The sequence below is a fragment of the Nonomuraea dietziae genome, assembly GCF_014195505.1.
GTDB lineage: Bacteria > Actinomycetota > Actinomycetes > Streptosporangiales > Streptosporangiaceae > Nonomuraea > Nonomuraea roseola.
Genome location: NZ_JACIBV010000001.1, coordinates 8089814 through 8199620 on the forward strand (window position 1 = coordinate 8089814; position 109807 = coordinate 8199620).

At 70.9% G+C, this 109807-nt stretch carries 112 protein-coding genes, 3 pseudogenes and 1 riboswitch (2 of these 116 cut by a window edge); of the genes and pseudogenes, 58 read left to right on the plus strand and 57 right to left on the minus strand.

All coding sequences use genetic code 11. From position 1 onward, the window contains the following. Positions 1–680, minus strand: the 5' portion of a protein-coding gene (locus FHR33_RS38505) for a hypothetical protein (RefSeq protein ID WP_183658661.1). It extends 307 nt beyond the left edge of the window; the window shows 680 of its 987 coding nt (coding positions 1–680); it begins with the start codon at positions 678–680; its stop codon lies beyond the left edge, outside the window. Positions 681–752: 72 nt separating this feature from the next. Here FHR33_RS38505 and FHR33_RS38510 point away from each other — a divergent pair, with 72 nt between their 5' ends. Genes FHR33_RS38510 through FHR33_RS38520 form a run of 3 tightly spaced genes read left to right on the plus strand, consistent with a single transcriptional unit; the run spans position 753 to position 2752 of the window. Continuing rightward, entirely contained in the window at positions 753–1220 is a 468-nt protein-coding gene (locus FHR33_RS38510; RefSeq protein ID WP_183658663.1) for an RDD family protein, read from the plus strand. A gap of 58 nt (positions 1221–1278) precedes the next feature. Next, positions 1279–1827 (plus strand): TetR family transcriptional regulator, encoded by a 549-nt coding sequence (locus FHR33_RS38515; RefSeq protein ID WP_183658665.1) that lies wholly within the window; start codon positions 1279–1281, stop codon positions 1825–1827. 1 nt (position 1828) lies between these two features. After that, positions 1829–2752 carry a glycoside hydrolase family 113 protein gene (locus tag FHR33_RS38520; RefSeq protein ID WP_183658666.1) on the plus strand — a complete coding sequence of 308 codons (924 nt, stop codon included), beginning with the start codon at positions 1829–1831 and terminating at the stop codon, positions 2750–2752. On the opposite strand, the pseudogene FHR33_RS38525 reads toward FHR33_RS38520, so the two are convergent. The 12 genes and pseudogenes from FHR33_RS38525 to FHR33_RS38580 all read right to left on the minus strand — a co-directional run bounded on the left by FHR33_RS38525 (position 2736) and on the right by FHR33_RS38580 (position 17021). After that, positions 2736–3498: pseudogene (locus tag FHR33_RS38525) on the minus strand (class I SAM-dependent methyltransferase). The gene FHR33_RS38520 and the pseudogene FHR33_RS38525 sit on opposite strands and share 17 nt — an antisense overlap. Further along, the gene (locus tag FHR33_RS38530) at positions 3498–4178 is read right to left on the minus strand and encodes a DUF4191 domain-containing protein (protein ID WP_183658668.1); all 681 of its coding nucleotides are present in this window, start codon (positions 4176–4178) and stop codon (positions 3498–3500) included. Before FHR33_RS38530 ends, FHR33_RS38525 begins: the two are co-directional and overlap by 1 nt. 78 nt (positions 4179–4256) lie before the next feature. Further along, positions 4257–5480, minus strand: coding sequence for an alpha/beta hydrolase family protein (locus tag FHR33_RS38535; RefSeq protein ID WP_221241420.1), 1224 nt, complete (start codon positions 5478–5480; stop codon positions 4257–4259). Positions 5481–5678: 198 nt separating this feature from the next. Then, on the minus strand, positions 5679–8051 hold the full coding sequence (locus FHR33_RS38540) for a beta-glucosidase H (RefSeq protein ID WP_312895915.1): 2373 nt from the start codon (positions 8049–8051) through the stop codon (positions 5679–5681). Positions 8052–8166: 115 nt separating this feature from the next. Further along, positions 8167–9096: a lipoyl synthase gene (gene lipA, locus FHR33_RS38545; RefSeq protein ID WP_183658670.1), complete on the minus strand. Its 930-nt coding sequence runs from the start codon at positions 9094–9096 to the stop codon at positions 8167–8169. Between the two features lie 18 nt (positions 9097–9114). Continuing rightward, complete coding sequence (locus FHR33_RS38550; RefSeq protein ID WP_183658672.1) at positions 9115–10092, minus strand: M48 family metalloprotease; 978 nt, start codon at positions 10090–10092, stop codon at positions 9115–9117. A 32-nt stretch (positions 10093–10124) separates the two neighbouring features. Next, positions 10125–10799, minus strand: a complete 675-nt coding sequence (lipB, locus tag FHR33_RS38555; RefSeq protein ID WP_183658674.1) for a lipoyl(octanoyl) transferase LipB — start codon at positions 10797–10799, stop codon at positions 10125–10127. A 59-nt stretch (positions 10800–10858) separates the two neighbouring features. Next, on the minus strand, positions 10859–11596 hold the full coding sequence (locus FHR33_RS38560; protein ID WP_183658676.1) for a Type 1 glutamine amidotransferase-like domain-containing protein: 738 nt from the start codon (positions 11594–11596) through the stop codon (positions 10859–10861). Between the two features lie 37 nt (positions 11597–11633). Then, entirely contained in the window at positions 11634–12527 is an 894-nt protein-coding gene (locus tag FHR33_RS38565; RefSeq protein ID WP_183658678.1) for a TIGR01777 family oxidoreductase, read from the minus strand. A 106-nt stretch (positions 12528–12633) separates the two neighbouring features. Then, complete coding sequence (sucB, locus tag FHR33_RS38570; RefSeq protein WP_183658680.1) at positions 12634–14139, minus strand: 2-oxoglutarate dehydrogenase, E2 component, dihydrolipoamide succinyltransferase; 1506 nt, start codon at positions 14137–14139, stop codon at positions 12634–12636. Between the two features lie 21 nt (positions 14140–14160). Continuing rightward, complete coding sequence (gene lpdA / locus FHR33_RS38575) at positions 14161–15525, minus strand: dihydrolipoyl dehydrogenase (protein WP_183658682.1); 1365 nt, start codon at positions 15523–15525, stop codon at positions 14161–14163. Positions 15526–15563: 38 nt separating this feature from the next. Continuing rightward, complete coding sequence (locus tag FHR33_RS38580) at positions 15564–17021, minus strand: leucyl aminopeptidase (RefSeq protein ID WP_183658684.1); 1458 nt, start codon at positions 17019–17021, stop codon at positions 15564–15566. Positions 17022–17117: 96 nt separating this feature from the next. Here FHR33_RS38580 and FHR33_RS38585 point away from each other — a divergent pair, with 96 nt between their 5' ends. The 3 genes from FHR33_RS38585 to FHR33_RS38595 all read left to right on the plus strand — a co-directional run bounded on the left by FHR33_RS38585 (position 17118) and on the right by FHR33_RS38595 (position 19396). After that, positions 17118–17465 (plus strand): GntR family transcriptional regulator, encoded by a 348-nt coding sequence (locus FHR33_RS38585; protein ID WP_183658686.1) that lies wholly within the window; start codon positions 17118–17120, stop codon positions 17463–17465. Next, the gene (locus FHR33_RS38590; protein ID WP_183658688.1) at positions 17462–18430 is read left to right on the plus strand and encodes an SdpI family protein; all 969 of its coding nucleotides are present in this window, start codon (positions 17462–17464) and stop codon (positions 18428–18430) included. The genes FHR33_RS38585 and FHR33_RS38590 overlap by 4 nt, the downstream gene beginning before the upstream one ends. Positions 18431–18517: 87 nt before the next feature. Then, positions 18518–19396 (plus strand): CPBP family intramembrane glutamic endopeptidase, encoded by an 879-nt coding sequence (locus FHR33_RS38595; protein WP_183658690.1) that lies wholly within the window; start codon positions 18518–18520, stop codon positions 19394–19396. Positions 19397–19608: 212 nt separating this feature from the next. Here the strand turns inward: FHR33_RS38595 and FHR33_RS38600 are convergent, their stop codons facing one another. After that, positions 19609–20343, minus strand: a complete 735-nt coding sequence (locus tag FHR33_RS38600; protein WP_183658692.1) for an adenosylcobinamide-GDP ribazoletransferase — start codon at positions 20341–20343, stop codon at positions 19609–19611. 384 nt (positions 20344–20727) lie between these two features. Here FHR33_RS38600 and FHR33_RS38605 point away from each other — a divergent pair, with 384 nt between their 5' ends. Continuing rightward, positions 20728–21534: an ABC transporter ATP-binding protein gene (locus FHR33_RS38605; protein WP_183658694.1), complete on the plus strand. Its 807-nt coding sequence runs from the start codon at positions 20728–20730 to the stop codon at positions 21532–21534. Between the two features lie 65 nt (positions 21535–21599). On the opposite strand, the gene FHR33_RS38610 is transcribed toward FHR33_RS38605, so the two are convergent. Continuing rightward, positions 21600–22604, minus strand: a complete 1005-nt coding sequence (locus tag FHR33_RS38610; protein ID WP_183658697.1) for a bifunctional adenosylcobinamide kinase/adenosylcobinamide-phosphate guanylyltransferase — start codon at positions 22602–22604, stop codon at positions 21600–21602. Between the two features lie 3 nt (positions 22605–22607). Next, a complete protein-coding gene (locus FHR33_RS38615) occupies positions 22608–23261 on the minus strand; it encodes an SCO2322 family protein (protein ID WP_183658699.1) in 654 nt (217 codons plus the stop codon). A 67-nt stretch (positions 23262–23328) separates the two neighbouring features. Here FHR33_RS38615 and FHR33_RS38620 point away from each other — a divergent pair, with 67 nt between their 5' ends. Beyond that, a complete protein-coding gene (locus FHR33_RS38620) occupies positions 23329–23535 on the plus strand; it encodes a hypothetical protein (protein ID WP_183658701.1) in 207 nt (68 codons plus the stop codon). Between the two features lie 49 nt (positions 23536–23584). On the opposite strand, the gene FHR33_RS38625 is transcribed toward FHR33_RS38620, so the two are convergent. Then, positions 23585–24583 carry an aldo/keto reductase family protein gene (locus FHR33_RS38625; protein WP_183658703.1) on the minus strand — a complete coding sequence of 333 codons (999 nt, stop codon included), beginning with the start codon at positions 24581–24583 and terminating at the stop codon, positions 23585–23587. A gap of 37 nt (positions 24584–24620) precedes the next feature. Here FHR33_RS38625 and FHR33_RS38630 point away from each other — a divergent pair, with 37 nt between their 5' ends. Together FHR33_RS38630 and FHR33_RS38635 are read left to right on the plus strand one after the other, a co-directional pair. Next, positions 24621–24788, plus strand: a complete 168-nt coding sequence (locus FHR33_RS38630) for a hypothetical protein (protein WP_183658705.1) — start codon at positions 24621–24623, stop codon at positions 24786–24788. A gap of 35 nt (positions 24789–24823) precedes the next feature. After that, entirely contained in the window at positions 24824–25783 is a 960-nt protein-coding gene (locus FHR33_RS38635; protein WP_183658706.1) for an SMI1/KNR4 family protein, read from the plus strand. 62 nt (positions 25784–25845) lie between these two features. Here FHR33_RS38635 and FHR33_RS38640 read toward each other — a convergent pair whose 3' ends face one another. Next, positions 25846–26430 (minus strand): DUF3043 domain-containing protein, encoded by a 585-nt coding sequence (locus FHR33_RS38640; RefSeq protein WP_350655397.1) that lies wholly within the window; start codon positions 26428–26430, stop codon positions 25846–25848. 152 nt (positions 26431–26582) lie between these two features. On the opposite strand from FHR33_RS38640, the gene FHR33_RS38645 reads away from it, so the two are divergent. The 7 genes from FHR33_RS38645 to FHR33_RS38675 are packed head-to-tail and all read left to right on the plus strand — an operon-like array spanning position 26583 to position 32087. Further along, positions 26583–27383: a PspA/IM30 family protein gene (locus FHR33_RS38645; protein ID WP_183658708.1), complete on the plus strand. Its 801-nt coding sequence runs from the start codon at positions 26583–26585 to the stop codon at positions 27381–27383. Further along, entirely contained in the window at positions 27380–27658 is a 279-nt protein-coding gene (gene pspAA / locus FHR33_RS38650) for a PspA-associated protein PspAA (protein WP_183658710.1), read from the plus strand. The genes FHR33_RS38645 and pspAA overlap by 4 nt, the downstream gene beginning before the upstream one ends. Before the next feature lie 3 nt (positions 27659–27661). Beyond that, positions 27662–28561, plus strand: a complete 900-nt coding sequence (htpX, locus tag FHR33_RS38655; RefSeq protein WP_183658712.1) for a zinc metalloprotease HtpX — start codon at positions 27662–27664, stop codon at positions 28559–28561. Positions 28562–28563: 2 nt separating this feature from the next. Next, the gene (gene pspAB, locus FHR33_RS38660) at positions 28564–29121 is read left to right on the plus strand and encodes a PspA-associated protein PspAB (protein WP_183658713.1); all 558 of its coding nucleotides are present in this window, start codon (positions 28564–28566) and stop codon (positions 29119–29121) included. A gap of 49 nt (positions 29122–29170) precedes the next feature. Then, a complete protein-coding gene (locus FHR33_RS38665) occupies positions 29171–30493 on the plus strand; it encodes an alpha/beta fold hydrolase (RefSeq protein ID WP_183658715.1) in 1323 nt (440 codons plus the stop codon). 59 nt (positions 30494–30552) lie between these two features. Then, positions 30553–31308 carry a maleylpyruvate isomerase family mycothiol-dependent enzyme gene (locus FHR33_RS38670; protein ID WP_183658717.1) on the plus strand — a complete coding sequence of 252 codons (756 nt, stop codon included), beginning with the start codon at positions 30553–30555 and terminating at the stop codon, positions 31306–31308. Between the two features lie 56 nt (positions 31309–31364). After that, positions 31365–32087 (plus strand): SIMPL domain-containing protein, encoded by a 723-nt coding sequence (locus FHR33_RS38675; protein WP_183658719.1) that lies wholly within the window; start codon positions 31365–31367, stop codon positions 32085–32087. A 49-nt stretch (positions 32088–32136) separates the two neighbouring features. On the opposite strand, the gene nadA is transcribed toward FHR33_RS38675, so the two are convergent. Then, the gene (gene nadA / locus FHR33_RS38680) at positions 32137–33279 is read right to left on the minus strand and encodes a quinolinate synthase NadA (protein ID WP_183658721.1); all 1143 of its coding nucleotides are present in this window, start codon (positions 33277–33279) and stop codon (positions 32137–32139) included. A gap of 192 nt (positions 33280–33471) precedes the next feature. On the opposite strand from nadA, the gene erpA reads away from it, so the two are divergent. Next, positions 33472–33825 carry an iron-sulfur cluster insertion protein ErpA gene (erpA, locus tag FHR33_RS38685; RefSeq protein ID WP_183658723.1) on the plus strand — a complete coding sequence of 118 codons (354 nt, stop codon included), beginning with the start codon at positions 33472–33474 and terminating at the stop codon, positions 33823–33825. A 98-nt stretch (positions 33826–33923) separates the two neighbouring features. Further along, the gene (locus FHR33_RS38690) at positions 33924–34910 is read left to right on the plus strand and encodes a carbohydrate kinase family protein (RefSeq protein WP_183658725.1); all 987 of its coding nucleotides are present in this window, start codon (positions 33924–33926) and stop codon (positions 34908–34910) included. A gap of 121 nt (positions 34911–35031) precedes the next feature. Here FHR33_RS38690 and FHR33_RS38695 read toward each other — a convergent pair whose 3' ends face one another. From FHR33_RS38695 to FHR33_RS38705, 3 genes are all read right to left on the minus strand, one after another. Beyond that, positions 35032–35463 (minus strand): CBS domain-containing protein, encoded by a 432-nt coding sequence (locus FHR33_RS38695; protein ID WP_183658727.1) that lies wholly within the window; start codon positions 35461–35463, stop codon positions 35032–35034. Between the two features lie 86 nt (positions 35464–35549). Next, positions 35550–35795: a sulfurtransferase TusA family protein gene (locus FHR33_RS38700; RefSeq protein ID WP_183658729.1), complete on the minus strand. Its 246-nt coding sequence runs from the start codon at positions 35793–35795 to the stop codon at positions 35550–35552. Further along, positions 35792–36925 carry a cysteine desulfurase family protein gene (locus FHR33_RS38705; RefSeq protein WP_183658731.1) on the minus strand — a complete coding sequence of 378 codons (1134 nt, stop codon included), beginning with the start codon at positions 36923–36925 and terminating at the stop codon, positions 35792–35794. The genes FHR33_RS38700 and FHR33_RS38705 overlap by 4 nt, the downstream gene beginning before the upstream one ends. A 197-nt stretch (positions 36926–37122) precedes the next feature. Here FHR33_RS38705 and ctaC point away from each other — a divergent pair, with 197 nt between their 5' ends. The 4 genes from ctaC (at position 37123) to FHR33_RS38725 (ending at position 41258) form a co-directional block, all read left to right on the plus strand. Then, entirely contained in the window at positions 37123–37881 is a 759-nt protein-coding gene (gene ctaC / locus FHR33_RS38710) for an aa3-type cytochrome oxidase subunit II (protein WP_312895917.1), read from the plus strand. Next, complete coding sequence (ctaD, locus tag FHR33_RS38715) at positions 37878–39536, plus strand: aa3-type cytochrome oxidase subunit I (RefSeq protein WP_183658735.1); 1659 nt, start codon at positions 37878–37880, stop codon at positions 39534–39536. The genes ctaC and ctaD overlap by 4 nt, the downstream gene beginning before the upstream one ends. Then, positions 39533–39928: a cytochrome c oxidase subunit 4 gene (locus FHR33_RS38720; protein ID WP_183658737.1), complete on the plus strand. Its 396-nt coding sequence runs from the start codon at positions 39533–39535 to the stop codon at positions 39926–39928. The genes ctaD and FHR33_RS38720 overlap by 4 nt, the downstream gene beginning before the upstream one ends. Positions 39929–40061: 133 nt before the next feature. Beyond that, positions 40062–41258, plus strand: coding sequence for a L,D-transpeptidase (locus tag FHR33_RS38725; protein ID WP_183658739.1), 1197 nt, complete (start codon positions 40062–40064; stop codon positions 41256–41258). Positions 41259–41312: 54 nt separating this feature from the next. Here the strand turns inward: FHR33_RS38725 and FHR33_RS38730 are convergent, their stop codons facing one another. The 3 genes from FHR33_RS38730 to FHR33_RS38740 form a co-directional block, all read right to left on the minus strand. After that, positions 41313–42008, minus strand: coding sequence for a sensor histidine kinase (locus FHR33_RS38730; protein ID WP_183658741.1), 696 nt, complete (start codon positions 42006–42008; stop codon positions 41313–41315). 101 nt (positions 42009–42109) lie between these two features. Continuing rightward, positions 42110–43156: an anthranilate phosphoribosyltransferase gene (gene trpD / locus FHR33_RS38735; RefSeq protein WP_183658743.1), complete on the minus strand. Its 1047-nt coding sequence runs from the start codon at positions 43154–43156 to the stop codon at positions 42110–42112. A gap of 7 nt (positions 43157–43163) precedes the next feature. After that, on the minus strand, positions 43164–43562 hold the full coding sequence (locus FHR33_RS38740; RefSeq protein ID WP_183660552.1) for a DNA-binding transcriptional response regulator: 399 nt from the start codon (positions 43560–43562) through the stop codon (positions 43164–43166). Positions 43563–43759: 197 nt separating this feature from the next. Here FHR33_RS38740 and ctaE point away from each other — a divergent pair, with 197 nt between their 5' ends. The 4 genes from ctaE to qcrB are packed head-to-tail and all read left to right on the plus strand — an operon-like array spanning position 43760 to position 47958. Next, positions 43760–44377 carry an aa3-type cytochrome oxidase subunit III gene (gene ctaE / locus FHR33_RS38745; RefSeq protein WP_183658745.1) on the plus strand — a complete coding sequence of 206 codons (618 nt, stop codon included), beginning with the start codon at positions 43760–43762 and terminating at the stop codon, positions 44375–44377. 16 nt (positions 44378–44393) lie between these two features. Then, positions 44394–45203, plus strand: a complete 810-nt coding sequence (qcrC, locus tag FHR33_RS38750) for a cytochrome bc1 complex diheme cytochrome c subunit (RefSeq protein ID WP_183658748.1) — start codon at positions 44394–44396, stop codon at positions 45201–45203. Next, a complete protein-coding gene (gene qcrA, locus FHR33_RS38755; protein WP_183658750.1) occupies positions 45200–46306 on the plus strand; it encodes a cytochrome bc1 complex Rieske iron-sulfur subunit in 1107 nt (368 codons plus the stop codon). The genes qcrC and qcrA overlap by 4 nt, the downstream gene beginning before the upstream one ends. After that, the gene (gene qcrB, locus FHR33_RS38760; protein ID WP_183658752.1) at positions 46303–47958 is read left to right on the plus strand and encodes a cytochrome bc1 complex cytochrome b subunit; all 1656 of its coding nucleotides are present in this window, start codon (positions 46303–46305) and stop codon (positions 47956–47958) included. The genes qcrA and qcrB overlap by 4 nt, the downstream gene beginning before the upstream one ends. A gap of 252 nt (positions 47959–48210) precedes the next feature. On the opposite strand, the gene FHR33_RS38765 is transcribed toward qcrB, so the two are convergent. Both FHR33_RS38765 and FHR33_RS38770 read right to left on the minus strand, forming a co-directional pair. After that, positions 48211–48411, minus strand: coding sequence for a DUF5708 family protein (locus FHR33_RS38765; protein WP_183658754.1), 201 nt, complete (start codon positions 48409–48411; stop codon positions 48211–48213). Between the two features lie 169 nt (positions 48412–48580). Beyond that, on the minus strand, positions 48581–49795 hold the full coding sequence (locus FHR33_RS38770; protein ID WP_183658756.1) for an MFS transporter: 1215 nt from the start codon (positions 49793–49795) through the stop codon (positions 48581–48583). 67 nt (positions 49796–49862) lie between these two features. On the opposite strand from FHR33_RS38770, the gene FHR33_RS38775 reads away from it, so the two are divergent. Further along, positions 49863–50849 carry a DUF5937 family protein gene (locus FHR33_RS38775; RefSeq protein ID WP_312895918.1) on the plus strand — a complete coding sequence of 329 codons (987 nt, stop codon included), beginning with the start codon at positions 49863–49865 and terminating at the stop codon, positions 50847–50849. Here the strand turns inward: FHR33_RS38775 and FHR33_RS38780 are convergent. The 3 genes from FHR33_RS38780 to FHR33_RS38790 all read right to left on the minus strand — a co-directional run bounded on the left by FHR33_RS38780 (position 50832) and on the right by FHR33_RS38790 (position 53885). Continuing rightward, on the minus strand, positions 50832–51734 hold the full coding sequence (locus FHR33_RS38780) for a class I SAM-dependent methyltransferase (RefSeq protein ID WP_183658758.1): 903 nt from the start codon (positions 51732–51734) through the stop codon (positions 50832–50834). The two genes, FHR33_RS38775 and FHR33_RS38780, sit on opposite strands and share 18 nt — an antisense overlap. Positions 51735–51855: 121 nt before the next feature. Further along, a complete protein-coding gene (locus tag FHR33_RS38785; RefSeq protein WP_183658760.1) occupies positions 51856–52143 on the minus strand; it encodes an Lrp/AsnC family transcriptional regulator in 288 nt (95 codons plus the stop codon). Positions 52144–52160: 17 nt separating this feature from the next. Then, positions 52161–53885 carry a DEDD exonuclease domain-containing protein gene (locus FHR33_RS38790; RefSeq protein ID WP_183658763.1) on the minus strand — a complete coding sequence of 575 codons (1725 nt, stop codon included), beginning with the start codon at positions 53883–53885 and terminating at the stop codon, positions 52161–52163. A 185-nt stretch (positions 53886–54070) separates the two neighbouring features. Here FHR33_RS38790 and FHR33_RS38795 point away from each other — a divergent pair, with 185 nt between their 5' ends. Genes FHR33_RS38795 through FHR33_RS38805 form a run of 3 tightly spaced genes read left to right on the plus strand, consistent with a single transcriptional unit; the run spans position 54071 to position 58599 of the window. Next, positions 54071–55582 (plus strand): serine/threonine-protein kinase, encoded by a 1512-nt coding sequence (locus FHR33_RS38795; protein ID WP_183658765.1) that lies wholly within the window; start codon positions 54071–54073, stop codon positions 55580–55582. A gap of 5 nt (positions 55583–55587) precedes the next feature. Beyond that, positions 55588–57009 (plus strand): serine/threonine-protein kinase, encoded by a 1422-nt coding sequence (locus FHR33_RS38800; protein ID WP_183658767.1) that lies wholly within the window; start codon positions 55588–55590, stop codon positions 57007–57009. Between the two features lie 45 nt (positions 57010–57054). After that, the gene (locus FHR33_RS38805; RefSeq protein WP_183658769.1) at positions 57055–58599 is read left to right on the plus strand and encodes a hypothetical protein; all 1545 of its coding nucleotides are present in this window, start codon (positions 57055–57057) and stop codon (positions 58597–58599) included. Between the two features lie 28 nt (positions 58600–58627). Here FHR33_RS38805 and FHR33_RS38810 read toward each other — a convergent pair whose 3' ends face one another. From FHR33_RS38810 to FHR33_RS38820, 3 genes are read right to left on the minus strand one after another with little or no spacing between them, the layout of a single operon-like run. After that, positions 58628–60172: a PH domain-containing protein gene (locus FHR33_RS38810; protein ID WP_183658771.1), complete on the minus strand. Its 1545-nt coding sequence runs from the start codon at positions 60170–60172 to the stop codon at positions 58628–58630. Then, positions 60169–60660 carry a PH domain-containing protein gene (locus FHR33_RS38815; protein WP_183658773.1) on the minus strand — a complete coding sequence of 164 codons (492 nt, stop codon included), beginning with the start codon at positions 60658–60660 and terminating at the stop codon, positions 60169–60171. The genes FHR33_RS38810 and FHR33_RS38815 overlap by 4 nt, the downstream gene beginning before the upstream one ends. Positions 60661–60663: 3 nt before the next feature. Next, a complete protein-coding gene (locus FHR33_RS38820) occupies positions 60664–60888 on the minus strand; it encodes a hypothetical protein (RefSeq protein ID WP_183658775.1) in 225 nt (74 codons plus the stop codon). A gap of 111 nt (positions 60889–60999) precedes the next feature. Between FHR33_RS38820 and FHR33_RS38825 the strand changes: the two genes are divergently transcribed. Then, the gene (locus FHR33_RS38825; RefSeq protein WP_183658777.1) at positions 61000–62175 is read left to right on the plus strand and encodes a sensor histidine kinase; all 1176 of its coding nucleotides are present in this window, start codon (positions 61000–61002) and stop codon (positions 62173–62175) included. After that, positions 62154–62822 (plus strand): response regulator transcription factor, encoded by a 669-nt coding sequence (locus FHR33_RS38830; protein WP_221241424.1) that lies wholly within the window; start codon positions 62154–62156, stop codon positions 62820–62822. Before FHR33_RS38825 ends, FHR33_RS38830 begins: the two co-directional genes overlap by 22 nt. Here FHR33_RS38830 and FHR33_RS38835 read toward each other — a convergent pair. Then, on the minus strand, positions 62817–63845 hold the full coding sequence (locus FHR33_RS38835; protein WP_312895919.1) for a phosphotransferase family protein: 1029 nt from the start codon (positions 63843–63845) through the stop codon (positions 62817–62819). The genes FHR33_RS38830 and FHR33_RS38835 overlap by 6 nt on opposite strands. A 123-nt stretch (positions 63846–63968) precedes the next feature. Between FHR33_RS38835 and FHR33_RS38840 the strand changes: the two genes are divergently transcribed. Beyond that, entirely contained in the window at positions 63969–65291 is a 1323-nt protein-coding gene (locus FHR33_RS38840; RefSeq protein ID WP_183658784.1) for an NYN domain-containing protein, read from the plus strand. A gap of 147 nt (positions 65292–65438) precedes the next feature. Further along, entirely contained in the window at positions 65439–66350 is a 912-nt protein-coding gene (locus FHR33_RS38845) for a C40 family peptidase (protein WP_246452315.1), read from the plus strand. Here FHR33_RS38845 and FHR33_RS38850 read toward each other — a convergent pair. Both FHR33_RS38850 and FHR33_RS53470 read right to left on the minus strand, forming a co-directional pair. Further along, positions 66314–67228: a LysR family transcriptional regulator gene (locus FHR33_RS38850; protein WP_183658788.1), complete on the minus strand. Its 915-nt coding sequence runs from the start codon at positions 67226–67228 to the stop codon at positions 66314–66316. The two genes, FHR33_RS38845 and FHR33_RS38850, sit on opposite strands and share 37 nt — an antisense overlap. Before the next feature lie 344 nt (positions 67229–67572). Next, a riboswitch (cyclic di-AMP (ydaO/yuaA leader) is annotated at positions 67573–67715 on the plus strand. A 157-nt stretch (positions 67716–67872) separates the two neighbouring features. Further along, positions 67873–68064 (minus strand): annotated as a pseudogene (locus FHR33_RS53470) (hypothetical protein); the annotation flags it as partial. Between FHR33_RS53470 and FHR33_RS38855 the strand changes: the two are divergent. The 4 genes from FHR33_RS38855 to FHR33_RS38870 all read left to right on the plus strand — a co-directional run bounded on the left by FHR33_RS38855 (position 67984) and on the right by FHR33_RS38870 (position 71494). After that, on the plus strand, positions 67984–68319 hold the full coding sequence (locus FHR33_RS38855) for a C40 family peptidase (protein ID WP_312895920.1): 336 nt from the start codon (positions 67984–67986) through the stop codon (positions 68317–68319). The pseudogene FHR33_RS53470 and the gene FHR33_RS38855 sit on opposite strands and share 81 nt — an antisense overlap. A gap of 69 nt (positions 68320–68388) precedes the next feature. Continuing rightward, positions 68389–69189 (plus strand): hypothetical protein, encoded by an 801-nt coding sequence (locus FHR33_RS38860; RefSeq protein ID WP_183658792.1) that lies wholly within the window; start codon positions 68389–68391, stop codon positions 69187–69189. Further along, complete coding sequence (locus FHR33_RS38865; protein ID WP_183658794.1) at positions 69186–70409, plus strand: M48 family metallopeptidase; 1224 nt, start codon at positions 69186–69188, stop codon at positions 70407–70409. Before FHR33_RS38860 ends, FHR33_RS38865 begins: the two co-directional genes overlap by 4 nt. Next, the gene (locus FHR33_RS38870) at positions 70406–71494 is read left to right on the plus strand and encodes a glycosyltransferase family 4 protein (protein ID WP_183658796.1); all 1089 of its coding nucleotides are present in this window, start codon (positions 70406–70408) and stop codon (positions 71492–71494) included. Before FHR33_RS38865 ends, FHR33_RS38870 begins: the two co-directional genes overlap by 4 nt. Before the next feature lie 8 nt (positions 71495–71502). Here FHR33_RS38870 and FHR33_RS38875 read toward each other — a convergent pair whose 3' ends face one another. The 6 genes from FHR33_RS38875 to FHR33_RS38900 are packed head-to-tail and all read right to left on the minus strand — an operon-like array spanning position 71503 to position 76238. Then, positions 71503–71688, minus strand: coding sequence for a hypothetical protein (locus FHR33_RS38875; protein ID WP_183658798.1), 186 nt, complete (start codon positions 71686–71688; stop codon positions 71503–71505). 49 nt (positions 71689–71737) lie between these two features. Then, on the minus strand, positions 71738–72523 hold the full coding sequence (locus tag FHR33_RS38880) for a DUF4097 family beta strand repeat-containing protein (RefSeq protein WP_183658800.1): 786 nt from the start codon (positions 72521–72523) through the stop codon (positions 71738–71740). A gap of 39 nt (positions 72524–72562) precedes the next feature. Further along, positions 72563–73093, minus strand: coding sequence for a toxin-antitoxin system HicB family antitoxin (locus tag FHR33_RS38885; protein WP_183658802.1), 531 nt, complete (start codon positions 73091–73093; stop codon positions 72563–72565). Between the two features lie 15 nt (positions 73094–73108). Next, positions 73109–74089, minus strand: coding sequence for a carbohydrate ABC transporter permease (locus FHR33_RS53680; protein WP_425567936.1), 981 nt, complete (start codon positions 74087–74089; stop codon positions 73109–73111). Further along, positions 74086–74955 carry a carbohydrate ABC transporter permease gene (locus tag FHR33_RS38895; protein ID WP_183658804.1) on the minus strand — a complete coding sequence of 290 codons (870 nt, stop codon included), beginning with the start codon at positions 74953–74955 and terminating at the stop codon, positions 74086–74088. The genes FHR33_RS53680 and FHR33_RS38895 overlap by 4 nt, the downstream gene beginning before the upstream one ends. Continuing rightward, complete coding sequence (locus FHR33_RS38900) at positions 74952–76238, minus strand: ABC transporter substrate-binding protein (protein WP_183658806.1); 1287 nt, start codon at positions 76236–76238, stop codon at positions 74952–74954. The genes FHR33_RS38895 and FHR33_RS38900 overlap by 4 nt, the downstream gene beginning before the upstream one ends. A 148-nt stretch (positions 76239–76386) precedes the next feature. Between FHR33_RS38900 and FHR33_RS38905 the strand changes: the two genes are divergently transcribed. Both FHR33_RS38905 and FHR33_RS38910 read left to right on the plus strand, forming a co-directional pair. After that, entirely contained in the window at positions 76387–76983 is a 597-nt protein-coding gene (locus tag FHR33_RS38905) for a PadR family transcriptional regulator (protein ID WP_312895922.1), read from the plus strand. Beyond that, complete coding sequence (locus tag FHR33_RS38910) at positions 76970–78166, plus strand: FAD-dependent oxidoreductase (RefSeq protein ID WP_183658808.1); 1197 nt, start codon at positions 76970–76972, stop codon at positions 78164–78166. The genes FHR33_RS38905 and FHR33_RS38910 overlap by 14 nt, the downstream gene beginning before the upstream one ends. 20 nt (positions 78167–78186) lie before the next feature. Here the strand turns inward: FHR33_RS38910 and FHR33_RS38915 are convergent, their stop codons facing one another. Further along, positions 78187–79941 (minus strand): AMP-dependent synthetase/ligase, encoded by a 1755-nt coding sequence (locus FHR33_RS38915; protein ID WP_183658810.1) that lies wholly within the window; start codon positions 79939–79941, stop codon positions 78187–78189. Positions 79942–80099: 158 nt separating this feature from the next. On the opposite strand from FHR33_RS38915, the gene FHR33_RS38920 reads away from it, so the two are divergent. The 7 genes and pseudogenes from FHR33_RS38920 to FHR33_RS38950 all read left to right on the plus strand — a co-directional run bounded on the left by FHR33_RS38920 (position 80100) and on the right by FHR33_RS38950 (position 85668). Next, the gene (locus tag FHR33_RS38920) at positions 80100–80867 is read left to right on the plus strand and encodes a metallophosphoesterase family protein (RefSeq protein ID WP_183658811.1); all 768 of its coding nucleotides are present in this window, start codon (positions 80100–80102) and stop codon (positions 80865–80867) included. A gap of 21 nt (positions 80868–80888) precedes the next feature. Further along, entirely contained in the window at positions 80889–81326 is a 438-nt protein-coding gene (locus FHR33_RS38925) for an SRPBCC family protein (protein WP_183658813.1), read from the plus strand. Then, on the plus strand, positions 81323–82486 hold the full coding sequence (locus FHR33_RS38930) for an ArsA family ATPase (RefSeq protein ID WP_183658815.1): 1164 nt from the start codon (positions 81323–81325) through the stop codon (positions 82484–82486). Before FHR33_RS38925 ends, FHR33_RS38930 begins: the two co-directional genes overlap by 4 nt. Next, positions 82479–82868 (plus strand): DUF5304 family protein, encoded by a 390-nt coding sequence (locus FHR33_RS38935; RefSeq protein ID WP_183658817.1) that lies wholly within the window; start codon positions 82479–82481, stop codon positions 82866–82868. The genes FHR33_RS38930 and FHR33_RS38935 overlap by 8 nt, the downstream gene beginning before the upstream one ends. 29 nt (positions 82869–82897) lie before the next feature. Beyond that, positions 82898–83831 (plus strand): annotated as a pseudogene (locus tag FHR33_RS38940) (ROK family glucokinase). A 9-nt stretch (positions 83832–83840) separates the two neighbouring features. Next, complete coding sequence (locus FHR33_RS38945) at positions 83841–84533, plus strand: endonuclease/exonuclease/phosphatase family protein (protein WP_312895923.1); 693 nt, start codon at positions 83841–83843, stop codon at positions 84531–84533. 37 nt (positions 84534–84570) lie between these two features. After that, positions 84571–85668 carry a hypothetical protein gene (locus FHR33_RS38950; protein WP_183658819.1) on the plus strand — a complete coding sequence of 366 codons (1098 nt, stop codon included), beginning with the start codon at positions 84571–84573 and terminating at the stop codon, positions 85666–85668. Here the strand turns inward: FHR33_RS38950 and FHR33_RS38955 are convergent. Together FHR33_RS38955 and FHR33_RS38960 are read right to left on the minus strand one after the other, a co-directional pair. Next, positions 85661–86113: a hypothetical protein gene (locus FHR33_RS38955; RefSeq protein ID WP_183658821.1), complete on the minus strand. Its 453-nt coding sequence runs from the start codon at positions 86111–86113 to the stop codon at positions 85661–85663. The genes FHR33_RS38950 and FHR33_RS38955 overlap by 8 nt on opposite strands. Positions 86114–86155: 42 nt before the next feature. Beyond that, entirely contained in the window at positions 86156–86914 is a 759-nt protein-coding gene (locus FHR33_RS38960; RefSeq protein ID WP_183658823.1) for an alpha/beta hydrolase, read from the minus strand. Between the two features lie 139 nt (positions 86915–87053). Here FHR33_RS38960 and FHR33_RS38965 point away from each other — a divergent pair, with 139 nt between their 5' ends. Continuing rightward, positions 87054–87755, plus strand: a complete 702-nt coding sequence (locus tag FHR33_RS38965; protein WP_183658826.1) for a lysophospholipid acyltransferase family protein — start codon at positions 87054–87056, stop codon at positions 87753–87755. 9 nt (positions 87756–87764) lie between these two features. On the opposite strand, the gene mmuM is transcribed toward FHR33_RS38965, so the two are convergent. From mmuM to FHR33_RS51045, 3 genes are all read right to left on the minus strand, one after another. Further along, positions 87765–88634, minus strand: coding sequence for a homocysteine S-methyltransferase (mmuM, locus tag FHR33_RS38970; RefSeq protein ID WP_183658828.1), 870 nt, complete (start codon positions 88632–88634; stop codon positions 87765–87767). Between the two features lie 188 nt (positions 88635–88822). Further along, positions 88823–91177, minus strand: coding sequence for a VIT domain-containing protein (locus tag FHR33_RS38975; RefSeq protein WP_183658830.1), 2355 nt, complete (start codon positions 91175–91177; stop codon positions 88823–88825). Next, a complete protein-coding gene (locus FHR33_RS51045; protein WP_246452317.1) occupies positions 91174–91914 on the minus strand; it encodes a helix-turn-helix domain-containing protein in 741 nt (246 codons plus the stop codon). The genes FHR33_RS38975 and FHR33_RS51045 overlap by 4 nt, the downstream gene beginning before the upstream one ends. Before the next feature lie 114 nt (positions 91915–92028). On the opposite strand from FHR33_RS51045, the gene FHR33_RS38985 reads away from it, so the two are divergent. Next, positions 92029–92496 carry a Dps family protein gene (locus FHR33_RS38985; protein ID WP_183658832.1) on the plus strand — a complete coding sequence of 156 codons (468 nt, stop codon included), beginning with the start codon at positions 92029–92031 and terminating at the stop codon, positions 92494–92496. Here FHR33_RS38985 and FHR33_RS38990 read toward each other — a convergent pair whose 3' ends face one another. After that, positions 92497–95235, minus strand: a complete 2739-nt coding sequence (locus FHR33_RS38990; RefSeq protein ID WP_183658834.1) for a P-loop NTPase fold protein — start codon at positions 95233–95235, stop codon at positions 92497–92499. Positions 95236–95354: 119 nt separating this feature from the next. On the opposite strand from FHR33_RS38990, the gene FHR33_RS38995 reads away from it, so the two are divergent. After that, on the plus strand, positions 95355–96422 hold the full coding sequence (locus FHR33_RS38995) for an alkaline phosphatase PhoX (RefSeq protein ID WP_183658836.1): 1068 nt from the start codon (positions 95355–95357) through the stop codon (positions 96420–96422). Here FHR33_RS38995 and FHR33_RS39000 read toward each other — a convergent pair. Continuing rightward, positions 96404–96982 carry a TetR/AcrR family transcriptional regulator gene (locus tag FHR33_RS39000; protein WP_183658838.1) on the minus strand — a complete coding sequence of 193 codons (579 nt, stop codon included), beginning with the start codon at positions 96980–96982 and terminating at the stop codon, positions 96404–96406. The genes FHR33_RS38995 and FHR33_RS39000 overlap by 19 nt on opposite strands. Positions 96983–96991: 9 nt before the next feature. After that, positions 96992–97621, minus strand: coding sequence for a GNAT family N-acetyltransferase (locus FHR33_RS39005; protein WP_183658840.1), 630 nt, complete (start codon positions 97619–97621; stop codon positions 96992–96994). A gap of 25 nt (positions 97622–97646) precedes the next feature. Here FHR33_RS39005 and FHR33_RS39010 point away from each other — a divergent pair, with 25 nt between their 5' ends. Together FHR33_RS39010 and FHR33_RS39015 are read left to right on the plus strand one after the other, a co-directional pair. Beyond that, positions 97647–98006, plus strand: a complete 360-nt coding sequence (locus tag FHR33_RS39010) for a YciI family protein (RefSeq protein ID WP_183658842.1) — start codon at positions 97647–97649, stop codon at positions 98004–98006. Further along, complete coding sequence (locus tag FHR33_RS39015; RefSeq protein ID WP_183658844.1) at positions 98003–99202, plus strand: RNA polymerase sigma factor; 1200 nt, start codon at positions 98003–98005, stop codon at positions 99200–99202. Before FHR33_RS39010 ends, FHR33_RS39015 begins: the two co-directional genes overlap by 4 nt. Here FHR33_RS39015 and FHR33_RS39020 read toward each other — a convergent pair. Beyond that, on the minus strand, positions 99197–100117 hold the full coding sequence (locus FHR33_RS39020) for a bifunctional helix-turn-helix transcriptional regulator/GNAT family N-acetyltransferase (protein WP_183658846.1): 921 nt from the start codon (positions 100115–100117) through the stop codon (positions 99197–99199). The genes FHR33_RS39015 and FHR33_RS39020 overlap by 6 nt on opposite strands. A 31-nt stretch (positions 100118–100148) precedes the next feature. Between FHR33_RS39020 and FHR33_RS39025 the strand changes: the two genes are divergently transcribed. Beyond that, a complete protein-coding gene (locus tag FHR33_RS39025) occupies positions 100149–101075 on the plus strand; it encodes a lactonase family protein (protein ID WP_183658848.1) in 927 nt (308 codons plus the stop codon). A gap of 53 nt (positions 101076–101128) precedes the next feature. Here the strand turns inward: FHR33_RS39025 and FHR33_RS39030 are convergent, their stop codons facing one another. Both FHR33_RS39030 and FHR33_RS39035 read right to left on the minus strand, forming a co-directional pair. Then, positions 101129–101839: a Clp protease N-terminal domain-containing protein gene (locus FHR33_RS39030; protein ID WP_183658850.1), complete on the minus strand. Its 711-nt coding sequence runs from the start codon at positions 101837–101839 to the stop codon at positions 101129–101131. Positions 101840–101893: 54 nt separating this feature from the next. Continuing rightward, positions 101894–103330 carry an FGGY family carbohydrate kinase gene (locus FHR33_RS39035; protein WP_183658851.1) on the minus strand — a complete coding sequence of 479 codons (1437 nt, stop codon included), beginning with the start codon at positions 103328–103330 and terminating at the stop codon, positions 101894–101896. 122 nt (positions 103331–103452) lie between these two features. On the opposite strand from FHR33_RS39035, the gene FHR33_RS39040 reads away from it, so the two are divergent. Further along, a complete protein-coding gene (locus FHR33_RS39040) occupies positions 103453–104478 on the plus strand; it encodes a 6-phosphofructokinase (RefSeq protein WP_183658853.1) in 1026 nt (341 codons plus the stop codon). A gap of 115 nt (positions 104479–104593) precedes the next feature. On the opposite strand, the gene FHR33_RS39045 is transcribed toward FHR33_RS39040, so the two are convergent. After that, the gene (locus FHR33_RS39045; RefSeq protein ID WP_183658855.1) at positions 104594–105421 is read right to left on the minus strand and encodes an MHYT domain-containing protein; all 828 of its coding nucleotides are present in this window, start codon (positions 105419–105421) and stop codon (positions 104594–104596) included. A 114-nt stretch (positions 105422–105535) separates the two neighbouring features. On the opposite strand from FHR33_RS39045, the gene macS reads away from it, so the two are divergent. From macS to thiI, 3 genes are all read left to right on the plus strand, one after another. Beyond that, positions 105536–106711: a MacS family sensor histidine kinase gene (macS, locus tag FHR33_RS39050; RefSeq protein WP_183658856.1), complete on the plus strand. Its 1176-nt coding sequence runs from the start codon at positions 105536–105538 to the stop codon at positions 106709–106711. 69 nt (positions 106712–106780) lie between these two features. Further along, positions 106781–107449: a response regulator gene (locus FHR33_RS39055; RefSeq protein WP_183658858.1), complete on the plus strand. Its 669-nt coding sequence runs from the start codon at positions 106781–106783 to the stop codon at positions 107447–107449. Between the two features lie 63 nt (positions 107450–107512). Further along, positions 107513–108709 (plus strand): tRNA uracil 4-sulfurtransferase ThiI, encoded by a 1197-nt coding sequence (gene thiI, locus FHR33_RS39060; protein ID WP_183658860.1) that lies wholly within the window; start codon positions 107513–107515, stop codon positions 108707–108709. A gap of 25 nt (positions 108710–108734) precedes the next feature. Here the strand turns inward: thiI and FHR33_RS39065 are convergent, their stop codons facing one another. Both FHR33_RS39065 and aroF read right to left on the minus strand, forming a co-directional pair. After that, a complete protein-coding gene (locus tag FHR33_RS39065; protein ID WP_183658862.1) occupies positions 108735–109022 on the minus strand; it encodes a YiaA/YiaB family inner membrane protein in 288 nt (95 codons plus the stop codon). A 114-nt stretch (positions 109023–109136) separates the two neighbouring features. Further along, positions 109137–109807: the 3' portion of a 3-deoxy-7-phosphoheptulonate synthase gene (gene aroF, locus FHR33_RS39070; protein ID WP_183658864.1), read on the minus strand. It continues 364 nt past the right edge of the window; only the last 671 of its 1035 coding nucleotides appear in the window; its start codon lies beyond the right edge, outside the window; the stop codon is at positions 109137–109139.

Consider the following 109807-nt stretch of genomic DNA (forward strand, 5'->3'; position numbering starts at 1 on the left):
ATCGAGATCTTCACGCCGGTGCGGCCGTCGTCGCTGTAGCGGCCCAGCGTGGTCTTGCCCTTCACCTTGACGACAGGGGTGGCCAGCTCGGCGGTCTTCGGCGCGAAGCTGTGCACCCACGCCCTGGTGTTGAAGTCGTCCTTCGCCGCGAACCCGCGGGTCCTGTCGAGGTTCTTCCTGAACCAGGCGCGCTCCTCCGGGGGCAGCAGGTCGGCGAAGGCCTTGGGCCTGCCTCCCATGAGGGTCGGCACGTCCAGGTGCGAGGCGGCCATGAGGGCCTTGACCCGCTTGAGGGCGGTGGCCACGTCCTTTTTCGACAGGCCGTGCATGGCCTTGGCGGGAGGCATGACCAGGCCCGCCGCACCGTTGGGGTAGCTTTCGGCCTTGGAGCCTTCGAAGGGCCCCACCTCCTCGGGTGAACCGGCCACCGGCTCGGTCTCCTCGGGTACGGGTCCGAGAGTCGGCAGCGCGGCCTCGACGGCCGCGAGCAGGTCAGGCAGCCTGCCCGCCACCGTGCCTCCCGCCGCGATCAGCACGGCGACGACGGCGACCGCCGCGACGGCGGCCACGGTGATCCGGCGGCGGCGGGACGGGCGGGCGGTGGTCCTCGGGCGTGGTCGCTCGGGTTCCACCTGGGAGACGAGCGCGTTGAAGCGGTCGTCGAGATCGTCGGGGGACATGGATGGATCGTGCCTTTCGGGGGGTGTCGAGGCATGATACGGACCGGCACCCCGGGCGGATACCGTTGGGGTATGAGCGGCAAGCAGGAGCAGCCCCGGTGGACCCAGACCTGGCTGGGAGGGGTGAGGTCGGCGGGGGTCGATCTCGGGTACCCGGGAGAGCGGCTGGGCGTGCCCGAGGAGGGCAGCGGCTCGATGGCCAGGTTCGGGCGCAGGTTCGGCGCCCTGGTCATCGACTGGCTGATCTGCACGTGGGCCATCGCCCAGGCGCTGCTTCGGATCAACCCCGCCGAGTCGCCGTGGGTGCCGGTGGCGATCTTCGCGGTGCAGTACCTGCTGCTGGTCGGCTTCCTCGGCCAGACCTTCGGCCACCGGCTGATGGGCATCAGGGTCGCGGCGATGGACGGCGGGCGGCCCAGGTGGCTTCCCGTGCTGGTGCGCACCATCCTGCTGTGCCTGGCCGTCCCCGCGGTGATCTTCGACCGCGACCAGCGCGGCGTGCACGACAGGGTGTCGAACACCATGGTCGTGCGCATGTAGGGCAGGATATCCCTAAATTCTGTACCCGGTTCATCTATGAACCAGGTATGGTTTCGGCATGGCTGGTCTGCGCGAGCGCAAGAAGGAACAGACGCGCTGCCGCATCGAGCAGGTGGCGATGCGGTTGTTCGCCGAGCGGGGCTTCGACGACGTCACGGTCAACGAGATCGCCGAGGCGGCCGAGGTGGCGAAGGTGACGCTGTTCAAGTACTTCCCCTCCAAGGAGGCGCTGGTCCTCGACGGCGTCAAGGAGGACTTCGCGGGGATCGTCGCCGCCCGCCAGGACGACCGGTCGGTCGTCGACGCGGTGCGCGACCACTGCGCCCTGATGGTCAGGGCCGACGCCCCCGAGGTGGCGACCCTGGTCAGGATCATCTCCGGCAGCCCCGCGCTGCTGGTGGGGTTGCAGGCGGTCCAGGCGGGACAGCGGGCGGAGCTGGCGGCCGTGCTGGCCGCCGAGCAGGACGAGATCACCGCCCGCCTCATGGCGGCGCAGCTCATGTCCACCGTGACGGCGCTGCAGGAGCTGTTCTTCGAGGGACGTCTCACGGACGACGCGGTGAAACGCGCCTTCGACCTGCTCGAGAACGGAATGAGGGGACACTGACGTGCGCGCCACGGGCATCAACTACGACACGGGCTTCCTGCCCGACCTCTCCAGGAAGACCTTCGACCCCGCCGACGTGGCCAGGGAGATGAAGGTGATCGCCAAGGAGCTGCGCTGCACCGCCGTACGGGTGTCGGGGGTGGTGCCCGAGCGGCTGTCGGTGGCCGCCGAGCAGGCGGCCGCGGCCGGCCTCGAGGTGTGGTTCGCGCCCTTCCCCGTGGACCTGACGCCCGAGGAGATGACCGGGCTCTACGCCGACTGCGCCGACAGGGCCGAAGCGGTGCGCAGGTCGGGCGCCGAGGTGGTGTTCGTCACGGGGTGCGAGACCAGCGCCTTCGGCCGGGGTTTCATGGCGGGCGAAACCTACATGGAGCGCATGGAGGCCATGGCCATGGCGGACATCGAGTGGTGGGGCAGGCTCGGACCCGTGCTCGAGCGCCTGAGCCTCTTCCTCGCCGACACCGTGGAGGCGGCGGTCAGGCCGCGCTTCGGCGGGCGCGTCACCTACGCCTCGGGCCCGTGGGAGTTCATCGACTGGACCCCCTTCGACCTGGTCGGCGTGGACGCCTACCGGGCCGCCTACAACGCGGGCAGCTTCGCCGAGGAGATCCGCGGCCACTTCGAGCACGGCAAGCCGGTCGCCGTCACGGAGTTCGGCACCTGCGCCTACACGGGGGCGGGGCAGCTCGGCGGCATGGCCTGGCGCCCTCCCGCCGGCGCGGTGCGTGACGAGGGCGAGCAGGCCCGCTATTTCACCGAGCTCATGGACGTCTTCGAGGCCGAGGGCGTCGACAGCGCCTTCTGGTTCACCTTCGCCGGGTACAGCCACGAGGGGGAGGACGACCTGGCCTCCTACGGCGTCGTCAGGATGCCGGGAGGTGAGCCCAAGGAGGTCTTCCACGCCATGGCTAAGCGCCACAGGTGAAGATGGCCGTGCCCGGCAGGTGCCGGCCTCTGAGGGGGCTCCATCCGCCCCACACGCGGTCGTGGCCGCGCGGCCACTCGGGCTCCAGCAGGCCTCTGACGGTCAGCCCTGAGGCGACCACCAGGGAGATCCAGTCGCCCATCGTGCGGTGGTGCTCGACGTAGGTGGGCGTGCCCTCGTCGTCCCTCTCCTCGTACGGCGTGCGGTCGAAGTAGGACCGGTCGGAGGTGAGCCCCCGCTGGCCCGGGTCGTCGGGAAAGGCCCACCTGATCGGATGGCTCACCGAGAACACGAACAGCCCGCCGGGCCTCAGCACCCTGCGGACCTCGAGGAGGACCCGCAGCGGCTCGGCCACGAACGGCAGCGCGCCGAAGGCCGAGCACGCCAGGTCGAAGCTGGCAGGGGCGAAGGGCAGGCTCTCGGCGTCGGCCTGCACGACGGGAACGCGCAGCCCGGTGTCGAGGTCGAGGCGCTGGGAGTGGCGCAGCTGGCGGTGGGAGATGTCGAAGGCCGCCACTCTCGCGCCCTGCCCCGACAGCCATCGCGCGCACTGGGGCCGCGCCGCAGCCGATCTCCAGCACGTCCTTGCCCGCGACGTCGCCGAGCAGGTGCGCCTCGGCCTCGTCGACCCCCTCGGGACACCAGATGAAGCCGGAGTCACGAAGGAAGTCTCCGTGCTCCACCTGGTACTCGTCCGCGTTGCCGTCCCACCAGAAGCGGTTGGCCCGCGACGACGCCGACAGCACTAGCGCATCTTCGGGCCGCGCGGCATGCGGGCGCCCTTGGGCATCGGGCCCTTGGGCATCGGCAGGTTCTTCGGCAGCGAGCGCAGCCGGTCCTTGACCTGGTTGACGGCCGGCTTCTTGAGGTTGCGCGGCAGCTTCATCAGGTGGCGCTGCAGCTTGCCGAGCGGCACCTGGCCCTCGCCGTCGCCGCACTGGATGTCGTAGACGGGCACGTCCATGACCACGCGCTGCAGCCGCTTCTTCTCACCGACCAGCATCTTCTGCACGCGGTTGCCCGGCCCCTCGGAGACCAGCACGATGCCGGGGAAGCCCACCACCAGGTGCACGAGGTCCTGGTCGCGGTTGGCGGCGATCGCGGGGGTCACCTCCCAGTTGCCCCGCATGCCCTGCAGCACCGCGGCGGCCGCGCCGGTCTGGCCGTCGAGCATGGAGTACTGGGCGCGCTGGGCCAGCTGGCCGAACACGATCAGGCCCACGGTGAACGCGAGCATGATGCCGATGAAGATGGAATACCAGATCCAGCCCGTGACCAGGCCAATCACGATGACCACCGCCAGCGTGGCGACCGCCGAGAGAAAGACGATCGGCATCCCCTTGGGGTTGGCCTGCTGGATGATCTTCGCGATCATGCGGAGCTGCTTGATGCGCCCCGGCTTCTCTGGGTCTACGGGCTTAGCCATGTTGTGAAGGATACAAACACCACCCGCCGGAGATGAAAACGTGACCCGTCCTTGCGCGGCTCGTCGCGGGCGGTCCTCTCAGGGGATCGGCTTCACCTCGGGGAAGCGGCTGCTCAGGGCGTCGAACAGCGTGGTCTGCCTGCCCTTCAGATGCAGGTCGAAGAAGGCGCTGACGTAGGCGCGCTGGGCGGTCACGGCGCGGCGGGGATCCATCGTCCCGATGATGTCGCCGGCCGGCACGCCGAGCTCTCCCGCGAGCTGGGGCACCATCGCCTCGGCGTCGGAGAAGCTGTAGTGCGCCGTCCCCGTGAAGCGCAGCTCGCGCTTCCAGCCCGTGGACCTGTCCCAGAACGACTTCCACGACGGATCGCTCGCCCTGGTGTGGTTCTCCGCGGCGATCTGGAGGAACGGCTTGGCGACGCCGGTGGTCGCGACCGACCCGCGGAAGCCGCCGTCGAGGTTGACGCCCGCGTCGACGCGCCGGTCGCCGTGCGTGAGCTGAGCGGCCGTGGCCCCGCCCATGGAATGGCCGAGCGCCCCGACCCTCGTCAGGTCAAGCCCGCCGCGCAGACCGGCAGGCAGCCTGCGCCGCTCGGCGTCGGGGTTGTCGCCGCGCCCGAGCCGTGCGAGCTGGTCGAGCACGAACCTCATGTCCTCCTCGCGGACCCGCTGCGCCTTGGCCATGTCCTCCTGCGTCGGCCGCTGAGGGAAGGCGCTGCGTTCGAGTCTGCCGCCGGGGAACTCGACCTGGGCCGCCTCGTAGGTGTGGTCGACGGTGACGACGGCGTAGCCCCTGGAGGCCAGCTCCTCGACGAGTGTGGCGCCGATCGTGCGCGGCGCGCCCGCGCCCGCGGAGAACAGCACGACGGGGACGCGCCCTGCCCGCCTGTCGACGGGGGCGCCCGCCCTGGCGTGCGTCGTCGTGGCGGCCCAGTCCACCGTGCCGGGCTTGGTGCCGAAAAGCGCGGGCGCGAGGGTGTCGTCGAAGTCCGCCGCCGCCAGCGGCGCCATCTGCGGGGCCAGAGGAAGGCGCGGCGAGCCGCCCGCCGGATACCAGACGCTCACCATGAGCTCCCTGTACGGCCTGGCCGCCACCCACGGGTCGGGACGCGACTTGTCCACCAGGTGCAGGTCGGTCACGCCGATCGGGCTCCCGCCTGTCGGCGCGGGCAGTCTCAGCCTGACGGCCGAGGGCTCGGCGGCGGCGGGCGCGGCGGTCAGCGTCGCGACGGCGGCAAGGGCCAGCCCCATGGCCTTCACCCCGGTACGGCGCGCGCGAAGGCCCGGTGTGGAAGTCGGCATCGGTCATCTCCTCGTAGGCGGTTGACGTCCTGCAAGGAGCCTCGCAGCGGCCGGCGGCGTCGCTTTCCTCCTGCCGGACGAACTGATCGTCATACCGCGGGGGCACGGCGAGGACCTCGTCATCCTGAGGATGACCAGGGGCGCACGACGAGCGCCCCCGTGAGCGGACTGGCTCGCGGAGGCGCTCGTGATGACGGCTCAGATCTTGGTGGTCGCCCCGAGTCTCCTGTCGGCGACGCTGCGGCCGGCCTCGACCGTGTACTCGCCTGGCACGGTCGTCCAGCCCTCGTCCGTCCAGATCTGGAAGGCGCGCTCGGGCAGGAACACCGTCGTCAGCACCGTCTCGCCCGGAGCGGCCTCCACGACGTCGAAGCCGGCCAGCCACCTGGCGGGCCTGCCGTCGGGCGTCGGGGCCGAGAGGTAGACCTGCACGACCTCCCGTCCCTCGCGCGGGCCCGTGTTCGTGACCGCGACCGTCACGGTCGAGCCCTCGGCGGCGATCGAGTCGTAGGACCAGCTCGTGTAGCCCAGGCCGTGCCCGAACCAGAAGGCGGGCGTGCGCTCCAGCTTCTCCCAGCCCCTGTAGCCGATGAAGACGCCCTCCTCGTAGGGGACCCGCCCCTCCACGGGCGTGACGTCGACGACGGGGCTGTCGGCCAGCCGTACCGGCCAGGTGGTGGGCAGGCGGCCGCCTGGCTCGGCGTCGCCGTACAGGACGTCGGCGAGGGCCGACCCCGCCTCCTGCCCCGGGAACCAGGTGAGCAGCACCGCGGCCACGTCGGCGATCCACGGCATCTCGACGGGAGAGCCCGCGTTGACGACCACGATCGTGCGGGGGTTGGCGGCGGCGACGGCGGCGATGAGCTCGTTCTGACGGCCGGGCAGGCGCAGGTTCTCGCGGTCGAAGCCCTCGCTCTCCACCTCGAGCGTCGTGGCGGCCACCACCACGGCCACCTCGCACGACCGTGCCGCCTCCACCGCCTGGGTGATGAGGACGTCGTCGCCGGGGGAGGGGTTGGCGTGGCCGAGGGTGTAGGCGACGAACGCCATGCCGCCGAAGGCGCCCGCCGGGTGGGTCACCTCCAACTCGTAGGCCGTGCCCTCGGTCAGCTCGACGGCGACGCGCCGCTCGGGCGGCGACAGGAACGCCGCGGCGGGGTCGTCGCCCTCCAGCTCGATGGTCGCGTCGAAGACCGTCTCGCCGTCGACGCGCACGGTGAAGGGGCCCACGCCCGCGACTGACAGCTCGTGCGCGCCGGTGAGGTCGGGGGTGTAGGCGGCGCGCAGCCGTACCGCGCTGAGCCGCTCGCCGTCCACGTCGGGCGGCAGCTGTCCGACCCACCTGGCCTCCGTCGTCGCCAGCGGGTGCTCGGCGAGCACCTGCCCCTCGGCGTCGAGGAACTGCGCGGTCGTCGGTACGGCCAGCGGCGACAGCCGCACCCTCGGGTCGGTGCCGAGGGCGTAGCGCACCCCGCCGCGGGCGCGCAGCCCTTCCAGCGGGGAGATCGTGCGGTCGGGGAAGACCTGCGCGCTTCCCCCTCCCATGATCCGCGCCTCGTCGGCGGCCGAGCCGATGAGCGCCAGGCTCGTCACACCCTCGAGAGGAAGCAGGTCGCCGTCGTTCTTGAGCAGCGTGAACGAGCGTGCCGCCACCTCCCGTGCGAGCGCCACCCCGTCGATCGCGGCGTGCTCGGCCCGCTCGGCCGGGGCGCCGGACGTCGGCCGCAGCGCGCCGACCCTGTGGGCCAGGCGGAGGATGCGGCGGACCTTGTCGTCGACGACCGACTCGGGCACCCGGCCCTCGCGCACGGCCTCCTCGAGCTTGTCGCCCCACGGCCCGAACGGCCCCGGCATCGCCACGTCCGTGCCGCCCAGCGCCGCCGCCTCTGTGGAGCGCACGGCGGTCCAGTCGGACACCACGTATCCGTCGAAGCCCCACTCCTGCTTCAGCACGCCGTTGACCAGCTCGGAGTGCTCGGTCATCGTGGTGCCGTTGACGGAGTTGTAGGCCGTCATCAGGCCCCAGGCGCCCGCCCGCACCACCCGCTCGAACGGCGCCAGGTACGCCTTGCGCAGCACCTTGTCGCTCACCCTGACGTCGACGGTGAAGCGGTCGGTCTCGAAGTCGTTGGCCACGAAGTGCTTGGGCGTGGTGGCGACACCGCCCTCCTGCACGCCTTCGACGTAGGCGGCGCCCAGCTCGCCGGTGAGGTAGGGGTCCTCGGAGAAGCACTCGAAGTGCCGTCCGCCGAGGGGGGAGCGGTGCAGGTTGATCGTCGGCGCCAGCAGCACGTGCACGCCCTTGCGCCTGGCCTCCTGGGCCAGCAGGCGGCCCACCTGGCGGACCAGGCCGCTGTCCCAGGTGGCGGCCAGCGCCGTGGGGCTCGGCAGGGCGATCGAGGGGTCGGCGGAGGTCCACTGCTCACCGCGCACGCCGATGGGGCCGTCGCTCATCACGAGCCGGTCGAGGCCGATCTCGGGGACGGCGGGCAGCGACCACATGTCCGCGCCGGTGAGGAGGCGGATCTTGGTGGAGAGGTCCAGCTGGTTGATCAGTTCGTCGAAGTCCACGCAGTCAGTGTCAACCAGAAAACCTACTGATCGATAGGTTTGTGACCATTGCGTTACATCGAGAATGCGAGAAGGACCGCGCCCCTGGTGGGACGCGGTCCTTTCACGTGATCGGTCAGACGATCTGGCGAGCCTCGATGGCCTGCTGGTAGAGGCGCCCCGCCCGGTAGGAGGAGCGGACCAGCGGCCCGGACAGCACCCCGGCGAAGCCGATCGCCTCTGCCTCGGCCTGCAGCTCGACGAACTCCTCCGGCTTCACCCACCGCTCCACCGGGTGGTGGCGCGGCGTGGGGCGCAGGTACTGGGTGACCGTCAGCAGGTCGCAGCCCGCCTCGTGCAGGTCGCGCATGGCCTGGACGACCTCCTCGCGCTCCTCGCCCATGCCCAGGATCAGGTTGGACTTGGTGACCAGCCCCGCCTCGCGGGCCTTGGTGATCACACCGAGCGAGCGCTCGTAGCGGAAGGCGGGACGGATGCGCTTGAAGATCCGCGGCACGGTCTCGATGTTGTGCGCGAAGACCTCGGGCTTGCTGGAGAAGACCTCCTCCAGCTGGGCCTGGTCGCCGTTGAAGTCGGGGACCAGCAGCTCGACGCCGCAGCCCGGCAGCAGCGCGTGGATCTGGCGGGCGGTCTCGGCGTAGAGCCAGGCGCCGCCGTCGGGCAGGTCGTCACGGGCGACGCCGGTCACGGTGGCGTACCTCAGGCCCATCTGCTGCACGGACTCGGCGACCCTGCGCGGCTCGTCCTTGTCGTACTCCTTCGGCTTGCCCGTGTCGATCTGGCAGAAGTCGCAGCGGCGGGTGCACTGGTCGCCGCCGATGAGGAAGGTCGCCTCGCGGTCTTCCCAGCACTCGTAGATGTTGGGACAGCCGGCCTCTTCGCAGACCGTGTGCAGGCCCTCCCTGCGCACCAGCGATTTCAGCTCGGTGTACTCGGGACCGGTCTTGAGCTTGGTCTTGATCCACGGGGGCTTGCGCTCAATAGGGGTTTCGGCGTTTCGCACCTCCAGGCGGAGGAGCTTACGGCCTTCAGGAGCAACGGTCACCGTTCAAGCTTACGTCTCTCAGGTAATGAGGCCGAACCCGCCTGCCGCCCTGGTGTAGTGCCTGCTCAGCTCGGTGTCGATGACCGCCGAGGCGGCAGCGTCGAGCAGCGGGGAGCCGGGGGCCGAGGTGAGCACGCCGTCGGGGGCGAGCCTTGCCCTCGTCAGCGCCGACTCCCTGATCGCCTCGACGCTCTCGCCGCGCAGCACGGCCGCCTGCATCGGCGCCAGGTAGCTGCCGTGGGCGATCAGCTCCTCCAGGTCGGCGAGGTCCTCCTCCGTCGTCGCCCGCAGCGTGAGCGCCCGCCACCGCCCTGCCGCCTGCGCGCCGCCCGCCGCGGCCAGCCTGGCCAGGAGGTGCTCGACGATCAGCACGGGCCAGCCGAAGGCCCTGCCGACGAGCCTGCCGAGCAGGCCGACGGCGTTGTAGGAGGAGCTCGGCGCCCAGGCGCCGAGCGACATCGCCATGGCCACGTCGGCCTCCCTGCGGGCGCTCAGCGGTTCGGCGCCCAGGAGCGAGTGCCGCCACTCGCCGAGCGTGGACAGCGCGCCCTCCACGAGGAAGCCGTCGTCGGTGACGGCCGTGGCGTAGGCGCCCGCCAGCAGCGCCACCCGCTGCCTCGGCGAGACGGCCAGCCACAGCGGAAGCCCCACCAGCAGGACGGGGACCCTGCGCACGCCGAGCCTCAGGTAGACCGCGGCGGTGGACAGGTCGAGCACCGCGACCTGCGCGGGACGAGGCACGCCCACCTCGTCCGCCACGCGCGCGGCCAGGCCGTACAGCTCGGGGGCGGCGGAGGGGGCGAGCACCTCGGCGTCGTCGGGCAGTCGGCCGAGGCGCGGACGCAGCAACACCCCGATCGCGACGAGGAGGGCGCCGAGCATCCAGGACAGGAACAGGGAGGGGGAGCCGACGACGATGAGCACACCGAGCACGACGAAGGCGAGTGTCAGCGCGTGGACGGCGAGGGACACGGCGAGCGCGGCGATCCTGCGCATGCCGCCGATCCTAAAGGCGGCTCAGCGCGATGTCAGCGCTGTCTGGCCACCGCCTGGAGAAGATCCTCCTCGTGCATCTCGTACGGCTCGGCCTCCAGCGCCTCGGCCAGCCGCTTCTCCGCGTACGGCATGACCTCGTCGACCACGATGCGCCGCCCCGCCTCCTGCGACAGCGAGGTGACGGCCGCGTCGGCAAGGCCGCAGGGCACGATCCTGTTGAACCACCTGAGGTCGTTGGCGCAGTTGAGCGCGAAGCCGTGCATCGTGACGCCGCCCGCGATCCTGATGCCGATCGCGCCCAGCGCCCTGTCGGGGCCGCCCTCGCCGGGCACCCAGACACCGCTGCGCCCCTCGATCCTGCGCACGGCCACGCCGAAGTCGGCGCAGATCTGGATCATGGCGTCCTCGAGCGCGTGGACGTAGGCTCCGATGTCGCCGACCCGCATGATCGGATAGCCGACGAGCTGGCCAGGCCCGTGCCAGGTGACGCGCCCGCCCCTGTCGACGTCGACGACGGGGGTGTCGTCAGCCGGCCGTTCGTGCGCCGCGGTGCGCTTGCCCGCGGTGTAGACCGGGGCGTGCTCCAGCAGCAGCGCGGTGTCGCCGAGCGATCCTGCGACCCTGTGGGAGTGAACGCGTCTTTGGAGAGCCCAGGCCTGCTCGTAGGGCACGTCCACGCCAAGACGGACAATCGTCAGCTTCGCCACAGAACAAGGTTACTCACAAGAAACGCGCCCGTGGGACTTCCTTTGCCCCAGCTCAGCCGTCATGCCGTGAGAAGCCTCGGCTCGATCCTGAACTCCTTGACGCCGCCGGCGCCGTCGTGCTCGACCTTGTAGGCGTAGCCCGCGGGGTCGACGGTGACCGCCTGGATGAACTCGGTGCCCACGTAGTGCAGGCCGACGCCCTCGTCGGCGGCGTAGCCGTCGGGCAGCTCACCCGAGGCGACCGACGCCTGCAGCAGCTGGCGGCGCTGGGGGTCGGAGTTGTAGTGGACGCCGCAGGAGTAGGGGAGCATGGCCAGGCCGTCGGCCCAGGTCCGCAGCGTGGGGCCGAAGGAGTCGGTGTTGCCGCCGACGTGCCAGCACAGCGCGCCCGCGCTCTGCCCCGCCAGCACCACGCCGGACTTCCAGGCCTCCTCGAAGGCCTCGTCGAGGCCGTGCAGCCGCCACAGCGCCGCCAGGTTGGCCACGCTGCCGCCACTGACGTAGATCATGTCCTGTTCGAGCATCCACGCCCTGGGGTCCTCGACGTTGGGCATCGGGAAGACCGTCAGGTGGCTCACCTCGACGTCCCAGCCCGCGAAGGCGCCGTACATCTTCAGCAGCCAGTCGGAGTCGTCACCCGTCGCGGTGGCCAGCAGGCCGAGCTTCGGCCGGTCCTGGCCGGTGAGGTCAAGGGCGTAGCGCAGCAGGGGGCTGGCCTCGATGAAACCGTATCGGGCGGTCTGCCTGAAGGAGCCGCCGCCGATGGCGAGGATGTGCGACTGTCCTGACCTGCTCATTGTGTAACCCCCACGGGTGAGTCGGACGAATGGCTCACTAGAGTACGGCGGGCAGCGCGTCGTCGAGGGTCGGATGCAGGAACCTGAAGCCTGTGTCAAGCAGTTTCGCCGGGACGGCTCGCTGTCCGATCAGCAAGCCTTCGTCCGCGAAGCCGCCGAGCACGGTGTGCAGCGCGAAGCCCGGCACGGCGACCGGCATCGTCGCCCTCTTCACCGCCCTGCCCAGGGCTTTCGTGAACTCCTTGTTGGTCACCGGCTCGGGGGAGGTCAGGTTGACCGGCCCCACCACATCGCGATTTTTCAGGACATGGAGGGCTGCGCGGACCCAGTCGTCCAGCGAGATCCAGGCCCACCACTGCCGCCCCGACCCCAGCGGCGCGCCGAGTCCCATCCTGAACACCGGCAGCATCTGCTTGAGCGCCCCGCCCCTGCCGCTCAGCGTGATGGCCGTGCGCAGCCGTACGGTCCTGACGCCGGCCTGCTCGGCGGCGGCCGCCTCCTCCTCCCAGCACTCGCAGAGCTCGGCGAGGAAGCCTTCACCGCGCGGCCCGCTCTCGTCGGTCACCCGGTCGCCCGTATCGCCGTAGAAGCCCGCTCCAGAGGCCGACAGCAGCACCTCAGGCGGCCGCTCCAGCCCTCTCAGCGCGGTGACCAGTGTCCTGGTGCTCTCGACGCGGCTGGCGACGATCTCCCTCTTGTACGCCTCGCTCCAGCGGTGCTCACCCAGCCCCGCGCCCGCCAGGTGCACCACGGCGTGGGCGCCTTCGAGCGACGCCCTGTCCACGAGGCCCCGCTCGGGGTCCCATCGCGACTCCTCGGTGCCGCGCGGCGCCCTGCGCACCAGCCGTACGACCTGGTGGCCCTCGGCCTTCAGCGCGGCGACCAGCGCGGTCCCCAGCAGCCCCGACGCGCCCGTCACGATGATCGCCATTCACCCACCCTACGCCCGGAGCCTCCGCGTCAGCCGTACGGGCGGTGGAAAGGGGCCGGGCGCCCGCGGAGAGCTCCGCGGGCGCCCGGTGTGATCACCTCGGGTGTTACGCCAGACCCAGCTGGGCCTCGAAGCGGCCCTCTTCCAGGCGGCGCTTGATCGTGGTGAGGAAGCGCGCCGCGTCGGCGCCGTCGACCAGGCGGTGGTCGTAGGTCAGCGCGAGGTAGACCATCGAGCGGACCGCGATGACCTCGCCCTCCGGGGTGTCGAGCACGACAGGACGCTTGACGACCGCACCGGTGCCGAGCATGCCGACCTGCGGCTGGTTCAGGATCGGCGTGTCGAACAGCGCGCCGCGGCTGCCGGTGTTGGTCAGCGTGAACGTGCCGCCGGTGAGCTCGTCGGGCGTCACCTTGTTGTCGCGGGTGCGCTCGGCCACGTCGGTGATCTTCCTGGCCAGGCCGGCCAGGTTGAGGTCACCGGCGTTCTTGACGACCGCCGCGAGCAGGCCACGCTCGGTGTCGACCGCGACGCCGAGGTTCTCGACGTCGAAGTAGGTCACCTCGTTGGTCTCGTTGTTGATCGTGGCGTTCAGCTTCGGGTGCTGCTTGAGCGCCTCGACGGCGGCCATCGCGAAGAACGGCGTGAAGGTCAGCTTGACGCCCTCACGGCGGAAGAACTCGTCCTTGGCGCTGTTGCGCAGCCGGGCGATCTTCGTGACGTCCACCTCGACGACCGAGGTGAGCTGGGCGGCGGTCTGCAGGGACTCGACCATGCGCTTGGCGATGGTCTGACGCAGCCGCGTCATCTTCTCGGTACGGCCACGCAGCGTGGTGTCGACCTGGACAGGCTCGGGCGCGGCCGCGGGAGCCTGGGCGGCCGCCGCGGGAGCGGCGGGCGCCTGGGCAGCGGGAGCGGCGGGCGCTGCGGCCGGAGCGGCGGCCTGAGCCGGAGCGGCCTGGTCGCGCTGGGACTTGGCGGCCTCGAGCACGTCCTGCTTGCGGATGCGGCCACCGACGCCGGTGCCGTTCAGCGAGTCGAGGTCGACGCCGTGCTCGTTGGCCAGCTTGCGCACCAGTGGCGTGACGTAGGGGCTGTCGCCACCCGACGGCAGCGGGGTGGCGGCCTGAGCCTGGGCGGGCGCCTGAGCCTGGGCCTGGGCGGGCTCGGGAGCGGGCGCCTGCGGGGCCTGGGCCTGCGGGGCCTGGGCCTGGGCGGGCTCGGGAGCAGGAGCGGGCGCGGGGGCCTGCTGGGCGGGCGCGGCCTGCGGCGCGGCGGGCGCGGGCTGCGGGATCGAGGAGGCGGGCGCGGGGGCCGGCTCGGGCTCAGGCTCGGGCGCGGCCTCGGGAGCCGGGGCGGCGGCGCCCTCGGTGCCGTTCTCGTCAATGATCGCAAGCTCGGCGCCGACCTCGACGGTCTCGTCCTCGGCGACGACAATCTTGGTAAGGACGCCCGCCGAAGGCGACGGGATCTCGGTGTCGACCTTGTCGGTCGACACCTCGAGGAGCGGCTCGTCGGCCTCGACGCGCTCGCCCTCCTTCTTCAGCCAACGGGTTACCGTGCCCTCGGTCACGCTCTCGCCGAGCTGGGGCATCTGTACGGAGACCGGCATGGGTATGACTTCCTCGAGTTCTTAGTTGTGGACGTGCAGGGGCTTGCCGGCCAACGCCAGCATGGCCTCGCCCATGGCTTCGGACTGGGTCGGGTGAGCGTGGATCAGCTGGGCGACCTCCGTGGGGAGCGCCTCCCAGTTGTAGATCAGCTGGCCCTCGGTGACGAGCTCGCCGATGCGGCGGCCGACCATGTGGACGCCGACGACGGGACCGTCCTTCTGGGCGAGGACCTTGACGGCCCCCGAGGTGCCGAGAATCTGGCTCTTGGGGTTGCCGGCCAGGTCGTAGACCTGCTCGACGATCTCGATGCCCCGCTCGGCCGCCTGCTTGGAGGTGATGCCCACCGAGGCGACCTCAGGGTCGGAGTAGGTGATGCGCGGCACGCCGTCGTAGTCGATGGGCGGCGGGTTGAGGCCCGCAATGTGCTCGGCCACCATGATGCCCTCGGCGAAGCCGGCGTGCGCCAGCTGCAGGGTGGGGATCAGGTCGCCGATCGCGTAGACGCCTGGCACGCTGGTCTGGCAGTGCTCGTCGACGACCACGGCGCCACGCTCGATCGTGACGCCCTGCTCCTCGAAGCCCATGCCCGCGCTGACCGCGCCGCGGCCCACGGCCACCAGCAGCAGCTCGGCGTCGAGGGTCTTGCCGTTGGCCAGCGTGACGACCACACCGGTGTCGGTGGTCTTGACGCTGTCGAAGAAGACGCCCAGCTCGTACTTGATGCCCCTGCGGCGGAAGGCCCGCTCCAGCAGCTTGGAGCTCGACTCCTCCTCCAGCGGCAGCAGGTGGGGCAGCGCCTCGACGATCGTGACCTCGGCTCCGAAGGAGCGGTAGACGCTGGCCAGCTCCACGCCGATGACGCCGCCGCCCAGCACGATGACCGAGGTGGGGACGCGATCCATCTTCAGCGTGTGCTCGCTGGTGATGACGCGCTCGCCGTCGATCTCGAGGCCGGGCAGCGACTTGGGGGCGCTGCCGGTGGCCAGCACGATGCTGCCGCCCTCGTAGACCTCCGCGCCCACCTGGACGCGGTTGGGGCCGACGAGTCTGCCCTCGCCCTCGACGATCGTGACGCCCGCGGACTTCAGCAGGCCCTGAACGCCCTTCCACGCCCGAGTGACGATCTTGTCCTTGAAGGCGTGGACGCCAGGCACGTCGATGCCGTCGAAACGGGCCTTGACGCCGTAGGCCTCGCTCTCGCGGGTCTCGTCGGCGATCTCCGCCGAGTGCAGCAGGGCCTTGGTGGGGATGCAGCCGCGGTGCAGGCAGGTGCCGCCGATCTTGTCCTTCTCGATCAGCGCGACCGTCTTGCCCAGCTCTGCCGCCCGCAGTGCGCAGGCGTAGCCGCCGCTACCGCCACCTAGGACGACGATGTCGTAGGCCACAGGAAAGCTCCTTGTCGGATGGTGATGCCGTCATCTTTTCACTTGTTAAGGCCCGTTGCGGCCCTCTCGGCCAGTCCGATGAGGGTGCGGGTGATGGCGCCCGTGCCGCCCTTCGGGGTGTAGCCGTGCGGCTCGCCCTTGTTGAAGGCGGGACCGGCCATGTCGATGTGCGCCCAGCGCCTGCCCTCGGGGACGAACTCCTTCAGGAAGATGCCGGCGGCCAGCATGCTGCCCCAGCGCTCGGGCTGGAGGTTGGCGATGTCGGCGATGGGGGAGTCGAGGCCCTTGCGCAGCTCCTCGGGCAGCGGCATGCCCCAGGCGCCCTCGCCCACGGAGTTGGCGACCTCGACGACGTGCTCGCGTACGGCGTCGTCGTTGGACATGACGCCCGCCGTACGCCAGCCGAGGGCGACGATCTGCGCGCCGGTCAGGGTGGCGACGTCGACGATCAGGTCGGGGTCGTCCTCCGCGGCGCGGGCGATGCCGTCCATGAGGACCAGGCGGCCCTCGGCGTCGGTGTCGAGCACCTCGACGGTCTTGCCGCTGTAGCTGGTCAGCACGTCGGAGGGGCGCGTGGCGGTGCCGCTGGGCAGGTTCTCCGCCAGGCAGAGGTAGCCGACGGCGTTCACCTTGAGCCCGAGGCGGGCGATGGCGACCAGGGCGCCGAAGACCGCGCCGGCTCCGCCCATGTCGGACTTCATCCAGTCCATGGCGGAGGACGGCTTGAGCGAGAGGCCGCCCGAGTCGAAGGTGATGCCCTTGCCGACGAAGGCCAGCGTCTTGGCCGCCTCGGGGTGGGTGTAGGACAGGCGGACCAGGCGCGGCGGGTTGGCCGAGCCCTGTCCGACGCCGACGATGCCGCCGTAGCCGCCCTCCTTGAGCTGCTTCTCGTCGAGCACCTCGACGCTGAGACCGGCCTTGCCGCCCTCCTGCTCGGCGATCTCGGCGAACTTGGCGGGCCACAGGTCGGAGGGCGGGGTGTTGACCAGGTCGCGGACCAGTGCGACGGAGTCGGCGACGATCGAGGCGCGCTCGGCGGAGCCTCCGGCCGAGGTCAGCACGTCGAGTTCGGCGACGGGAGCCTTGCGCTCGCCGTTGGTGCGGTACCGGCTGTAGTCGTAGGCGCCGAGCAGGCCGCCGAGCGTGACCGCCTCGGCCTCCTCGGCCGAGGTCGCCGGCAGCGCGAGCGCGGCGCGCGCGGTGCCCGCCAGGGAGCGGACGGCAGCGCCCGCTGCGCGGCGCAGGCCCTCCTGGTCGGCGGAGTCGCCGAGACCGACGGCGACCAGCAGCGGCGCGGTGATGGCGCCGAACGTGGGGATCTTGGCCAGTTCACCGGCCTTGCCGGTGAAGGCGACGGTGGCGAGCGCCGTCTCGAAGGCGCTGTCGACCGCCTCGATCGAGGAGCGGGGCCCCTGCGGGCCTGACACGAATCCGACGACCAACGCGTCGGTGTCGAACGAGACGGGATCTGCTGAGTTCAGCCGCACAGTGGTCACGTAGACCGATGCTATCCACGGTTGGCGGCTTATTCATAAACAGGGGTTCATCCTACCAATACTGTGCCAAGAAATGGTGCTAGTGTTGATAGCACCATGTTGCTCACGCTCGATCTCAACGACCCCCGTCCCCTGCACGAGCAGGTCGCCGGGGCGATCAGGCGCGCCATCGGCGACGGCTCCTATGCGGCCGGGGATCGCCTCCCCCCTGCGAGGGACCTCGCCGACGCGCTCGGCATCAACGCCAACACCGTTCTGCGCGCCCTGCGCGAACTGCGCGACGAAGGGCTCCTGGAATTCAGGAGAGGGCGGGGGGTGAGCGTGGCCGGCGTCCCGACCGGACGCGCGCTCATCGTCCAGCGGGCGCGTGACCTGCTGGAAGAGGCGAAGAAGTACGGCTACAGCCGCGACGACCTCATCGACGTACTGAAGGAGCTGCCATGAACAGGGCATTGACAGCGGCGGGGATCTGGGGGCTGATCGTCACCGCCGTCCTCGTAAGCGTCCCCCTGGCCCTCCGTGACAGGCTTCCCGACCCTCTGGCCACTCACTGGAGCGGCGCGGGTCCCGACAACCACATGTCCTTCACCCAGAACCTGCTGTTCACCGTCGCCATGGCGCTCGTGGCGCTCGCGATCATGGTCGGTGTCGCCCTGCACGGGAAGGCCTTCGAGCGGCGGCTGAGCCGCGCCTACTGGTGGGGCTTCCTGGTCGGCTGGGGCCTGTTCGTGATCGGCATGGAGCTGTCGATCGTCTACTCCAACCTCGACGTCTCCGACTGGACGCGGGCCAGGCCCCTCGGCTGGGGCGTCGCCGCCACCATGGCTGTGGCCGCCGCGGGCGGTGTCCTGGCGGGCTACCTCCTCAGGGGCGCTCCCGACCAGGCCCCCGAGCCAGGAGAGGCCCCGCCCAGGCTGCGGCTGAAGGCGGGACAGCGCTCGGTGTGGGTCAGCCGCGTCTCCAACGCCTGGCTGGCCGCGCTCGCGGTGGTCTCGGGCGTCGGGGCGCTGGTGCTGGGCGTGTCCACGGCGCTGGGGCTGATGGAGGGCGCGGCCTCCGGCCTGCTCGGTGTCTCGGTGATCCTGCTGGTGGCAGGGCTGCTCACCTCCTCCGCCACCGTGCGGATCACCCAGGACGGCGTGGCCATGGGCTTCGGCCCCCTCGGCTGGCCGGTGCGCAGGATCAGGCTCTCCAAGATCGAGAGCGCGTGGTCCGAGGTACGCCACCCGAGCCAGGTCGGCGGCTGGGGGCTGCGCGGCGTGCCGGGCATGGCGGCGATCATGCTGCGCGGCGGCGACTGCCTGGTGCTGCGCTACCACTCGGGCGGTCAGCTGGTCGTCAGCATCGACGACGCCGCGCGCGGCGCCGCCCTGCTCAACGCCCTGCTCGCCGAGCGCGTCGGACGATGACCCGCCGCCACGAGCCCTTCCTGCCCGCCGACCCCCACCACCCCCGGCAGTGAGCCTCCCCCCGTTCCCCTCTGCCAGGAGACGCTCGTGATCCTGCTCTTCCTGCTCGTGGCGTACGGCCTGGCCTGGCTGTCCGCGCTCCCGCTCTGGCTCGGCGGCGGCCTGGCCGATCCCTCCTTCGGCCCGCTCGTCGGCCTCATGATGTTCACCCCGGCGCTCGGCGTGCTGGCCGTGTGGGCGGTCAGGCGCACCCCGTTCCGCGTGTGGGCGCGCGAGACGGGCCTGACCCTCGGCGAACGAAGAGGCCGCACCATCGGGCTGTTCTTCGCGACCTGGGCGGCCGTCCCGCTGGTCGTGTACGGCACGCTCGCCATGACCGCGGCGCTCGGGCTCGTCTCGCTCGACCTCGGACGCCTCAGCCTGTTCACCGCCACGATGCGCGCCACGGGCGTGCCCCTGCCCGGCGACCCGCACGCCGCGCTGCTCGTCCAGCTGGCGGTCTCGACCCTGCTCCTGCCCGTGCTCAACCTCGTGCCCATGCTGGGCGAGGAGTGGGGCTGGCGCGGCTGGCTGCTGCCCAAGCTGGTGGCCTCACGAGGGGTGTTCGCGGGGCTGGTGCTGTCCGGGGTCATCTGGGGTCTGTGGCACGCTCCGGCCACCGCCCTCGGCTACAACTACCCGAGCCTCGGACCGTGGGCGGCCCTGCTGTTCGTCGGGTTCTGCGTGCTGGCCGGCATGCTGTTCGGCTGGATGCGGCTGAGGACGGGCAGCGTGTGGCCCGCCGTGATCGGCCACGCGGCGCTCAACCCCGCCGCCTCGCTCGCGCTCATGCTCGGCGACGCGGCGGCCCCGCCGAACACCGTGGTCGCGGGCGTCACTGGCCTGGCCGGCTGGGCGGTGCTGGCCGTCCTCGCCGCGCTGCTGTTCAGGCGCTGGCCCGTACGGCAGGAGCAGCCGGCCGGCTGACCAGGCTGGGCCGCCCGCATCGGCCGGCTGAGCACGGTTCGGCCGACCAGGGTTCGGCCGACCAGGGTTCGGCCGACCAGGGCTCGGCCGACCAGGGCTCGGCCGACCAGGGCTCGGCTCATCACCTCGGCTGACCGCATTCCACTGACCGCATTCCGCTGACCGCATTCCGCTGACCGCATCGGCCGGCTTGCGGGCGGTTGCGCATGGGGTCAGCCGATCGCGGCGCACACCACGAGCACGGCGGTGGTCGCGGTCTCGACGAGCGCTCCGAGCACGTCACCCGTGACCCCGCCGAGCCTGCGCCTGGCGTGGTGGAGCAGTGCCATGGCCGCTCCCAGTCCCGCCACGACCGCGATAGGGAGCGCCACCAGGGACAGCATCACGCCCGCGACCCCCGCGACCGCCACCACGGCGAGGGTGATCAGGAGCGCCGTTCGGCGGCGTACGGTGCCGGCCACCATGGCGCCCAGACCACCCGGCCTGGCGGAGGGGACGCCGTCGGCGCAGGCCCAGGTGAGCGCCAGCCGTCCTGTCACGCATGCCGTCACCAGCGCCGCGGGGCCCGCCTGCGCGAGCGCCGCGCACTGCACGAGCAGCGTGAACACCAGCGTGACGACCCCGAACGGCCCGATGTCCGACTTTTTCATGATGTCGAGCGCCTGGGTGGCGGGCTTCCCGCTGCCCAGGCCGTCGGCGAGGTCGGCCAGGCCGTCCAGGTGCAGCCCCCTGGTGAGCACCGCGAGGAGTCCGAGCGCCAGCGCCGCTTCGAGCAGTCCCGAGCCAGGCAGCAGAAGCGGGAGGCAGCTCACCACCCCGAGCGCGAGGCCGACCACCGGCGCCAGGACCATCGCGTGACCGGCCACCTCGCGATCCACCCGGTCCACCCTGACGGGGAAGACGCTCAGCGTCCCCACCGCGAACCGCAGCCCCGCCGACCCGACCATGACCGCCGATCCTAAGCTCCCACCCGCCCACCAACCGCTCCCGCCCCTCGCACATCCCGCCGCCTCCTCGCCTCGTCGCACACCTGGGCCCCTCGCACACCTGGGCCCCTCGCACACCTGGGCCCCTCGCACACCTGGGCCCCTCGCACACCTGGGCCCCTCGCACGTCCTCGCCCCTCGCACGTCCCCGGCTGTCGCGAACACCCCGGGCTGCCTCGGACCCTTGGGCTGCCTCGGACCCTTGGGCTGCCCTCGGTCACGGCCGGTTGTCTCGGACTCCCGGTACCTCTTGAAAGCGGCCCTGTATCCCGAACTTCGGAAGCGGCCCATGGATCCCGAACCCCGCGGGCCGATCGGCGGGGCGGTGGTGGCTAGGGTGTCCGGATGCATGCCGTGGAACTCGAAGGTGTCAGTGTCAAGGTGGTCGGCAGGGCGCTGCTGGCGGGGATCGACTGGCGGGTCGCCTACGGCCAGCACTGGGTGATCCTCGGTCCCAACGGTGCGGGGAAGACCACGCTGCTGTCGCTGGCGGCGGCCGTACGGCATCCGACCGAAGGGGCGGCCACCGTCCTCGGCCGCCGTCTGGGCAGGGTGGACCTCAGGGAGCTGCGCAGGGACATCGGTCTCGTCGCCGCCAGCCAGCGTCTGGTGGACGAGAGCCTGCTGGAGGAGGAGGGCGCCACCGCGCACACCGTCGTGCTCACCGGGCACACCGGCACCAGCGCCCCGCTCTGGGACCGCTACGGGCAGGCCGAGCACGACAGGGCGCACGCGCTGCTGGCCGACATGGGCTGCAAGGACCTGGCCGACCGGCTGTTCAGTGTGTGCTCGCAGGGGGAGAGGGCCAGGATCAGGGTGGCGAGGGCGCTCATGGCCGAGCCCGCGATCCTGCTGCTCGACGAGCCCTTCGCCGGCCTCGACCTCCCCGCGCGCGAGGACCTCATCACCGCCATCGAGGACCTGGCGGAGCGCGAAGGGCTGACCACGGTGACGGTGACGCACCACCTGGAGGAGGTGCCGGCTACGACCACGCACGCGCTGCTCATGCGCGACACCCGCATCCTGGCGGCCGGTCCCGTGGAGGAGACGCTGACCGCGCCGGCGCTTTCTGAGTGCTTCGGCCGCGAGCTGCGCGTGGACCGCCTGGAAGGGCGCTGGTCGGCCCGCGCGGTCCGCACCCCCCGCCCCTGAAGCGGCGCGCCCACCGAGACAGGAGGAGACCCGCACCGTCCGCCGCTCCGCGGGTAGCGGCGTGTCTACAAGGGCAGGAGACGGCCGGCGACGACGAGTGCGACATCCTCGGACTCGGCCGCCATGCGCTGGTTGAGCCGGCCGAGCGCGTCGCGGAAGGCGCGCCCGCTGGAGGTGGAGGGGACGACGCCGAGTCCGACCTCGTCCGACACCGCCACGACGCGCTGGGGGGTCGAGCGCCACGCCGCGACGAGCTCGTCGCAGCGCCGTACGACCTCGTCGCGGCGGGAGGGCTCCTCCCATGCGCCCGCCTCGTCGAACATCGCCGCCAGCCACGTGCCGAGCCCGTCCACCAGCAGCGGGGTCGTGGCCCGCGTGATCGCCTCGGCCAGCGCGGTCGTCTCCTCGTCGGCCCAGTGCGTGGGGCGCCTGGCCCGGTGGACGGCCACCCGCGCGGCCCATTCAGGATCGTCGTGACCTGAGGGGCCCGTGGCGAGGTAGGTGACGCGCGGCTCGCCGGCCAGCCGCAGTTCGGCCTCCGCGGACTTGCCCGAGCGTGAGCCGCCGAGCAGCAGCGTGCGCCGCGCGGGAGGCGGCATGGGCGAGGGGGCGTGGGAGGTGTCCAGGACGGCGCCGTCGGGTACGGCTCTCGCCCCCCACAGGGCCAGCCGCCTGGCCAGCTCCTCGGGCCTGACGCGGTGATCGAGCCCGACGGCGACCACGTGGGTCGAGGGGGTGACGACGCCGCGCCCGCGCAGGTCGCCGAGGACGAAGGGGTCGCCGATCAGATCGAGCAGCACGAGGTCGCAGGCCGCCCCCCGAGGGGAGGCCCAAGCGGATGGTGCGGGGAAGGGCGGGAAGAGGAGCCGGGAGCCGTCAGGAGCGACGAGGACGGGACCGTCGAGGCGGTAGCCGGGCGCCGGCCCCTCACCGGGCAGCCTGAGCGCCTCGTCGACCACCACCTCCAGCGGCGAGCGCGATCCGGGTGGGAGCGACGCGCACGAGACGCACGAGCAGCCGGGTGAGGGCCAGCCTTCGCGCCCCGCCGTACCGATGAACCTGACAAGCACGTCTCACAGCGTGGCACGCCCGCGGGAGCGTCGCGCCACGAGGACCCCTCCCGCCAGGAGGACGGCGGCGCCCGCGCCTCCCGCGATCCACAGAACGGGAAGGCCGCCCTCGGCAGGCTCCGAGGGCGCGGCGGCGACCTCGGAGCCGCCCTTCGCCCTCGCGGGGTAGTCGTTGACCGCGAGGACCGCGCCCGAGCCCTCGGCGCGCACCCTGCCGGCCAGCGCGAGCAGGTCCACGCCCGTGGCACCCTCGGCCCCGCTGACGCACCTGGTGAGCGCGGCGGGCGGCTGCTCGCCGGGGTAGGCGTCGGTCTCGGCGTCGCCGAAGTCGACCACGACCGCGACCCGCTGGTGCCCGGAGGCGGCGGGCTCCTTGCCGCAGACCTGGTCGAAGGCGGGCAGGTCACCGCGGGGAGACTCGGCCGCCGAGCCGTCCGGTGTGGCCGCGAAGCGCCAGCCGACCACCGAGCCGTCGCGGGCGGCCGTGCCCGCCTGACCTGACAGCCACGCGGTGCCGTCGCTCTGCCAGTAGCTCCACATGCGGGCGGCGTCCGGATCGGGTCCCGTGGGAGCGGGCTCTGCGAGGGCGGGGGCGGCGAAGAAAAAGGCCGCCGCGCAGGCGAGCCCGAATGCGCGCAGCATCGGATCGACCTCCATGCTCCAGGGGTATGGTGCGGGGTGCCGATTAAAGCTCGGGCGATCCCGTGGAAAAGGAGCGTATGGCATGACATGGCGTTGGCGTTATGAAAACGCGAATGGTGGTGAGGTGACCGACCGCCCCTTGCCGCGCGAGGTTTTCCCGAGCCAGGCCGATGCCGAGTCGTGGCTCGGTGAAAACTACCGTGACCTGCTGGAATCGGGGGTCGAGCAGGTGGCTCTGCTCGACGAGGACCGGGTTGAATATTCGGGAATGTCGCTGCGGGCGGAGTGAAAAGAAAAACCCCTTGGGACCCAAGGGGTTTTTCTTTTATACGTAATCGCTATGGCCGGGTGGCGGGGCTGACCGTCTTGGCGGGGTCGCGCTCGACGATCGGGCCGAGCACGTCGTCGATCTTCGACAGCACCTCGGCGTCGAGCTTGACGCCCGCCGCCTTGACGTTGTCGCGCACCTGCTCGGGCCTGGTGGCGCCGACGATGGCGCTGGCGACGTTCGGGTTCTGCAGCACCCAGGCGACCGCGAGCTGGGCCATGGTGAGGCCCAGGTCGGCGGCGATGGGCTTGAGGTTCTGGACGCGGGTCAGCACGTCGTCGTCCATGAACCTGTCGATCATCTTCGCGCCGGTGGCGTCGGTGGCGCGCGAACCGGCGGGGGCGGCCTGGCCGGGCAGGTACTTGCCGGTGAGCACGCCCTGCGCGATGGGCGACCAGACGATCTGGCTGATGCCCTCCTTCTCGCTCAGCGGCACGATCTCCGACTCGATGACGCGCCACAGGGCGGAGTACTGCGGCTGGTTCGACACGATGCGGTCGAAGCCCATCTCGTCGGCGATCTTCAGCGCCTGGGCGATCTGGTCGGCGGTCCACTCGCTGACGCCGACGTAGAGGACCTTGCCCTGCCGTACGAGGTCGTCGAAGGTCTTGAGCGTCTCCTCGAGAGGCGTCGCGTAGTCGAAGCGGTGGGCCTGGTAGAGGTCGACGTAGTCGGTCTGCAGGCGGCGCAGCGAGCCGTTGATCGACTCGGTGATGTGCTTGCGCGACAGGCCGCGGTCGTTGGGGCCGGGGCCCGTCGGCCAGTACACCTTGGTGAAGATCTCGAGCGACTCACGCCTGACGCCGTGCAGCGCCCTGCCCAGGACCTCCTCTGCCCTGGTGCCCGCGTACACGTCCGCGGTGTCGAACGTCGTGATCCCCTCGTCGAGGGCCGCCTTCACGCACTCCTTGGCGGCGTCCTCCTCGACCTGGGAGCCGTGGGTGATCCAGTTGCCGTAGCTGATCTCGCTGACGAGGAGGCCGCTGCGGCCGAGGTGACGGAATTCCATGCACTCGACTGTATCGGTTCGGGATAGTGTGCCCCGCGTGGTGAAGCTTGTACGGCTCGCGCTGACCGCCGCCATCCTGGCCGCCATCGCGGTACGGCTGCGCCGCCGTCGCGCCGGCGTCACGCGGGAGGGACAGGCCGGAGAGCTCCTCGGACGCAGGCGGTGGCCTCGTGGACGGTCATCGGCCGCGGGTGATCTCCGGTGAGCTGGTCTGGGAGTACGTCGGGTAGGGTGCCGCGGGTGCTCAAGCTCCTGCGGATGGCGCTGACCGCCGCCGTTCTCGCCGCGATCGCGATCAGGATCGACAGAAGGGCTCCTCAGGACGAGGAGGAGGTCCTGGAGCCGGTGCTGGGCCGCCCCGCCCCTGAGGACCTCGAACGCTACCGTCCCCGCGAGGAGAACAGGTTCTTCAGGGGGCTGCTGGCCGGAGTGGTCGCGGGCGTGCTCGTCGGCGCCCTGGGCCTGGTCGTGGCCACGAACATCACCGGCGAGCCCAGCGCCGCGGCCGAGGACGACCGGCTTGTCCCACAGTCGGAGGCGACTGTGGCGCTCGTGCCCGAGCCGGCGTCCACCCCGGCGCCGACGCGTGACCCCGCCTGCTCCCCGCAGAAGCGCCGGGCGGTGATCCGCCCCCTCGACCCCGCGGTGAAGCGCGAGGTGGACGCGGAGTGGCTGCGCGTCGAGCGATGGCTCAAGAGGCACGCGCCCGTCACCCACGCCGCGCTGCGCGGCCCCGCGAGAGCGCGGACCATCGCCGTGGCCGAAGCGCAGACGGGCCTGCGCTTCCCCGACGACCTGCGCGCCTCACTGCTGCGCCACGACGGCTCGATGGCCTTCGGACCGGGGAACGCCTCGGGCCTCGGTGTCAGGGGGATTCGCGATACGTGGCGGTTCCTATGTCACCACTTCCCCACCGTGGAGGGCCCCGAACCGCGCCTGGAGTACTGGAACGGCCGCATGATCCCCTTCCTGCACTTCCCCGAACGGAACAGCGAGCATCAGGAGTACGCCCTGATCGACTCCCAGGAGGGCGACGTCGGCTGGGACGACACGATCGGAGGGGTCGCCTTCGGCCGCGCGCCGTCCTATCTCGCCCTGCTGCGTGCCAACGCCGACGCGCTGCGCGACGGAGGTGAGGTCCACGGCTGGCGGCCCCGGGTGGTCCGCGGAGCTCTCCACTGGGAGCTCGCCGACGGCTGATGCGCTGACACGCGTACGGCCCGCGTCCACGACAGGACGCGGGCCGTACCCGAGCAGAGGTCTCAGGCCTTCGGCGGCGCGGGCTTGCCGCCGGGAAGGAACTGAGGGGGAGGGAAGCGGAGCCTGCGGATCTGCAGCGCCCGCATGGAGGCGTAGAAGCCGATGCCCTTGAGGTTCTCGCCGGGGAACTTCTCCGCGGCGAGCTTCTTCACCTTCCACGACACCCACACGGAGGTGGCGAGCACGCCGACCATCATGATCGGCCAGCCGATCGTGATGACTCCGAAGTAGACCCAGTTGCGGATCTCGGGAGGGAACGGGATCCACGTCAGCAGCAGGATCACCAGGGAGAAGGGCAGGAAGTACTGGCTGATCACGCGGCGCGAGTCGACCCAGTCTCGGGCGAACTTGCGCACGGGGCCCTTGTCGCGGGCGGGGAGGTACCGCTCCTCGCCGCGCATCATGCCCTGACGGGCCTTGTCCCTGTCGGCCGCCTGCCTGGCCCGCATCTGCTTGTAGGCGTCTTTGCGGTTGGCTGGAGCGGTCACAGGCTGGCGCCGACGCCCCTCGGCGTCACGGCGCTTCGGGGTGGGACGTCCTTTGCCCTGGGGCTTAGGATCGTCAGTGGGGACGGGGGACTCGTCCACTGAGGTCTGGGAACGGCGACGCAACACAGCGTCAACCCTACCTGGCGTGCAACTTAGTGACGCCCCCGTGCGTTATGCGTAGGGTAATCCCAAGGCGGCTGCGCTGCACTGGGTGACCACAGCACGACCTAAGAAGGGGACGGCCGACGCGCATGAGCGTGATGAAGAGACTTTCGATGATCTTCAAGTCCAAGGCCAACAAGGCCCTGGACAAAATGGAGGATCCGCGCGAGACCCTTGACTACTCATACCAGCGGCAACTCGAGCTGCTGCAGAAGGTGCGCAGGGGAGTGGCGGACGTCGCCACGTCGCGCAAGCGGGTGGAGCTGCAGATCAACCAGATCGAGCAGCAGGCCACCCGCCTTGAGGACCAGGGCCGCAAGGCGCTGTCTGTCGGTCGTGAGGACCTGGCGCGTGAGGCGTTGAGCCGTCGTTCCAGCCTGCAGACCCAGATCGCCGACCTGCGCGTCCAGCACGACAACCTGCAGGCCGAGGAGGAGAAGCTCACCACGGCCTCCCAGCGGCTCCAGGCCAAGGTCGACTCCTTCCGCCACAAGAAGGAGACCATCAAGGCCACCTACACCGCCGCCGAGGCGCAGACCCGCATCAACGAGGCCTTCTCCGGCATCTCCGAGGAGATGGGCGACGTCGGTCTGGCCATCCAGCGGGCCGAGGACAAGACCGCGCAGATGCAGGCCCGCGCGGGAGCCATCGACGAGCTGCTGGCCAGCGGCGCGCTCGACGACTTCAGCGGCAGCCGCAACGACGACATCCAGGCCGAGCTCGACCGCATGGGCGGCGGCAGGGACGTCGAGCTCGAGCTCGCCAGGATGAAGGCCGAGCTCGGTCAGGGCCCCGCTCCCCAGCCCTCCATCGAGCAGGGGCAGCCGCAGGCCCAGCCCCAGCCGCAGTCGCAGACCCAGCAGCTGCGCCAGCCAGGGGAGCCCGCATGATCGTCAGAATCATGGGTGAGGGGCAGGTCCAGATCGCCGACGGCGACCTTGGCGTGCTCAACGAGCTCGACAGCGAGCTCGAGGCGGCCATCGAGGCCGACAACGAACCCGAGTTCCGTGACAAGCTTCACGCTCTGCTCGACAAGGTGCGCCACGTGGGCAAGGCGCTGCCCGACGACAGCCTGGAGCCGTCCGAGCTGATCCTTCCCCCCGCGGACGCCTCGATCGAGGAAGTCCGGGAGATGCTGGGCGACTCGGGGCTCATCCCGGGTTAGCCCGTGAGCACCCGGTTCGCGTCGGACCGCGGCCTCACCAGCCGCATGGTCGTGACGTTGTTCCTGCTCGGGTTGCTCTACGTCGTCTTCGTCGGCGCCCTCATCGCCCTGGGCGTGCGGGCGCTGAGCGTGCTACTGATCGCCGGTGTCATGCTTCTGGCGCAGTACTTCCTGTCCGACCGCATCGCCCTGTTCGCGATGGGCGGGCGGGAGGTCTCGCCCCAGGAGGCTCCCGAACTGCACGGCCTGATCGACAGGCTCTGCGCGATGGCCGACATGCCCAAGCCGAGAGTGGCCGTCGCCGACTCGGACGTGCCCAACGCCTTCGCCACGGGACGCAACCAGAAGAAGGCCGTCGTCTGCGTGACGACAGGCATCCTGCGACGGCTGGAGCCGGAGGAGCTGGAAGGCGTCCTGGCCCACGAGCTGTCGCATGTTGCGCATCGCGACGTCGCGGTCATGACGATCGCCTCCTTCCTCGGCATCGTGGCCGGGCTCATGACGAGGTTCGCTCTCTACTCAGGGCTCGGCGGCCGCCGCGACGGCAACCAGGGCGGGCTGCCCATCGGCCTGATCGTCATGCTGGCCTCGATCCTGGTCTACGCCGTCAGCTTCCTGCTGACGCGCGCTCTGTCGCGCTACAGGGAGCTGGCCGCCGACAGGGCGGGGGCGCTGCTGACGCAGCAGCCGTCCGCGCTGGCCAGCGCGCTGACCAAGGTGAGCGGCGAGATGGCGCGGATCCCGACGCGCGACCTGCGCGAGGCGGAGCCGTTCAACGCCTTCTACTTCGCCCCCGCGCTCAAGCAGGGGCACACGCTGGCGGGTCTGTTCTCCACGCACCCGCCGCTCCAGCGCAGGCTGGAGAACCTGGCGAAGATCTCCGCGCAACTCGGGAGGGGCTGACCATGAGCTGGCTCGATGTGATCCTCGGCAGGACCAAGCCGGTCCAGCCTGACCTCGACGCGCTGTTCGCGCTGCCGTCCGCGGCCGTCACCCTGCAGGCCGCCACCGGGCTGGCGCCGACGGGGGTGGGCTCGGTCAGCTACAGGGCGGCCGAGGGAGGGGCGTTCGCCACGCTTCACGGCGACGTCAAGGCGCTGCTCGGCGAGCGGGTGGAGGAGTCGGAGGACGTCTACGGCTACTCGTGGCTGGTGGTCAGGCGCGCGCCCGACGCGCTCTCCGACCTGGTCACTGAGTTGCACGCGGTCAACTCCTCGCTCGAGGACGCGGGCTTCGGCCCTTCGCTGCTGTGCTCGCTGGTGTCCTTCACCGACGCGCAGGGCCGCAGGCTGGCCATCGTCTACCTCTACAAACGCGGCACGTTCTACCCCTTCGCGCCCCTGGGGGGGCAGCTCAGGGACAACGCGCTCGAACTGCAGGCCCGCGGCGCGCTCACCGGCGAGCTGAAGATCGAGGAGGATCTGTCGCGCTGGTTCCCCGTGTGGGGCGCGCCCGGTCTGTAACCAGTACCCCGGGATGGGGCGTTTGTACGCTTGGTGATGTAATGATCACATGGAGCGACGACTCAGCCTGGCGGCCGCCTGCGTGTTCGCCGTCGTGGCCGTCCTCGTCAGCGCGTGGATGCCGGGCCAGTTCACCAGCCAGGCACTGGACCTGCACCGCCTGGTCGGTCAGCTGACAGTCGCCGACCAGGAGTGGTCGGCCCTGTTCAGGGCGTGCGACACGGTGGCGGGCCTGGCCTGCATGGCGGGGGTCGCCCTCGTCATCAGGGTGCGCGAGGAGTGGCAGGGCTGGCTGGCGATGGCGATGTTCGGGCTCTGCACCGCCGTCGGAGGGCTGTTCCCGCTCGACTGCGCCGGGTGCGGAGGGCCGCTCTCCTTCGCCCATCGGGCGCACGTGGCGGCGGGCGTGGCCGCCAACGCCGCCGTGCTGGTGGCCATGGTGGTGCTGAGCGCGCGATGGCGCAGCACGTTCACCTGGCTGCTCACCACGGCCACGTGCGCGGCCACCATGGCCACGCACGTCGCCGACGCCGTGGGCAGGTACGCGGGACTCGCCCAGCGCGTGCAGGTCACGCTCGTCGCCGTCTGGCTGCTCTACCTGGCCGCGAGGCTCCTGGTCGAGGCCACGCCCTCCCCGGACAGCGGCCCCGTCCATGTCGTCGACGAGGGGTCGGGCCATGTCGTGCTGCTCAGCTCGGGGCCGGCGGGCGCGTGGTACCAGTGGGAGGCCGTCGCCGAGGGACTTCGCGAGGGGAACCGCGTCCTCCGCTTCGACCGGCCAGGTCTCGGGCTCAGCCCCGCCGTGCCCACCCCGCCCACCCTGTACGGCGAAGCCGCCCGCCTGGCCGCGCTCGTGCCCGGCTCCGAACGGGCGACCGTCGTGGCGCGCTCGGTCGCCGCCTGGCACGCCGAGGCCTTCGCCAGGCTGCATCCGCTGCGCGTGGCCCGTCTCGTCCTCGTCGATCCCGCGTGCGAGCGGGGCCCGAACATCGCGTGGGCGGGCGGCCTGCGCGCGTGGGCGCCCGCCCTCGGCGCCACGTGGGGGGCGACCGCCCTGGCCAGGACGCTGGGCTGGCTGGCGCACACCCTCCGCACCGGGCTCGCCGACCCCCACGGCGTCTACCGCACGGGCAGGGTGGTCGCCGCCGCGGCGGGGGAGTGGCTGGCGAAGGGCGAGATGGCGGCGGACCTGGAGGAGGTCAGGCGGGAGCATCCGGTCCCCTCCGTGCCTGTCACGGTGATCAGCACGGGGGGCCAGTGCGCGGCGCGGCTGGCGGAGTGCCTGGGAGCGCGCCTGGTCGTGGTGGCGGGCGAGGCGGAGCGGCGCGCCGCGGTGGTGGAGGCCTGCCAGGAGCCGCGCGTGCCGGGCTAGCCGCGCCCGCCCAGGGATGGCACGATCGGCGTGAAACCGGGCAGGAACTGGGAGGCGGCATGGTGGACTGGACCCACGAGCGGTACGCGGCGGCTGCGGTCACGCAGATCGAGCGGATGGCGGGGACCGTCGAGGGCGCCGACTTCACGACGCAGGTGCCGACCTGCCCAGGATGGGACCTGCGGCAGCTGGTGACGCACACCGGCGGGGTCCACCGGTGGGCCGCGCTCATGGTGGGCGAGCTGGCGGCCGAACGGTACGACAGGGCGGCGCTCGAGGCCGGCTTCGCCGGGCTCGCGGACGGGGAATTGGCCGGATGGCTCCGCGAGGGGGCGGGGCTGCTGGACGAGGCGCTGACCGCGCACCCCGGTGACGCGCCGATGTGGGCGTGGGGCGGCGACAGGCACGTGCGGTTCTGGTCGCGCAGGCAGCTCCACGAGACCGTGGTGCACCACGCGGACGCCGCGCTGGCCCTGGGCGTGACATTCGACATCCCCGAGGACGTGGCGGTCGACGGGGTGGAGGAGTTCCTCGACATCCTGCCGTACGCCAGATGGCGCCCCGAGGTGCGCGAGCTCACAGGCGACGGAGAGACGATCTCGTGGAGGACGGGCTCGGGCGCGGCGTGGCTGATCACGCTCGGGCCCGAGGGGTTCGCCTACGAGCGCTCGGCGGCGCGGGCGAGCGCCACGCTGCACGCCGACACCGCCGCCGAGCTGCTGCTGCTGATCTGGCACAGAGGCGAGCTCGAACGGCAGCGCATGGATGGCGAGACCAAACTGTTGCGATGGTGGGCAGACCATTCCATGATCTAGTCAAGCGGCCGGGTCGATCCATCAGCCCGCCGGGGCGTGATGGTGACATGTCCCACATGATCAGACTGACACACGCGCTCGCGGCCTCGGCCGTCGTGTTCGCGGGAATGGGCATGCTCGGCGGGCTCGCCAGGGCGGCGACCGCGGAACCTGCGAGGGTGGTTGTGGACGAGACGAGCAAACGGATCTCGGTGGTCGGAGAGGGCGTCATCTCCGCCACTCCCGACGTCATGCGCCTATCGGCGGGCGTCGAGGTGCGCGCGGCCAGCGCGGGCGAGGCGTTCAAGGCCGTCAGGGCAGCCGCGGCCAAGCTCACGAAGGCCCTGCTCGAGGCGGGGGTGGCCGCCAAGGACCTGCGGACGAGCGAGCTCTCCCTCGGCCCCGAGTACGAGACCTACCCGAAGGTGTCGGGCTACCGGGCCTCCCAGGGGGTCGAGGCGGTCGTGCGCGACCTGAACAAGGCCGACCGGATCATCGACGCCGCCGTCGCGGTCGGTGAGGAGGTCAGGCTCAACGGGGTCTCCTTCGAGGTGTCCGATCCCGCCGCGCTGCTCAGGAAGGCCCGAGCCGCCGCCTTCAAGGACGCCCAGACCAAGGCGAGGCAGTTCGCCGAGCTGGCGGGGCGAAGGCTCGGCGAGGTCGTCCTCATCAGCGACGAGGTCGTGGGAGGGCCGCACCCCATGGCCTTCGCGGGAGCGGCCGCCGAGGACAGGTCCTCGGTGAGCCCCGGACGGCAGAACCTCTCGGTCCACGTCCGGGTCGTCTACTCACTCGTCTAGGCGCCAGGAGCCCGGCCCTCGCTCGTCGGGGGCCGGGCGCCGACGGGTGCTACGGCAGGGCCAGCATGCGGTCCAGGGCGACCTTGGCCCAGTGGGTGGTGTCGGCGTCGACCGTGATCTGGTTGACGACCTCGCCGAGCACCAGCGACTCCAGCGCCCACACCAGGTGCGGCAGGTCGATGCGGTTCATGGTCGAGCAGTAGCAGACCGTCTTGTCGAGGAACGAGACGCTCTTGTCGGGGAACATCTGCCCGAGGCGCTTGACCAGGTTCAGTTCGGTGCCGACCGCCCACTTCGAGCCCGCGGGGGCCTCGGCGAGCTTCTTGATGATGTACTCCGTCGAGCCCACGTGGTCGGCCTTGAGCACCACCTCGTGCTTGCACTCGGGGTGGACCAGGACGTTGACGCCGGGGATGCGGCGCCGTACGTCGTCGACCGAGTCGGCGGTGAAGCGGCCGTGCACCGAGCAGTGGCCCTTCCACAGGATGATCTTCGCCCTGCGCAGCTCCTCGGCGGACGGCGGCCTGTGCGGGTTGTAGACCAGGCAGTCCTCGAGCGACAGGCCCATCTCCAGCACGGCGGTGTTGCGGCCCAGGTGCTGGTCGGGCAGGAAGAGCACCTTCTCGCCCTGCTCGAAGGCCCACTCCAGCGCCCGCTTGGCGTTGGAGGAGGTGCACACCGTGCCGCCGTGCCTGCCGCAGAAGGCCTTGATGTCGGCGCTGGAGTTCATGTACGTGACAGGCACCACGGTGTCGGCGATGCCGGCGTCCTCGAGGATCTCCCACGCCTCCTCGACCTGGTCGAAGGTGGCCATGTCGGCCATCGAGCACCCCGCGGCCAGGTCGGGCAGGATCACCTTCTGCGCGTCGCCGGTGAGGATGTCGGCCGACTCGGCCATGAAGTGCACGCCGCAGAAGACGATGTACTCCGCCTCGGGACGGGCGGCGGCCTGCTGCGCCAGCTTGAAGGAGTCGCCGGTCACGTCGGCGAACTGGATGACCTCGTCACGCTGGTAGTGGTGGCCGAGGACGAACAGCCTGTCGCCCAGCGCCTCCTTGGCCTTGCGCGCACGCTCCACCAGTCCGGGGTCGGAGGCGGCGGGAAGCTCGCCAGGACAGTCGACCCCCTTCTCGCTGTGCGGATCGGTGTCCTGCCCGAGGACGAAGAGCGGCAGCCCAGTCTGGGTGGCCATGGCCGTACCCCCTTATCGTCGAAGTGACGACTAATGATGACACACGCCTTGGGGGGATTTATTCCGGGTCCTTGGCCACAACCTCACGTCAGCGGAATGCATAGCGGTCGCCGGGTGTTGGTAGCGTCTAAGTAGGACGTCAGAAACAGACAGCCGTGACACTGCGGCTGATCCAGACGCGGGAGTCAGCACATGACGGTTGAGAGCAGCGAGACCACGACGCAGGGCCTGGTCCTGACCGACGCGGCCGCGGCCAAGGTCAAGAGCCTGCTGGAGCAGCAGGGTGAAGAGGGCCTGCAGCTGCGCGTTGCCGTGCAGCCGGGTGGCTGTTCCGGCCTGCGCTACCAGCTCTTCTTCGACGACCGGTCGATGGACGGCGACATCGTCTCGGACTTCGACGGTGTGGGTGTCGTGACCGACAGGATGAGCGCGCCCTACCTGATCGGCGCCACCATCGACTTCGTCGACACGATCGAGAAGCAGGGCTTCACCATCGACAACCCCAACGCCACGGGCTCCTGCGCCTGCGGCGACTCGTTCAACTAGCCGGGCGCCGCAGGGTCCCGTCCGTCTTTGTGCGGGCGGGACCTTCGCGTATTCTCTTGGGGCTCATTGGCTTGCTGACAACGAGGAAGAAGAATCCCGTGCGCATCGCCGTCACCGGCTCCATCGCGACAGACCATCTGATGACCTTCCCCGGCAGCTTCGGGGACCAGCTCATCGCCGATCAGCTCGACCGGGTATCCCTGTCGTTCCTCGTCGACGATCTGCAGGTCAGGCGTGGTGGTTGCGCGGCCAACATCACCTTCGGCATGGGCTGTCTCGGCCTCGGCCCGATCCTCGTGGGCGCGGTCGGCGCCGACTTCGCCGACTACCGCTCGTGGCTCGAGCGGCACGGGGTCGACTGCGACTCGGTGCACGTCTCCGAGACCCACCACACCGCGCGCTTCCTGTGCACGACCGACGAGCACCACAACCAGATCGCCTCCTTCTACACCGGCGCGATGGCCGAGGCGCGGTTGATCGAGCTGAAGCCCATCGCCGACCGCGTCGGCGGGATCGACCTGGTGCTGATCAGCCCCAACGACCCCGACGCGATGCTGCGCCACACCGACGAGTGCCGTCAGCGCGGCATCCCGTTCGCCGCAGACCCCTCCCAGCAGCTGGCCCGCATGTCGGGCGAGCAGATCCGCCAGCTGGTCGACGGCGCCGCCTACCTGTTCTCCAACGACTACGAGAAGGGCCTCATCGAGCAGAAGACCGGCTGGTCCGACGCCGAGGTCCTCGACAGGGTCGGCGTGCGCGTCACCACCCTCGGGCCCAAGGGCGCGGTCATCGACCGCAAGGGCGAGCCGTCCGTCCACGTGACCCCCGCGCCGGAGCTGGGCAAGGCCGACCCCACGGGCGTGGGCGACGCGTTCAGGGCCGGGTTCCTGTCCGGCGTGGCCTGGGGCCTGACGCTGGAGCGGGCGGGGCAGGTGGGCAACCTCACCGCCACGCACGTGCTGGAGCGCGTGGGCTGCCAGGAGTACGAGCTGAGCCAGAAGGTCTTCCTCGACCGCTTCGCCGCCGCCTACGGGCAGCAGGCCGCAGACGAGGTGGCCGCGCACATCCGCTGCCACCACGCCTGATCCTTCTCTTGGCTTACGGCACGCGAAACAACGGCCACCGGGGTCACCGGTGGCCGTCCGTCCCTCACGCGTGCTCCAGCGGGAGCGCGCTGCCCGCCGTCACGCCGGGCCGCGGAGGCGTTCAGGGCGCGTAGATGCGGTGCATGAACTCGGCGAGCTGGTCGTCCGGCAGGTGCTTGGCCAGGTCGGCCTCGCTGATCATGCCGATGATCCGGTGGTTGTCGATCACGGGCAGGCGCCTGATCTGGTTCTCCTCCATGCGCGTCAGGGCCTCCTCGACCGTGGCGTCCGCCGCCACCCAGACCAGCCCTGTGGCCATCTGAGCGGCCGTCACCGTGGAGGGGTCGTGCCCCTCGGCGACGCACTTCACGACGATGTCGCGGTCGGTGATGATGCCCTTCAGCCTGTCGTCCTCGCCGCAGATGGGCAGCGCGCCGACCTTCATGTCGCGCATCATCTGCGCGGCCCTGTCCAGGGTCTCGTGGGCGGCGATGCACTCCACGCCCGGGTTCATGAGGTCGCGCGCGGTCTCGTGCGGATGTCCGCTGGTCATCTGAATCCCCCCGAAGTCGATGACTTTCCGTCGGGGATGTACCCATCTACGCGCGGCTCACGACCCCTGGCCGCGTGGCCGTCCGGTCAGTAGTTGCGGCGCACGTGGATCGCCCAGCCGCCGCCGGGCAGCTCGTAGGTGCCCACGTGCGGATGCGACTTGAGCCTGCACCAGGCGGGCACGTCGGTGAAGGCGGCAGGATCGTCGGCCAGGACGGCGACGACGGCGTTCAGCGGCACGAAGTTGATCTGCTCGGCGAGCATGATGATCGGGATCGGGCACTTCTTGCCGAGCGCGTCGATGGTCAGGGCCGGCTGAGCTGCGACTGTCATGCGACTCCTGCGTCTTGACGGATCCGGCGCACCACGTCGGGAAGGACGGTCAGGAACCTGTCGACCTCGGCCGCGGAAGCGCCCCTGGGCAGCGATACCCGGACGTTTCCATGCGTAAGCACGCCCATCGCCTCCAAAACATGCGATGGACGAAGCGTACTAGCCGTGCACGAGCTGCCGGACGATACGGCGAAGCCGGCCTTGTCGAGCTCGGTCAGCAGCGCCTCGCCGTCGACGTAGAGGCAGGAGAAGGTCACGATGTGCGGCGCCCTGTCGACGGGGTCACCGATGACCTCCACGTCGGGCACCACCTGGGGCACCCGCTCCCTGATGACGTCGACCAGGGCGGACAGGCGGGCGTTGTCCCTCTCGGCCTCCTCCTTGACCGCCACCAGCGCGGCTGCGGCCGCCACGACCGCGGGGACGTTCTCGAAGCCCGGCACCCTCCGGCGCTCGCGCTCGTCCTCGGGCAGGAAGGAGCGGAACCTGGTTCCCTTCCGCACGGCCAGCACCCCCACCCCCGCGGGCCCTCCCCACTTGTGCGCGCTGGCCGTCAGCACCGACCAGCCCTGGGGGATCGGCAGGCGGCCCGCGCTCTGGGCGGCGTCGACCAGCAGCGGCACGCCGTGCTCCCTGCAGATCGCGGCCGCCCGCTCCACCGGCTGCAGCGTGCCGACCTCGTGGTTGGCCGTCTGCAGGCAGGCCAGGGCGGTGCCCTCCATGGCGACGGCCGCGCCGAAGGCCGCCAGATCCACGCGACCTGCCAGGTCGACGCCCACGGTGCTCACCGTGCCGTCCTCGCCCTCGTGGACGGCGGCGGCGTGCAGGACGCTGGAGTGCTCCACCGCGCTGGTCACGAGGTGACGCCCGGCCCTGCGCCTGCCGTGTAGGGTGCCGAGCACGCCGAGATGCACGGCCTGCGTGCCCGAGGAGGTGAAGGAGACCTCGTCGGGCCTCGCGCCCAGCGCCTCGGCCACCTCCGTGCGGGCCTGCTCCAGCAGCAGGTGAGCACGGCGGGCCTGGCCGTACAGTCGCGCCGGGTCGGCCCAGCCCGCATCCATGGCAGTTATCAGCGCTTCACGCGCTCGGGGGTGCAGCGGCTCGGTCGATGCCGCGTCGAAGTACGCCACATCGAGACATTAACGGGGGCGAGCGGGGAGCCGACCACCCCCCACGCTAATGTGTCTGCAATCAGCTGTGCATATGGAAATACGAGCGCCCAGGAGAGACTCCTGGGCTTCATCTGTGGGGTAGGCGATCCGTGAGTCCGACCCGCCGTACTGAGCGGCGTCCGTTGGGCCGGCGCAGAGTGTCCAGCGCCGCCGGTTTGGCGTTGCTGCTGGCCTCCGCGACGGCTTGTGCAAATGACGTGCCCGAGGCCAACTGGTCGCGTGGCCTCCTGCCGGAGAGCGTCACCAAGCAGGGCGAGACCGTCACGAACCTGTGGAACGGGGCGTGGATCGCGGCTCTGGCCACGGGACTCGTCGTCATCGTCCTGATCATCTGGGCGTGTGTCTTCCACCGCAGGCGCAAGAACTCGGCCGAGCTCCCTCCGCAGGTCCGCTACAACCTGCCGATCGAGATCCTCTACACGCTCGTGCCGCTCGTCATGGTGTCGGTGTTCTTCTTCTTCACCGCCCGCGACGAGACCGAGATCCTCAAGACCTCGGCCGCGCCCGCCGTGACAGTCCACGTGGAAGGTTTCCAGTGGAGCTGGCGCTTCACCACCGACGCCGGCGGCAAGACCGCCAAGGTCGTCGGCATGCCGGTGAGCGACTACCAGGCGGCCCAGGCGCCGGAGCTGGTGCTCCCGGTGAACACCCAGGTCCAGTTCAAGCTCGACGCCGACGACGTGATCCACTCGTTCTGGGTCCCCGCGTTCATGTTCAAGCGTGACGTGATCCCCGGCATCTCAGGCGAGAAGAACAAGTTCGAGATCACCACGCTGAACAAGCCCGGCACCTACGCGGGCCGCTGCGCCGAGCTGTGCGGCGTCGACCACAGCCGCATGCTCTTCAGGGTGAAGCTCGTCTCGCAGGCTGAGTTCGACCAGTACATGACGACCCAGGCTGGGAGCCCCCAGTGACCGCCATTCAAGCTCCATCCGTCACGGCGCCGCCGACCCGCAAGGGCCTGGTGATCGCCAAGTGGATGTCCTCCACCGATCACAAGATCATCGGACATCTCTATCTGATCACGTCGTTCATCTTCTTCCTGATCGGCGGCGTGATGGCGCTGATCATGCGCGCCGAGCTGGCGCAGCCTGGGCTGCAGCTCACCACCAACGAGCAGTTCAACCAGCTGTTCACCATGCACGGCACGATCATGCTGCTGATGTTCGCGACGCCGCTGTTCGCCGGCTTCGCCAACGAGCTGATGCCGCTGCAGATCGGCGCGCCCGACGTGGCCTTCCCCCGCCTGAACATGGTCAGCTACTGGCTCTACCTGTTCGGCAGCATCATCGCGGTCAGCGGCTTCCTGACCCCGAACGGCGCGGCCAGCTTCGGCTGGTTCGCCTACACCCCGCTGTCGAACGCGATCAGCTCGCCCGGCATCGGCGGCGACCTGTGGATCATGGGCCTGGCCCTGTCCGGTCTCGGCACCATCCTCGGCTCGGTGAACTTCATCACCACGATCATCTGCATGCGCGCGCCCGGCATGACGATGTTCCGTATGCCGATGTTCACCTGGAACATCCTGCTGACCAGCATGCTCGTGCTGATGGCCTTCCCCGTGCTGGCCGCGGCGCTGCTCGCGCTGGAGGCCGACCGCAAGCTCGGCACCCACATCTTCGCCCCCGAGACCGGTGGCGCGATGCTGTGGCAGCACCTGTTCTGGTTCTTCGGACACCCCGAGGTCTACATCATCGCGCTGCCGTTCTTCGGCATCGTGACGGAGATCCTCCCCGTCTTCAGCCGCAAGCCGCTGTTCGGCTACATCGGCCTGGTCGGCGCCACCATCGCGATCGCCGGTCTGTCGATCACCGTGTGGGCCCACCACATGTTCGCCACAGGCCAGGTCCTGCTGCCGTTCTTCTCGTTCATGACGTTCCTCATCGCGGTGCCGACGGGCGTGAAGTTCTTCAACTGGATCGGCACGATGTGGCGAGGCCATCTGAGCTTCGAGTCGCCGATGCTGTTCTCGATCGGCTTCCTGATCACCTTCCTGCTCGGTGGCCTGACCGGCGTCATCCTGGCCTCGCCGCCGCTCGACTTCCAGATCAGCGACAGCTACTTCGTCGTGGCCCACTTCCACTACGTGGTCTTCGGCACCGTCGTGTTCGCGATGTTCGCGGGCTTCTACTTCTGGTGGCCGAAGTTCACCGGCAAGATGCTCAACGACAGGATGGGCAAGGTCCACTTCTGGCTGCTGTTCGTCGGCTTCCACACCACCTTCCTGGTGCAGCACTGGCTGGGCGTCGTGGGCTTCCCCCGCCGCTACGCCGACTACGCGCCGACCGACGGCTTCACCGACCTGAACCTCATCTCGTCGGTGGGCGCCTTCGTGCTCGGCGCCTCGACGCTGCCGTTCTTCTACAACGTCTGGAAGACCTGGCGCAGCGCGCCGAAGGTCACCGTGGACGACCCGTGGGGCTACGGCGGCTCGCTGGAGTGGGCCACCTCCTGCCCGCCGCCGCGGCACAACTTCACCTCGCTGCCCCGCATCAGGTCCGAGCGCCCCGCGTTCGACCTCCACTACCCGCACGTGTCGGCCAAGCCTCTGGAGGGTGAAGCCCGATGAAGGTCCAGGGTTGGCTGTTCCTGCTCTGCGGACTGTTCTTCGCCGGCGTCGACGTCGTCTACTGGTTCTGGTCCAGGGAGCCCGTCGGCACCACGGCCATGGCCATCTCGGTCGGCTTCGCGTTCATGATCGGCTACTACCTGATGTTCACGGCCCGCCGCATCGGCGCCCAGCCGGAGGACAACAAGCAGGCCGAGATCAGCGACGGCGCCGGTGAGATCGGCTTCTTCAGCCCGAGCAGCTGGTGGCCGCTGTTCGTCTGCCTCGCGGCGGCGTTCGCGTTCGTCGGCTTCGTGATCGGCATGTGGATGTTCCTGATCGGCGTCTTCATGGTGATCATGGCGATGGTCGGCTTCGTCTTCCAGTACTACCGGGGTCACTTCTCCCACTGACCCATCCACGCTGAAGCGGGTGCCCTTGTCCAAGGGCGCCCGCTTTTGGCGTTTTTTACCGCGCACCGGATATGGCAAAACGGTTACGGAGGGTAGTAACGGGGCCTGAGGGATTGCGGAGAGGGGAGTTCTCGTGGGGCGGTTGACTCAGGGATCGGCTGGTGTTCTGGCCCTCGCCGTACTGACCGGTTGTGCGGGGAGCGAGAAGCCCGAGGGGCAGGCCACGCCGAGCGCCGCGCCGCCGGCGGCGAGCGTCCATGTGCTGCCCGCCGACAAGGCGGGCAACGTGCCGACCGACCAGACCGTGCTCGTGGCGGCCAGGGGCGGCACGCTGCGGAGCGTCACCGTCACCGGCAAGGCGGGCACCCTGACGGGCGAGCTCAGCGCGGACGGCACGCAGTGGCGCAGCGAGCGCTACGCCACCCCCGGCGCCTCCTACACCGTCACCGCGCTCGTGGCCAACCCCGTGGGCCAGACGACGCGGACCACGACCACGTTCTCCACGGTCAAGGCCGACAGCACCTTCGGCATCGAGTACATCGCCCCGCACAAGGACGACACGGGACTGACCGTCGGCGTCGGCATGCCGATCATGATCACCTTCGACAAGGACATCACCGACCGCGTCTCGGTCGAGCGCAACCTCGTCGTGAAGACCTCCAAGCCGGTCGAGGGCGCCTGGCACTGGTTCGACGACAGGCACGTCGACTTCAGACCGAAGAAGTACTGGCCCGCGCACACCAGGGTCCGCCTCGAGGCGCGCCTGGCCGGCGTGCGCGGCGGGGAGGGCATGTACGGCAAGCGCGACCACGTCCTCGACTTCAAGATCGGCAGAGAGCAGATCACCAGCGGGAGCACGCAGAACCACGTGCTGAAGGTGAAGCGCGACGGCAGGCTCGTCAGGGAGATGCCGATGAGCGCCGGCCAGGGCGGGGCGTGGAAGTACTACACGACCTCCGGCATCCACCTGGCGATGTCCAGGGAGCCGGTCACCATCATGACCTCTCCTGGCATCGGTCCAGGCCAGTCCGGCTACTACCGCCTGACCGTCTACAACACCGTCCGCATCTCGAACTCCGGCGAGTACGTCCACAGCGCGCCGTGGTCGGTGGGCTCGCAGGGCCGCGCCAACGTGAGCCACGGCTGCGTGAACGTCAGCCCCTCCAACGCGGCGTGGTTCATCAAGAACACGCTGATCGGAGATCCGATCATCATCACCGGCTCGCCGCGCAGGCTGGAGCCGACCAACGGCTGGGGCCACTGGCAGGAGGACTGGAAGCAGTGGTTGCAGTGGAGCTCGGTGAAGTCGGGGATCACCGAGTCGCTCTAGGTGCGGCCCTGCGGCCCGCCCGGCCGGGCGGGCGGCGGGTGGCCCCGGCGCCGATCAGCCGAGCGGCAGGCTGGCGTGCACGGAGCGACCGTCCGCGGTCGTGAGGGTGCCGCCGAGCAGAGCGGCGCGTTCGCGCATGCTGAGGCCAGGCGCCCTGGAGGGGCCGTCGTCGGTCACCAGGACCTCCAGGAAGCCCGGACGCCATCGAAGGGTCACTCTGGCACAGGTGGCCGACGAGGCGCCGCTGAGGGCCTCCTGGACGATCCGGTAGGCCGACAGCTCCACGCCGGGGGCGACAGGGGCGGCGCGACCGTCCTGGACGAACTCCACCCGCAGGCCGGTACGGCGCGCGTCGTCGAGGAGGTCGGGCAGGTCGGTCAGGCGCGGCTGCGGCGTCCTGGAGGGCGGGACCCCGGTGAAGGCGCTCAGCACGCCCAGCATGCGCTGCAGCTCGCCCAGGGCCTGGCGGCCCGACTCCTCGGCCTCCTTCAGCGTGTCCGTGGCCCTCAGGGCGTTCTTCTCCATGGTCATGCGGCCCGCGCCGACCCCCAGGGTCATGACGCTGACGTGGTGGGCCACCACCTCGTGCAGCTCCTGGATGATCCTGGCCCGCTCGACGGTCTCGCGGGCGGCCAGGCGCTCGGAGGAGAGCGTGGCAGCCAGGCGGAGGCGGGAGCGCAGCAGCAGGAGCGCGACGGGACACAGGACGACCGTGGCGGCGGTGGCCAGCCAGGTCAGAAGAGGCGGCATGGCCGGGAGCGTAGGCCCCGGCCAGGAGGTTGACATCCGCTTGGCGGCGGATCTTCGCTCCACCGCCGTGCGGACCGTGCGGACCGTGCGGGCTTGGCGGACTACGCGGGCGTCAGCGTGCGGCTGACCTCGATCCAGCGGTCGAGGGTCGCGGCGGCGCGACCGGAGTCGACGGCCTGGACCGCGCGGGCGTAGCCGTCGATCATCGCCGAGTCGAGGTCGTCGCCGGGGCCGTCGGCGGCCACCAGGGCGGCGGCGGCGTTCAGCAGGACGGCGTCGCGGATCGGCCCCGTCTCGCCGCGCACCAGGTCGTGCACGGCCTGGGCGTTGAAGGCGACGTCACCGCCGCGCAGCGCGCCGACCTCGGCTCGCGCGATGCCGAGCACCGCGGGGTCGAAGACCGTCTGCGTCGCCGCGCCGTCGCGCACCACCCACACCGTGGAGGTGGTGGCGATGGTGAGCTCGTCGAGCCCGTCGTCGCCGCGGAAGACCAGGGCCGAGACGCCGCGCTCGGCGAAGACGCCGGCCAGGACGGGCAGCATGCGCGCGTCGTAGACGCCGATGGCCTGCGCGGAGGGGCGGGCGGGGTTGGTCAGCGGGCCGAGGAAGTTGAAGACCGTCGGCACGCCGAGCTCCTTGCGCGGCGGGCCCGCGAAGCGCAGCGCGGGGTGGTAGACGGGCGCGAAGCAGAACGCGATGCCCGCCTCGACCGCCACCCTGGCGGTGGCCTCGGGCGGCAGGTCGAGCCTGATGCCGAGGTACTCGAGGACGTCGGCGGCGCCGCACGAGGAGGAGGCCGCGCGGTTGCCGTGCTTGACCACCCGCGCGCCCGCGGCGGCGGCCACGATGGCGGCCATCGTGGAGACGTTCACGGTATGGGCGCGGTCGCCGCCCGTGCCGACGATGTCGACGACGGGCCCTTCCACCTTCAGCGGGGTCGCCAGCTCCAGCATCGTCCGCGCCAGGCCGGTCACCTCGGCGACGGTCTCGCCCTTGGCGCGCAGCGCGATCGCGAACCCGGCGATCTGGGCAGGCGTGGCCGACCCGGACATGATCTCCCGCATCGCCCACGCCGTCTCGTCGGCGGTCAGGTGTTCCCCCGAGAGGAGGGCCGACAGCAGCGCGGGCCAGGTGGTGCGAGCGTCCATGGAGAACCTACTTCGCGTTGAGTCGGGTGGCGGCGCGCTGTCTCATGAGCCCGGCGACGGCGTCGGCCAGGGCGATCGGCTCCAGCGGCTGCGAGACGACGGCGTCGGCGCGCGACCAGTTGGCCAGCCAGCGGTCGTCCCTGCGCGCGACGAGCAGCAGGATCGGCGGGCAGTCGTAGACCTCGTCCTTGGCCTGCTTGCTGACGCCCATGCCGCCTGCGGGCTGGGTCTCGCCGTCGAGTACGGCCACGTCGACGGTGCCGGAGTCGAGCAACTGCAGGACCTTGGGCTGGGTGGCGCACTCCACGATCTCCACCAGCGGGACGTCGGCCGCGGGACGGCGCCCGATGGCCTGCCGTACCTGCTCGCGGGTTCCCGCGTCGTCGCTGTAGACGAGGACCCTCATCGTGTCGTCGGTGCTCACGGTCGCAGCTCACTATCGGTGGTAGCGGTATGGTCACCTGGGATCGTACCGGTGCCCCTGCACAGATACCCAGGCCGCCGGGCTCGGCGGGCGTTTTGCCCTAATTGTTCCAGGTTGAGGGCAGGTTCGGACCCACTAACGGGGGGTCGTGCGGCGACCCGACCACTGGAGCCGCAATAATGCTGCCCGTGGCGACAGCATCCGCAATTACAACGACGACGACAGCTCATTCGTCCCGCAGGCCCAATCTGGTCAGCGTCGGGACGATCGTGTGGCTGTCCTCTGAGCTCATGTTCTTCGCGGCGCTGTTCGCGATGTACTTCACCATCCGGTCAGTGAGTCTCGGCGAGGGCAAGCCCTGGCCCGAGGCGCATCTCAACGTTCCGTTCTCTACGGTCAACACGATCATCCTGGTCCTGTCGAGTGTGACGTGTCAGCTTGGCGTGTGGGCCGCGGAAAAGGGTCAGGTCGGCAAGCTCCGCTTCTGGTACTTCGTCAGCTTCCTCATGGGCGCCGTCTTCGTCGGCGGCCAGATCTACGAGTACATGCAGCTCGCCCACGAGGGCGCGACGCTCTCCGCGAACCCGTACACCTCGGTGTTCTACCTGACCACGGGCTTCCACGGGCTTCACGTGACCGGTGGTCTGATCGCGTTCCTGTTCATGCTGGGACGCACGTACGCCGCGAAGCGCTTCACGCATGAGCAGGCGACCAGCGCGATCGTCGTGTCGTACTACTGGCACTTCGTTGACGTCGTCTGGATCGGCCTTTTCGCGACCATCTACATCATCCAGTAAGGAAACGGGGATCTCTGTGACTAGGATCACCGCTCGGCGGCGGCATCCGCTCGCGAGATACGCCGTCCTGCTTTTCGCGTTGGCGCTGGTCGGGGGGGTGTACACCCTCCTCTCGCCGGCCAGCAGGCCGGCAGACGCCGCTCTGGCGTCCGGCAAGGCCGACGACGTCGCAGAAGGCAAGAGCCTCTTCCAGGCGCACTGCTCGAGCTGCCACGGCCTCAATGCTGAGGGCACGTCCACCGGTCCCACGCTCGTCGGCGTGGGCGCGGCGGCGGTCGACTTCCAGGTGAGCAGCGGCCGCATGCCGGCCGCCAACCCTGGCGCCCAGGCGCCGCGCAAGCCCGTCGCGCCGTGGGTCAACGAGGACACCACCCGCCAGCTGGCCGCCTACGTGCAGTCGCTCGGCGGCGGGCCCGTCGTCCCCGACAAGAACGCGGTCGACCCCGCGCAGGGCAACGTCGCCAGGGGCGGCGAGCTCTTCAGGGCCAACTGCATCCAGTGTCACAACTGGACCGGCGCGGGCGGCGCGCTCACACTGGGCAAGTACGCGCCCAACCTGAACGAGGCGACGCCCACCCAGATCTACGAGGCGATGGCCACGGGACCGCAGGCGATGCCGGTCTTCAACGACTCCACGATCACGCCCGAAGAGAAGCGGGACATGATCGCTTACATCACGGACGTGCGGGAGCAGACCGACCCCGGCGGCTTCGGCCTGGGCCGCATCGGCCCGGTCACCGAGGGCCTCGTCGCATGGCTCGTGGGTATCAGCGCCCTCGTACTGGCCGCCATCTGGATCACCGCTAAGAAGCGACAGGCGTCATGACAGACAACGAACATGAGATCGAGCAGCCGGACGAGCGCGTCCCCAAGCGCGTGATCGGCACCCCTCCGCCGGGAAGCACGATGATCCCCGCCGAGGAGAAGAAGGACGACGACGAGGTTCCCGGCGTCTACTACCCCGACGAGGCCAAGGCTCGCAAGGGCGAGAGGATCGTGGCGCTCTGCTTCACGATCACCGCCCTCGCCGGCATCGTGTTCATCGTCAACTACGTGGTCTTCCAGGTGGGCGACGTCGACAGCACGGCGGTCTCCAACCTCGCGCTGGGCGCGCCGCTGACGCTGGCGCTGCTCGGTCTCGCGGCCGGCATCGTCGTCTGGGTCCGCCAGGTCATGCCGAAGTACACGCTGATCCAGGAGCGCCACGAGATGGCGACCGACTCGGCGACCAGGTCCTACGTCTCGGAGACGTTCGTCCAGGGCGCCAAGGAGAGCGGCTTCGTCAAGCGGCCGCTGCTGCGCCGTACGCTGCTGCTGGCCTCGGCCCCGCTGGGGCTGATCCCGCTGGTCCTGCTGCGTGACCTCGACAACTCCAAGATGCCCGCCTCGGCCTTCCACAAGGAGCTGCGGCACACGGTGTGGGGTGGCAAGACCAAGGAGGGCAAGCCGCTCAAGCTGGTCGTCGAGGGCACCGGTCAGCCGATCAGGGCCGCCGACTTCAACTCGCCAGGCGGCATCCTTTCGGTGGTGCCCGAGGGCTACGAGCACGACATGAACGCCCTGGCCAAGGCCACGCTGATCCTGATCAAGTTCAGGCCCGAAGAGATCAAGTCGGGCGTGAACAAGAACTGGACCCACGACGGCATCGTGGCCTACTCCAAGATCTGCACGCACGTCGGCTGCCCCGCGGCCCTGTACGAGCAGACCACGCACCACATCCTGTGCCCCTGCCACCAGTCGACCTTCGACGCGGCAGACGGCGCCAAGGTCATCTTCGGCCCGGCCGCCAGGCCGCTGCCGCAGTTGCCCATCGGCGTCGACGAGCAGGGTTTCCTGATCGCGAAGGGTGACTTCGCCGTGCCGGTCGGCCCCAGCTTCTGGGAGCGCGGCGACGCCGAGGCCAAGGTAAGGGAAGGGGGTCAGGCATGAGCGAGATGACGGCTGTTCCCAAGGCCATCGCGGGTCCTTCGAGCTACCTCGACGACCGCATCGGCGCGGGGACCTTCCTCAAGCGCAACATGCGCAAGATCTTTCCCGACCACTGGTCGTTCCTGCTGGGTGAGATCGCGCTCTACTCCTTCATCATCCTGCTGCTGAGCGGGACGTTCCTGACGTTCTTCTTCAAGCCCAGCATGATGCACGTGATCTACGACGGTCCCTACGACCCGCTCAAGGGCGTCGTGATGTCCGAGGCCTACGCCTCGGCTCTGGAGATCAGCTTCGAGGTGCGCGGCGGTCTGCTGATGCGGCAGATCCACCACTGGGCGGCGCTGCTGTTCGTGGCCGGCATGATGGTGCACATGCTCCGCGTGTTCTTCACGGGTGCATACCGCAAGCCGCGCGAGCTGAACTGGCTGATCGGCGTGCTGCTGCTGACGCTGGCGCTGGCCGAGGGCCTGACCGGCTACTCGCTGCCCGACGACCTGCTGTCGGGCGCGGGTCTGCGGATCACCGAGGGTGTGGCGATCTCGCTGCCGCTGGTGGGTACGTACATCACCTTCTTCCTGTTCGGCGGGGAGTACCCGGGTGAGGATGTCATCGCGAGGTTCTACTCGCTGCACATCCTGCTGATCCCGGGCATCCTGCTGGCGTTGATCTCGGCGCACATGGTGCTGATGTGGGTGCAGAAGCACACGCAGATGCCGGGAAAGGGGCGAAACAACCACAACGTGGTCGGCGCGCCGTTCTACCCTGCGTTCATGCTGAAGGCCGGCGCCTATTTCATGTTCACCTTCGCGGTGGTGGCCGGGCTGGCGACCTTCGCGCAGATCAACCCGATCTGGGCGTTCGGCCCCTACACGCCTGCCGACATCTCGGCGGGTTCGCAGCCCGACTTCTACATGGGCTTCCTGGAGGGCTCGCTGCGGCTGATGCCGCCGTGGGAGATCAACCTGTTCGGCACCAGCGAGTTCGGCACGCTGCCGCTGAGCGTCATCATCCCGGCTCTGGTGCCGATGGGCATCGTGATGACGGGCCTGGCGCTGTATCCGTTCATGGAGCGGTGGGTGACCGGCGACAACCGCGAGCACCACATCGCCGACCGTCCCCGCAACAACCCGCACCGCACCTCGATCGGCATGGCGGCCATCACGTTCTACGGCGTGTTGTGGTTGCTGGGCGCCAACGACGAGATTTCGGCCTTCTTCCAGATCAGCCTGAACTGGACGACCTACATCGGCCGGGTGCTGGTGCTGGTGGGCCCGGTGATCGCCTACATCATCACCTACCGCATCTGTCTGGGACTGCAGCGCTCCGACGCCGCGGTCATCGGGCACGGCGTGGAGTCGGGTGTGATCAAGCGGCTGCCGCACGGTGAGTTCATCGAGGTCCACACGCCCGCGGCGGAGGACATCGAGGCGCACCTGCGGGGCAAGGAGGCGATCCCGCAGGTCGACGTGGACGCCGACACCGAGGGCATCCCGCCGAGGGGCATGCGTGGCCCGCTGGGCAAGCTGCGCGGGCGGATGTCGAAGGCGTACGGCGGGGAGAAGATCCCGCTGGACGACGGCCACGGGCACGGTCACGGCGAGGAACACGCCGAGATCGGGCCGGGCGGCGACGACCGCAGCCTGACGCACTGACGCACGAAAGCGCCGCCCCGGACCGCATCTCGCGGTCCGGGGCGGCGCTGTTTTTCCGGCCTGATTCCGGCCTGATTCCGGCCGTCGTGTCGCGGCGGCGGGGAGGGCGTGGCCGTCGGCCGCCCTCGTGGGACGCGCCCGGAGGCCGGCCACGCCGCGGGCGATGGTTCGACGACCTCGGGGCGGTCGCGGTCGGCGTCCCCGGGCCCGAGGCGACCGGAGGTGGACCGAGGCCGGGGGAGGAGGCGGCGTCTAGCGCTGCTCGGCGCTGTGGCTGCGCATGAGCTTGTAGACGCCGTACAAGGTCTCCAGCCCGCCGATGATCATCATGACCAGGCCGATCTTCGACGGTGTGAACACGACGATCTCGACGTCGAGTCCGAACTGCCACAGCAACACTCCGCCGACGAAGGTGGCCAGGCCGGTCAGGAGCGTCTTGTGGGCGGGGGCCATGGAGACCTCTTTCGATCACGGGCGGACACAGGGGTCCCTTGCTCCCGTAACGGTAGTGAAGGGCAAGGTCCGGAGGCTTCCTGCGCGCTGAGGAGATCACGCTACATCTTTCGGGTGACACCGCCGCCCGCCGTCCTCTGGATCTCGTGAGCGGCCAGGAGAACGCGCGTCACCGCCAGGGGTGCTTCCGCATGGCCCCGACCAGTACGGGCATCGCGACCACCAGGGCGACCCCTCGCAACACGCCCGCGACGGGGTACGGCGCGCGCAACCCGAACGTGTACGCCACCAGCCCACCGGCCAGCGCCCCGAGCGGGATGAGCCCCCATCCGAGCATCTTGTAGACGCTGTTCACCCGGCCGATCAGGTCGGACGGCACGATCTGCTGCCTGAGGCCGACGGTCACGACGTTCCAGAGCATGGTGACGAAGCCGTTGACCGCCAGCAGGCCGCCGAGCACGACGGCGTTCGGACTCAGCCCGATCCCGACGAAGACGACGACGTTCGTGCCCAGCGCCGTGAGCAGCGCGGGAAGCGCGCCGACCCGCTGGACGGCGCGCGCGCCGACCAGGCCGCCGAGCAGGCCGCCGACCGCGGCCCCTACCAGCAGCAGGCCGTATCCGGGCACGTCGAGGCGGAGCGTCTGGGTCGCCAGCAGGACGAGTGTCGCGTTGCCGAGCTGTCCGCAGAAGGTGTTGACGCCCAGCAGCACGGCGAGGGTGCGCAGCAGCCGGTGACGGGCGAGCCAGCGCAGGCCGTCCGCGATCGCCGCGCGCACTGGCGGGTGCTCGATCCGCCTGCGCGTGCGCCTGGGCAGCGTCGCCAGCAGGACGGCGGACAGGGCGAAGGTGGCGGCGTCCATCCCGAACGGCAGCGCCACCGCCACCGCGAACAGCAGGCCGCCGATCGGCGCCCCCGCGAACTGCTGGCCGATCAGCGTGATCATCTGCTGGTAGCCGTTGGCCTGGTGCAGCAGGGGTCTGGGGACGATGTCGGGCAAGATCGCCTGGGCCGCGTTGGCGACGACGATCTCGCACGTCCCCAGCGCGAAGGCGGTGACGGCCAGCACCGGGATGCCGATGTGCCCGGACGCGGCGAGGACTGCGACGACTCCGGCGATCACCGCCTGGACGGCCTGCGCGCGCCACATGAGGGCGGCGCGGTCGTAGCGGTCGACGAGCGCGCCGGCGGGCAGCGACAGCAGCAGCCAGGGGAGATACGTCGCCGCGGACACGACCGACACGAGCCTGGGATCGTGCGTGAGCGTGACGGCCAGCAGGGGAACGGCCGCGGCGAACGCCCCGTTGCCGACGTTGTTGATCCCCGCCGCCCACCACAACCGCCAGTAGGCCGCGGACAGACGTGGTTTCGTGTCCTGCTCCATGCCGGGATCCTCGCGGCGCGCGGCGCGATCACGACAGCATGTAGGCCGGTGCTACATACTCGAGGCCGTGGCCCTGACGATCGATCTCGGTGTGGCCGAGCTGGCGGCGACCCGGTTCGCGATCTCGCCGCTGTCCGAGACGGTCTCCGCACTGCAGCAACTCGGCGATCGCGATCGGCAGCCGATTCACCTGCCGTGGCTGCGATGGGCGGCCGACGAGCTGGCCAGGCATCCGCTCGACCTCCCGCGCACCTGGCCGCTGATCGTGAGCGACCGGCCGGCCTGGCCGGAGTTCCTGGTCCCTGCCCCGCGCGGCGCGGGGACCTCCCTCGAGGACGACCTGGCGGCGCTGCGAAGGACGACCGCTCCCCAGGTGCGGGCCAGCCTCCTGCGGGTGTTCGGCGACGACCCGCCCGCCGCCGTCGCGGAGCTCGCCGCGCGACCGGTGGCGGGCCTGCGCGAGATCGCCGCGGAGCTGCGTGCGGCGCACGACAGGCTCATCGCGCCGCACTGGTCCAGGATCCGTGCGGTGCTCGAGGCGGATGTCGTCCATCGCGCCAGGCAGCTGGCCGCGGGCGGCGCGGAGAGGCTGTTCACCGATCTGCATCCGGACCTGCGATGGCGCGACGGCCGGCTGATGCTGGGGGGAGCGCGCTGGCGGGCCGAGCGGGCCGTGAACCGGGGGCCGGGCGGGCTGGTCCTCATGCCCGTCGTCCTCGGCTCGCCGTACGTGCTGATCAAGAAGAGCACGTCCACGCAGACGACGGTGCGGTATCCGGCGCGAGGCGTCGGGGCGCTGTGGACGGCGGGGACGCGGGCGCCCGCGGGGAGCGCGGTCAGGCTGCTGGGCCGGGCGCGGGCCGACCTGCTCGAGGCGCTGCGCTCACCCACGACGACGACGGAGCTGGCTCGCGCCCTCGGCGTCACGCCCAGCGCGGTGTCACAGCACCTGGGAGTGTTGCGGGAGAGCGGGCTCGTGGCCAGGGAGCGGTCCGGGCGTCACGTGCTGTACATGACGACCGCGCTCGGTGCGGCCCTACTGGGGACGACCTAGCTGGAAGTGCCAGATGACCATCGCGGGCACGCCGACCATGGCTGCCTTCGCCGCCTCGGGGGCCAGCGCACTCAGGCACCACGGCCACAGGTCCCACGGTCCCAGCGTCGCGGACTCGCCCGTGGTGTCCCCCGGCCGGTCCACCATCGCCATCCGCGGCTCCTCGCACCGCCGTACCCGCAGGCCCACCGGCAGCGCGGCACGCAGGTAGTCCCCGGTCAGGTGGCGATAGCTGGCCACCCGTGCCCGCGCGCCGTCAGGCCGGCGCACGGGCGGGATCACGCCTCGCCCCACCCCTTCGGCGTGGATGTCAGAGATCACCAGGTGCCCGCCCGGACGCAGCACCCTGGAGAACTCGGCCATCACCGGCCCGAGCGAGGGGACATGCGTCAGCGCCAGGGAGCACACGATGAGGTCCACGGCGTCGTCGGCGACCGGCAGGCGGGACAGCTCGCCGAGGCGGAACTCGCCCTCCGGCACCCGCTCGCGCGCCCGCGCGAGCATGTCGGGCGAGCTGTCCACGCCGAGGACGTGGTGGCCGCGCGCGGCGAGAGAGGCGGCGACCCGGCCGGTGCCGCACGCGGCGTCCAGGGCCACGCCCACCGGCAGCGTGTCGACGATCGCCTTCACCAGGGGCTCGTCGAAGTCGAACGCCGCGTTGGGGGCGTCATAGGTGTCCGACCAGATCCGGTAACCCTCGACGGTCTCCACGCGGGCGACCTCGACCGCGGCGCTCGCCAGCGACTCGTCGTCCAGCAACCTCCGGATCTCGGCGATGCGCGCCTCGACGAACTCGCGGTCGGACGCGCCCTCCCCTGTGAAGGAGCGCAACAGGGCGATGCCTTCGATGCCGAGCAGGTACGCCAGCGGGTGCTCGTAAGTCACCGGCGCCACGCTAACGAGCTACCCCCGGCAGAGCCATCGAATGATGTCCGGTCTCTGGTGGAGCGCGCGGGCAGCCGTTCGTTCCCCTCGCAGGCCGTCACCCCGATGCTCGCCCCCGCGGTCAGTCGGATTCGGTGAGGCCGAGGGAGAAGGCGGCGTCGAGGTCGTGCTTGGAGTAGGTGCGGAAGGCGATGTGCGTGGAGGTGGCCAGCACGCCCGGCACCTTGTTGAGCCGCCCGGGGATGACTTCGGCGATCTGCTCGTAGGCGGGCACCCGCACCATGGCCATCAGGTCGTATTCACCGGTGATCGAGTAGACCTCGCTGACCCCGTCGATCTCGGCGATCGTCTGCGCGATCTCCGGAATCCGGTCCACCTCGGCGTTGATGTGAACGATAGCCGTGACCATGCCCCAACTGTATCGGGTCACCGCAGCGGCCGTCCCTCGCGCCTGGTGCGGTGGTCGAGGCGCTGGTAGGCCAGGTCGATGCGGGCCTTGTGGCGGGCGGCGCCGTGGGCGGGCAGCGCCCAGTCGCCCTCGACCTCGACCAGCCGCACCCCGGGCGACTCGAGCCAGCGCAGGATGCACTCGGTCTCCTCGGCGCTGGCGGCGTGGATGGGCCCGGGGCCGGGGATGACGGTCTCGGCGGTGGCGACGAGGGCCTCGACGAAGGGGGTGGGGTGCGCGCCTCGCGGCATGTGGCCGGCCGCGGTGAGCCTGCCGTAGCGGATGACGTGGATCTCCCAGCCACCGTCGAAGGCGGGGCTGGCGGCGACCATCTCCGGGATGCGGGTGAGGGCGGTGAGGCGCTGCATACGGGCGGCGGCGCGGACGTAGGAGGCGAGCCTGTCGCGGTCGACGGAGGCCTCCTCGTAGCGCTGCTCGACCGACAGGCGCTCCATGCGGGCCTCAAGGGCGGTGTAGACCATGGAGACGTCGCTGGCCATCGCGCGGCGGGCGCTCTCGACGTGGAGGGCGTAGTCGGCGGGGCTCTCCCGGCCCTCGCACGGGGCGCCGCAGCGGCCCATCTCGTGCAGGACGCAGGCGGGGCGGGAGGCCTTGAGCGTGAGCCGCTCGGTGCACTGGCGCAGCGGGACGGCCTCGTGCAGGGCCGTGCGGGCGTCGTCGGCGGCCTTGGCGCTGGTGAAGGGGCCGAGGTAGGCGGCGCCGTCGTCCTTGAGCTCGCGGACGATGGACAGCCGGGGGAAGGCCTCGTCGGTCAGCTTCAGCCAGACGACCTTCTCGGGGAAGCGCGACTTGCGGTTGTAGCGCGGCTTGGTGCCGCCGATCATGCGCAACTCCCTGACCTCGGCCTCCAGGGGGGTGGCGCAGACGATGTGGCGGACCTGCTCGGCGATGCCGATCATCTCGCGGATGCGGGGCCTGGTCTCGCTGGCGGTGAAGTAGGAGCGGACGCGGTTGCGCAGGTTGGTGGACTTGCCGATGTAGAGGACCTCGCCGCGCGAGTCTTCGAAGAGGTAGACGCCGGGGGCGTGCGGCACGCTCTCGGCGAGGTGGCGCTTGCGCTGCTGTTCGGGGGTGGGGGCGCGGACGAAGGACTTGAGCTCCTCGAGGGTGTGCACCTGGAAGGAGCCCGCCCTGGCGATGAGGCCGTGGAGCACGTCGACGGTGGCCCTGGCGTCCTGCAGGGCGCGGTGGCACGGCTCGGTGGGGCTGCGGAAGAACCTGGCCAGCGTGCCCAGCTTGGCGTTGGGGATCTCGTCGCGGGTCAGCACCCTGCGCGCCAGGTCGACGGTGTCGACGACGGGATTGGCGGGCGGCGGGTAGCCCTGGGCGGCGCAGGCGGCCTTGATGAAGCCGGTGTCGAAGGCGGCGTTGTGGGCCACCAGCGTGGCGCCCGCGATGAACTCGAGGAAGCTGGGCAGCACCGACTCGATGCGCGGCGCGGCCATCACCATCGCGTCGGTGATGCCGGTCAGCACCGAGATGAACGGCGGGATCGGACCGCCTGGATCGACCAGGGTCGCCAGTTCGCCGATCACCTCGCCGCCGCGCACCTTCACCGCGCCGATCTCGGTGATCGCGTGCTCGTGCGCCGAGCCGCCGGTGGTCTCCAGGTCGAAAACGACGAAGGTGACCTCGCTCAGCGGAGTGCCGAGCTCGTCGAGAGTGCCTTGAACCGCGTCCACGTTCAAAGACCATAGAGAGGTCGACCGACAGTTATCGGGACGGCATGGCGATCAGCGGGATGACCAGGCCGGCGTCGAACAGGCCGGCCACGGACGGCGCCCTGCCCCGCGGCCACCGCCGTGACGGTAAGGACGGGTTCAGGCCGTGACCTCATGGGGGTCGATTATTCGTTACTCTCCCCTGTATGTCCGGGGGACGACTCGCCGGCCGCTACACCCTGATCAGGCCGCTGGGCAGCGGCGGTATGGGGAAGGTCTGGCTGGCCAGAGACGAGATGCTTGACCGCGAGGTCGCGGTCAAGGAGCTCACCCTGCCCGAAGGGCTCGACGAGCAGGGCAGAGCCGAGGCCGTGGCCAGAGCGGCCCGCGAGGCGCAGGCCACCGCCCAGCTCCGCCACCCCGGCGTGGTCGCCCTGCACGACGTGCTGGTCGAGTACGGCAGGCCATGGCTGATCATGGAGCTCCTGCGCGGCCGCACCCTGGGCGAGGCCATCGCTCAGGACGGCCCGCTGCCGCCCTCCACCGTCGCCAGGATCGGCGCCGACGTGCTGGAGGCGCTCACCGCCGCCCACTCACGCGGCCTGCAGCACCGCGACGTGAAGCCGGGCAACGTCTTCCTCACCGACAGCGGGCGCGTGGTGCTGACCGACTTCGGCATCGCCAGGCAGGAGGGTCAGGCCACGCTCACGCAGGCGGGCCTGATGATCGGCTCGCCGGGCTTCATCGCGCCCGAGCGGCTGGAGGGCGAGCCTGGCGGGCCGCCCAGCGACCTGTGGTCACTGGGCGCGACGCTGTACGCCGCCGCCGAGGGCGTCTCGGTCTACGAGGGCTCGGCGATGGAGCGCATCCAGGCGACGCTGACCCTGCCGCCACGGCCGCCGCACCGGTCGGGGCCGCTGGCTCCCGTGCTGACCGCGATGATGGCCCGCCACCCTGCCGCCAGGCCCGACCCGTGGAGCACCGTCCACGCCCTTCGCCAGGTCGCCGCGGGCCAGGAGGCCCCCGTACTGGCGGGTCAGGACCTGACGGTGCCCGGCAGGGTCGGCAGGAGGCGCGGCTGGCTGGTGTGGGCGATCCCCGCGACGGCCGTCGTGGTGGCGGCGGCGGTTGCCGCGGCCGTGATCTTCTGGAGGCCCTCTGGGCCTCCCACCGCCTTCACCCTCCCCGTGGACGTGTGCGGGCTGCTGACGCCGGCCCAGGTCGGCGAGGTGCTCGACAGCGGCCAGCCGCCCAAGGGCGTGCAGAGCGCCGTGGAGGGCGCCGACAGGATCGGCGTGGCCTGTAACTGGACCGTCCAGGGCAGGGGCGTGGGCGTGGTCGCCCAGCGCGACTCCGACACCCCTCACCCCTGGTCCATGACCCCCGAGTCCGCGCACCGGCTGCTCGAGAACCAGCGCGCCTACATCGGCAAGTTCCCCGAGCTGCAGTGGTCGTGGAAGGAGATCGGCGCCAAGGGGCCGTTCACCGCGCAGATCGGCAAGACCAAGCCGCTGCAGGGTGTGGGCGAGGAGGGCTACACCTACGAGCTGAGCGCCCAGGGCAGGGTCCACACCGCCGTGGTCTACTACCGCCTGGCCAACCTCGTCATCCAGGTGGAGTTCACCACGCTGGCGAGCAGGCCGACCGACGACCAGGTCAGGCAGACCGCGCTCACCGCCGCGAGGCAGACCGAGCAGGCGCTGCGGAGCCAGGGCTGACGGGCATGGAGTACGTGCTGGCAGGCCGCTACCGGCTCGCGGAACGGCTCGGCGAGGGCGGCGCTGGCACCGTCTGGCGCGCCAGGGACGACAGGCTCGGGCGCGACGTGGCGGTCAAGCAGCTGCGCATCCCGCAGGAGCTCGACGAGACGGGCCGGCGGGCCTTCGTCGACCAGGCCATCCACGAGGCCAGATCGGCAGGACGGCTGCGCGACCCCGCCATCGTGCTGGTCCACGACGTGGTGCTGGAGCAGGGCCACCCCTGGATCATCATGGACCTGGCCAACGGCCGGTCGCTCGACAAGATCGTCAAGGAGAGCGGCCCGCTGCCTCCGCACATCGTGGCCCGCATCGGCCTGCAGGTGCTGTCGGCGCTGGAGGTGGCCCACGCGCACGGCATCCTGCACCAGGACGTCAAGCCCGCCAACATCCTGCTCGACGCCGACGGCACCGCCATGCTCACCGACTTCGGCGTGGCCGCCCCCATGGGCGGCGTGGGCGGCGGCGGCTCGCCCGGTTACATGCCGCCCGAACGGCTCAACGGGCTGCCCGCGGGCCCCGCCTCCGACCTGTTCGCGCTGGGCGCCAGCCTCTACACCGCGGTCGAGGGCAGGGCGCCCTTCCACCGCGAGATGCAGGCCGCGGTGGCCGCCGCCGTCCTGTTGCACGACCCGCCGCCGCCGCTCAGGGCGGGGCGCGAGCTGGGCAGGCTGATCCTCGACCTGCTCGCCAAGGACCCGAACAGGCGGCCGCTGCCGCACGAGGTGCGCCAGCGGCTGAGCGGCTCCCAGAACACCGCGCCGACCGCCTACAGGCCGCGCCGCAAGTGGAAGCTGCCCGCCGCCCTGGCGGCCGTCGCGCTGGCGGGAGGGGGCGCGCTGGTGTACGCCTTCGCCGTTCCCCACGTGGAGCAGGGGCGCTTCGCCGCCGCGCCCGACGCGTGCGCGCTGCTGCCCGAGGCCCAGGTCAGGGCCATGCTCGGCGGCGACGCCCGGCGCGAGACGCCGAGGCAGGGCGAGTGCGTGTGGAAGGTGTGGCAGGGCTCGAGGCCAGGGCGCTCGATCTCCGTGCGGGTCGCCACGCACGCGCCGCAGGGCGGGCACGGCGGGCCCGAGGTCGCCAAGCTGCTGTTCGACAACGACAGGGCGGCCGCCTCCGCCGCGAACGGCACGTCGTTCAGGAAGACCGTCTCCGCCGTCAGGGACGTTCCCGGCGTGGGCGAGGCGGCCTACGCCCAGGACACCTTCGAGACCTATGCCACCTCCGACGACGGCACGGGCAGGGCGTGGTGCAGGGTGGCGCTGCGCGGCAGCAACCTCACAGGCGAGATCGTCTACCACGTCGTGGAGGTCAAGAAGGCCGACGCGGACGCCCAGCGGACGGCCGTCACCGCGGCCGAACAGGTCGCGGCCTCGCTGAACGGATAATCCGGTGCAAGCCTTTTGCAACCAGGACCACTAGCATCCATGCCCATGTCTTGGAATCAGGACGAGCCCCCGACCAACCCCTACCGCGCGCCGGACTGGCAGTTCCAGCAGGTGCCGACCGCGCCGGTGCAGCCGCCCCAGCCGCCGCCCAGGCGCCGCGCCTGGGTGCTGCCCGCGGTGGCGGCGGGTGTCGCGGTAATCCTGGTCGGCGCAGCCGCGGGCGCCTACCTGCTGTACGGCAGGCCGGCCTCCTCCGACGCGCCCGCCAAGCCCACGGCGGGGACCGAGGCTCCCACGCGGCCGGCCGCCACGCAGCCGGCGGCCGCGGCGGTCCTCGACGTCTGCACCATGCTGCCCGTGGCCGAGGTCGACAGGCTGGTGCCGCAGGCGGCCGTCGCCAAGCGCTCGCGCGACGCGGGCTTCGCCGTCTACTCCTACTGCGACCTCAGCAACCGCCGCATCTCCCACGGCGAGTTCTGGCGCAGCCGCGAGATCAAGGCCAGCATCGCCCAGCACAGGGGCGAGGGGCCGAAGACCGGCAGGGCGCAGGCGCAGGCCCTGTACGATTCCGAGCTCGGCTTCTTCACCTACAAGGCCAAGAACGAGCCGACCGACGACAAGAAGGACCCGGGGGAGAAGAACTACAACTCCGCTGTCAAGCACTATCCAGGGGTGGGCGACGGCGCCTTCGGCCAGTACACCTGGCGTCGCGACAAGTCGCTGTGGTACTCCTTCGGCGAGGGCAGGGCCCGCGTGGGCGACATGATCATCGAGGTCAGGTACCAAGCGAGCCAGCAACGCAAGGACGCCGACTTCCTGTCGTCGAAGACCACCCAGTCGGTCAGCGAGGAGAACGCGCTGCGCGAGGTGGGCGTCCTGCTGACCCACCTGGCCAAGGGGGCGGCCGCGTGGAAGGCCGCGCACCCCGGCGAGCTGGCCAAGGTCGAGCCCAGCCCCACGCAAACCCCGACTCCCACCCCCTCGCCCAGCGCGTCGCCGACGATCGTCGCGCAGCTGCCGGCGACGTGCAGGCGGATGTCGCCGGCCATGATGAAGCTCGTGCCGGGAGCCACGGAGCGGGCCAAGGCGGGCACCTCGGGCGGGGCGCAGGAGACCGAGTGCCGCTGGCTCAACCTGAACATCCCCGCGGGCGAGGGCCGGCGCAAGATCCTCAGCGCCATGGTCACGATCCAGCTGTTCGCCAACCGCGCGGGGGCCGCCGACTCCGCCGCGGCGAAAGCCCAGTACGCGACCCAGCTCGGCAACGCCCAGGCCACGGAGAGCAGCGCCCTGGGCGGCATCCGGTTCGGCAGGATCGAGAAACTGCGCGACCTCGGCGACGAGGCCTACATCCAGTACTGGGTGGACAAGAAGAACACCGTCTTCAACGGCAGCGGCGATGTCCTGGTGCGTGTGGGGCCCGCGCTCGTCCGCGCCTCCTTCGCCGGGGCAGAGCTCGGGGCCGACGAGGCGACCAACTCGCCCAAGGTCAAGGTGCTGGGGGAGAAGGAGGCCCGTGAGGGGGCGCTGACGGTCGCCAGGGCCGTCGTCGACTCCCTCGGCCAGTCGGGGCTGAAGAAGGACGAATGAGAAGGGCAGAGCTGACGGCCCACGCCCGTCAGCTCTCCCTCCGCAGCAGGAACGGCTCCAGCAGCCCTGGCACCGCCTGGGCGGCCAGGTCGAGTCCCTCGCTCGCGTCGACGTCGAGCACGTCGTAGTGGCCGTCGCCCGCCGCGGTGGTCGCGGCGACCGTGATGAGGCCGAGGCGGCGCTGGAAGAACGACTGCCTGATGCGCCAGCCCACGATGCCGCCCCTGTCGAGCGCGACGGTCGTGCGCAGCGCCGAGCCCGCCCTCGTGAGCAGGTGGCTGCCGGTCAGGCGGTGTCCGAGCCCTCGGTAGGCGTCCAACGCCAGGGCCGACGCGACAGGCAGCGCGATCAGCGGCAGCGCCCAGGCGGCGGCGGGGATCCAGCCGGTCAGCAGGTCGGCGACGGCCATGGCGGCGGCGAGCGTGGCGACCGTGGCCAGTGCCGGCCGTACGCGCCTGCTCCTGGCGGCCTTCGGGTGCGGCCGCAGGTCGTCGAGGCCGCCGGCCATGGCGACAGGCGAGGGAGAGGCGTGCAGGACTCTGGAGGCGACGCGGACCGCCTCGGCGCGGGGCATCGGCGGGGTCAGCGCCGAGACCTCCTCGCTCTCGTCGCCCTCGGCCTTGCGCAGGCCGACGGCCACCGCCCTGACCTTGGCGCCGCCGCCCAGCCTGAGCAGCAGCGGCTCGGCCACCACGACCCCGCGCAGCCTGCCCGTCTCCAGCGTGAGCGAGCGCCTGGTGAGCAGCCCCCTGCGCACGCGCAGCGTGCCCGCCTCCCACTCCAGGCGGTAGCCGCCCCACGTCTCGGCGAACAGGCCCACCGCGCCGACCAGGCCGACCAGCAGGCTGCCCGTCACCACCACGGGCACGGAGATCCACGGGTTGGCGATCAGCCACTCCCACGCGGCCTTGGCCATGGAGGCGCTGAACACGTCGAGACCGAAGACGTCCAGCACCTTCTTGATCGCGCCGATCGCCACCGCGCCTCCGACGAAGACCCAGATCGACAGCGGGGCGTAGCGGACCCACTGCCACCGCAGCCCGGCGATGGCCTGGCCGCCGTCCTCCTGCACGCTCTCCCTCGCCGCCACCCCCGACAGGAGGGTACGGCGCAGCGACTCGGCCTCGGCTGCGGCCAGCCCGTTGAGCGTGAGCTCGGCGCTCTCGCCCGAGGTGTGCTCGCCCGTGCCGACCTTGACGACGGCCAGGCCGAACGCGCGCCGTACGACGTCGGCCTTGACGTCGACGCTGCGCACGCGGTCACGGGGGATCGCGCGGTGCTGGCGCGTCAGGATCCCGACGCGCAGTTCGAGCCGCTCGGCCGTGAGCCTGAAGCGGGTGGTGCGCAGGCGCGCCACGCCGTGGACGTAGGCGGCCACCACGACGAGGAGCACCGTGCCCGCCGCTCCGGCGGCCACCAGCGCGTACGGCAGGTCCATGCCGAGCAGGATTCTGGTGGCGCCGATCCCCGCGGGCGCGGCGATGGCCAGCGACACCACGGCCGTGGCGAGAGGGACCCTGCGGTGGAGCGCGCTCCACACCACCTCGACGGCGGCTTCCTGACGTGTGCTCACGTGGCGTCTCCCGGCGTGGCCTGGGTGATGGCGGTGAGCCTGGCGGCCAGCTCGGCGGCGAGCTCGTGGTCGAGCGCCTCGATCTTGATGGCGCCCGCCGACGAGGCGGTGGTGACGGTCACGTCGGCCAGGCCGAACAGGCGCTGCACGGGTCCGCGCGCGGTGTCGACGGTCTGGATGCGCGACATCGGCGCGACCCGCCAGGTGTGGGTGAGCCAGCCGGAGCGGACGTAGACCGCCTCGTCGGTGATCTCCCAGCGCTGCACCCTGTAGCAGGCGCGCGGCGCGAGGGCGGCCAGCAGCAGGCAGGCCGCGGCGAGCGCGGCCACCGCGAAGCCCAGCGCCGGCGAGTGCGGGGCGAAGAACCAGTAGCCCGCCACGGCGGCCGCCGCCAGAGGCACCGCCAGGAGGAAGGACTGGACGGTCCACCAGGCGATCGCGCGCGGGTCGGCCAGGTTGCGGGGCGGGCGCAGAGTCACTTCGGCCACGGCTCAGCTCGCCTCCTTCTTCTTCATCGAGTCGCCGGCGGCCAGCAACGCGAAGCCGAGGACGCCGAGGGCGATGCAGGCGAAGACCTCGTAGCCTTCGAGGAACGGCAGGCGGTTGACGAGCAGGAGCCCGTGCGCCCATCCCCACCATCCGAGGACGGTGTTGATCAGTCCTCCGACGCCCTGGATGAGCAGGATGGTGCCGGCGATGTCGAGAAAACCCTTCATACGTCCCAGGCTGCTGTCCCGGGCCTGCCAGGGGCGTCGGCCAGAGGTTGAGAGCGGCATCGACTTTGGTCGGTGCCGGCGGAAGGGGCGCAGGACCTAACGTGGGGGACCATGAACGTGGAGTACCGGTGGCTGCTGCCCTCGGTCCTGCTCGGCGACCCCGACGAGGGGCGGCCCGCGCGCCGCTCGACCCGCGACTGGATCGTCGACATCCTGATCTTCCTGCTCACCTGCGGGCTGGTGTGGCTGACCCTGCCTGACCTGGAGGGCGAGGGGCGTGCGCTGCGTATGACCGAGCAGGTGCTCGGCGGGCTGTCGTGCGCCGCGGTGTGGCTGCGCCGCCGCTGGCCCGTCACGCTCTCGCTGGTCGCGACGGTGTTCTCGTCCTACTTCGTCATGGTGGGCGGCGTGGCGGTGGTGGCGCTGTTCACCGTCGCGGTGCACCGGCCCTTCAAGATCTCCGGGCTGGTGCTCGCGGCCAATCTGGTCACGCTCGCCCCGCTCGCGCTGTGGCGCCCCGACAAGGTGCTCGGCCCCCTGTGGACGGCCGTGTTCGGCACGGTTCTCGCGCTGGCGGTCTTCGGCTGGGGCATCGTGGTCAGGTCCAGGCGCCAGCTGGTCCACACGCTCAGGGCCCAGGCGCAGGTGGCAGGGCAGGAGGCCAGGCGGCTGGAGCGCGAGCGCATCGCCCGCGAGATGCACGACGTGCTGGCCCACCGCATCTCCATCCTCAGCCTGCACGCGGGAGCGCTGGAGTTCAGGCCCGACGCCCCGCCCGAGCAGGTCGCGCGGGCGGCCGGGGCGATCAGGGACAGCGCCCACCAGGCGCTGCAGGACCTTCGTGAGGTCATCGGCGTGCTGCGCCAGCCGGGCGACGACCCGGACGAGATCGTGCCGGAGCGACCGCAGCCCACGCTCGCCGACCTCGACGAGCTGGCCGACGAGTCGCGCAGGGCGGGCATGGACGTGACGCTCACGGTGGAGGCGGGGCAGGCGGCCTCCGCGAGCCTCGGTCGCAACGCCTACAGGATCGTCCAGGAGGCGCTCACCAACGCCCGCAAGCACGCTCCCGGCGCTCCTGTGCGGCTGAGCGTGAAGGGCGGGCAGGGGGAGGGGCTCACCATCGAGGCGCGCAACAAGATCGGCTGGCCGTCCAGCATCCCGGGCGCGGGCAGCGGCCTGATCGGGCTGACCGAGCGGGCGGAGCTGGCAGGGGGACGGCTCGAGCACTGGCGCACCCCCGAGGGGGACTTCGTTCTGAAAGCATGGTTGCCGTGGCCGACATGAAGATACGCGTGCTGATCGTCGACGACGACGCGCTGGTCAGAGCGGGGCTGTCGATGATCCTGGGGGGTGTGGGCGACATCGAGGTGGCGGGCGAGGCGGCCGACGGCGACCAGGTGCCGAAGATGGTCGCCGAGCACCGCCCCGACGTGGTGCTCATGGACATCCGCATGCCGAGGGTCGACGGCCTGGCCGCCACCGAGGCGCTGCGCTCCACCGCCAACCCGCCCGAGGTCGTGGTGCTGACCACCTTCCACGCCGACGCGCAGGTCCTGCGGGCGCTGCGCTCGGGCGCGGCGGGCTTCCTGCTGAAGGACATCCCTCCCGCCGAACTGGTCGCCGCCATCAGGAAGGTGGCCGCGGGCGAGCCGATCCTGTCGCCCGCCGTCACCAGGCAGCTCATCTCCCACGTCTCGGACGGCGCCGCGGGCGGCCGCAGGGAGCGCGCCCGCTCCCTGCTGACCAGGCTGAGCGAGCGCGAGAAGGAGGTGGCCGTCGCGGTCGGCAGGGGCAGGTCGAACGCCGAGATCGGCGCGGAGCTCTACATGAGCGTGGCCACGGTCAAGGCGCACGTCTCGCGCATCCTCACCAAGCTGGGCCTCAACAACAGGGTGCAGATCGCGCTGCTGGTGCACGACTCGGAGTCATGACAGCATCCGCTCCAGCAGCGCCCTGTGCAGCACCAGGTCGTCGGGGTCGTCGGGCATCGGCTGCTCGCCGAAGTGGATGCGGCGCTGCCACACCCTGGCCATGACGATGCCGTGCCTGAGCGCGGCGTACGTCTCGTGGAAGTCCATGTCTCGCGGCGTGTGACCGGACAGCTCGCGGTAGGTCGCGCAGACCTCGTCGCGGCGCATGAAGCCGGGCAGGCCCGGCAGCGCGAAGACCTCGGCGAGGTCCTGGAAGAACCGGTGCAGGAAGATCATCCAGGCCAGATCCAGCTCGCGGGGCCCCACCGCGGCCATCTCCCAGTCGAGCACGGCGACAGGGGTGAAGTCGCGGTACATCACGTTGCCGATCCTGGCATCGCCCCAGGTCAGCACGTTGGGGCCGGGGTCGTCAGGCCAGTGCGCCTCCAGCCAGTCGAAGGCCCGCTCCAGCAGGGGGATGCGCATGTCGCCGCGCATCCACTCGTAGTAGGCGCGCTGGCCGTCCACGTGCGCGCGCAGGCCCGCGGCGCCGAGGCCGTCCAGCTCGGCGGCGGTGTAGGGGGCGCCGTGCAGGCCGGCGGCGATCGCGACCGTCCTGTCCTGCAGCAGGCGTCTGTCCGCGGGCGCGGCCTCCAGCAGCCAGCCCTCGAAGGTGTACGGCGGGACATCGGAAGGGACGCGGCCCTCCTCCCGCTCCATGACGAAGAACGGCGAGCCCAGCGGCTCGGGCGAGGGCTCGAACCACAGCGCCTTGGGCGCGAGCACCCCCGCGCGCTCCCTGGCCAGTCGCATCACCTCGAACTGCACGCCCAGGTCGTAGCTGGGGAAGATCGGCACGGCCTCCTCGGTGGGCGCCAGGCGCGCCACGCACCGCGTGCCGTCCACGGTGAAGAAGAGCGTCTCGCTGGACATCCCGTTGGCCGAGGGGCGGGTGACCCGCGAGACCCGGCGGCCGAGCCACGCGCTCAGCCTCTCGCGCAGGTCGTCGAGGTCCCTGGTGGAGGTGCGCATGGGCTCGCTCACGCCACTGTCGTACATCTCCAACCAAGCGCTTGTCCATATGCATGTCACGACACGGTCATGTGCGCGACAGCCGTACCCTTGGGGAGTAGGACAATCGCGAAGGGTCAGTTGAGAGGCAGTGGGATGAGCTCAGCCGGCGAAGGCCTGTCTCGTCCGCTTCCCGAGCAGGTGCGGCTCAACGTCGTCGACCTGGCGGCGCAGGTGCTCGGCAGCATGCCCGCCGTCGCCGTGCCCGCCCCGCTGCGTGGTATCGCCAAGTTCGACCCCCGCAAACGCGCCAAACTCGGCGGCGCCCCGATCGCCGCCCAGCTGGAGAACGACAAGGAGTTTCGCGAGGCCGTCGCCGAGTCGGTGGCCAAAGGCTGGCCCGAGCTCGCCGCCTCGCTGGCCGAGGGCAACGTGCCGCCGGCCGCCGACCCCGTGCTGGTCGCGGCGGCAGCCTATCTGACCAGGCCGCCCGGGTGGGCGGAGATGGTGGAAACCGCCAGGGCCGACCTCGAGCAGTCGGCGGTGGCCGCCGAGGGCTCGGCCCAGGAGCAGACGGTCGCCAGGCTGCGCGAGCAGCTGGCCGCGCAGAAGAGCGCCGCGAAGGACGAGGCCGAGAGGCTGCGCGAGCAGCTGAGGGCCGCAAGAGCGGAGAACTCCGACCTGCGCCGCAAGCTCCATGACGCCCGCGAGCGGCTCAAGGCCGCCGACCAGCGGGCCGCCGAGATGGCGCAGGCCGCCGACGAGGCCAGGATGGCGGCCTCGGTGGCCGGCAGCGCGGGGGAGTCGGAGCTGAGGCGGCTCAAGGAGCGGCTGGCCGACGCCGAAAGACATCTCGAGGCCTCGCGCAGAGCGGCCCGCGAGGGCCGCAGCATCGAGGACGCCAGGATCAGGGTGCTGCTCGACGCGCTGCAGGACGCCTCGGCCGGGCTGCGCAGGGAGCTGGCGCTGCCGACCACGATCAGCAGGCCCGCCGACTCCGTCGCCGCCGTCGCGCCTGGCGCGCCCAACGTGCGGGGGGTGCCTGCCAGAGCGCTGGCCGACGACGACCCGCAACTGCTCGACCAGCTGCTGGCGCTGCCGCAGGTGCACCTGATCATCGACGGCTACAACGTGACCAAGACCGGGTACGGCACGCTCACCCTCGCCGACCAGCGCAACAGGCTGATGACGGGGCTGGGCGGCCTGGCCGCGCAGACCAGGGTCGAGGTGACCGTCGTCTTCGACGGCGCGGAGCTCAACGCCCCCGTCCAGGTGGTCGCGCCGCGCGGGGTGCGGGTGATGTTCAGCGCGCCGGGCGAGATCGCCGACGACCTGATCCGTCAGCTGGTCCGCGCCGAGCCGCAGGGAAGGGCGATCGCGGTGGTCTCCTCCGACCGTGAGGTGGCCGAGTCCGTGCGCAGGATGGGCGCGAGGCCCGTCTCGTCCGCGCTGCTGCTGCGCAGGCTCGGGCGGGCCTAGGTCACATTTTGGGTGACATGGCCGGACGCTAGGCGCACCTTCTGTACTATTTCGCCCCAGGCGTGATCACTGGGAGGGCGTGTCGCTGTGGGGTTTGGCCGGGTACCGCTGGCTGCGGGTCTCGCGATCGCGACTCTTCTCCTGCCGTTGAGCGGTGCTTTCGCCGATCCCAAACCGACGATCGCGCAGGCCAAGGCGAAGCTGGAGAAGCTCAACGACAAGGCCGACAAGGTCGTCGACAGGTACAACACGGCCACGGAGAAGTACAAGAAGGCCAAGAAGGCCTACGAGGGGCTGAACTCCCGGTACAAGAGCAAGATGGCCAGGGTGGCGGGTCTGCGCGCCGAGGTCGTCGGCATGGCCATCGACACCTACCAGGCGGGCGACATCACCTCGTGGTCGACGCTTCTGGGCGACAGCGACCCCTCGGCCACGCTCGGCGGCATGGCGCTCATGGACCAGCTGACGGCCGAGCGGGCCCAGGTCCTGGCAGCCTTCGACGAGGAGAACCGCCAGCTCAAGTCCGACAGGGAGCAGGCGCAGGGCGCTCTCACCGAGGCCGACAAGCTGCGCGACGAGGTCAAGTCGGAGAAGGACAAGGTGCTCGAGCTGGTCGAGCAGCAGGAGAAGCTGCTGCGCAGGCTCGGCGCCTACCGGGTGGGCAACCCCAACAGCACCGGCATCAAGTACACGGGCTCGGCCTCGGGCAACGCCGCCTCGGTGCTCAGCTTCGCCTACGCGCAGGTCGGCAAGCCCTACCAGTACGGTGGCACGGGCCCGGGCGGCTGGGACTGCTCAGGCCTCACGCAGGCCTCCTGGCGCGCGGCCGGCGTCTCACTGCCCCGCACGACGTGGGAGCAGTGGGCCTGGGGCGCCAAGCGCAGAGTCTCCCTCGACAACCTGCAGCCCGGTGACCTCATCTTCAGCGAGGGCCTCGGGCACGTGAGCATCTACGCGGGCGGCGGCAAGATCGTGCACGCGCCGCAGACCGGTGACGTGGTCAAGGTCGTCCCGCTGTCGGCCTACGGCAGGCGGCTGGTCGGCGCGGTCCGCCCGTAGGCCGCGCTCATCGCGCGCAGAACGTCCAGATAGGCGCTCACGGCGGGCGGACGCCCGTCGGCGGGCAGGACGGCGGCGCTGATCCTTCTGGCGGGCAGCGCGGGCGATGGATGGGCGAGCCTGATGTCCGAGCGCACCGACCTGCCGGCGATGGACGGATAGAGCATCACGCCCACGCCCGCGGCCACCAGGCCCTGGCGGCCGTTCCAGTCGTCGCACAGGTGCGTGATCTTCGGCGGCCCTCCCATCGCGGCCGACAGTTCGGCCGACGGGCCGAGGCAGTCGGGGTGGGTGCCGTCGATCCAGTGCTCGGCGGCCAGGTCGGCCAGCCGTACCTGCTCCTGTGACGCGAGGGGATGGTCGGCGGGCAGGGCCACCATCGGCTCGTCGTCGAACAGGAAGAGCGTCTCGAGCCCAGGATCGGGGTCGGCGTCCCACGAGGTGACCAGCGCGACGTCGATCGCGCCTTCGAGCAGTCTCGCGTCGCCGCGCTCTCCCACGGTGAGTGAGAGCTCGACGTCGGGGTGGGTGGCGGTGAAGCGGCGGAAGCTCTCGGGGACGAACCTGGTGGCCGCGCTGGGGAAGGCCGCCACACGCACCCTGCCGCTCTCGGCGGCGGCGAAGGCTCGCAGCCTGGTCTCGAACAGGCTCATCCCGTCGACCACGGCGGCCGCCTGCTCCATGGCGGCCAGACCCGCCTCCGTGGGCTGCACGCCTCGCGGGCGGCGGTGGAAGAGCCTGACGCCCGTGCGGCGCTCCAGGGTGGCGATCTGGCGGGAGACCGCCGGCTGCGTCATCGACAGGGCCTCGGCGGCGGCGGAGAAGGAGCCGTGCCGTCCGACTTCGAGCAGGACGCGCAGGGACCACAGATCAAGCATGCGAAAAGCTTATGGCAGAGCGCTCAAACCCCTCGTTCGGCTGATGTTACTGGTGTGACTGATGTGACAAATGGGACCTGACTTCGCTAGGTGACAGCAACTGTGAGGAGGGTCACAATTGTCGCTTGCAACGGTCCATGGAGCAGTGATTTGTCTCTTGACAACCACCCGTGGACGATCTTGACTCCTTTACTTCGACTTTGCCTGCTCTTGGTGGGCGGGGTACCTTCTCGCTTCGCGGCGACCAAGCCATGGCGCCCGCCACGTCCACCGGCCCTGTCAGCGGCCGGTGTGCACGCATAACGATCCGCTGGTCGCCGCGCCGAACCCCCAGATGAGCGTGCGCGGTCGACCCGCCGAATCCGTGCGGAATGGAGCACGGAGCCGGGGACCCGAGCACCTGGGGTGAGTCCGGCCTGCGGGCCGGTAGGGCGACTTCCACGCCCGAACCCGTCAGCTAACCCGGTAGGCATTCGTGGAAGATTCAAGGAGACGTTCTGTCCACCCCTGTTAACAAGACCCGTCTGTCCTGCCTTGCCCTGAGTGGCGTCATGGCCGCGATGGGAGGAGTCGTCCTCCACGCACCAGCCGCTCACGCGACCCCCATCGAGGCGAGCGCGGCGAAGACGGCAGCAGTGAAGATCGACGTCGCGCGGACGAGCGCGGCGAAGGCGAGCGCCGGCAAGGCGCGCGTCGTGTCGAAGTCGCAGGCGAAGGCGGCTCGGCAGAAGTTGAGGGCTGCCAAGGCCGTCGGAGTGGCGAAGAAGCAGCTCGGTGACCCCTACCGCTACGGCGGGACGGGTCCGGGCTCCTTCGACTGCTCGGGTCTGGTGCAGTACGCATGGTCCAAGGCGGGGATCAGGATCCCGCGCGTGACGCACAGCCAGTACGCACGCATCAAGAAGAAGGTCTCCTGGCGCAGCCTCAAGCCCGGTGACCTGATGTTCTTCCGCGGCAAGGGCCATGTCGGCATGTACGTCGGCAAGGGCCGGATGATCCACTCACCCAGCTCGGGCAAGACGGTGCGGATCGAGAAGATCAGCGGCTGGCGCAAGTCCTCCTTCGCCGGCGCGGTCCGCCCCGGCGCGTAGGCGCACGCAGAGAGCCCCGTCCATTCCTCTGGGACGGGGCTCTCCGCCGTCCGGGCTAGCATCGCTGCCGTGGTGAGCCGAAGAGCCGTGCTGGCGGCCGCGCTGGCGGGGACGGTGCCGGGGTCGGCCGGCCCTCGCCTGCCGTCCGAGGCCCGTGGCCTGTGGGAGTCGGGTGTCACCTACGCGTACGGCGCGCGCTCGCTCGCCGTCGGCCACCACGCACCCGCCACGCTGCTTCGCGACCTCGCGGCGCGGGCCGACGCCGCCGGCCGCACGGTCTCGGCGGTGCTGCGGCGCCCCGTACGGCCGGTGGTCGTGGTGCCGGCCAGCACCGAGGAGGCGGCGGCGTTGGCCGGCACGGGCTCGCTCGAGGGGCTGGCCGCGCTGGCGTCGCGCGGAAGGGTGATCGTCGTCCCCGGCGCCTTCTCGCGGCTGACCCCCGTGGGACGCGACGTGGTGCTCGCCCACGAGCTCACCCACGTCGCAGTGGGCACGCACGGCGGCCCGGTGTGGCTGCGAGAGGGCTTCGCCGACTACGTCGGCTACCTCGGCTCGGGTCTTGAGGTCGGCGTCGCGGCCGCGGAGCTGGCCGAGGAGGTCGGCTCGGGACGGACGAGCGCCCGGCTGCCGGCCGACGGCGACTTCACGCCGGGCGCGCCCAGGCTCGCGCAGGTCTACCAGGAGTCGTGGCTGGCCTGCCGCCTGATCGCGGGCCGCTACGGCGAGCGGGCGCTGGTCGAGCTCTACGATCGGGCTGCGGGGCGCGATCTGGCCCAGGCGCTGCGCCCTCTCGGCCTGTCGGTCCCCACGCTGACCGGCCTGTGGCGCGAGTATGTCCGGGACGAGCTGACTGCGGGGGGACACGGATGAGCTGGCTGGACCGTCGGGCGGGCATCGCGCTGGCGCTGCTGGGCGCGGCGATCGTCGCGGTGGTCGCGCTCACCACCCCCTGGGGGACGATGCGGGGCGCGCCCGCCGTGCCGCCCGACCCCTCACTCGACTTCACCGCGGCCGAGATCGCCCGCTCGCGCGCCTTCGACGCGGCCACCAGCGTGCCGTCCTACCTGTCGCTCGGCCTGACCGTGCTCTTCGCGGGCGTGCTGGTGGCCACGCCATGGGGCGCCCGCCTGCTGGCCGGGCTGAAGGGGCCGTGGTGGCTGCGGGTGCTGCTCGGCGTCGTCGTGCTCACAGCGGTGGTCGAGCTGCTGCGCTGGCCGCTCGGTGTCTGGTTCGAGGGTGAGCTGCGCGAGTTCGGCCTGTCCACGCAGAACTGGGCGAGCTGGACGGGCGACAGGCTGAAGTCCATCGGGGTGCGGACCGCGATCACGGCGATCATGGTGCTGGCCGTCGTCGCTCTGGCCCGCAGGTTCGCGCGCTGGTGGATTCCCGCCGCGATCGGCGCCTTCATGCTCACCGTGGGCGCCTCCTTCGTCTATCCGGTCGTCTTCGAGCCTCTCTTCAACGACTTCAGGTCGATGCCGGCGGGACAGCTGCGCACCGACCTGCTGGAGCTGGCCGAGCGCGCCGACGTGCCCGTCGAGGACGTGCTGGTGGCCGACGCCTCCCGCAGGACCACCTCGCTGAACGCCTACGTCTCGGGTTTCGGGGCCACCCGGCGCATCGTCGTCTACGACACGCTGCTGGCCGCGCCGGAGAAGGAGGTGGAGCTGATCATCGCCCACGAGCTCGGGCACGCCAAGTACAACGACGTCCTTCACGGCACGCTCCTCGGCGCGCTCGGCGCGGGCTTTGGCGCGGTGCTGCTGTTCTGCGTGGCCCCGCTGTGGAAGCGTCCGCTGTCCGAGCCCGTGGCGACGGCGGCGATCATGGGCTTCCTCTCGCTGGCGACCGTGCTGTCAGGTCCGGGGCAGAATCTCGTCAGCCGCCACATCGAGGCCAGGGCCGACCTGCACGCGCTCGATCTCACCCGCGACCCGCGGACGTTCGTCGCGATGCAAAAACGCCTGGCAATAACCAACATTTCCGACTTGTCGCCGGATGTCGTGGAATATGTGCTCTATGCCTCGCATCCGACCGCTCCACAGCGCATCGCCATGGCCCGCTCGTGGGAGCTCATGAAGGCCCCGTGAGCAGGGTCCTCATCGTCACGAACGACTTTCCGCCCAGGCCGGGCGGCATCCAGTCGTTCGTGCACGGGCTCGCGCTGCGCACGCCGTCCGTGCTGGTCTACGCCCCGCGCTGGCGGGGCTGCGAGGAGTTCGACGCCCAGCAGCCCTACCCGGTCGTCAGGCACCCGACCTCGCTCATGCTGCCCACGCCGGGGGTGGCGCGCACGGCGGCGCGGCTGGTGGCCGCGCACGGGGCCGACACCGTCGTCTTCGGCGCGGCGGCGCCTCTCGGCCTGCTGGCCCCCCGCCTGCGCGCGGCAGGAGCGCGCAGGATCGTCATGCTCACCCATGGGCACGAGTCGTCGCCGCTGTTCCGCCCCCTGATGCGGCGGATCGGCTCCCATGCCGACGTGGTCACCTACCTCGGCTCCTACACGCACGCCAGGCTCTCCTCCCTGATCCCTCAGGGCAAGCTCGTACGGCTGGCGCCGGGCGTCGACGCCGACGTCTTCAGGCCTCCCACCGAGCCCGCGCGCCTCAGGAACGCGCTCGGCCTAGGGGACAGGCCCGTCGTGGTGTGCGTCTCCAGGCTCGTGCCGCGCAAGGGCCAGGACCAGCTGATCCGCGCGTGGCCGCTGGTGCTGAGGTCGGTGCCCTCCGCGGTGCTGCTCGTCGTGGGCGGAGGGCCCTACCGGCGGCGGCTGGCCGCGATGGCCGCGCACCTGGGCGAGGCGGTGCGCTTCACCGGGGTGGTGCCCGCTTCGGAGCTGCCCTCGTACTACGCGGCGGGCGACGTCTTCGCCATGCCCTGCCGTACGCGGATGGGCGGGATGGACGTCGAGGGGCTGGGGATCGTCTTCCTCGAGGCCTCGGCGACGGGGCTGCCGGTGGTGGCGGGGGCCTCGGGAGGAGCGCCGGACGCGGTCCGGCACGGGGAGACGGGTCTCGTGGTGGACGGCAGGTCGGTGCCGGAGGTCGCGGGAGCGTTGGTCGAGCTCCTCGTCGACAGGGACAGGGCGCGCAAGATGGGGGAGAGGGGAAGGGAGTGGGTGGCGGGCGAGTGGGACTGGTCGCGCGTCGCGGCCCGCTTCCACGCGCTGCTCTGAGCGCGCGGCTAGTGAGAGGGGCGCAGGCGGGGGCGCTGGACGGGGTCGAGGGAGTCGGCCAGGCGGTGCAGGCGCAGGGCCAGCGTGTGGCGGAAGGGCGCCCGCCTTCGCGCGAGGGCGGACAGGCGCTCGGCCTCGGCGATCCGCTCGCGGTGGAGGGCCTGGACGTGCATCAGGGTCAGCTGGTTGTTCATGACAGATCCGTTCTCCGGTGGCAGGTGTGCGGGTGGGCGGGCGGGTGGTTCACCGGGTGCTCGCCCGCAGGACGGCGATGTCGCCGCTCAGCGTGCGGGCGTGCACCTCGAGGGTCTCGGCGGCGTCGCCTGGCTCGCCCGACTGCTCGAGCTCGGAGCTGACGCGCCCCGACAGCGAGGAGATCTCGAGCCAGGCGGCGCTGCCCTCCGTGACCGCGAGCGTGACGTTGCCGGAGGCGCTCCTGGCGTTGACCTGGCCTCTGGTGACGGCGTGCACGACGATGTCGCCCGAGGCCGTGCGGCTGGTGACATCGCCGTGGGCGCGGCCGATCACGGCCGAGCCCGAGGCGGTGGTGACGTTGACGTGGCCGCCGACGGAGCCGACGCCGACCTTGCCCGAGGTGGCGTCGATGACCGCGTCACCCTCGATGACGTCACATCTGACGTCACCTGACGCCGTGGTGATGCGCAGAGCGACGGCGTGCTCCACGGTGACGTCGCCCGAGGCGCACGTGATGGCGACCTCGCCCAGCCGTCCCGTGGTGGTGACATCGGTCGAGGCGGTGTGGGCCAGCAGGCTCGACCCCTCGGGCAGGGCGATGTCGACGTGGACGGCGCGCCTGCTCCGCTGTCCGTCGGGGGCCTTGACGGTGATCACCCCGTCGGCCTGCTCGACCAGGATCGACCGGGCGTAGGCGTGGTCGTCGGAGCTCGCGGGCTCGGCGGGGCGCACCTCGACCACGGTGTCCTGACGCTCGGTGGCGCAGACGCGCAGGTCGCCCGCGGGGAGGTCGACGTGGACGGCGGGGGGCGTGGGGGTGGAGAAAACGGGCATGGTGGAGCTCCGTCTCTGTGCGTGGGATGAGGGAGAAGGTCAGCGGACCCAGCCGCTGATGCGGCGTCCGGCGCCGGGAGGAGAGGGACGCTGCTGAGGGTCGGACAGCGCCGCGGTCAGCGCCCTGACCAGCCAGGCGTTGACCGAGGCCCCCGAGGAAGCGGCGGCCTGCTCGATGCGGCTCTTCAGCGACTCGGGCAGCCGCAGGGTCATCCTGGCCGTGCCCTGCTCGCCCTCGCCCGGCGGCGCGGGAGGGGCGGGAGGCTCAGGAGGCGGCGGCGGGAACGGCGGCTGCCCGGGGCCGGTCGCGGGGCTGCCGTGCCAGTGGTCGGGCACGGTGAGCACGAACTGGGGCTCTCTGCCGCGCATGCGCACATCGACGACCCCGGGATCGAGCTGCCTGGTCAGCTCGTCGGCGGCCTCGGAGAGCACCTCGATGAGCGTCAGCCTGACCGCCGAGTCGAGCATCGCGGTGAGGCGCTCGGCGGTGGCGCGGGCCTCAGGCCCCGCCGCGTCGGCAGCGTCGCCGAACTCCCTGCGCAGGTTCTCGATGTACGACGTCAGATCCATGACGTCATCATGACATCAATCTGACGTCATCGCAAGCGGCGTGGTGACGCCACCGGCGTCAACGCTCCAAGACGGGCCGGTCAGCCCTTGGTCGAACCGAGCGTGAGGCCCGAGACGAACTGCTTGTGCAGGAGCTGGAAGACGATCAGCGTCGGCAGTGCCACCAGCAGCGACCCCGCGGCCAGCAGGTTGTAGTCGGTGAAGAACTGCCCGCGCAGGTTGTTCAGCGCCGAGGTGACGGGCAACTTGTCGCCTGAGGACATCAGCACCAGCGCCCAGAGGAAGTCGTTGTACATCCAGGTGAACTGCAGCGTCGACAACGCCGCCAGTGCGGGACGGCACAGCGGCAGCGTGAGCTGCCAGTAGCGTCGCCACACGCCGGCCCCCGTCGACCATCGCCGCCTCCGAGATCTCCTCGGGGATGGTCCGCATGAAGTTGGCCAGCACGAACACGCAGAAGCCGAACTGGAAGGCCACGTGGATGAGGATCAGCCCGAGATAGGAGTCGTACAACGACAGCGAGTCCGACAGCCACCACGGCAGCGGGATCAGCGTGTACAGGGTGTAGAGCGGCGTGATCAGCACCTGGGGCGGGAGCAGGTTGCCCGCGGTGAAGACCACCAGCAGCACCTTGCGTCCTGGAATGCGCAGCCTGGCGATGGCGAAGGCGGTGAAGGAGGCCATCAGCAGCGTGAGGATCACGCCGGGCACCACGATGATCAGCGTGTTGAGGTAGTACTTCGGCAGATCGGCCTGGCTCCAGGCCTGGCCGTAGTAGTCGAGCGTGAGCGAGCGGGGCAGCGAGAAGTAGCCGAACCTGGCCGTCTCCTCGTACGGCCTGAGCGAGGCGTAGACGGCCAGCAGCAGCGGCAGCAGCCATCCGAGGGCGACCAGCGCGAGGAAGAGGTGCAGTACCAGCCTTGACGGCCGGAAGGGCCGCTTGGCCGGCGGCCTTCCGGGCTCCACCGCGGTGGGGCGCGAGGCGGTCGGCGTCACCGGCGATCCTCCTTGAACAGCTGCGAGAGGTAGGTGACGATGAACGCCATCGAGATCACCAGCAGGATCACCGCGATCGCCGAGCCGAAGCCGATCCTGCTGGCCTCGCCCACGATGTTCTCCGTGACCAGCACCGACAGCAGCTCCAGGCCGTTCCTGCCCTTGTTGATGGCGTAGACGATGTCGAAGGCCCTGAGCGCCTCGATCACCGTGATCACCAGGACGATGACGTTGATGGGCCGCAGCGTGGGGAAGACGACGCGGAAGAAGGTCTGCGCCTCGCTCGCCCCGTCGATCGCCGCGGCCTCCTTGAGCGCGGGGTCGACCGCCTTCAACCCGGCCAGATAGATGATCATGACGTAGCCGACGTGCCGCCAGGCCGCCGCGACCATGACGACCCAGATGTTGATGGAGCTGTCGCCGAGCCAGTCGGTGGTCAGCCCGGTCACGGCGTTGAGCACGCCGTAGTCGGAGGAGTAGACGAGCTGGGCGATGAAGCCCACCACGGCAAGCGACAGCACCACCGGCATGTAGAGCGCGCTCTGGTAGACCCGCGACAGCCTGAGCCGCCGGTCCAGCAGCACCGCGCAGAACAGGCCGAACGGCGTCGCGACCAGGCCGAGGAAGGCCAGCCACAGCACGTTGTTGCGGACAGCCGACCAGAACGGCGGGTACTCCTCCGCCAGGTCGCCGTAGTTGCGCGTGCCGATCCAGCGCAGCTCGGAGATGCCGTTCCAGTCGGTGCCCGACAGCGCGACGGAGGCCAGCGTGGGGCCCCAGATGAGGGCCAGGTTGACCAGGACGGCCGCCCCGAGGCCGAAGCCCAGGACGGCGAGGTCCCTGCGGGAGTAGCGTCGAGTGATCAACGGAAGATGTTGGCCTTCTGCGCCTCGATGTCCTTGAGCAGCGGGTCGATGTCGTCGGGTTCGCCGACGAAGCGCTGCAGCGCGGGGATCATCACGGTCGAGGCGAAGTCGGGCCTGGTGTCGCGGTCGAGGAACTGGGCGATGTGCGTGGCCTGCGAGACGAGTTCGGCGCCGCGCTTCTGCAGGGCGCTGTAGCCGCTGGTGTCGGCCTTGGAGCTGGAGGCCAGCGTGCCGGGGTCGAGCTTGGTGGCCGCGTTCTGCGAGGAGGCCTGCGCTAAGTGCTTGAGCAGCGCCTTGGCGCCGTCCACGTTCTTGGCCTTGGCCGAGATCATGTAGCCGTCGATGGGCGCGTCGATGGAGTCGGTGCCGAACCGCGGGTTGATCTCGGGGAAGGTGAAGAAGTCGAGGTCGTCGCGTTCGGCCTCGGGGAACTGCTGGGCGACGAACATGCCGAGCAGGTACATGCCGGTCTTCTTCTGGGCGAGCGACTGGCCCGCCTCCTGCCAGGTACGGCCGAGCGCGGCGGGCTGGTGGAACTCCATCAGCCCTCGCCAGGTGTCGAAGACCTGCTTGACCTTCGGGTCGGTCCACGACTCCTTGCCCGCCATGAGCGAGATGTGGAAGTCGTAGCCGTTTGTCCGCATGTTGAGGATGTCGAAGGTGCCCATCGCGGGCCAGCCGTCCTTGTCGGCGAAGGCGAGGGGGACCAGCCCGTCGGCCTTCATCTTCCTGGCCAGCGCGGTGAACTCGTCGAGGGTCGTGGGCGGCACGTAGCCCTTCTCCTCCCACAGGCTCCTGCGGTAGAAGACCGCCCATGGGTAGTAGGTGAACGGCACGAAGTACTGCTTGCCGTCCGAGCCCGTCGAGGCCGCCTTGAAGGCGGGGGTGTAGTCGCCTCCGATCTCCTGCCACACGTCGGAGATGTCGGTGGCCAGGCCCTGCTCGGCGAAGAACTGCATCCGGTAGCCGGCGAACCAGGTGAAGACGTCGTCGGGCGTGCCCTTGAGGTAGCGGTTGATGTTCTCCTGGAAGGTGTTGTGGTCGACGGTGTTGATCCTGACGTCGGCCTGGGTGAAGGCCTTGACCACGGTTTCCAGTGACTTCTTGGGGATCTCGTCGGAGGCGTTGGAGCCGATCGTCACCGTGCCGCGCGCGGCCGAGCCGCTCGCGCCCTGCGTGTTCTGGGTGTTGGGGTTGCCGCAGCCCGCCAGGATCGCGGGGACTCCGAAGGCGGCGGCACCGAGCAGCATGCTCCTGCGGGTGATCGGCAGACGTGGGGTCATGGTGGGTTCCTCCTAGACCGACCCTCAGATTCCCCCGATATCACGCACGTTTCCCCATAAACAGCGCGCATGTCAACGAACCTTTTCTAACGGTTGCGCCTCGCCTATAGTTGGTATCAACTAGTTGACGTCAACTAAGGGAGTGTCCGTGCGCAAGGTGTCCAACCCGCTGGCGTTGGCGGTGCTCGCGTTCCTGCTGATGGAGCCGATGCATCCGTACGAGCTGGGGCGGCGGCTGCAGGAGACCGCGAAGGACCGCAGCTTCAGGTACAACAGGGGCTCGCTCTACATGGTCGTCAAGCAGCTGGCCAAGGCCGGCTTCATCGTCGAGCAGGGCAGCGTGCGCGACACCGAGCGGCCCGAGCGCACGCTCTACGCGCTCACCGACGAGGGCCGCGCCGAGCTCCACGACTGGCTGCGCGAGCTGGTCGCCACGCCGAAGGCGGAATATCCGCACTTCGGGGCCGCGCTGTCGCTGCTGAGCGTCCTCGACCCCGCCGAGGCCGTCGAGCTGCTCGGACGGCGGTCGGCCACGCTGGCCGAGGAGGCCGCGCAGATCCGCGAGGCCGTGCGCGCGGCGGCCGAAGGCGGCGTCGGGTGGGTCTTCCTCGTCGACGACGAGTACAGGCTCGCGCTGCTCGAGGCCGAGCTGCGCTTCGTCGCCACGCTCGTCGACTCGCTCGGCCGGTCGGACTACATCGAGACATGGCACACGATCTTCGGGAGTCGCAATGACGGCGGTTAGAACGGCACTGGTGGTCGGCGGCGGCATCGCAGGACCGGTCACCGCGATGGCGCTGCGCCGCGCGGGCATCGAGGCGACGGTCTTCGAGGCCTACGCGGGCGGCGCCGAGGGCATCGGGGGAACGCTCACCATCGCGCCCAACGGGCTCGACGCGCTGCGGGCCGTGGGCGCGGAGGCGGCCGTCAGGGCTGTCGGCCAGCCGGTGACGCGCACGGTGGTCAGCGACGGAAGGGGCAGGCGGATCGGCGAGCTGGACAGCCTGCGCGACCTGCCGCCCAGCCAGGCCATGTGGCGCGCCGAGCTCTACGCCGCCGTGCACGAGCAGGCGGTGGCCCAGGGCGTGCGCGTGGAGCACGGCAGGCGCCTGGTCGGCGTCGAGGAGACAGGGTCCGGCATCACCGCGCGGTTCGCCGACGGCGGCGGCGCGAGCGCGGACCTGCTCGTCGGCGCGGACGGCATCCGCTCGACGGTCCGCGGCCTGATCGACCCCGGCGCTCCTGGGCCGGCCCACGTCCCGTTGCTGAACTTCGGCGGGCCGGCCGACTACGCCGTCCCCGGCGCCAGGACCGACACCACCTACTTCGTCTTCGGCTCCAGGGGGTTCCTCGGCTACTGGGTGCAGCCCGACGGCCGCACCGCCTGGTTCGCCAACCTGCCCCACAAGGAGCCGATGTCGGCGGCGCAGGCGCGCAGGAGGCCCAAGGGCGAATGGCTGCGCCTGCTGCGAGAGATCTACGCCGGCGACAGGCCTGGCGCCGAACTGCTGCGGCACACCGACCCCGAGGAGCTGGTCGCGCTGGGCTCGGTGGAGATCATGCCGAGCGTGCCGCACTGGCACCGGGGCAGGATGGTGCTGGTCGGCGACTCGGCCCACGCGCCCTCACCCAGCTCGGGCCAGGGCGCCTCACTCGCCGCCGAGAGCGCGGTCGAGCTCGCCCGCTGCCTGCGCGACCTGCCCGACGTCACCCGCGCCTTCGAGGCGTACGTGCGGCTGCGCCGTACCCGTGTGGAGAAGGTGGCGGCCCGCGCGGCGAAGACCAACAACACCAAGACCCTCGGGCCCGCGGCCATCTCGATGATGCGGCTGATGATGCCGCTGGCGGTGCGGACCTTCCTCAAGCCCGAGCGGACGCTCGGCCTCGAGCAGCGCCATCACGTCGACTGGAACGCCGTCGTGGGGTGAGGCAGGGCCCCACCCCTGCCTCACCTCTCGTACAGGGCGTCGATGTCGGCGGCGAAGTCGCGCATCACCAGGTTGCGCTTGACCTTCAGCGTCGGCGTCAGGTGGCCGCTCTCCTCGGTGAGGTCCTCTTCCAGGATCACGAACTTCTTGATCTGCTCGGCCTTCGACACGGTGGTGTTGGCCGTGTCGACAGCCGACTGGACCTCGGCCAGCACGCCTGCGTCGGCCCTGGCCTCCTTCGGCGACAGGCCGCGCTGGGCGAGGGCCTCGGGGTCGAGGGTGATCAGCACCGCGGCGAAGGGCCGGCCGTCGCCGACGATCATGGCCTGGGAGATCAGCGGATGGGCGCGGATCGCGTCCTCCATGGGAGCGGGGGCGATGTTCTTGCCCGCCGCCGTCACCAGGATCTCCTTCTTGCGCCCGGTGATGCGCAGGTAGCCGTCGGAGTCGAGCTCGCCGACGTCGCCGGTGTGGTACCAGCCGTCGGCGTCGATCGCGGCGGCCGTGGCCTGGTCGTTGTTCCAGTAGCCGTCGAAGACGTGACGGCCCTTGGTGAGAATCTCGCCGTCGTCGGCGATGAGGACGCCGGCGCCGGGGATCGGCTTGCCGACGGTGCCGATCTTGTTGGCGCCCGGCAGGTTGACCGAGACCGGGGCCGTGGTCTCGGTCAGGCCGTAGCCCTCGAAGACCTCGATGCCGACGCCGGTGAAGAAGTGACCGAGGCGCTCGCCGAGCGCGCCGCCGCCGGAGACCGCCGCGGACAGGCGGCCGCCGGTGGCCTGGCGGAGCTTGGCGTAGACGAGCCTGTCGAACAGGGCGTGCCGCAGGCGCAGGCCGAGCGGCGCGCCGCCGGAGGCCTGGGCCCTGCTGTAGGCGATGGCCACGTCGGCGGCGCGGGCGAAGATCTTGCCCTTGCCGCCGGCGACGGCCTTCTGCTCGGCGCCGTTGTAGACCTTCTCGAACACGCGCGGCACGCCGAGCAGGAACGTCGGCTGGAAGGCGGCCAGGTCGGGCGCGACGTTCTTCATGTTCGGCGTGTGGGCCATGATCGTGCCGGTCTCGACCAGCACGATCTGGATCACCCTGGCGAAGACGTGCGCCAGCGGCAGGAACAGCAGCGCCGCCCTGCCCGGGCTGTCGAAGAGCCGGTCAAGAGGGCCTCGCGCCACGTTGATGGAGGTGAACAGCAGGTTGTCGTGGGTGAGGCGACAGCCCTTCGGCCTGCCCGTGGTGCCCGAGGTGTAGATGATCGTCGCGAGGTCGGCGCCCGACCTGCTGGTACGGCGCGCCTCGAGCTCCTCGTCGGAGACGCCGGGCCCGGTGAGCGAGGCGATCTCGTCGACCCGCCACAGGTGCTCGAGACCCGGGTGCGCCGCCTTGACCGTCTCCTCGTGCGCGTCGAGCTCGACGAAGGCGGCCTTGGCGCCGCTGTCGGTCAGGATCCAGGCGACCTGCTCGGTGGCGGAGGTCTCGTAGATCGGCACGCTGACCGCGCCCGCGGCCCAGATGGCGTAGTCGATGACGGTCCACTCGTAGCGCGTGCGCGACATGAGCGCGACCCTGTCGCCAGGCTCGACCCCCGCGGCGATGAGGCCCTTGGCCAGCGCGGCGACCTCGTCGCGGAACTCGCGAGCGGTGACGGCGGGCCAGCTGTCGCCGTCCTTCCTGCGCATCACGATCGCCCCTGGTTCCTGCTCGCCACGCCTGAACACCGTGTCGGCGCAGCTGGCGGTATGCGGAACATCCACCAGGACGGGAACGCTGTACTCGCGCACGGATCACTCCTCCGGGTGCACGCTTCTGGGACGACCGAGGACGCTACAGGGTTAAGTTACGCGTGGGTAGCTTCGTCACAGAGGCGTTATCAAGGGCTTTCATCACGCTAGCAGTCGCCGGGCGCTACTCCGCTCATCCGATCTTCTAGGCTGCGGGCATGCGGGTCCATGTCGTGAGCGATGTCCACGGAAGCGTCGAGGCGCTGGCGCGCGCGGGCGACGGCGCCGACGCGCTGATCTGCCTGGGCGACCTGATCCTCTTCATCGACTACGACGACCACGCGCAGGGGATCTTCCCCGAGCTGTTCGGCGCCGACCAGGCCGAGCGGTTCATCGCGCTGCGCACCGCCAAGCGGTTCGACGAGGCCAGGGCCATGTCGGCGCGGCTGTGGGCGAGCCTCGAAGGCGATCCGCGTGAGCACATCGAGCGCATCGTCAGGCGGCAGTACGAGAGCCTGTTCGCCGCCATGCCGACGCCGGCCTACCTGACCTACGGCAACGTCGACCTGCCGAGGCTGTGGGGCGACTACCTCAGGCCCGGTCTCCACGTGCTCGACGGGCAGACGGTCGAGCTCGGCGGGCTGCGGTTCGGCTTCGTCGGAGGCGGCCTGCGCACGCAGTACCGCACGCCCTACGAGATCAGCGACGAGGAGTTCGCCGCCAAGGTGGAGGCGGTCGGCGAGGTGGACGTGCTGTGCTGCCACATCCCCCCTGCCGTGCCCGAACTGCTCTACGACGTGGTGGCCAGGCGCTACGAGCGCGGCAGCGAGGCGACCCTGGCCGCCATCAGGAGGACCCAGCCGCGCTACGCGCTGTTCGGCCACGTCCACCAGCCGCTCCACGCCCGCACGAGGATCGGCAGGACCGAGTGCGTGAACGTCGGCCATTTCCGCGGAAAGGGCGTTCCCTACGTCCTCCAGTGGTAGCCCGACCGGTACCGTTGACGCATGGCTGATCGCACCACTTCGAGCATCACCGTCGACGCCGACCGCTCCCACGTGATGACGGTCATCGCCGACTTCGGCTCCTACCCCGAATGGGCCGGTCAGGTGAAGTCCGCCGAGGTCCTGTCCAGCGGTCCTGACGGCCGCCCGCAGACCGTGCGCTTCGTGCTCGACGCGGGCGTCATCAGCGACACCTACACCCTCGGCTACGACTGGAACGACGACGAGAGCGTCAGCTGGCAGGTTGTCGAGGCGGGCACGATGGTGCGCGAGCTGAAGGGGAGCTACACCCTCTCCGAGCGGAGCGGCGGCACCGAGGTGACCTACGAGCTGGCGGTCGACCTGAAGGTCCCGATGATCGGCATGATCAAGCGCAAGGCCGAGAAGGTGATCGTCGACACCGCCCTCAAGGGCCTGAAGAAGCGCGTCGAACGCCGATGAGGGTCCTGCTCTTCACCGGCAAGGGCGGCGTCGGAAAGACCACGGTGGCCGCGGCCACGGCGACGCTGGCCGCGCGCAGAGGGCTGAAGACGCTGGTCGTCTCCACCGACACCGCGCACTCCCTGGCCGACGCGCTCGGCGTCAGCGTCGACGACCGGCCCGTGGAGATCGAGCCGGGGCTGCACCTGCACCAGGTCGACACCCAGCGATCCCTCGAACGCCACTGGGGAGAGCTCCAGGACTACGCCAGGGGGCTGTTCGCCGAGCTCGGCCTCGACGAGATCACCTCCGAGGAGATCACCGTCCTGCCGGGGGCCGAGGAGGTCATCGCCCTGCTCGAACTGCGCGAGCAGGCGCGCTCGGGCCACTGGGACGTGATCGTGGTCGACTGCGCGCCCACCGCGGAGACGCTGCGCCTGCTGGCGCTGCCCGAGGCGCTCGACTGGCACGTCTCCCGCCTGCTGCCTGTCGGCCGCAGGCTGATGAAGATCGTCTCGCCGTTCGTGCGGAGCGTCGCCCACGTCAGCACGCCCGGCGAGGAGGTGATGAGCGCGGGTGAGCGCTTCCACCGCGGACTCATGGAGGTGCGCGAGCTGCTGACCGGCGACTGCGCCTCCGTCCGCCTCGTGCTGACGCCCGAGTCCGTGGTCCTCGCCGAGGCCAGGCGCACCCTCACCTCGCTCAACCTGTACGGCTACCGCGTCGACGCGGTGATCGCCAACCGGGTCTTCCCCTCGGAGGGCGCCGACGAGTGGCGGGCCCAGTGGGTCGAGGCGCAGGGCAGGCTGCTGGCGGAGGCGGAGGAGTCGTTCGCGCCGCTGCCCGTCCACGTCGTGCCGTACCTGCGGGGCGAGCCCGTCGGCGGCGACGCGCTCGCCGCGGTGGGGGAGAGCCTCTACGGCGACGGCGATCCCTTCGCCAAGCCCTCCGTCGAGGCGCCGCTGACCTTCGACAGGCACGAGCTCACCCTCGCCCTCCCCGGCGCCGACAAGGACGACGTCGATCTGGCGCGCAAGGGCGACGAGCTGATCGTGACCGCAGGGCCGTACCGCAGGATCCTGGCCTTGCCCGCGGCGCTGGCACGCAGGAAGATCAGCGGTGCGGTGCTCCGCGACGGCCGCCTGCGGGTACGGTTCGTGGCAGGAGGGCGAGATGACTGAGAGCAACGAAAGAGACCCCATCGGCACCGTCGCCGACGAGGCGCGCAAGCTGTTCGACACGCTGCAGGGGCGGGCCACCCGTCAGGTCGGCAGGACGGTGTTCAACTCGTTCACCGGTGGCGGCCGTCAGGACGGGGACGTGTGGGGCGAGGCCGTCGCCGAGCACCCCGAGGGCGAGTACATCTGCCGCGCCTGTCCCGTCTGCAGGGCGATCGCCGCGCAGAAGGAGTCGGGCGCCGACGTGACAGGGCACCTGATGGCCGCGGGCGGCGAGCTGTTCGCCGCCTTCCGGCAGGCACTGGACGCGCTGAGCCGTCCGAGCTCCCCCCGAGCGCCCCGCGAGGAGCGGCGCGAGGACGTGGAGCACATCGACCTGGGCTGAGGGGCCCGGAAGGAAAGGCTGGGACGGACATGTTGACGATCGGTGTGGACATCGGCGGGACCAAGGTCGCCGCGGGTGTGGTGGACGAGAACGGCGCCATCGTCGAGAACGCCCTGCGGCCCACCCCCGCCGACCGGCCCGACCTGGTGGCGGAGACGGTCGCGGACGTCGTCAAGGAGCTGTCGCGCGGCAAGGACATCGAGGCCGTCGGCGTCGGCGCGGCGGGCTTCGTCGACGAGACCCGCTCCATCGTCCGTTTCGCGCCCAACCTGGCCTGGCGCGAGGAACCGCTGCAGAAGAAGATCACTGAGCTGATCGGCCTGCCCGTCGTGGTGGAGAACGACGCCAACGCGATGGCGTGGGCCGAGGCCCCGCTTCGGCGCCGGCAGGGGCGAGAGCCACCTCGTGTGCGTCACCGTCGGCACCGGCATCGGTGGCGGCATCGTCATCGACGGGCACCTCTACCGCGGCCGCTGGGGCATGGGCGCCGAGCTCGGCCACATGCAGGTCGTGCCGGAGGGCAGGCTGTGCGGCTGCGGCAACCTCGGGTGCTGGGAGCAGTACGCCAGCGGCAACGCCCTGGTCCGCGAGACCAGGGAGATCGTGGCCAACCAGCCTGAGCGGGCCACCACCCTGCTCGCACTGGCGGGCGAGACCATCGAGGGCGAAGAGGTCACCGAGGCGGCCAGGCAGGGCGACGAGGCGGCGCTGGCCGCCTTCGCCTCCATGGCCGACTGGCTGGCCCAGGGCATGGCCGATCTCGCCGCGATCCTCGACCCCGGCCGCTTCATCGTGGGCGGCGGCGTGTCGAGGGCGGCCGACCTGTTCATCGACAGGACCCGCGAGACGTTCGCGCGCGTGCTGACCGGCAGGGGCCACCGCCCCGTCGCCGACATCAGGCTCGCCGAACTCGGCGCGTCCGCCGGCCTCGTAGGCGCTGCGGATCTGGCCAGAAGGCGTTAAATTCGCGGGGTGACCATCACGGTCGGCACCTACAACGTCCGCGGGATGAAGGACGACGTGGCCGCCCTCATCAGGGTGCTCAGCGCCATGCGCGCCGACGTCGTGTGCGTGCAGGAGGCGCCGCGCTTCCTCGGCTGGCGGCGCGACCGCATGAGGCTGGCCGAGGCGGCGGGGCTACGCGTCGCCGCGGGCCTCAGGCTCGGCAGCGTGGCCGTCTTCGTCGCTCCCGGCGTGCGCGTGCTGCACACCGAGAGCAGGTTGTTGAAGATCTTCCTAGGTTTGGAGATCAGGGCGATCGCCATCGCCGTCGTCGAGGTCGAAGGGGCGCGCTTCGCCGTCGGCTCGATCCACCTCGATCTCGACGAGGCGGCGCGGCTGCGTCACGCCACCGAGGCCGTCGCCATGATCGAGCAGGTCGCGGCCAGGTTCGACGCCGCGATCGTGCTCGCGGGCGACATCAACGAGCAGGACGACAAGACCACCTGGCGCTACATCGCCGCCCGGCTGAGCGACTGCTATCCGAGGGCGCCCAAAGGTAATGGGATGACCTTCACCGCGAGGAGCCCTGGCAAGCGCATCGACGCGATCTTCGCTGCTCAGGGCCTCCAGGTGGCCTGGTGCGGCGGCGTCGAGGCCGATCCCGCCGACCTTGTGGCGGCCACCGACCACCTGCCGGTGGTGGCGCGGCTAGTTCGGGGGTAAGCCGCGGGTACGCGCCGCTGGGCCGTACCATTTGGTCATGACCCGTCGCCTTCGGCGGCGTGCGCTGTCCCTGTGCGTGGCAACCATCATCTCCGGCCTGCCCGTCGTCGGTGTCGCGCACGCCGAGCCAGCCCGCCCGCCGATCGAGGCGTGGCAGCGCTCGACCAGCGTGCGCCTCAGCGCTGACAGCTCGCTGACCGACGTCGACGCCCTGTCGGCCGACGAGGTGTGGGCCGTGGGCCAGCAGCAGATCTGGGACGTGTGGGAGAACCGCGGCGCCGTCGGCCGCTGGAACGGCACCGCCTGGACCGAGGTGCCGATCCGCGACGTCGCGGGGGCAGGCCCGCTGCGCGCCGTGTCGGCGGTCTCGGCCTCACAGGTGTGGGCGCTGGGCGACGGTCACGACGGCCTGCCGTACCTGGGCAGGGGCGACGCGAGCGGGCTCGACAGGGTCAGGGTGCCGGGCATGCGGGCAGGCGACTGGCTCGGCGGCCTCGAGGCGCGCACGGACAAGGTCGTCGCGGTCGGCAGCCGCGACGGCAGGGGCCTGCTGCTCACCGGGCAGGACGGCAAGTGGACCTTCCAGGAGACCAAGGAGGAGGGCGCGCTCTACGCGGTCTCCGGCTCCTTCGCGGTCGGCGACACCGGCAAGGCGCCGCTGATCATGCGCCAGTCCGACGGCGAGTGGAGCTCGATGGCGCTGCCGCCCATCCCAGGCGGCTACCTGCGCGACATCCACGTCGACGGCAAGCGGGCGATGGCCGTGGGCGGCGTCTACAGCCAGTCGGGCGTGGTCACGCCGCTGGTGCTCACCTGGAACGGCAAGCGGTGGACCCGCGCCGAGCTCCCCAGCTCGCGCGCCAGGCTCTACGGCGTGACGGGCGACGGCAAGGGCCGCTTCTGGATCTCGGGATACGACCCCGACCACGAGGCGGAGGCCTACCTGCTGCGCTACGAGAAGCGTCGCTGGGAGATCATCAGGGGCGGCCCCGACGCCGCCAGGGGCAGCGTACGGCTGCAGGCGGTGACCCACCTGCCGGGCACGGGCGGGGTGTGGGCGGTCGGCCACATCGTGGACGCGAACGACCGCTACACCGACGTCGTCGAGGCCTTCGCGCGGTCGTCGGCTAAATGACCGCGCCGTCGTCCCAGCCCGAGTCGTTGGGCGGGCCGTCGCCCATGCGCACCACCAGCGCGACGAAGCCGCCGATGAAGGCGGCCACCGCGGTGAACAGCGCCCACCCCTGCATGTCCCATCCGCTCATGGCCGCCACCAGCAGGTAGGCGGGGCCGCCGAACAGCGCCACCCACGCCAGCTTGGTGGTCAGGTCGACCTTGGGCAGCGGCGGAGGAGGCTCGGGCACGTAGTGGCCCTCTTCGTCCTCTTCCTGCTCGGGCTCGGACTCGGGCTCGTCGTCCTCGAACTCGGAGGCCTTGACCACCCTGCGGGTCGGCTCGGGCTCGGGCTCCTCCAGCGAGAGGTTCTCGCTGTCGGGCCACGGCTGCTCGGCCGAGTCCGGCTGGTTGTAGGACGCGACGATCTGACGCCAGACCTCGTCCTCGTCACTCTGTGGCGTCACGTCACATCCTTCACGAAGATCGCACTTTCCCCCTGGGAGCGATCAGTCCCTCTGCAAGGGTACCGAGGCGTGTGTCCTGATGAAGTCCAGGCTCCCGGCAAAGATCCTGTCGGCATCGTTGTCGAGCGTCGCAACATGGTAGCTATCGGGGAGCTCCTCGACCGTCACTCCGGCGACCCGCTCGCGCAGGATCGCCACGCTTGTGGGTTTGACCACGTGATCCTCGGGGCTGTGGAACACCAGCACCGGACAGACGAGCGTGTCGAGATCGGCCTGCACCTTCGACCACAGCCACGGCAGCGTCGCCGCCGCCTTGACGGGGGTGCGCGTGTAGGCCAGCTCGACCGCTCCCGGCTTCTTGATGTCGTTGGCCACACCCGGGACCGACGAGACGAACCATTTCAGCACCGGCGCGAGACGCAGCAGCGGCACGTCGTTGGCGATCGAGGGGTTGACCACGATCACGCCCTTGACGCCCGCCCCGTGCACCTCGGCCAGCCGTAAGGCCATGCAGCCGCCCAGCGAGAGCCCCGCCACGAACACCTCGGCACACTGGCCGCGAAGGTCCTCGAAGGCCTTCTCCAGCTCGGCGTACCAGTCCTCCCAGCGGGTGCGGCTCATCTCCTGCCAGGTGGTGCCGTGTCCCGGCAGCCTGGGCAGCGACACGCTGAGCCCGTGCGCGGCGAGATGCTCGCCCCACGGACGCAGCGACTGCGGCGTGCCGGTGAAGCCGTGGCAGAGCAGCACGCCGACCTGTCCGGCCTCGTGACGGTACGGCTCAGCACCTGGCATGACCGGCATAACCGCTCCTTGTTGGGAAATCATCCCCGATTTGCCCGATCGTCGCATGATATGGGGGAGTTGCGCGAGTGGTGGTGTAGGAGGTTCGCCCCCGAGATGCGAAGATGATGAGCGACCAATTCTAAGGAGGGGTGGCCAGGTGTTCTATTGGGTGGTCAAGGCCATCTTGGCGCCGTTCCTGCATCTGGTCTTCAGGCCGTGGGCCGAGGGCCTCGACAACGTGCCGCGTCACGGCCCGGTCATCCTGGCGGGCAACCACCTGTCCTTCGCCGACCACTTCTTCGGCGCGCTCCACCTGCCGCGCAAGGTCATCTCGCTCGGCAAGTCCGACTACTTCACAGGGCGCGGGCTCAAGGGCTTCTTCACCCGGCTGTTCTTCAGCGGGGTGGGCACCGTCCCGATCGATCGCTCGGGCGGCAAGGCCAGCGAGGCGGCGCTGCGCACCGGCAAGCGCATCCTGGCCGAGGGCAACGTGCTCGGCATCTACCCCGAGGGCACCCGCTCGCCCGACGGCCGCCTCTACAAGGGCAAGACCGGCGTGGCCAGGCTCGCGCTGGAGTCACGGGCCCCTGTCATCCCCTGGGCGATGGTCAACACCTTCGAGATGATGCCTCCGGGGCGTCCGCTGCCCAAGTTCGGCATCAGGCCGGGCGTGCGGTTCGGCAAGCCGCTCGACTTCTCCCGCTACTACGGGATGGAGGACGACAGGCTCGTCCTCAGGGCCGTCACCGACGAGATCATGTACGCGCTGATGGAGCTGTCAGGCCAGGAGTACGTCGACAAATACGCCGCCAGCGCCAGGATCGAGATGGAGCGGGCCAGGCGCGAGTCGGTCGGCTGACCGCCTGGCTCACGCGGCGATCGCGGCGCGCACCCTCCTGATGTGCGCGGGCGTCGTACGGCAGCAGCCGCCGATGAGCGCGGCTCCCATCTCCTGCCACCGCCTGGCGGCCTCGCCGTACTCCGTGGCGTCGGCCACGCCACGCCAGCGCTGCGCCTCCGCGTCCCACGTCTCGCCCGAGTTGGGGTAGACGACGACCGTGAACCCGGTCAGCTCGGTGATGAGGCCGGGGATGTACGACGGCGAGGTGCAGTTGACGCCCACGGCGATCACCTGCGGGCTGTCGGCCAGCACGGACACGGCCTGCCTGATGGGCGTGCCGTCGTTGAGGTGCTGCGCGTCGCGGCAGGAGAAGGCGATCCACGCCTTCACCTCGGGGGTCTCCTTCAGCAGGCGGCTGATCGCCCTGGCCTCGGCGAAGGAGGGGATGGTCTCGCAGGCCAGCAGGTCGGCTCCGGCCTCGGCGAGGATCTCCCATCGGGGACGGTGCCAGTCGAGCAGGCCGTCCTCGTCGAGGTCGTAGTCGCCGGTGTACTCCGCGCCGTTGGCCAGGTAGGCGCCGTAGGGGCCGACGCTGGCGGCCACCAGGCCGCCACCTGCCTCGTCCCTCGCCTGGGCGGCCAGATCGACGGACAGGGCGATGAGGCGGGCCGCCTCCTGCCGGGTCATGCCACGGCGGACGAACGCCGGGAGCGAGGCCTGGTAGCTGGCGGTGGTGGCCACTTGCGCGCCGGCCGCGAAGTAGTCGGCGTGGACCTGACGGATGAGGTCGGGGTCTTCGAGCAGGAGGCGGGCCGACCAGAGCTCGTCGCGCAGGTCGGCGCCGAGGGCTTCGAGGTGGGTGGCAAGGCCGCCATCCAGGACAAGTGTGCTCACCATGCCACCTTATTCGGTGTCTTTGATGGCTTCTGCGGTGTGATGTCGGGCTTGAGGTTCAGGGGAACCGAGTGACATGGCTGGTGGAAAACAACGGCTGTGTTTGGTCCTCCCTTGGCCCTGATTTCAACGGGTCGGCCCCGGCCGGCTGCGCGCCCCGTGGACGCGCAGCCGGCCTCCGTGCCGTCCGGTCAGCCGCGTTTCCAGAACGGGCGTCGCTCGGTCGCCTCCGGGACGCCGCCCGTGAGCCGGGTCAGGACCTCGACCGCGCGCGCCCACAGCGCGTCCGCGTCGGCGCCGGGACGCTCGGCCGCCTCCAGCTCGTGGGCCAGGGCGGACAGCTCGTCGTGGCCGCCCAGGTAGGAGGCGAGGGCGGCCAGCCGGCTGCCGAGATCGGCCAGGTACTCCAGACGGCCGGTGGTCACGGTCCTCAGTCGCTCGAGCTCGGCGAGCAGTTGCGGCAGGATCGCGTCGAGCCGGTGCCTGACGGGCGCCTGCGGCGGCACCGCCTTGCCGAAGCCCAGCTTGGGCATGCCCCCGGAGCGCGGGGCAGGGCCGGCGGCGCGGACGGCGCCGGAGCCGCCGAAGGCTTCGAGCGCCGAGGCCTCGGGCGCGAAGCCCCCTGGCGCCTGCGGCGCGGCGGCGGCCATGGTCGTGAACATCATGCCGGAGGCGGCGGGCATGGCGGGCAGTTCCCAGCCGCTCGGCGGCTCGACCGGCTGGATCACCCGATGCTCGGGAGCGCCGTCGGCGACCTGCCGGGTGTCGACGGCGACGTAGGCGGTGAAGCGGCACAGCACGCCGTAGGTGGTCGAGGTCCGCACGATCTCCTGTTCGAGGTCGTGCTCGCCCATCGCGTAGCCGTCCTCGAGAGCGCGCAGCTGGGCGCGCGCCCAGACGGCGCCGATGGCGGGGTCGCGGACGACGGTGCCGGGAACGGTCTGCTCCCACGGCCTGCCACCGGCCAGCCCATGGATCGTGACCGCCTCCGTGCCCTGAGCGGGGGCGGCGTCGCGGTAGCGGCCGGACACCGTCAGCGGGACGCCGGGGAAGATCGAGCCCAGGTGGCTCACCGTGCCGGGCTCGAGGTCGAGGCCCTTGAGCGACAGATCGGTCACCAGCGGAGCGCCGATGCGGCGGTGGATCTGCTCCATGGCGGCGTCGAGACGGTCCTCCGACTCGACCAGCTCGCACCGTCCTGCGCCGAGCCCCGCCAGCCTGCCGAGGAAGCCCGCGTTGACCGCCCTGTCGATGCCCACGACGTGCACGCGCATCGCCGACAGCGCGCCGCCCGCCTGTTCGAGGATCTGGTCCTCGTTGCCGACCTGGCCGTCGGTGACCAGCACCACGACGCGATCCCTCGGGCCGCCGCGCCCTGCGGCGCCGGGGGCGGGCTGCTCCTCGGCGGCGGAGGCGGTGCTGAGCAGCGAGATGGCCTGGTGGAGAGGGGCGAGCAGTTCGGTGCCCCCTCGGGCGTCCACGCGGGACAGGTGTTCGACGGCGCGGTAGCGGTTGCGGTCGGAGGCGGGGCGCAGCCCCTCGAACGCCTGCTCCACCACCGAGTCGAAGGTCAGCACCGCGAACCTGTCGTCAGAGGTGAGGGTGTCGACGATGCGCGCGGCGGCCCTGCGCGCGGCGACCATCTTCCAGCCCGTCATGCTGCCCGAGCGGTCGAGCAGGAGCACCACGTCGCGTGGCACGCGGGTCTCCTCCACGGCGGGCGGCACGACGGTCAGGTGGAAGGCGCCCTCGCCGTCGAGCAGCAGCGCCGTCGAGGCCTCGAAGGCCAGGCGGAGAATGAAGTCGCGGTCGAGGCGCTCGCCGGGCCGCAGTTCGACCGTGGTGCCCTCGCGCTGGACGAGGTGCAGGCTGGAGGCCATCTCCTTCAGCTCGAGGCCGGCGGGGTCGACGTCGGCGCGCAGCGAGAGCCGTACCGGATGGGGGAAGCCGGGCAGGAGCACCGGCGGGGTGATGCGGGAGGCGTCGGGAACCGCGTCGGTGTCGGGGGCCACGCCGCCGCCCGCGGGAGAGCCGTCGAGGGGGGAGCCGGGGATGTAGCGGGGGGCGACGACGAGCGGGAAGCGGAAGGTGGCCGCGCCGTCCTCGTACGGTAGGGGCTGGCTCAGCGTGAGGCGCACCGTGACGCGCTCACCCGGCAGGATGTTGCCGACGGTGATCGTGAAGACGTCGGGCCTGTCCTCCTCGGCCAGCGCCGCCCTCCTGCCCTCGCTCAGCGCTCTGTCGTAGTCGGCCCTGGCCTGGCCGCGCTCCTTCAGCAGGCCCTCGACGACCCGGCCGTCGGCCTCCATCGTGAACGCGGTCACGGCCGCCCTGTCCGGCAGCGGGAAGACGTAGGTCGCCTCGAGCGTGACGTCGAACGGGTTGCGGAAGCCCTGCGCCACCTCCACGCCCGCGATCAGGCCCGAGATGCGCGCGGCGACGTCGACGCTCTCCAGCGGGAGGTTGCCGCGCTCGGTTCGCAGCGCCCCCATGCCGGCGTCCGGCTCGGGCAGGCACTGGGCGGGGTCCAGCGAAATGATCTTCATGTCGCGCTCCCTTCGTGGAGGCGGCGCTCTTCGAGCACCGCGAGCAGCGGTCCGGCGGCGGCGAGGACTGCCTCGAGATCGTCTTCGGTGGGGGGACGGCCTGGGCCGTCGATGAGCAGGGTGACGCCCTGCGCCAGCCGCACGCCGTGCACCGGCCACGACGGGGACTCGGCCCGCCTGGCCCAGAACCTCGGCCTGGCGCTCTCGGAGACGCCCGGCTCCTGGGGGCCGCGGGCGGGGTGGGCCGGCGGCGATGGCCGCGGGCCGGGGGCTGGTGGCGACGGCGGCCCGGCGGCCGTCGGCCGCGCGGCCGACGGCGGTGGAGCCGCCGAGAGCGGCGGGGCAGGGGGAGGAGGGGCGGCGAGCGGGTGAAGGGGTGAAGTGGATGGAGCGGGTGGCGATGGGACAGGGGTCGTGGGCGGGTCGAGAGGGAGGCCGGCGGCCTGGGCGAGCATGGTGTCGGTGGCGCCGGCGAGGGCGATCTGGATCTCGGCGATCGAGGACCCCTCGGCCTGCATCCGCTTGACGGCCACCAGCTGCAACAGGTGCCGGCGTCCGTAGAGGGCCACCCTTCCGCGTCTGGTCAGCGGCGGGTCCAGGAGCCCGATCGTGGCATACCACCTGATCAGGCGCTCGCTGGGCACCTCGCGCACCCGCCCGTTTGCCCGCTGCCCCGACGCGCGCAGCAGGCCTGCCGCGCGGTCGGCCAGCTCGGCGATCGTCCAGGTCTCGCTCATGCTGTCATGGTGACAGTGTCATCATGACAGTGTCAAGGATGGGAAGAATCGGCCCGCTTGCCGGGTTCATTCAGGTGAGACCGATTGTCGAAACGACGAGAGGAAACGCAGCTCATGGCAAGGATCACAGGACCGCTCTCGGGCGACGCGCAGAAGGTCGTCGCGGACGCTCTGCAGGGAGCGCTCGTCGATCTGATCGACCTTTCGCTGGTGGCCAAGCAGGCGCACTGGAACATCGTCGGACCCCACTTCAGGCCGCTGCATCTCCAGCTCGACGAACTGGTCGACGTGGCCAGGCAGCACACCGACACCGTCGCGGAGCGGGCCGTGGCCCTCGGGATCAACCCTGACGGGCGTTCGGGCACTGTCGCGGGGGCGACGAAGGTGCAGCAGCCCGAGCACGGGTGGATCGATGACGGAAAGGTCGTCGCCACGTTCACGGACATCCTCGAAGGGGTCATCAGGCGCATGCGTGAGCGGGTGGCCGCCACGGACGAGCCCGATCCCGTCACCCAGGACATCCTGATCGCGGTGACGCAGGACGTCGAGAAGCAGCACTGGATGTTCCAGGCCCAGCGCTGATCACAGCAGGTCCTCCGCCAGTGAGGCGATGGCGGGACGGGTGGCCAGGAGCTGGCGCAGCGCCTTCTCCGAGGCCCCCGAGCCCGCCAGCTCCGCCTCCATGAGCGCCCGCAGCCAGGCGTCGCCGTCGCAGCGCAGCGCCGCCCGCTCCAGCCGTTCGAGCACGGTGGCGCCTCTGTGCGCCTCGCTGGTCAGGGTCGAGAGCAGGTGCGGCCACCTGACCGTGAGCGCGGCCAGCTTGGCCACGGCCGCGTCCGGCGTGCGCGGCGCCCCGGCCAGCTGCCGCCTGTAGGTGATGAACGAGTAGAACCTGAACACGTTGAGATAGCGCTTGACCTCGCGCGGGTTGCGCAGGTCCAGCCCCGGCAGCGCCGCCTCGATCGCGAGGAAGGCGTTCTCGTCGCTGTAGAGGTCGCCGAAGACGCGGTCGGCGGCCCGCCGTACCTCCTCGGGCCTGGCGCCGATCGCGAGCTGGGCGCGCCTGACGCTCTCCTCCAACGTGGCGGGCGTCGGGGCGAGCTCCCTGATCGCCGCCTCCACCCTGTCGACCGCGGCCTCCCTGGGAGGGCGCGGGCGCGGCGGCGGCGCCCAGCGCGGCGGCTGCGGCGGCGTGCCGTCCGAGGAGAGGCCGAGCAGCGCCCGCAGGTAGTCGGGCAGGCGGTCGCCCTCGTCCAGCCGCGGGACGCTCAGCGGGAGCTGCACGATCTTCTCGAGGAAGCGCCAGCCGACACCCTCGGGCAGGCTGAGGCCCTTGTAGGAGTGCTCGACGTGCGCGGCCACCACGTCGGGCTCCATCGCCAGCACGAAGACGCAGTTGGGGAACTCGCCCGCGAGGAACAGGTTGATCGCCTCGATGACCTGCGAGACGGTCCCCGACGAGCACCTGTCCAGGTCGTCGACGAACACCACGAGGGGCCGGCGGGGCGTGGCGACCAGGCCGAGCACGTTGCGCATGTCGGCCTGCACGAGGTGGAGGAAGCCCGTCTTGCCCCTGTAGCCCTGGTCGGAGCCGAGGCCGAGGGGGTCGGGCGGGCGCACCAGGCCACTGAAGCTGCCGCCGGCCGACTCCCCGAGGAACCTGGAGATCCGCAGCGTCCCCGCCACGACCGAGGCCAGCGCTCCGGTGGAGGCGATGGCGGCGGCGGTGCCGCTCAGCTCGGGCAGCAGCGACTCGGCGGCCAGCGAGGCGGACGACAGCACCAGCGTGCCGGTCAGGCCGAGCGCGACGGGCACGAGCCTGGTGAGCGCCAGATGGTAGGCCTGCCGCCTGACCGACTCCCTGTCGATCCTGCTGAGGTTCAGCTCCAGCCAGAAGCGCTCACGCTCGGCGCGGGGCAGGCGATGGGTGATCTGGCTGATGATCTCGTGGGCGAGTCCGGCCCACACCTGCTCGTCGTTCTGGTACATCCACGGGTTGAACCAGACCGTCGGCCGCCAGTCGGCGTCGGCGTCGGGCACCGCCTCGTCGGCCGAGACGGACGGCGGCCGCCGTACCCGCCTCATCACCTCGGCGTTGGTGACGCCGCGCGCCCCGCGCCCCTGGCGAAGCAGGCGCAGCCCGATCGGGCGCTCGCCCGCCGCTCCCGGGTCGAGCAGCTCCTGCACCATCCGCATCAGCGAGGTCTTGCCGACGCCCCACGGGCCCTTGATGCCGATCGTCAGCGGCGGCTGGGTGTCGGGGTGGCGGATGAAGGCCGCCATCGCCTCGGCGTAGACGCCGTGCCCGAGCCGGTCGTCGAGCGTCCACCTGTCGGGCGTCAGCCGCGCCCTGGGCTGGACGGCGGCCCGCCCCGCCCGCAGGCGGCGCAGGCGCCACGCGAGCCGTTCGGCCTCGTCAGACGACAGCAGCGACCTGCCGAACTCGCGCACCGCGCGGTGCGGATCGGGCGCGAGCCCCCACGCGCGCAGCTCCTCCAGCCCCGCGCGGGCGTCGAGCAGTTCGGCGTGCTCCTCGCTCAGCCGCTCGTCCTCGCCCAGCAGTCCCGTCAGGCGCAGCAGCCGCTTGGCGGGCTCGCCGAGATGGAGATCGTGGACGCGGGAGACGATCTCGGCCGCCGACTCGGGCACCTCGCGCTCGCCCGCGGCCCTGAGCCGCGCCGCCGTCTCGGCCAGCGCGGCCTCTCCCGCGGTACGGCCCGCGCTGACGGCCACGTCCTCGATGTCGCCGTGCCTGAACATGATCGCGCGAAGGCCCGAGCCCAGCTCCTCGTAGCTCGCCTTCGCCAGGCCGTACAGGTCGGCGACGGTCACGCTCTCGCGCCTGGACAGCAGGCCCTCGGCCAGCAGCGAGGTCAGCGGGGGCGCGGACCTGGGGCGGGCCGCGCCGCCGGTGAGGGAGGCGGTGAGCGCGGCGGCGGCCACCGGCGGATCGCCAGGCACGTCGAGCACGGCCTCGTCAGGCTCGTCGGGGCCGCTGTGCAGCACCCACCCGAAGTCGACCACCAGCAGCAGCGCCGCGGCGGCCGAGTCGCCGAGCCTGCGGGAGAACTCCGCGATCAGCGCGGTGAAGGCGGTGGGGGTCCAGGTCGCGCCTGAAGGCCATCTGACCAGCAGCAGCTCGCCGGGCTCCGCCGAGGTCAGGAACAGCGTCAGAGCGGGCGCGGGCACGTCCGCCTCGCCTGTGCGCACGTCGAATCCGCACAGGCGCAGGGCGTGCGCGAGCCTGCGAGAAGGTTCGCCGTCGAGGAAGACCAGCGCCCTGCGCGTCTTGATCCTCGGCGCGAGCCGCACGGGTGCCATGGTGAGAATGCTGGGACTCCCAGCCCGGGACGGCGCAGGGTTTGCGTAGTGTTTGAAGTCGGGTTCCCTTTTCATTCACGTCGTTGCGATCGACTGGGCCAGGTCTACAGGAGGCCCTCATGTTGCGCAGAACTCTCCTCCGCACGAGCGCCGTGTTCGCCGGGTCGGTGTGGCTCGGCTCGCCGCAGGCGCGCGTGGCGGTGGGCCCGTACGGCCCGCTCCAGGGGCCTGACGCCGAAGGGCTGGCCCTGCCCGAGGGCTTCACGGGCCGCGTCCTCGCCCGCTCCGGCCGCAGGGTCGCGGGCCTGACCTGGCACTCGGCTCCAGGCGACGGCGCGTGCTTCCCCGACGGCGACGGCTGGATCTACGTGTCCAACTCGGGGCTGCCCCTGCTCGGCGGCGTCTCAGCGCTGCGCTTCGGCGCCGGAGGCGACGTGCGCGACGCCTACCGCATCCTGTCGGGCACCAGCCTCAACCGCGCGGGTGGGGCCAGTCCCTGGCACACGTGGCTGTCGTGCGAGCAGATCACGCGCGGGCGCGTCTTCGAGTGCGACCCCGACGGCTCCCGCTCCGCCCGTCCCCGCCTGGCCATGGGCAGGTTCAGGCACGAGGCCGCCGCCTTCGACCCCGACAGGCAGGTCGTCTACCTCACCGAGGACGAGCCCGACGGCTGCTTGTACCGGTTCAGGCCGCTCGACTGGGGCGACCTGACCGAGGGCGCGCTGGAGGTGCTGACCACCTCGGGCGCGTGGCGGGCCGTGCCCTCGCCCGCCGCGCTGACCATGGCCACCCGCCACCAGGTGGAGGACGCCGCGCACTTCGACAGGGGCGGGGGCTGCCACTACCTCCGCGGCGTCTGCTACTTCGCCACCAAGGGCGACGGCCGCCTGTGGGCGTACGAGGCCGAGACGGGGCGTCTCGACACGGTGAGCGGCGTCAGGGCCGCGCACGGCGAGCTGTTCGTCGCGGGCGAAGGGGAGATCGCCCTGGTCGGTCAGGGAGGAGCGGTCTCGCCGTTCCTGCGGCTGGCGGGCGACGACCGCCGCGAGCTGATCGGGCCCGCGTTCTCACCCGACGGGCGGCGGCTCTACTTCACCGCCCTGACAGGAGGCGGCGGCGAGGCCGCAGGGGTCGACGGGCACACCTTCGAGGTGGAGGGGCCCTTCGCTCACGCGGCCGACAGGTAGCCCACCAGCATGACCTTGAGCTCCTCGACCAGCTCCGGCGAGCTCTGCGGGATGACGGCCTTCACCATGGAGACCGCCATCGTGCCCATGAGCAGCGCCCTGTCCTTGTCGAGAGCGGGGGAGCGGCGCACGAGCATCTCGGCGACCTGCTCGGCGATCGCGGCGTGCAGCCGCTGGGAGGCCTCCGCGAGCCTGTCGCCCGTGGCCGAGCCGTACAGCAGCGCCCAGTAGGCGGGCGAGCTGCCCTTGAAGGCCACGCTCTCGTCGACGAAGGAGTCGACCAGCGCCTCGAGCGGGATGTCGGGGGTGACGGAGGCCATGCGCTCGGCCCAGAACTCGCGCCGCTCGTCGGTGTAGCGGGCGACCAGGCCGTCGAGGATCTCGTCCTTGTTGCGGAAGAACTGGTAGAGCGAGCCAGGGGACATGCCCGCCCTGGTCGCCACCTGGTTGGTCGTGAGGTCGGGGTAGCCCACCTCGGCGATGACCAGTTCGGCGGCGTCGAGGATCTCGGCCATGCGCCTGAGGCCGCGCGCCTGGCGGCGTACCGGACGGTCGGACATGCGAGCAGTTTACCGACTTTCCGCTGCGACGAGGAGCGCCTCCGCGCCCATGGGCGCGAAGCCCGCCGCGAGGAAGGCGCGCAGGCTCGCGGCGTTGCCCGGCGCGATCTGCGCCCACAGCGGCGCGTCGCACAGCCGGCGGGCCGCCAGCGCGAGCCGCCTGCCCGCGCCGCGCCCCCTGTGCTCGGGCGCGACCTCGACCGCCGCCTCCCACCGCCCCGCGACGCCCCTGCCGATCGACAGCAGGCCCTCCTCGCACACCCACACCCGTACGGCCGAGCGGTGCCGCATCGCGCGCGCCACCCTCGGGTGGTCGTGGCCGGTGACCTCGGTCAGCCAGGAGGGGAGCGGCCCCCGCTCGGGCAGACCGAGGGCGAGCACGTCCACGTTGTCGACCGCGCGGCCCGTCTCCAGCTCCAGGGCCCGCAGGAACGGCGGGTTCAGCGGCGCGGACAGGTCGCCCTCGGGCAGCCGGTCGCGCAGCCACCGGGTGTCGAGGTCGGCGAAGACCACGCTGTGCCCGGTGAAGGCGATGACGCCCATGTCGCGTGGGCTGGGCTGCGCCACGATCGTCACCGTGCCGTCGGCGGCCGGCGGCCTGCCCTCGGCCGCGCGGACGAGAAAGTCCTCCAGGGTCATGTGCGTCCTCCCATAAGGTCGGCAGATGAAGTATCTGATCCTGATCTACAACAATCCGGCCACCCGGCGGCTGTGGAGCGAGTTCTCCGACGAGCAGCGCGCCGAGGGCTGGAGGGCCTACGCCGCGCTCGACGAGGAGTTCGCCGCCTCGGGCGAGCTGATCGTGTCAGAGGCGCTGGCCGACCCCTCGCAGGGCAGGAGAGTGCTGGCCCGCGAGGGCGTGACCACCACGACCGACGGACCCTTCGCCGAGGTCAAGGAGCATCTGGCGGGCTTCTACCTGCTGGAGTGCGAGAGCTTCGAGCGCGCCGTAGAGCGGGCCTCCCTCATCCCCGAGGCCGCCTTCGGCATGGTCGAGGTGCGGCCGGTGATGGAGCTTCCGTGAGCGTCGAGGGGCTGCTGCGTGAGCTGACTCCGCAGGTGCTCGGCGCGCTCGTGCGGCGCTACGGCGACTTCGACTCCTGCGAGGACGCGGTGCAGGAGGCGCTGCTGGCCGCCGCCGTGCAGTGGAAGCAGGAGGGCCTGCCCCGCGATCCCAAGGGCTGGCTGATCATGGTCGCCTCCAGGCGCAGGATCGAGCTGTGGCGCAACGAGGCGGCGCGGCGGCGCAGGGAGGAGAGCGCGGCGGCGATGGAGCCGCCCGCGGGCGCCGTCCCCGCGGCCGACGACACGCTGACCCTGCTGCAGATGTGCTGCCACCCCGCGCTGACGCCCGACTCGCAGGTGGCGCTGACGCTGCGCGCGGTGGGCGGACTGACCACGGCCGAGATCGCCAGGGCCTTCCTGGTGCCGGAGGCGACCGTGGCGCAGCGCATCAGCAGGGCCAAGCAGCGCATCAGGGCCAGCGGGTCCTCCTTCTCCATGCCGCCCTCTGGGCGGCTGCCGGCCGTCCTGGAGGTCCTCTACCTGATCTTCAACGAGGGCTACACGGCGAGCTCGGGGCCCTCGCTGAACAGGGTCGAGCTGAGCGGGGAGGCGATCAGGCTGACCAGGCAGCTGCACGCCCGCCTGCCCTCGGAGGGCGAGGTGGCGGGGCTGCTCGCGCTGATGCTGCTCACCGACGCCCGCCGTCCCGCCAGAGTGCGCGACGACGGCACGCTGGTGCCGCTGGCCGAGCAGGAGCGCGGCCTGTGGGATTCGGCGGCGATCGCCGAGGGCGACGCGCTGCTGACCAGGACGCTGGCCACCGCCCCCATCGGGCCCTACCAGGTGCAGGCCGCGATCGCGGCGGTGCACGACGGGGCCGCGACGGCGGAGGAGACCGACTGGCGGCAGATCCTCGGCCTGTACGACCTGCTGCGGGCGCTCGCGCCCGGCCCCATGGTCACGCTCAACAGGATCGTGGCGCTGGCGATGGTCTCGGGGCCCTCGGTGGCGCTGGAGGAGCTGGCGAGGGCCGAGTCCGAACCCGCCCTCGCGGGACACCACAGGGTGCACGCGGTGCGGGCCCACCTGCTGGAGCTGGCGGGTGACAGGGAGGGCGCCGCGGCCGGCTACGAGCTGGCCGCGAAGGCGACGCTGAGCGACCCCGAACGCCGCTACCTCAGTTCGCGCGCCGTCGCCGTCCGCGCCCGCTCATAGGTCGCGCGTCCAGACCTGCTCGACCACCTCGACGCCGTTCTCGACCGCCTTCTCCTCCGACTCGAGAGCGAAGCCCGCCGCCTGGTAGATTCTGCGCGCGCTCACGAGGCAGTCGCGGGTCCAGAGCATGATCCGCTTGTAGCCCGACTCCCTGGCGTGGCGCAGGCACTCCTCGACCAGCCTGCCGCCGAGCCCGAGCCCTCTGGCCGACGGCTCGACCATGAGCATCCGCAGCTGGGCCGTGGTGTCGTCCTTGTGCATGCAGAACACCGAGCCGACGGGCGTGCCGTCGATCTCGGCGATCCAGCCCGCGTCGCGCGCGGGGTCGTAGGCGCTGACGATGCCCGCCACCAGCTTCTCGAAGTCGAGACCCCAGCCGTACTCCTGGCTGTAGAACGATCCGTGGCGCCAGACGACCCAGCCGAGGTCGCCCGCGCGGGGGGCTCTGATGACGTACGGCCCGCGCGGGGCGGCCGAGCGGTCGAGCACCGAGCGGATCGTCGCCATGCTCGCGCCCAGTCGCCCTCGATCCTCCTCGCTCAGCCCTTCGAGCAGCGTGGCGATCTCCTCGGCCTGCCGCTGGTCGAGCCTGGCGAAGGTGAGCGAGCCCGCCTCGGTGAGGCTGACGATCTGCCTGCGCGCGTCGGTCGCCGAGCGCTCCCTGACGATCAGCCCGTCGTTGCAGAACCTGGTCAGGATCCTGCTCAGGTAGCCGGCGTCGAGGTCGAGCAGCCTGCGCAGCTCTCCCGCCTCCATCGCCAGGCCCTCGGCCTGGGCGAGTTCGAACAGCACCCTCGCCTCCGTGAGGGAGTAGGGCGAATCGAGCATGCCGGACTGCAGGACGCCGATCACCTTGGTGTAGAAGCGATTGAAGGCCCTGATCTCCTCAATCCTTGCTTCCGTCAACGAGTTCATTGACATAGTCAAGCATGAAAGGATGTGCGCTGTGAAGCACCTCTTTGTCGGCGGATATGGCCCCGACCTCGTGACCGTCAATCCCGACCTGGCAGTGATCGCGGGCGTCGCCGCGCAGAAGGCCTCCTTCCTGGCCCCGCATCCCACGCTCGCGGTGCTCTACGCGGTGGGCGAGGCCGACAACGGGCTCGTCAGCGCCTACACCATGGCCGACGGCGTGCTCACGCCGCTGGCCGAGCGTTCCAGCGAGGGCTCGCAGCCGTGCCACCTGGCCGTGCATCCGGACGGCGAGGTGCTGGCCGTGGCCAACTACGCCGACGGCACGGTGAGCCTGCACCGGCTCGACGAGTCCGGCGACTTCGCGGGGGAGCCGGTGGTGCTCAGGCACGCGGGCTCCGGGCCGGTGGCCGAGCGGCAGGAGTGCTCGCACGCCCACCAGGCCACCTTCCACGACGACCTGCTGCACGTGACCGACCTCGGCACGGACGAGATCCGCCGCTACACCCTCGCGGGCGCCGAGCTGGCGCCGGTGAAGCTGCCCCCGGGGACCGGCCCGCGTCACCTGGTCTTCGAGGGTGGTCGCTGCCACGTGGCCGGCGAACTCGACGCCATGGTGCGCACCTATGACGCCGAGTGGAACGAGGTGGCCGCCGTTTTCGCCAGCGACGAGCCGGGCACCAACTACCCCTCGCACATCGAGGTGGCGGGCGCCTACCTCTACGTCGGCAACAGGGGCCCCGACACCGTCTCCGTGCTGCGCGCCGACGACCTGGGCAAGGTCGCGGAGGTGCCCAGCGGGGGAAGCTGGCCCAGGCACTTCGCCATCGACGGCGACACGATGTACGTCGCCAACCAGACGAGCAACACCGTCGCGCTCCTCCCACTGGTCAACGGCCTGCCGGGCCCTGCCGAGGAGAGGTTCGAGGTCGCCGCGCCCGCGTGCGTGCTGCCCTGGTAGGGCCGATCAGCGGTCCCGTGCGGGCGGCGTGGTGACCGCCCGCAGGAGGTGACTCAGGCCTCGCCTCGGATCCCCCCGAGCAGCTGCTCGAGCCGCTCCTCCACCGCCTGCTTGGCGACGCCGAGGCGGGCGAAGCCGTCCGCCACGGGTCCCTCCTCCAGTGAGAGCAGACCGAGCAGGATGTGCTCGGTGCCCACGTAGTTGTGGCCCAGGCGCAGCGCCTCGCGCAGCGTGAGTTCGAGCACCTTCTTCGACTGACCGGAGAAGGGGATCTTCTCGGGCGTCGCCTCCTGCCTCTCGGAGGTGGTCGTCATGGCCTCCCGCACCGCGTCGGGCGAGGCGCCGAGAAGCTCCATGATCTTGACGGCCAGGCCCTCGGGCTCGTGCAGCAGGCCGAGGGCCAGGTGCTCGGGCTCGATGTGGTCCCTGGCGGCGGTGCGCGCCTCCTCCTGCGCCGCGACGACCACGTGGCGGGCGCGCTCGGTGAAGCGCGTGTAGTTGCGCATCTCCTCGATCAGGTTCGCCCCGTCCTTGGGCACGAACCGCTTCTGGGCGGCCTGCTTGGTCACACCCATGCTCCTGCCGATGTCGGTCCACGACGCTCCGGCGTGGCGGGCCTGGTCGACGAAGTGGCCGATGAGGTGGTCGGCGACCTCGCCGAGGTGCTCGCCGAGCACGACCGCGTTGGACAGCCGGGTCAGCGGGTCGGGGCCGCTGGTCTTGACGGCGTTGATGAGGTCGTCGAGCTTGACGTTCGTCTCCATGCGTCAACCATAGGTTGACGGCCATAGGCCGTCAACCCTGAGTTGACGATCGGCTCACGCTCGCGAACGCCGTACGGCGCCCTGCCACCGCTCGTAGGCCGCGTCGTCGCGCGCGCCCGGCTCGAAGCGGCGATCGAGCTGCCAGGTCTTGCGCAGCTGCTCGGTGGAGGACCACAGGCCCGAGCCGAGGCCCGCGAGGAAGGCCGCGCCCAGCGCCGTCGTCTCCTGGATCACGGGGCGCTCCACCGCGATGCCCAGCTGGTCGGCCTGGAACTGCATCAGCAGGTCGTTGGAGCTGGCGCCGCCGTCGGCCTTCAGCGCCGCCACCGGCGGCATCGTCTCCACCACGTCGCGCACCTCGAAGGCGATGGCCTCCAGCGTCGCGCGCACCAGGTGGGCCCTGGTGGTGCCGCGGGTGATGCCCGTGATCGTGCCGCGCGCCTCGGGATCCCAGTGCGGCGCGCCGAGGCCGGTCAGCGCGGGGACGAACACCACGCCGCCGCTGTCGGGGACCGTCCGGGCCACCGCCTCCGACTCGGGCGCGGTGTTGATCAGGCCGAGCCCGTCGCGCAGCCACTGCACCGCGGCCCCTGTCACGAAGATCGCGCCCTCCAGCGCGTAGGTGCGCTCGCCCGAGGGGGTCTGCCACGCCACCGTGGTCAGCAGCCCCGCCTCGGAGCGGACGATCTCGTCGCCGGTGTTGACCAGCAGGAAGGAGCCCGTGCCGTAGGTGCATTTGACGTCGCCCGCGGAGAAGCAGGTCTGGCCGAACAGCGCGGCCTGCTGGTCGCCCGCCATGCCGGTGATCGGCAGGTCGAGCCCGAGGAAGGCCTCGGGGGCAGTCCTGCCGATCTCGCCGTAGTTCGGAACGATCTCGGGAAGGGCCTCCTCGGGAACGCCGAACAGCTCGCACAGCTCGGGCTCCCAGCCGCCGGAGGCCAGGCCGTACAGCAGGGTGCGGGAGGCGTTGGAGGGGTCGGTCACGTGCCTGGCGCCCGCGGTCAGCCTGGCGATCAAGTAGGAGTCGACGGTGCCGGCCACGACGCCGTCCGCCCATGCCCTGGGGTCGTTCTCGCGCAGCCAGGTCAGCTTGGTCGCGGTGAAGTAGGGGTCGAGGCGCAGGCCCGTCAGCTCCGAGACGCGAGGCTCGTGACCCTCCTCGCGCAGGCGCGCGCAGATGCCCGAGGTGCGCCTGTCCTGCCAGACGACCGCGCGGCGCGGCGCGGCCAGCGTGCGCCGGTCCCACAGGACCGCCGTCTCCCTCTGGTTGGTGAGGCCGACACAGGTGGGGGTCGCCGACGCCCCGTCCAGGGCCGTACGGCAGGCCGCGAGCGTCGCCTGCCAGATCTCCTCGGGCGCGTGCTCCACCCACCCGGGCTGCGGGAAATGCTGGGCGAACTCCTCGTATCCCCGCGATTCGATCCGCCCCTCCTCGGTGACGATCAGCGCGGTCACGCCTGTTGTGCCTGCGTCTATCGCCAAAACGCTCACGGCGCCTCACCTTTTGGTCTAGACCATTGTCCGTGCCAAGGGGCACAATGCGTTGCGTCGGCGATACGCCGATCGCACCGCCCCATTAGTTTGGTCGTGAATCCCATCGGGAGGAACCCGCCATGCGTATTGGAGTGCTCACCGGAGGCGGAGACTGCCCCGGTCTCAACGCTGTGATCAGGGCCGTTGTCCGCAAGGGTGTCAGTGTTTACGGGCATGAGTTCGTCGGATTCAAGGATGGCTGGCGCGGCCCCCTCGAGGGCGACACGATGCCGCTGGACATCCAAGCCGTACGGGGCATTCTGCCGCGTGGCGGCACGATCCTCGGCTCGTCCCGCACCAACCCCATCAAGATTGAAGGTGGCGTCGACCGTATCAAGGACAATCTGGCCGCAGGCGGGGTCGACGCGCTGATCGCGATCGGTGGCGAGGACACCCTCGGCGTCGCCCGTCAGCTGTTCGATCGCGGGGTCAAGGTGGTCGGCGTGCCCAAGACCATCGACAACGACCTGTCGGGCACCGACTACACCTTCGGCTTCGACACGGCGGTCAACATCGCCACCGAGGCGATCGACAGGCTGCACACCACGGCCGAGTCCCACCACCGCGCGCTCATCTGTGAGGTCATGGGGCGCCACGCGGGCTGGATCGCGCTGCACGCGGGCATGGCGGGGGGCGCGAACGTCATCCTCATCCCCGAGAAGCCCTTCGACATCGACAGGGTCTGCGAGTACGTCGAGTCCCGCTTCCGCACCCGCTACTCGCCGATCATCGTGGTCGCCGAGGGCGCGCACCCGGTCGAGGGGCAGATGGCGCTGCAGGCGGGCGAGCTCGACTCCTTCGGCCACGTACGGCTTGGCGGCATCGGCGAGGTGCTGGCCAAGGAGATCGAGAAGCGCACGGGCAAGGAGGCCCGCACGACCGTGCTCGGCCACATCCAGCGCGGCGGCACGCCCACCGCGTTCGACAGGGTCCTGGCTACCAGGTTCGGGCTGCAGGCGATCGACGCCGTCCACGCGGGCGACTTCGGGACGATGGTGGCGCTGCGCGGCACCGACATCGTGCGCGTCGGGCTCGACGAGGCCACCTCCGAGCTGAAGACCGTGCCGGTCGAACGCTACGAGGAGGCCGAGGTCTTCTTCGGCTAGCGGTTGACGGGCCGTACCCGGAGGGATGGAGCGTTGCTCCGCTCCATCCCTCCGGGTACGGCCCGCGCCGCCTCTGTCCCGGCCCGCTAGAAGCGCGCGGGCCGTGCCTTCGAGCTCATGTGCGGGAGTAGGGGCCGGGCGAGCGCAGGGTCTGGGCGCGGGCAGCGGCCTGACGGCGCATCTCCAGGCGGGCCATCAGCTCGGCGTCCTCCTGGAGCTCCTGCTCCGACGGCGACAGGATGACCATCAGGAGCATGGTCAGCGTGATGAGGCTGACCACGGTCATCAGCGGCACCAGGAACGACAGCGCGTCGGCGCCGCCCACGTGCCCGGGCTCGGGGTGGACCTGCACCATCATCGCGAACATGCCGGTGTAGTGCATCCCGCAGACGGCCACACCCATGATCAGCGCCGCGCCCGTGATGGCGAGCGGACGCTTGACCTGCACCGTGAACCACAGCGCCACCGTCGCCGCGACGACCGCGATGGCGACGGAGGCGCCCACGATCAGCGGATCGTAGGAGACGTGCGCGGACATGTTCATGGCGTACATGCCCATGTAGTGCATGCCGGCCACGCCGAGGCCGGTCAGCAGGCCGCCGCCCAGCAGCGAGAGCACTCTGGCCCGGCCGTAGGAGACGAGGAACAGGCCCGCGCCGACGACCACGATGGCCACGAGCGCGGAGGCCACGGTGAGCGGCACGTCATATCTGATCTGCGTGCCCTCCACGTCGAAGCCCATCATGGCGATGAAGTGCATCACCCAGATGCCGGTGCCGCCGATGGAGATGGCGGCGGCGACGAGCCAGCGGGCGCGCGAAGAGCCTGTCGAGGCGTTGGCCTGGGCCGTGAGCCGCAGTCCGAGCATTGACCCGATCGCCGACATCACGTACGCGAGGATCGGCGTGAGCGGGCCCTGGGTGAAATGATTAACAGCGGACATGTTGTGAGATTCCTTGCCATAGGGATCTACCGGATTGTGGCAGGCGGAACGTCCAATTTGCATGGATAGCATCACTATCTGTCAACTGGCGTGTCGGAAACGCGAGAAATACTCATGACAATCGAGGGACCGTTCTGGCGGGCGATCGCCGTCTTCAGGGTCGCCTCGCTCGTGTACGCGGGCGTTCTGATGGCCCAGCACGAGGGCTTCGCCGAGCCCTTGACGGGCTGGGTGGTCATCGCCGTCATGGCGCTCTGGACGGCCGCCTCGACCTTCGCCTACTCCGTCAGGGCGCTGCGCGGCAGGCCGCTGCTGGTGATCGACATGCTGGTGACTCTCGCGTGCCTGCTGGCCACGCCGTACGTACAGGGTCAGTTCCAGGGCCAGCTGGGCAGCATGCCGGTGCCCGCCATCTGGGTCGCGAGCCCCGTGCTGGCCTGGGCGGTGTACGGCGGGCGCCGCCTGGGCGCGGTCGCGGCGGCCATCGTCGCGGTAGCCGACCTCTGGGTGCGCGTGAACGGGCCGGACTCGCCCGTCCTCCTCAACGGCGCGGTGCTGCTGTTCATGGCGGGCATCGTCGTCGGCCACGTGGCGCGCCTGGCCAAGCAGGCCGAGGAGCGCATGCAGCGGGCCGCCGAGATGGAGGCGGCGCAGCGCGAGAGGGAGCGGCTGGCGCGCGGCATCCATGACTCGGTGCTGCAGGTGCTGGCGCTGGTGCAGCGGCGAGGGCAGGAGATCGGCGGCGAGGCGGCCGAGCTCGGCAGGCTCGCCGGGCAGCAGGAGGCGGCGCTGCGCGAGCTGCTCGCCGTCCGCCCCGCGCCGACGGGCTCGGCCGATCTGCGGGCGCTGCTCATGAGGCACGGCTCCGCCCAGGTCACGGTCTCCACCCCGGCCACCCCCATCGTCCTGCCCGGCAGCGTGGCCGAGGAGGTGGCGGCGGCCGTGCGGGCGGCGCTGGACAACGTGCGGGCGCACTGCGGGCCGGAGGCGAGGGCGTGGGTCTTCGCGGAGGAGGGGGAGGGTGAGGTGACGGTCAGCGTGCGTGACGAGGGCGAGGGGATCGAGGAGGGACGGCTGGAGCAGGCCCGCGCGGAGGGACGGCTCGGTGTGGCGCAGTCGATCGAGGGCAGGGTGGCGGACCTGGGCGGCCGCGTGTCGATCATCTCCTCGCCCGGCGAGGGCACCGAGGTCGAGATCACCGTCCCCTCCGCCCAGCCGCCCGCCTCTGTCGACAGGGCTGTCAGAGGGCGGCGAAGCCCAGGGCCATCAGGACGAGACCCGGCGACGTGACCACACACCCCCTGGCGTGGGCGAGCCTGCCCTGCCGTACCTGCCGGTGACTGTGCTTAGAGTTGCGGCATGGTGCGGGTGATGGTGGTCGACGACCACCCGATGTGGCGCGACGGGGTGGCGAGGGACCTGACCGAGGCGGGCTACGAGGTGGTCGCCGCCGTCGGAGAGGGACGGCAGGCCCTGCGGGTGGCCGAGGCGGTCAGGCCCGACGTGGTCGTCCTCGATCTCCAGCTGCCCGACCTGTCGGGGGCCGAGGTGGCCAGGGGGCTCGGCGACGCCAAGATCCTCGTGCTGTCGGCGAGCGCCGAGCAGGAGGACGTGCTGGAGGCGGTGAAGGCAGGGGCGTCGGGCTACCTGGTGAAGTCGGCCAGCAGGGAGGAGTTCCTCGACGCGGTGGCGCGCACCGCCTCGGGCGACGCGGTCTTCACGCCCGGCCTCGCCGGGCTGGTACTGGGGGAGTACCGCAGGCTGGCGGCCAGGCCCGCGGCACAGGCCGAGGGGCCCCGGCTGACCGACAGGGAGACGGAGGTGCTGCGGCTGGTGGCCAAGGGGCTGTCGTACCGGCAGATCGCCGACAGGCTCGTGCTCAGCCACCGGACGGTGCAGAACCACGTCCAGAACACGCTGAACAAGCTGCAGCTGCACAACCGGGTCGAACTCGTCCGCTACGCCATCGAACAGGGCCTGGACGACGACCCACCCCGCGCGGGGTTTTCGGGCGCGGGAGCGGACTAAACTCGGTGGGTCGCGGCGTTGCAGACAGCGCCGCGTTCCCGCATCCCTCCGGAGGTTCCCGCCATGACGATGTCCGCCCTGGGCGAGCCATGCGTTCTGCTCAAGCTGGGCGAGATCGTCCTGAAAGGCAAGAACCGTGAGCTGTTCGAGCGCAGGCTCGTCGGCAACATCCGCGCCGCCCTGAAGGACTTCGACCTCAAGATCGACGTACGGCAGCGCCACGGCGTGATCGCGATCTTCCTGCCCGCGGGCACCGGCGTCGAGGTGGCCGACCAGGTCGCCCAGCGGGTGACCGAGGTGCCCGGCCTGGTCTGGATCCATCGCGCGTGGCGGGTGGCCAAGGACCCCGACACCGTGGTCAAGGCCGCCATCGAGCTGATCAAGGACCGCGACGAGGTCAAGCGCGGCGCCACCTTCGCGGTGCGCTCCCGCCGTCGTGACAAGCGCTTCCCGCTGAAGTCCAACGAGCTCGACCGCCTGGTCGGCGGCCACATCAACGACGTCTACGGACTGCCGGTCAACCTGAAGCGCCCCGAGCTGACCGTCTTCGTCGAGGTCGACCGCGACGAGGTGTTCGTCTTCACCGACGGCCTGCCGGGCCAGGGAGGGCTGCCGGTCGGCAGCAGCGGCAGGGCGCTGGTGCTGATGTCGGGCGGCATCGACTCGCCCGTGGCCGCCTACCGGATGATGCGCAGGGGTCTCCACGTCGACTTCCTGCACTTCTCCGGCATCCCCTTCACGACCTCCGAGTCGATCTACAAGGCCTACGCGCTCGTGCGCAGGCTCGACCGCTTCCAGGGCAAATCGCGGCTGTGGGTCGTGCCGTTCGGCAAGGCCCAGCAGTCGATCAGGAACTCCGGCCAGGACCGGCTCGCGGTGATCGCGCAGCGGCGGCTGATGCTGAAGACGGCCGAGGAGGTCGCCCACCGCATCAGGGCGGGCGCGCTCATCACCGGCGACGCGCTCGGGCAGGTCTCCTCGCAGACGCTGCAGAACATCACCGCCCAGGACCACGCGGTCGAGCTGCCCATCCTGCGTCCGCTGATCGGCTGGGACAAGACGGAGATCATGGCCGAGGCGCGGCGCATCGGCACGCTGGAGATCTCCGAGCTGCCCGACGAGGACTGCTGCACGCTGCTCGCGCCCAAGCGGGCCGAGACCAGGGCCAAGATCGAGGACCTCAAGCTGATCGAGAAGCGCCTCGACGCCGAGGAGCTGGCGGTCCAGCTGGCCGACTCCATCCAGGAGTACACGCTCTAGCTCTCCGCGCGCCGCGGCGCGCGGATCAGGCGTCGACCTTGAAGGGGTCGTGCTCGGCCAGGAGCTTGTCCAGCCTGGCCTGGTCGACCCGGGTGGTGACCGCGCTGAACTCCTGGCGGTCGCGCACCACCTTGGCCAGCGTGAACGCCGAGGTGACCACGTACAGGACGCCGACGGTGAGGAAGGCCCTGATCCAGCCGGAGACCGGCAGGTAGGCGACCCCGATCGCCACGGCGGACAGGGACAGGCCGAAGGACAGGATCGACTGGATGTAGAAGGCGGCTGTCTGGGTGGGCTGGATCGGTTTGTTCATGGCTTGATGATGGATCGCCACGAACTCCGACACATGCGGAGAAATACTTAGTTACTCGTGAGTACGGCAGGCGGGTTCGTGACGCGCCGGCCGTACCAGCCCATGGCCCAGAGGTCAGACCATCAGCGCGTCGCCGACCACACCCTTGCCCATCAGCTGCGGGAAGGTGCGCATGATCTCGGCGAGCTCGCGCAGGTCGCCGTCCACCAGCGCCTGGGGACCGTCGCAGAGCGCCTGCTCAGGGTGCGGGTGGACATCGATGATCACGCCGTCGGCGCCGACCGCGATGGCCGCGCGGGTCAGCGGCAGCACCAGGTCGCGGCGGCCGCCCGAGTGGGACGGGTCGATGATGACCGGCAGGTGCGACAGGCGCTGGGCGACCGGCACGGCCGACACGTCGAGCGTGTTGCGGGTGGCGGTCTCGAAGGTGCGGATGCCGCGCTCGCACAGCACGATGTCGAGGTTGCCGCGCTGGGCGATGTACTCGGCCGCCATCAGCCACTCCTCGATGGTGGCGTTCATGCCGCGCTTGAGCATGACCGGCTTGCCCGCGGCGCCCACCGCCTGCAGCAGCGCGAAGTTCTGCGCGTTGCGGGTGCCGACCTGGAGCATGTCGGCGTAGGAGGCGACCAGGTCCACGTCGTGGGCGTCCACGACCTCGGTCACGATCGGCAGCCCGGTCTCCTCGCGCACGTCGGCCAGGATGCGCAGGCCGGCCTCGCCGAGACCCTGGAACGCGTACGGCGAGGTGCGCGGCTTGTAGGCGCCACCGCGCAGCAGCGTCG

Excerpts from the sequence above, each read along its gene's own strand:
- FHR33_RS38510 (WP_183658663.1), top strand. The coding sequence starts at position 753 with ATGAGCGGCAAGCAGGAGCAGCCCCGGTGGACCCAGACCTGGCTGGGA.
- FHR33_RS38515 (WP_183658665.1), top strand. The coding sequence starts at position 1,279 with ATGGCTGGTCTGCGCGAGCGCAAGAAGGAACAGACGCGCTGCCGCATC.
- FHR33_RS38530 (WP_183658668.1), bottom strand. The coding sequence starts at position 4,178 with ATGGCTAAGCCCGTAGACCCAGAGAAGCCGGGGCGCATCAAGCAGCTC.
- FHR33_RS38535 (WP_221241420.1), bottom strand. The coding sequence starts at position 5,480 with ATGCCGACTTCCACACCGGGCCTTCGCGCGCGCCGTACCGGGGTGAAG.
- FHR33_RS38550 (WP_183658672.1), bottom strand. The coding sequence starts at position 10,092 with ATGCGCAGGATCGCCGCGCTCGCCGTGTCCCTCGCCGTCCACGCGCTG.
- FHR33_RS38560 (WP_183658676.1), bottom strand. The coding sequence starts at position 11,596 with ATGAGCAGGTCAGGACAGTCGCACATCCTCGCCATCGGCGGCGGCTCC.
- FHR33_RS38565 (WP_183658678.1), bottom strand. The coding sequence starts at position 12,527 with ATGGCGATCATCGTGACGGGCGCGTCGGGGCTGCTGGGGACCGCGCTG.
- sucB (WP_183658680.1), bottom strand. The coding sequence starts at position 14,139 with ATGCCGGTCTCCGTACAGATGCCCCAGCTCGGCGAGAGCGTGACCGAG.
- FHR33_RS38585 (WP_183658686.1), top strand. The coding sequence starts at position 17,118 with ATGTTGCTCACGCTCGATCTCAACGACCCCCGTCCCCTGCACGAGCAG.
- FHR33_RS38590 (WP_183658688.1), top strand. The coding sequence starts at position 17,462 with ATGAACAGGGCATTGACAGCGGCGGGGATCTGGGGGCTGATCGTCACC.
- FHR33_RS38600 (WP_183658692.1), bottom strand. The coding sequence starts at position 20,343 with ATGGTCGGGTCGGCGGGGCTGCGGTTCGCGGTGGGGACGCTGAGCGTC.
- FHR33_RS38605 (WP_183658694.1), top strand. The coding sequence starts at position 20,728 with ATGCATGCCGTGGAACTCGAAGGTGTCAGTGTCAAGGTGGTCGGCAGG.
- FHR33_RS38615 (WP_183658699.1), bottom strand. The coding sequence starts at position 23,261 with ATGGAGGTCGATCCGATGCTGCGCGCATTCGGGCTCGCCTGCGCGGCG.
- FHR33_RS38620 (WP_183658701.1), top strand. The coding sequence starts at position 23,329 with ATGACATGGCGTTGGCGTTATGAAAACGCGAATGGTGGTGAGGTGACC.
- FHR33_RS38625 (WP_183658703.1), bottom strand. The coding sequence starts at position 24,583 with ATGGAATTCCGTCACCTCGGCCGCAGCGGCCTCCTCGTCAGCGAGATC.
- FHR33_RS38645 (WP_183658708.1), top strand. The coding sequence starts at position 26,583 with ATGAGCGTGATGAAGAGACTTTCGATGATCTTCAAGTCCAAGGCCAAC.
- pspAA (WP_183658710.1), top strand. The coding sequence starts at position 27,380 with ATGATCGTCAGAATCATGGGTGAGGGGCAGGTCCAGATCGCCGACGGC.
- pspAB (WP_183658713.1), top strand. The coding sequence starts at position 28,564 with ATGAGCTGGCTCGATGTGATCCTCGGCAGGACCAAGCCGGTCCAGCCT.
- FHR33_RS38665 (WP_183658715.1), top strand. The coding sequence starts at position 29,171 with ATGGAGCGACGACTCAGCCTGGCGGCCGCCTGCGTGTTCGCCGTCGTG.
- FHR33_RS38670 (WP_183658717.1), top strand. The coding sequence starts at position 30,553 with ATGGTGGACTGGACCCACGAGCGGTACGCGGCGGCTGCGGTCACGCAG.
- FHR33_RS38675 (WP_183658719.1), top strand. The coding sequence starts at position 31,365 with ATGATCAGACTGACACACGCGCTCGCGGCCTCGGCCGTCGTGTTCGCG.
- nadA (WP_183658721.1), bottom strand. The coding sequence starts at position 33,279 with ATGGCCACCCAGACTGGGCTGCCGCTCTTCGTCCTCGGGCAGGACACC.
- erpA (WP_183658723.1), top strand. The coding sequence starts at position 33,472 with ATGACGGTTGAGAGCAGCGAGACCACGACGCAGGGCCTGGTCCTGACC.
- FHR33_RS38695 (WP_183658727.1), bottom strand. The coding sequence starts at position 35,463 with ATGACCAGCGGACATCCGCACGAGACCGCGCGCGACCTCATGAACCCG.
- FHR33_RS38700 (WP_183658729.1), bottom strand. The coding sequence starts at position 35,795 with ATGACAGTCGCAGCTCAGCCGGCCCTGACCATCGACGCGCTCGGCAAG.
- FHR33_RS38720 (WP_183658737.1), top strand. The coding sequence starts at position 39,533 with ATGAAGGTCCAGGGTTGGCTGTTCCTGCTCTGCGGACTGTTCTTCGCC.
- FHR33_RS38730 (WP_183658741.1), bottom strand. The coding sequence starts at position 42,008 with ATGCCGCCTCTTCTGACCTGGCTGGCCACCGCCGCCACGGTCGTCCTG.
- trpD (WP_183658743.1), bottom strand. The coding sequence starts at position 43,156 with ATGGACGCTCGCACCACCTGGCCCGCGCTGCTGTCGGCCCTCCTCTCG.
- FHR33_RS38740 (WP_183660552.1), bottom strand. The coding sequence starts at position 43,562 with ATGAGGGTCCTCGTCTACAGCGACGACGCGGGAACCCGCGAGCAGGTA.
- ctaE (WP_183658745.1), top strand. The coding sequence starts at position 43,760 with ATGCTGCCCGTGGCGACAGCATCCGCAATTACAACGACGACGACAGCT.
- qcrA (WP_183658750.1), top strand. The coding sequence starts at position 45,200 with ATGACAGACAACGAACATGAGATCGAGCAGCCGGACGAGCGCGTCCCC.
- qcrB (WP_183658752.1), top strand. The coding sequence starts at position 46,303 with ATGAGCGAGATGACGGCTGTTCCCAAGGCCATCGCGGGTCCTTCGAGC.
- FHR33_RS38765 (WP_183658754.1), bottom strand. The coding sequence starts at position 48,411 with ATGGCCCCCGCCCACAAGACGCTCCTGACCGGCCTGGCCACCTTCGTC.
- FHR33_RS38770 (WP_183658756.1), bottom strand. The coding sequence starts at position 49,795 with ATGGAGCAGGACACGAAACCACGTCTGTCCGCGGCCTACTGGCGGTTG.
- FHR33_RS38785 (WP_183658760.1), bottom strand. The coding sequence starts at position 52,143 with ATGGTCACGGCTATCGTTCACATCAACGCCGAGGTGGACCGGATTCCG.
- FHR33_RS38795 (WP_183658765.1), top strand. The coding sequence starts at position 54,071 with ATGTCCGGGGGACGACTCGCCGGCCGCTACACCCTGATCAGGCCGCTG.
- FHR33_RS38800 (WP_183658767.1), top strand. The coding sequence starts at position 55,588 with ATGGAGTACGTGCTGGCAGGCCGCTACCGGCTCGCGGAACGGCTCGGC.
- FHR33_RS38805 (WP_183658769.1), top strand. The coding sequence starts at position 57,055 with ATGTCTTGGAATCAGGACGAGCCCCCGACCAACCCCTACCGCGCGCCG.
- FHR33_RS38820 (WP_183658775.1), bottom strand. The coding sequence starts at position 60,888 with ATGAAGGGTTTTCTCGACATCGCCGGCACCATCCTGCTCATCCAGGGC.
- FHR33_RS38825 (WP_183658777.1), top strand. The coding sequence starts at position 61,000 with ATGAACGTGGAGTACCGGTGGCTGCTGCCCTCGGTCCTGCTCGGCGAC.
- FHR33_RS38830 (WP_221241424.1), top strand. The coding sequence starts at position 62,154 with ATGGTTGCCGTGGCCGACATGAAGATACGCGTGCTGATCGTCGACGAC.
- FHR33_RS38840 (WP_183658784.1), top strand. The coding sequence starts at position 63,969 with ATGAGCTCAGCCGGCGAAGGCCTGTCTCGTCCGCTTCCCGAGCAGGTG.
- FHR33_RS38850 (WP_183658788.1), bottom strand. The coding sequence starts at position 67,228 with ATGCTTGATCTGTGGTCCCTGCGCGTCCTGCTCGAAGTCGGACGGCAC.
- FHR33_RS38865 (WP_183658794.1), top strand. The coding sequence starts at position 69,186 with ATGAGCTGGCTGGACCGTCGGGCGGGCATCGCGCTGGCGCTGCTGGGC.
- FHR33_RS38875 (WP_183658798.1), bottom strand. The coding sequence starts at position 71,688 with ATGAACAACCAGCTGACCCTGATGCACGTCCAGGCCCTCCACCGCGAG.
- FHR33_RS38880 (WP_183658800.1), bottom strand. The coding sequence starts at position 72,523 with ATGCCCGTTTTCTCCACCCCCACGCCCCCCGCCGTCCACGTCGACCTC.
- FHR33_RS38885 (WP_183658802.1), bottom strand. The coding sequence starts at position 73,093 with ATGGATCTGACGTCGTACATCGAGAACCTGCGCAGGGAGTTCGGCGAC.
- FHR33_RS38900 (WP_183658806.1), bottom strand. The coding sequence starts at position 76,238 with ATGACCCCACGTCTGCCGATCACCCGCAGGAGCATGCTGCTCGGTGCC.
- FHR33_RS38910 (WP_183658808.1), top strand. The coding sequence starts at position 76,970 with ATGACGGCGGTTAGAACGGCACTGGTGGTCGGCGGCGGCATCGCAGGA.
- FHR33_RS38920 (WP_183658811.1), top strand. The coding sequence starts at position 80,100 with ATGCGGGTCCATGTCGTGAGCGATGTCCACGGAAGCGTCGAGGCGCTG.
- FHR33_RS38925 (WP_183658813.1), top strand. The coding sequence starts at position 80,889 with ATGGCTGATCGCACCACTTCGAGCATCACCGTCGACGCCGACCGCTCC.
- FHR33_RS38930 (WP_183658815.1), top strand. The coding sequence starts at position 81,323 with ATGAGGGTCCTGCTCTTCACCGGCAAGGGCGGCGTCGGAAAGACCACG.
- FHR33_RS38935 (WP_183658817.1), top strand. The coding sequence starts at position 82,479 with ATGACTGAGAGCAACGAAAGAGACCCCATCGGCACCGTCGCCGACGAG.
- FHR33_RS38950 (WP_183658819.1), top strand. The coding sequence starts at position 84,571 with ATGACCCGTCGCCTTCGGCGGCGTGCGCTGTCCCTGTGCGTGGCAACC.
- FHR33_RS38960 (WP_183658823.1), bottom strand. The coding sequence starts at position 86,914 with ATGCCGGTCATGCCAGGTGCTGAGCCGTACCGTCACGAGGCCGGACAG.
- mmuM (WP_183658828.1), bottom strand. The coding sequence starts at position 88,634 with ATGGTGAGCACACTTGTCCTGGATGGCGGCCTTGCCACCCACCTCGAA.
- FHR33_RS38975 (WP_183658830.1), bottom strand. The coding sequence starts at position 91,177 with ATGAAGATCATTTCGCTGGACCCCGCCCAGTGCCTGCCCGAGCCGGAC.
- FHR33_RS51045 (WP_246452317.1), bottom strand. The coding sequence starts at position 91,914 with ATGAGCGAGACCTGGACGATCGCCGAGCTGGCCGACCGCGCGGCAGGC.
- FHR33_RS38985 (WP_183658832.1), top strand. The coding sequence starts at position 92,029 with ATGGCAAGGATCACAGGACCGCTCTCGGGCGACGCGCAGAAGGTCGTC.
- FHR33_RS38990 (WP_183658834.1), bottom strand. The coding sequence starts at position 95,235 with ATGGCACCCGTGCGGCTCGCGCCGAGGATCAAGACGCGCAGGGCGCTG.
- FHR33_RS38995 (WP_183658836.1), top strand. The coding sequence starts at position 95,355 with ATGTTGCGCAGAACTCTCCTCCGCACGAGCGCCGTGTTCGCCGGGTCG.
- FHR33_RS39000 (WP_183658838.1), bottom strand. The coding sequence starts at position 96,982 with ATGTCCGACCGTCCGGTACGCCGCCAGGCGCGCGGCCTCAGGCGCATG.
- FHR33_RS39005 (WP_183658840.1), bottom strand. The coding sequence starts at position 97,621 with ATGACCCTGGAGGACTTTCTCGTCCGCGCGGCCGAGGGCAGGCCGCCG.
- FHR33_RS39010 (WP_183658842.1), top strand. The coding sequence starts at position 97,647 with ATGAAGTATCTGATCCTGATCTACAACAATCCGGCCACCCGGCGGCTG.
- FHR33_RS39020 (WP_183658846.1), bottom strand. The coding sequence starts at position 100,117 with ATGAACTCGTTGACGGAAGCAAGGATTGAGGAGATCAGGGCCTTCAAT.
- FHR33_RS39030 (WP_183658850.1), bottom strand. The coding sequence starts at position 101,839 with ATGGAGACGAACGTCAAGCTCGACGACCTCATCAACGCCGTCAAGACC.
- FHR33_RS39040 (WP_183658853.1), top strand. The coding sequence starts at position 103,453 with ATGCGTATTGGAGTGCTCACCGGAGGCGGAGACTGCCCCGGTCTCAAC.
- FHR33_RS39045 (WP_183658855.1), bottom strand. The coding sequence starts at position 105,421 with ATGTCCGCTGTTAATCATTTCACCCAGGGCCCGCTCACGCCGATCCTC.
- macS (WP_183658856.1), top strand. The coding sequence starts at position 105,536 with ATGACAATCGAGGGACCGTTCTGGCGGGCGATCGCCGTCTTCAGGGTC.
- FHR33_RS39055 (WP_183658858.1), top strand. The coding sequence starts at position 106,781 with ATGGTGCGGGTGATGGTGGTCGACGACCACCCGATGTGGCGCGACGGG.
- thiI (WP_183658860.1), top strand. The coding sequence starts at position 107,513 with ATGACGATGTCCGCCCTGGGCGAGCCATGCGTTCTGCTCAAGCTGGGC.
- FHR33_RS39065 (WP_183658862.1), bottom strand. The coding sequence starts at position 109,022 with ATGAACAAACCGATCCAGCCCACCCAGACAGCCGCCTTCTACATCCAG.